Below are 114,469 nucleotides of genomic sequence, written 5' to 3' on the forward strand. Positions count from 1 at the left end.
AAGCCAGCTCCCACATTTTTGATCTGGTTTCTTCAGTTCAAGCCGTTGCGCGATGCAGACTGGCCAGAAAGCCCGCAGCGCCCACAAACAACCCGGCAAACGTACGGTTCATACGCTTCTGCTGCTTAGGCGTGCGCAACAAACGCAACACTTTCGACGCCAGCCCCGTATACCCCGCCATCACCACCATATCGACGCAAATCATCGTCGCACCCAGGATCAGGTACTGGATCAGCAACGGCGCTTGTGGGTTCACAAACTGCGGCAGCACCGCCAGCATGAACACCAGGGCCTTAGGGTTGCTGGCATTGACCAGAAAGCCTCGGAACATCATCGCCATCGGTTTGCCGATCGGGCGCACGGCCGCGTCGTCGGTCATGTCCATGGGCAACGCGCGCCATTGCTTGATGGCCAGGTACACCAGGTACGCCACGCCAAACCATTTGATCACATAGAAGGCCGTGGACGACGTCGCCAGAATGGCACCCAGGCCGCAAGCAACGACGGCAATCTGCATCGCCAGGCCCAGTTGCAGGCCAATGGCGTTCCAGTAACCGCGCAGGAAACCGTATTGCAGGCCGCTGGACATCGAGGCGATGGCGCCAGCGCCAGGGGAAAGGGAGATGATCCAACTGGCCAGGAAAAAGGCCAGCCACGTGTCGAGTGCCATTACACACCTCAGGGGGGAGTTAGCTGTTGTGCCTTAAGCTAACTCCGCCGACCAACGGATGGCTATAGATTTTTACAAGATGTGAACGCTAGCGGTCGCCCGGAAACACGTGGGTACCCGGCCAACGGCGCACCGAGCGCTGGAAGAACAGGCTGTTGGGCACTTGCACCATCGCGCTGTCGGTGCCGGCTTCCGCCACTTCAACCAGTGTGGTGTAGAGCAGATTGATCGCCACGACCCGGCCCTTCACGCCCGGTTTGTCGACGGTATCCACCAGCTCGACAATATCACCCAGGCGAAACGGCCCGACGGTGAAGATCAGAATGGCGCACAGCAGGTTGGACAGCACCGACCACATGGCAAAGAACGCCACGGCGGCGACCGCGACAAACCCGGAAAGCGCCGTCCACAATACGGTGGCAGAGACACCCAGGCGGCCCAGCACAAAGATCAGCGCACTGCCCATGATCAACCAGCGCAAACCACCGCGCAGCGGCATCAGCAGTTGCGGGGGGAACGGGTAGCGCTCACCCAGGCGAGTCAGGCCTTTGGCCACAAAACGCTGGGCCAGGTAGCCGGCCAGCAGGATCAGCAGGATTTGCACGCCGACCCATACGGGCTCGACCCATTGCGCCGGTAACGGCAGATGCAACGCTTCCATCAGGACAGCGCCTCCAGCTCCGCTTGCAGGGTTTCCAGCAGCTCGAGAGCTTCCATCCAGGTTTCCTCCAACTGCCCTTCGCGCACCTTGAGTTTGGCCTGTTCAGCCAGCAGGTCACGCAGCTCGTCCTTGCGGGCGGCCTCGTAAACGGCGCTGTCGCCCAGGCTGGTTTCGATCTTGGCCAGACGCTCGTGCACCTTGCCCAGCTCGGCTTCCAGCTTGTCGGCTTCACGCTTGTGCGGCGCCAACTGCTGACGCAGTGCAGCGGCGGCCTGACGCTGGGCTTTCTTGTCGGTCTTGTCCGGGTTGACGGGCGTATTGCTGACCGGCGCGTTGCGCAGGCGGTAATCCGTCAGCCAGCGCGCGTAATCATCCAGGTCGCCGTCAAACTCTTCGACTTTGCCATCGGCCACCAGCAGGAAGTTGTCGGTGGTGCTCTTGAGCAAGTGACGATCGTGAGACACCACCAGTACCGCACCGCTGAACTCCTGCAGGGCCATGGTCAGCGCCAGGCGCATTTCCAGGTCCAGGTGGTTGGTCGGTTCGTCGAGCAGCAGCAGGTTCGGACGATCCCAGGCGATCAACGCCAGGGCCAGTCGGGCTTTTTCGCCGCCGGAAAAATTCAGCACCGGCTCGTCGATGCGCGCACCCCGGAAGTCGAAACCACCCAGGAAGTCGCGCAGGGTCTGTTCGCGCTCGGTCGGCGCCAGACGCTGCAAGTGCAGCAACGGGCTGGCTTTGGAGTCCAGGGAATCCAGCTGATGCTGGGCGAAGTAGCCCACCACCGTGTTCTCGCCACGGGTCAAGCGACCGGCCAGGGGCTCAAGCTCACCCGAGAGGTTCTTGATCAGCGTCGACTTGCCCGCACCGTTAGGGCCGAGCAAACCGATGCGCGCACCTGGCGTGAGCTGCAGCTTCACTTTTTCCAGGATGGTTTTGTCGCCATAACCCAGGCGAGCATCTGAAAGATCCAGCAACGGGCTGGATATCTTCACCGACTCGCGGAACACAAAGTCGAACGGCGAATCGACATGGGCCGCCGACAGCTCTTCCATGCGCTCCAGGGCCTTGATCCGGCTCTGGGCCTGGCGGGCCTTGGTGGCCTGGGCCTTGAACCGGGCGATGTAGCTTTCCATGTGCGCACGCTGCGCCTGCTGCTTCTCGAACGCCTGTTGTTGCTGGGCTAGGCGTTCGGCGCGGGCGCGCTCGAATGCGGTATAGCCGCCACGGTACAGGGTGATTTTCTTCTGTTCGACGTGGGCGATGTTGTCGACCACGGCGTCGAGGAAATCGCGGTCGTGGGAAATCAGCAGCAACGTGCCCTGGTAATTCTTGAGGAAGTCTTCCAGCCACAAGATCGCATCAAGGTCCAAGTGGTTGGTCGGTTCATCGAGCAGCAACAGGTCCGAGGGGCACATCAGCGCCTGGGCCAGGTTCAGGCGCATGCGCCAGCCACCGGAGAAGTCAGCGACCGGGCGGTCCATCTGTTCGTTGGTGAAACCAAGGCCGGCGAGCATTTTGCGGGCGCGGGCGTCGGCGGTGTAGCCGTCGGCACTGTCGAGTTCCGAGTGCAGGCGCGCCTGGGCGGCGCCGTCCTGGGCTTTCTCGGCCTCGGCGAGGTCGTGTTGCACCTGGCGCAGGCGCAGGTCGCCATCGAGCACGTAGTCGATCGCGATGCGGTCCAGGGTGTCGATCTCCTGGCGCATGTGGGCGATGCGCCAGTCGGCCGGCAGCAAGCAGTCCCCGGAATCCGGGGTCAGCTCGCCCAGCAACAGGGCGAACAACGTGGATTTGCCGGCGCCATTGGCACCGATCAAGCCGGCTTTGTGACCGGCGTGCAGGGTCAGCTCGGCGTCTTCGAGAAGACGTTGCGGGCCACGCTGTAATGTTAGGCTTTGAAGTCGGATCATAATGGCGGCGGAGTCTACCAGCTTCGTTGCCCGCTGGCTTGGGTGTGAATATGTGCGCTGACCTATGGAGCTTTGCCCTCTCGACTTACGCCCGCCCGGGCGTCGAAGCTGCTTGCCTGCGTTTACAGGAGCAAGGGGCGGATGTGTGCCTATTGCTCTGTGGCGCGTGGCTGGAACAGCGCGCTGTGGCCGTGACGGCCGAACGCATCCAGGCGCTGAAACAGATCGCCGAACCTTGGCAGGCGCACGTGATTGAGCCGTTACGACGGGTGCGCATGCAATGGCGTGCGATGGCGCAGCAGGACGAGGATTTGGCGGGGTTACGTGAACGGGTCAAAGCCCTGGAGCTGGAGGCCGAACGACAATTGCTCGCGCGCCTGGAAACGCTGGCGCGAATGTGGCCGACGGATGAGGCGATGGGTCATCAACAGTGGCTGGAAGGACTGGCGGCCGAGGATGCCGCCAACCTTGACCACGACGCGCTGCAGCAGCTGCGCGTCGTGGTCACCAGCACTTAGGAAGCGCTGGTTGGGGTGGTGCTTGGCGCTACCGGGGCAGGCGTGTTGGTGGCCGGTGCAGTTGGAGCGCTCGACGCTGCCGGGGCAGCAGCAGATGTTGCTGGCTTGGCCGGTGCTGGTTTTGCGGCAGCTGGTTTGGCAACGGCTGGCTTGGCAGCAGGTTTGGCAGTTGGCTTAGCGGCTGGTTTTGCAGCAGCAGGTTTGGCGGCTGGCTTCGCGGCTGGTTTTGCAGCAGCGGTTTTAGCAGCTGGCTTCGCGGCCGGTTTTGCAGCAGCCGTTTTAGCAGCTGGCTTGGCGGCTGGTTTTGCAGCAGCGGTTTTGGCAACTGGCTTGGCGGCTGGTTTTGCAGCAGCGGTTTTGGCAACTGGCTTGGCGGCTGGTTTTGCAGCAGCGGTTTTAGCAGCTGGCTTCGCGGCCGGCTTTGCAGCAGCGGTTTTAGCAACTGGCTTCGCGGCTGGCTTTGCAGCAGCGGTTTTAGCAGCTGGCTTCGCGGCTGGCTTTGCAGCAGCAGTTTTAGCAGCTGGCTTCGCGGCTGGCTTTGCAGCAGCAGTTTTAGCAGCTGGCTTCGCGGCTGGCTTTGCAGCAGCGGTTTTAGCAGCTGGCTTCGCGGCTGGCTTTGCAGCAGCAGTTTTAGCAGCTGGCTTGGCGGCCGGTTTAGCAGCAGCGGTTTTGGCAGCTGGCTTCGCGGCTGCTTTAGCAGGTGCCTTGGCGGCAGCAGCTTTGCTTGCAGGCTTCTTCGCCGCGCTTACTGCAACAGCTTTTGCAGGCGTACGGGCGCCCAACGCCTTAGCTACAGCTTCCTTCACACGACCAACGCCCTGGGCCAGTTTCAGGCTTTCCTGGGCATCTTTTTTGAGTTGGGAAATGTAGGTGCGGGTTTCAGCTTGGCGATCCTTGAGGGCGTCGAGCAGGTCCTCAAGTTCTTTGACAGCGTCTTTGGCTTTGGCTTGAGCCTTGGCCTTGCCGGCAGTGGCGGCATCTTGCAGTTTGGTGCGGGATTTGTGCAGCTTTTCTTGCGCTTTACCGCGTTGTTTTTCCAGCTTGGCGAGCAGTTTTTCTGCATCGGCCAAGGCTTGGGAACAAGCGCTTTCCAGATGCTCGAGCAAACTGCCCGAGAGTTGTTGGAGTAAATGCAACGGGGTATTAACAGGCTTCTGTTTGGCCGACATGGTTTACCTCCTGGCTGACTTGGGTGCGGCTCATACTAGCCCTCTGCTCTTACCGCCGCTAGGGCATGTTGACAGTATCGTTTGACTTGCGTTGCACCGTACGAAAATTCTTATCGTTATAACGAAAGTACGCGGCACTTTTTACCCTCTCACACTGGCATAATCCGTCGCACTTTCGGCGGGAGACCACCCATGTCGCGTTACCTTTTTCTTGTGCTTGGCCTGGCGATTTCGGTGGCCAATGCGAGCGAGCAATCACCGTCCAAAACCACTGACAAAAATCAGCATGACCTCGCCTACAGCCTGGGCGCAAGCCTCGGTGAACGCCTGCGCCGGGAGGTCCCTGACCTGCAGATCCAGGCGTTGATCGACGGCCTAAAGCAAGCCTATCAAGGCAAGCCGCTGGCGCTGGACAACGCACGTATCGAACAGATTCTTGCCCAGCACGAAGCACAAAATGCAGCCGAAGCACAGGGACCTCAAAGCGAAAAAGCCCTGGCGGCCGAACAACAATTTTTGAGCAAAGAAAAAGCCGTAAAAGGCGTGCGCGAATTGGCGGATGGAATCCTGCTCACCGAACTCACTCCCGGCACGGGTGGAAAGCCCAAGGCCAGCGACCAGGTTGAAGTGAAATACGTGGGGCGATTACCCGATGGGACAGTGTTCGACCAGAGCACGCAACCTCAATGGTTTCGTCTGGACAGTGTGATCAGCGGCTGGAGCAGCGCGTTGCAACAAATGCCCGTGGGTGCGAAATGGCGATTGGTGATTCCATCGGCCCAGGCTTATGGCGCCGACGGTGCCGGCGAGTTGATCCCGCCTTATACACCGCTGGTATTCGAGATCGAGTTGCTCGGTACCCGTCCTTGACCCCATAAAAAACGGCGCGCCATGCGCACCGTCTTTCGTACCGCTGTCGAGGGTCAGGCCTGGGTAGCAGGCTCTTCTTTGTGAGCGTTGTGCAGCACTTCGATCAGGCAATCTTCCAACTCGAATCGCTCGTGCAGCAACGCGCCCAACTCTTTGAATTTTTCAGCAACACAGTTTCCGGCATCACACAGGTCGGTAAATGCCAGCAGCTTCTCGGTGATGACATCGATGCGCGGGTAAATGGTCTCAGCCAGGTCCAGGCCACGCTGATCATCGAAGGCTTCAGCCTCCTTGGTCAGTTGATCGAAGACACCAAAATGGCCAGCCGACAAGTAGTCCACCAATACCGCGCAGAAGTCCTGCAACGGCTCACGGTTCTCAGCCAGTGCCTCGGGCTTGGCGCCCAGCGCATCAAAGGACAGAACCAGTTCGTGACGCGCCTTCAGCCAATTGTCGATCAGCTTGTGCACCCCACCCCAGCGTTCCTGAGCATTCTGACAACTTTCCAGCATGATGATCTCTCTTCCCTATAGGGGCGCTGCCGCCTGGTGCCCGCGCAACACTTCAAGGATAAAGCGGCGCCGGACAAGGCCACATCTGACAAACGGTTTCAATAACACGTGCGGGCCAGATTATGCCCGCATGACTATGGCTTCAAGGTACGCAGGACAGAAAGTTCATACAAGTGTTTAATCCCGCTCTCCAAACTGCGACGGGCTTTCAGCGCCTCGCCGGGCGCGAACACTGGCTCAAAAACAGCCGTGAGAACTGCATGATGCCCAGGATCAACATCCCGATGAAGAACAGCAGGCTCCACTCGGGAAGGCTCAAATCAAACAGCGTCCAGTTGGTTTCCACGCAGTCGACAGTGCCTTTGAACGTCAACTGCAGGGCCTGCCAAAACGATAGGTTTTCGATCATGTAGTGCAGGCTGGGCCAGCAATCGGCAGCCTCATCCGGCGCGCCATTTTGCAGCAGCACCTGGCGCACGGCGGTAAGGGCGCCGAGCAAGGCACAGCCCATGCTTGCCAGCCCATACAGGCAGATAACGGAACGCTTGGGGTTATGGAGGGCGGCGACCAGGTTGATCAATGTGAAAGCGGCCAGGAACCCCCTTTGCATCTGGCATAGGAAACACGGACGCAACGAGACACCGAACTCGAGGTAAAAGGACGCACCCAACGTCAGCGTACCCGCCAGGAACGCGAGGAAAAACAAGGAGCGTGAAGGGGCCAAAGACATGCTTTATCCGCATCGCGAAAGATAGGTCGCTACGGTAGAGGAAAGCCCTGACCGCTTTCAATACATGCCAGAGCAGACGATTCCGCGAGAAGGTAAGGACTTTCCGTCAGAAGATGGAAGACCTTGGGCAATCGAGCGTCGGACTTTGCCGCCGAACGCTTGCCCGCCAGTCTTTTCGAGCTAACGAAAGGTTGGCTGTCAGATACGTCTGAGCCAACCCTTGCCAACTGTCCTACTTCAAACCCGAGCAGGGACAGGTAGCGGAGACGCCAGTAAACGGTTATCCAGCAGTCCAAGTCCCTCTTGAAACAGCTGGTTACTACGCTCGGTGTCACCCAGTTGGGCCAACAAGCGAGCGAGCTCGGCACAGGCCTCGGGATTACGCTGCACTTGAAGGCTGCTCTCCAGATAATCCCGCGCCTTGCCCCACAGGCTGTTTTGCAGGCACAGGCGGCCCAACGTCAGCAGCAGGCTGGCATCACCCGGGTGGTCCTTGAGCCAGCCCTCGGCAAACTTCAACTGCCGAGCTGGATCACTGCCACGCAGCAAGCCGTATAGTCGGATCAGGTGGCTGTCGTAGCCACGCTTGATGGCGCCACGCAGCGCTTCCTCGGCCTTGGCATCGGCGCCCAATTGGCGCAGTTGCTCGGCGTAAGCCAGAACCAGTTGCGGCTCTTGGCGCTGGGCTGAAGTGAGTTGCTGCCAGGCCCGCTCAAGGGACTGCAAACCGGCTTCGCCCTGCTCTTCTCGCTGGGCAGCCAGGCTCAGGTTCTCACCCCAGGCACGGCGTTCAAGCTCAGCCAGTTCGCTGGCAGGCAGGACTTTATCCTTGCGCAGCTCCGGCAACAGGCGGATCACCGACGACCAATCGCCCCGCTGCTGATGCAGGCGCTGCAATTGACGCAAGACCTGGCCGTTATGCGGGTGACGCTCGTGCATCGCCTGCAAGGTGGTGAGTGCACCGTCGGTATCGCCGCGGTCCAGTTGCAGTTGCGCATGGCTTAAGGCAACTGCCAGCTCGGCCTGGGGCTGACGCTCCAGCGCTCTCTCCAGCAAGCCGTCGGACTCTTCATAACGACCCTGCTCATTCGCAGCGCGCGCGGCGCCGAGGTAGTACAGCAATGGCTGGCGCTCGGCTTCGGCGGCGCGATGCAGGTGGCGCTCGGCACTGGCCCAGCGGCCCTCGGCGAGGTCCATCTGGCCTTGCTCGATGGCGATCTGCACGCGGCGGCTGCGGTTACGCCGCGACCACGGGTTGACCACGCCACCGGAGGTGGTGACCAGGCTCAAGAGCACACGGATCAGGTAGATCACCAAACCAATGGCAAACACCGCCACCACCGTCGCCCACAAGCTCGACTCGTAGTGCAGCACATGAGGGTAAGTAATCAACACATAGCCGGTGTGTTTCGAAATGCCCACAGCCAGCGCCAGCGCGATTGCAATCGCCAGCACCAGGATCACATAGAAACGTTTCATCGGCTCTACTCCTGCTTCGCCGACGTAGCCGCCGGTGTGGCCGCTGCCTTTGCTTCGTCAGCAGACAGATGACGACGCTCAAGATACGCCTGCACAGCAGCCAGGCTCGCGGCCAGGTCCGGCGTCACCACCGACACCGCCTTGGGCTCAAGTTCGGCGATACGCGCGAGCATCGCCTTGCTCTGCGGGTTGTCCTGGTTAAAGTTATCCTGCAACACGCTACGCGCCTCGCCGAGGGAGCGGCTGTACACAGCCGACTCCCCGTTGAGCGCCGCCCATTGCGCCTGCTCCAGGGCCAGGCTCAACGCCAGGCGCACCTGGTTCAGGCCTTGGCCGGCCAGCAGTGGGCGAATGTTGTCATCCGGATTGAAGTCGATGCGGAAATAACGGGAAATCTGCTCCCACCATTGGCGCCAACGGCTGTCCGTATCCGTGGTCGGACGCCCGTCGGAAGCAGGCTCGGTCAGTTGATATTCCGGCGCAATCGCAGCCAGCTGCACGACTTGGTCACGCAAGGCCGCCAATTGCAGGTACAGCCCAGTGCGATCCGGCTGCTCGGTGCTGCGCAGCGCTGCAAGGCTCTTGGCCAACTGCTCACGGGCGGCGTAGGAACCTGGATCGCTTTGCTCGCGAAGAATCTCGTCGGCGCCCTGCACCAGCGCCTGGGCGCTATTGATATCTTGCAAGGCAGACAGACGCAGGCTCGCCAGGCGAATCAAGTGTTCAGCCTCGGCCAAACGCCAGTCCTTGCGGCTGGATCCCAACACGGTCTCAAGGCGCTGGCTCAGGCGCTGCTGATCGCCCTGCAACTGGGCCACCAGGCGACGGCGCTCCTCCAGCTCATCCGTACCCGGCAACTGCGCCAGCCGCGCGGCCAGTTGTTGCTGGCTCTGCTTGAGGGACTGGGATTGGTCATCGAGGGTCTGCACTTGGCCCAGCTGTTGCTGGCTGCTGGCTTGCAGGGCGCGGACCTGCCAGATCCCCCAACCGCCGGCGGCAACACCGGCGGCGCCGAGCAGCAAGGCGACGACTGCCAGGCCATTGCCACGGCGCGGCGCGGTGACCGGTGACTCAACCGGCGCACCAAGTGCGGGTTGGGCTTCATCTTTAGGCAAGGCTGTTTCGCTCACGTATCCGTCCTTTGCGTTTCAGAGAGTGACTACGGCATGCCTCATAGGGCAACGCTGCGTAACGCCACTAACAAAGCCGCGGCACTCGCACCGCGGCAATCCACAACTTTTTCTGCGCCAGCGCCCCGCGCCATCTCGAAGACTCGCGGGCTCGGCACGAACAACGGCAGCTGTGCCACCTGTGGCCAATCGGCTCCGGCCAAGGCGTGCAGGTGCAAAAAACCCTGCCCACTGCTGACCACCAGGCCGTTCAAGCGTTCCAACTGGATGCGTTGCATCAGTACCCCGGCGTCGTAGGCCGGAAGGAAACGGCGATACAATTCCAGATAGTCGACACTAGCACCACTCGCGCGCAAACGCTCCGCCAGCAGCTCGCGACCGCCCTCGCCCCGCAGGATTAACACGCGTGCATCCGGGCGAGCGATAGCCTCGCGCAACGCAGGCAATTGAAGCAAGGCCTCGCTGTCATCGCCAGTAGGGGGATAGTGAACGTTGAGGCCGTGTTCGGCCAGTACCTGCGCAGTGGCTGCGCCGACGCTGAACCACGGCAGTCGCGGCCATGCTCGATCCAGCTGTCGCACGGCCAAGCGCGCGGCGGGCTTACTGACGACAATCACCGCACAATAGCGGCCCAGGTCGCGCAAGACTGCCAGCTGTTCAGGTGTAACGGGAAGCGGCTCGATGTCCAACAACGGTAGGCTGCTGCTGAAAATGCCGGCGCCGGCCAACGTCCCCGCCAGGGCCAACGACTCCTCGGCAGGCCGCGTCAGCAGCACACGCCATTCGGTCACTGCGGACCGGCCTCGCCGTAGATTTTTTGCAGGATGGCACCGGCGCCTTTGTCCAACAGCTCTTCGGCCACCTGGATGCCCAGTGCCGTCGCGTCACGCTGCGGGCCGCGCACCTCGGCCGTCAGCAAGGTGCCTCCTTCCGGGTCCCCTACCAGGCCGCGCAACCACAGGTTTTCACCTTCGAGCACGGCGTAGCAGGCGATTGGCACCTGGCAGCCACCGTTGAGGTGCTTGTTCAGGGCACGCTCGGCCGTGACGCGCACTTCGGTGTCGTGGTGATCCAGGGGTTTGAGCAGGGCGTGGATTTCACTGTCGGCGGTACGACACTCGATGCCAACGGCGCCTTGCCCACCTGCGGGCAGGCTGTCCTCGACGCTGATGGCCGAGGTGATACGGTCTTCGAAACCCAGGCGGATCAGGCCCGCCGCTGCGAGGATGATCGCGTCATATTCGCCGGCGTCCAGCTTCGCCAGGCGGGTGTTGACGTTGCCACGCAGAAAGCGGATCTGCAGGTCCGGGCGGCGGGTCAGCAGCTGTGCCTGGCGGCGCAGGCTCGAAGTGCCGACGATGCTGCCCAGGGGCAATGCTTCCAGGGACGCGTAAGTGTTGGAAACGAAAGCATCGCGCGGGTCTTCGCGTTCGCAGATGCAAAACAAACCCAGGCCTTCAGGGAAGTCCATGGGCACGTCTTTCATCGAATGCACGGCGATGTCGGCTTCGTTCTCCAGCAGCGCTGTTTCCAGTTCCTTGACGAACAAACCCTTGCCGCCGATCTTCGACAGAGGCGAGTCGAGCAGCTTATCGCCACGACTGACCATAGGCACCAGGGACACCTTGAGGCCAGGGTGGGCCAGCTCCAGGCGTGCTTTGACGTATTCGGCCTGCCACAAGGCCAGGGCGCTTTTACGGGTGGCGATGCGGATTTCGCGAGAGGACATGGATCAATCCGTACTGAAAAGATATGACGGATAATAACAGCTCAGGGAAATACGCTTTGATTTGAATCAGCAAGTGCGGGGCCTCCCTGGCCGCGACGCACCGGGATAAGGAATGCAGGCCTCGCCACAGACGCTGGGCTAAAGCTGCTGCATCATCTTGCGCACGCCGGCAACATGCCTTCGGCTGACGATCAACGCATCGCCGTTAAGGCCTTTCAGGAATAGCTGAAAATGACCCAGGGGCGTGCGTTGCAGGCGTTCAATTCGCTCGCGGGCCACCAGCGCGTTGCGGTGGATACGCACGAAGCGGTCGCCGAACTCATCCTCAAGCGCCTTGAGCGGCTCATCAAGCAACACTTCGCCGCCTTGGTGGCGCAAGGTCACATACTTGTGATCGGCAATAAAATAGACCACCTCGCCTAGAGGGATCAGTTCAATGCCTTTGCGTGTACGGGCACTGATATGGCTGCGTGGCCCATTACCACTTTGAGCGGCTGGCTGAGTGAGCGCGGCGAGCTGTATGCGGGTTGGGCGCTCGGCCTTTTTCAGGGCCTTGAGCAATGCTTCGCCCGCCACCGGTTTGATGAGAAAGCTGACTCCGCTGTCTTCCAGCGTCTGCGCAGAAAACTCTTCGCCCGTTGCACAGAACACTACGGCCGGTGGGGACTCTCGCTCGCTCAGTCGGGCGGCAACTTGCAGGCCGTCAAGGCCCGGCATACGGATATCGAGCAACACCACGTCAGGCTTGAGGCTGTCGATCAGCGTCAACGCCTCTTCGCCCGTGGTGGCGCTCGGCTCTAATACTGCATAACCCTCGAGTTCACTGACCAGACGGCTCAGTCGCTCGCGGGCTTGGGGTTCGTCATCAACGATCAGGACATTCATATTGCGCTGGATTCCTGCGTGAGTCTCGCACAAGGATAGCGTAGACAGGTGCGGTGACTTGCGTCACAGCGATCCACGCTAAGACTAGCGCGAGCGGCAAAAAGTGCCCTGAGAGTGGCACCCATATTTACCCGGACCTGTTCAATAGCGCCCAAGACCTGCTGCCTTCGGGCATCGTCGTAGGGTTTGCTGATACACAATCGAATACCCCCCCTTTCTAATGGATAGTCTGGGCTATGACCGCATCACCCGACTTTGGTGCATTCACACACTATCAGTCCAACTGTAGACGCTCGCTGAGACGACATTGCTGAATCGACAAATATCGTTTCAATAAGCCCCTGTACCCAGTCTCGTCCCGGACGCGGTCGGCGGCAAGGCACTTAGCCATCGTTTGCATAAATAAAAATGCCGACGACCCGCAGCCCCGCCTCCACGGGCAACCCTGTTATCATCGCCGGCACAACTCCATGCCTCTTTATTAAGCAGATCACGAGCGAATCCATGAGCACCGACAAGACCAACCAGTCCTGGGGCGGCCGCTTCAGTGAACCCGTCGACGCCTTCGTCGCCCGCTTCACCGCCTCCGTCACCTTCGACCAGCGCCTGTACCGCCACGACATCATGGGCTCCATCGCCCACGCGACGATGCTGGCCAAGGTCGGCGTGCTGACCGACGCCGAGCGCGACAGCATCATCGACGGCCTGACCACCATTCGTGGTGAGATCGAAGCTGGCACGTTCGACTGGCGCGTCGACTTGGAAGACGTGCACATGAATATCGAGGCGCGCCTCACCGACCGCATCGGTGTGACCGGTAAGAAGCTGCATACCGGGCGCAGCCGTAACGACCAGGTGGCCACCGATATTCGCCTGTGGCTGCGTGATGAAATCGACCTGATCCTGTCCGAAATCACCCGCCTGCAGAAAGGTTTGCTGGAACAGGCCGAGCGCGAATCAGACACCATCATGCCGGGCTTCACTCACCTGCAGACCGCCCAGCCTGTGACCTTTGGCCACCACCTGCTGGCCTGGTTCGAAATGCTCAGCCGCGACTACGAGCGCCTGGTGGATTGCCGCAAGCGCGCCAACCGCATGCCCTTGGGCAGCGCCGCGCTGGCTGGCACCACCTACCCGATCGACCGCGAATACACCGCGCAGCTGCTGGGCTTCGATGCCGTCGGTGGCAACTCGTTGGATGGTGTGTCAGACCGTGACTTCGCCATTGAATTCTGCGCCGCGGCCAGCATCGCGATGATGCACCTGTCGCGCTTCTCGGAAGAGCTGGTGCTGTGGACCAGCGCGCAGTTCCAGTTCATCGACCTGCCGGACCGCTTCTGCACCGGCAGCTCGATCATGCCGCAAAAGAAAAACCCCGACGTGCCAGAACTGGTACGTGGCAAAAGCGGCCGTGTATTCGGCGCGCTGATGGGCCTGCTGACCCTGATGAAAGGCCAACCCCTGGCCTACAACAAGGACAACCAGGAAGACAAAGAACCGCTGTTCGACGCCGCCGACACCCTGCGTGACTCGCTGCGCGCGTTTGCCGACATGATCCCGGCGATCAAGCCCAAGCACGCGATCATGCGTGAAGCGGCACTGCGCGGGTTCTCCACCGCGACCGACCTGGCGGACTACCTGGTGCGCCGTGGCCTGCCGTTCCGCGACTGCCACGAAATCGTCGGCCACGCCGTGAAATATGGCGTGGACACCGGCAAGGACCTGGCGGAAATGAGCCTGGAAGAACTGCGCACGTTCAGCGACCAGATCGAACAGGATGTGTTTGCCGTGCTGACCCTGGAAGGCTCGGTGAATGCCCGTAATCACATCGGCGGTACTGCGCCGGCGCAGGTGAAGGCAGCTGTCGTGCGCGGCCAGGCCCTCCTCGCCAGCCGATAAAAGCATCGCAGGCAAGCCAGCTCCCACAGGAAATCGCATTCCAAGGTGGGAGCCGGGCTTGCCCGCGATAGCGTCCTGCCAGACGCCAAAGGTCTATTTTTTGGCAGCGATCATCGCCATAAACGCCGGCATTGCGGCCTCCCTGTCCGCTGCCACTTTCTGAGCGTTGGGCATGGCATGCAACCTTTCCAGCAACGCCTTGGCCGCCGGCATCTCTGCCAGCAAATCCATTCCAAACAGCTTCTCGCCCACCGCACAGGCGAGGTTCACGCTGTACATGAAATACAAATCCGCAATCGTGAAACGCTCCCCTGCCACAAACGGCGCGAACTTGCCGTGCCTGCCCAGCGCACTCAAGCCCAACAGCAATTCGGCCTTGGACTTCTCCTTGATCGCCTCCGGCACCGGCATACCAAAAAACGCCTCGGCAAAACACGCCCGCGCGGGCAGTTCGATGTACAACTCGATTTCCCGGCATAGCGCCAGCACCTGTGCACGCTGGAACGGCTCGGCCGGCAGCAGTGCAGGCCCTTCCTGGGTGTGCTCGATGTATTCGAGAATCACACTGGTATCGTTGATAAAACCCTGTTTAACGCCCAGCACCGGCACTTTGCCACGTGGGCTGACTGCCAGGGCTTCGGGGGTTTGTCCGGCATAAAAAGGCACCTCTTCGAAAGCTAGCTCTTTCTCTAACAGCGCCAGCTTGACCATGTTGTAGTAGTTGCTGACCGAGAATCCGTAGAGTTTGAGCATTGCGGTTGCCTCCGAGCCGGGAATGGGGTTGGCTGCATGCGTTATAGCTCCCCGTGCCGGGCCTTGCCAGCAGCATCACCGGCTTGAATGGGGGTAGACTGGCGCCCTTTCCCAGAGGAGCCTGCCATGAGCGAGCCGACCGATATCGACAACGACGAAGAAGAATTCACTGAAACCACCCTGATCGAAGCAATCGAAAACCAGATCGAGAGCGAAAACCCACCCGCCGCCAAGGCAACTTTCAACAAGCTGACCCTGGTGGGTTATGAGCGTGAAGAAATCCTGCAACTGATGGCCCACGTGCTCGCTGTCGAGATAGATGCGCTACTGGAAGAGGACCGTGCTTTCAATACCGAATGGTATGAAACTGCACTGCGTGCACTGCCGGAATTGCCGCCCGAAAAGCAATAAATCCAACACGCAGCAACACACTGGACAGTTCGGCAAAGTGCGTTCACCTTATGGCCTGCTAGCCTCTAATAAATTCTTAGAAAGTCTGGAGTCCTTATGTCGTTTACCCCTGAGTTGGTTGCCGAACTGGAAATCCTTGTACTCTTCAGCCTGGATAGCACCCAGGAAGGTCTGAAAGTCCATCAGACCGCTGCCCCTACTGCCATCGCCGCTGCCAAGCGCCTGTTCGAGAAAGGACTGATCGATCAGAAAGACGGGGGCTACCTGACCCCACTTGGCCGGGATGCCGCAGAACAAGCCAAAACCCTGCTGACCATCCTGACCACCGTCACCGCCAAAGAAGCCGCCTGATACCTGATACGCCCATGGAGTCCGCCACTTGCGGATTCCGCGGGTGTTGCTGCGCAAGTGCGAAAATTCTGACGTCAAAAACCATTTCCCGCTAAACCTCCTACGCTACTGGCTGTAAACTCCTACATGGCCGCCCACGTCGGGCTCTGCGAGCCACCGACTTCGACATGACCCGCACCCATGAAATCCGCCCCGACCTGGACGAAGGCATCGACCGCAAGGTGCTGGCCCAACTGCGCGCGCGGTTCATGGCCCTCAACGAAGGCCGCATGGCGCGCGCCATCGAGGGACTGACCCCACGCCAGCAAAGCGTGTTGACCCTATTGCCGCTGTTTTTCCACGTCAACCATCCACTGCTGCCGGGCTATGTGTCGGGCAGTACGCCGGCCGGATTATCCAACTTTGAGCCCGACACCCAAGCCCTGACAGAAGCCCAGCGCCTCACCCGTTCGTTCTCCTACAAACCACGTCACGGCAACCCGCCACGTCCGATTCACGGACTGTTTTTGATGGGCAGCCTCGGCACCCTGGCCCAGGCCGACCAGAGCGATATGGACGTGTGGGTCTGCCACGCGGCGGACCTCAGCGAAAATGAACTGGCTGAACTGCGCAAGAAATGCCAACTGTTGGAAGCCTGGGCGCTGACCATGGGCGCAGAGGCCCACTTTTTCCTGATCGAGCCGACACGCTTTGTGCTCGGCGAGCGCGACACCCAGCTCAGCTCGGAAGACTGCGGCACCACCCAGCATTACCTGCTGCTGGACGAGTTCTACCGCACCGCCATCTGGCTGGCCGGGCGTACGCCAATCTGGTGGCTGGTGCCGGTGTATGAAGAACCCCGCTACGCCGAGTTCACCCACACGCTGATTTCCAAGCGCTTTATCCGCGCCGATGAAACCCTCGATCTTGGCCATCTGGCACGGATTCCCCCAGGTGAATTCATCGGTGCCGGGCTGTGGCAATTGTTCAAAGGCATCGAGTCACCCTACAAATCGGTGCTCAAACTGCTGCTGATCGAGGTCTACGCCAGCGAACACCCTAACGTGCAGTGCCTGAGCCTGCGCTTCAAGCGGGCGGTGTTCGCCAACCAGATGGACCTGGACGAGCTGGACCCGTACATCGTGGTGTACCGCCGCATCGAGGAATACCTCAAGGCCCGAAACGAGCCCGAGCGCCTGGAACTGGTGCGGCGTGCGCTGTACCTGAAGGTCAACTGCAAGCTCACCGCCGGTCAACGTAGCACCAGTTGGCAGCGCTTGCTGCTCGAACGCCTGGCACATGAGTGGGACTGGGACCAACGCCAACTGGCGCTGCTGGACAGCCGCAGCCAGTGGAAAGTGCGCCAAGTCGCCTCCGAGCGTCGCGCCTTGGTCAACGAACTGAATTACAGCTACCGCTTCCTGACCCAGTTCGCCCGCACCGAGCAGACCGTCAGCCTGATCAACAAGCGTGACCTCAATGTGCTGGGCAGGCGCCTGTACGCCGCCTTTGAACGCAAGGCCGGCAAAGTCGAGTTCATAAACCCCGGCATCGCCCCGGACTTGGCCGAAGACACCTTGACCCTGGTGCAATCGCCCAACCGCAAGGAGCCCGGTCAGCACCACTGGGGTTTGTACAACGGCAACCTCACTGCACTGGAATGGGAACACTTCGCGCCGATCAAGCGCAGCCGTGACCTGTTGGAGATGCTCACCTGGTGCCACCGCAACGGCGTGATCGACAGCAGCACCCGCCTGGCCTTGCACCCCGGCACCAGCGACATGACTGAGTTCGAGTTGTTCAACCTGCTGGGCAGCTTGCAACAGACCGTCGCCCTGCCCCTGGCCAGCGTTGATGAAGAGCGCCTGCTGCGTTCGGCGGTGCCCGAGGAAGTGTTGCTGCTGATCAACGTTGGCGTTGATCCGCTCAAGCACCACCGCGACCTGAATATCCTGATGACCACCGAGCGCACCGACTCCCTGAGTTATGCCGGCGTGCGCGACAACCTGGTGCTGACCCTGGACCAGGTCACGCTCAATAGCTGGAACGAAGTGATGGTCAGCCGCTACGACGGCCCCCACGCCCTGCTCGACTGCCTGCGCGACTACCTCAACCAGTTGCCGCCGGACCACCTGCCACGGCTACGAGTGCGCTGCTTCTGTCACAACCGTGCGCAGTTCATTGCCCAACGCGTGGAAGAAATCTTCGACACTGCGCAGCACCTGCTGCTGGGTCAGTCCAATCATCGCTACCTGCTGCAAGTGCAGCAGCACTATCACGTGATGGAGTTGATGCCAGGCCAAGCCACCCACGTTTCCCTGGCGACCCAGGAGGCGCTGATCGCCTACCTCAGCGAAGAACTTGCCAGCTACAGCCCGCTGCACCTGGATGCCATGGCCTTGGAAGAGCACGACCTGGCGCTGCTGCTGCCGATGGGCATGCCCGATTGCGTGCAGGTGTTCTATCGGGTCAGCGAAGGCTCTGCCGAATTGTATGTGCTGGATGAGTTCAACGCACTCTGGCAACAACGTCTGCCGTTTCATGATGAGCAGAGCTTGCTGGCGCCGTTGCAGCGCTTTTTGCAGTCGATTATTTATAGACGGGATGCGTTGTCGCCATTGGACCAGCAAGAACCGCTGGGGGCCGTGCAAGTCATGTATTACCAGCTATTGCCCTCCGGCAGCGGTCGCGCACGGAGCATCGAGCCTCGACCAGCACCGGTGAATCTGGCAAACAAACCGTTTTATGACGTGCAGGCAATTATCGGCAAGGCCGCGCCGGGCCAGGTGGGCATTACACTGTATTGCAATCAGCGGGAGTTTTCCGAACTGGAGTTTGGCGACCAGCTGTTTGCAGTGGTCGCCCAGCAAATCGTCGGGCAACGCCAGGAAACAGAGCGTTACCGCTGTTACATCACCGATCTGGACCTGTCCGGCCTGCTCGGTGATGTACAAAGCCCGAGCAACCTTTACTTGCGTTACAAGGCCGAACTGGAGCTGTCGCTCAATGAGGCGCTGAGCCAGATTTAGAGCGACTCTGTTTTAAAGAGAGAAAGGGCCGCCGTCTTTGGGCTGACCTTCCACACTGAGCAATTCCAGCTTGAGGGTCTTGCCGCCGGGGGCCGGCCAGTCAATATGCTGGCCCACTTGCAGGCCGAGCAACGCACTGCCCATCGGCGCCAGGATCGAAATCTTGCCTTCGTCGGCGTTGGCGTCCTTGGGATAAACCAAGGTCAGGTGATAGTCCTTGCCGCTGCCTTGCTCGCGGCAATGCACGCTGGAGTTCATGGTCACGACACTTGCAGGCACTTCATCGTGGCCAACCACGTCTTCGGCGCGGTCGAGTTCGTGTTGCAACGCTTCGACACCGGGAAACTCGTCGCCCAAGCGGTCGATCAGTTGCTCCAGACGCTGCACGTCAAGACGGGTGAGGATGATGGACGGTGCGGTGGTCATGATTCAGGCAGACTCCTTTTTTCTGCACAAAAAAGCAAAACCCCGCCAGGAAAAGGCGGGGTTCTCACGGGCCTCGATGAGTTGAGGCGTACCCGGACACTACCACAGCGTCACAAATAAACAAGACGGCCTCAGGCGTGGGCCCGGCGCTGCTCAGCCTCGGCACAGATCACTCGGCGCCGCGCGTCGTCGGCAGAGCGCCATTCGCGGATATCTTCCACGTGTCGGAAGCAACCGATGCAGACTTTCTGCTCGTCCAGGCGACACAAACTGATACAAGGTGACGGCACCGCCGGGCTGACATTGCTGAACAGCGGTTTCGGCGGGCGTACGGGGGCTGGCTGGCTCACTATCAGATCTCGTCGAAATCCAGGTCGGCACCGGCTTGTTCCAAGACCAGGCGCGCGAGCATTTCGCTGAGCAGCTCATCGCTGCTATCGCACTGCCAGTTATTGTCTTCTTCGTTGAAGTCGAAGTGAAAGCCACCGGAACGCGCGGCCAGCCAAAGCTGGCGCAGCGGCTCCTGGCGACTGAAGATCAACTGGGAGCCATTCTCAAACTTGACGGTCAGCACGCCGGCCGAGTTTTCCAGGTCCACGTCCAGGCCGCTGTCGTCGAAAATATCTTCCAACTTCTCCTGGGTCGAATCCACTAGGTCGTGAAAACGGGCTTCGGTCAAACTCATTGTGGCAACCTCAAAAGTGTCTGGTTTTGCTCAAGCGCCGCACGATACGGGCGAGCCCCGCCGATTGCAAAGGATACCGATTTCAACACGATTGACGGCGTGAAATATCCTCAAACAGCGTAGTGCGCTTCCCGACTATCTCGGCAAACCCCCGCCAGACGGGTATTCCGGCGCATAGGCAAGCTGGCGGGTGGTCGGTATACTCGGGCGCAATTAATGCATATTCAAGGATTTCGCCATGAAGCGCCTGATCTCTTCCCTTGCTGCGCTCGTCGCGGTCGCTTGCCTCGTTAGTGCCTGTGGTCAAAAAGGCCCGCTGTACCTGCCCGATGACAGCAAAGACCCGAATGAACAGGCGCAATCGTCGCAGAAACCAGCCAAAGCGCATAAGCACGACACCTACTAAGGGAACCCCATGGACGCTTTTAACTACCGGGACGGCGAGCTGTTCGCGGAAGGCGTGGCGTTGTCCGCGATTGCCGAGCGCTTTGGTACCCCGACCTATGTGTACTCCCGTGCGCATATCGAAGCCCAGTACCGCTCTTTCACCGACCCACTGAACGGCGTGCCGCACCTGGTGTGCTACGCGGTCAAGGCCAACTCCAACCTGGGTGTACTGAATGTCCTGGCGCGCCTGGGCGCTGGTTTCGACATCGTGTCCCGTGGCGAGCTGGAACGCGTACTGGCTGCCGGTGGCAAGGCTGACAAGATCGTCTTCTCCGGCGTCGGCAAGAGCCGCGAAGACATGCGCCGCGCCCTCGAAGTCGGTGTGCATTGCTTCAACGTCGAATCCACCGACGAGCTGGAGCGCCTGCAAGTCGTGGCCGCCGAGATGGGCGTTCGCGCGCCGATCTCCCTGCGCGTCAACCCGGACGTTGACGCCGGCACCCACCCGTACATTTCCACCGGTCTCAAAGAGAACAAGTTCGGCATCGCCATTGCCGACGCCGAAGACGTATACATCCGCGCCGCGCAGTTGCCGAACCTGGAAGTATTGGGCGTCGACTGCCATATCGGCTCGCAACTGACCAGCCTGCCTCCATTCCTCGATGCGCTCGACCGCCTGCTGGCGCTGACCGACCGCCTCGGCGAGTGCGGCATCTACCTGCAACACATCGACCTGGGGGGTGGTGTGGGCGTGCAGTATCGCGACGAGGAGCCGCCGCTGATCGCCGATTACATCCAGGCTGTGCGCGAGCGCACTGAAGGCCGCGGCCTGACCCTGATGTTCGAGCCGGGCCGTTATATCGTCGCCAACGCAGGCGTGCTGCTGACCCAGGTCGAGTACCTCAAGCACACCGAGTACAAGGACTTCGCCATCGTCGATGCGGCGATGAACGACCTGATCCGCCCGGCGCTGTACCAGGCCTGGATGAATGTCACCGCCGTGACGCCTCGCGCAAGCGAAGCCCGCGCCTATGACATTGTCGGCCCGATCTGCGAAACCGGCGACTTCCTGGCCAAGGATCGTCAGCTTGCGCTGGAGGAAGGCGATCTGCTGGCCGTGCATTCGGCCGGTGCCTACGGGTTTGTCATGAGTTCCAACTACAACACCCGCGGGCGTGCCGCCGAGGTGCTGGTGGACGGTGAACAAGCGATTGAAGTGCGTCGCCGCGAGACGGTAGCCGAGTTGTATGCTGGCGAAAGCCTGCTGCCGGAGTAAGCCATGCTGCTGCGTTTTACCAAGATGCACGGGCTGGGCAATGATTTCATGGTCCTCGACCTGGTCAGCCAGCACGCGCACATCCTGCCCAAACACGCTAAACAGTGGGGCGACCGTCATACCGGTATTGGTTTCGACCAATTGCTGCTGGTGGAAGCACCGACCAACCCGGAAGTGGATTTCCGTTACCGGATTTTCAACTCCGACGGTTCCGAAGTGGAACAGTGCGGCAATGGTGCGCGCTGCTTCGCGCGCTTTGTGCTGGACAAGCGCCTGACCGCCAAGCGGCAGATCCGCGTTGAGACCAAGAGCGGCGTGATCGAGCTGGACATCCGCAGCGACGGCCAGATCAGCGTCAACATGGGCGCGCCACGCCTGGTGCCAGCGGACATTCCGTTCCAGGCCACCGAACAAGCCTCCAGCTATGCCGTTGAGGTCGACGGTAAGATCGTCGACCTGGCCGCCGTGTCGATGGGCAACCCCCATGCCGTCCTGCGGGTCAACGACATCAACAATGCGCCCGTGCATGAATTGGGGCCGAAGATCGAACACCACCCGCGCTTTCCGGCACGGGTCAATGTGGGCTTCCTGCAGGTGATCGACCGTTCCCGCGCGCAATTGCGTGTGTGGGAACGCGGCGCCGGCGAAACCCAGGCCTGCGGCACCGGTGCTTGCGCCGCTGCCGTGGCCGCGATCAGCCAGGGGTGGATGGATTCGCCGCTGTTGATCGACCTGCCCGGTGGACGGTTGTCCATCGAGTGGGCAGGCCCTGGCCACCCGGTGATGATGACCGGGCCGGCCTCGCGCGTATACGAAGGACAGGTCCGTCTATGAGTGAGCCAAGCCAATGACCGATAAGCCTCAAGTACCCGCACACGCTATCCCGAGCGACAGCCTGGAGGCCGCTGCCGTCGCGGCGTACCTTGAGGCGAATCCGGACTTCTTTGTCGAACACGAAGAACTGCTGCCGGCCCTGCGCATCCCCCACCAGCGCGGCGACACCGTGTCGCTGGTGGAGCGGCAGATGAAGATCCTGCGCGAGCGCAATATCGAAATGCGCCATAAGCTTTCGCACCTGATGGACGTCGCCCGCGACAACGACCGCCTGTTCGACAAGACTCGCCGTCTTATTCTTACGCTGATGGACGCCACCAGCCTGGAAGAAACGGTGATCGCCGTGGAAGACAGCCTTCGCCAGGACTTCCAGGTGCCCTTTGTCAGCCTGATCCTGTTCAGCGACAACCCGATGCCGGTAGGTCGTTGGGTCAGCGGCAGCGAAGCACAAACGGCGATTGGCGGCCTGCTCTCCGAAGGCAAGACGATCAGCGGCACCTTGCGCGAGCATGAGCTGGACTTCCTGTTTGGTGCCGAACAGCGCCAGCAGATCGGCTCCACTGCCGTGGTCGCCCTCAGCCATCAAGGCTTGCACGGCGTGCTGGCGATCGCCAGTCGCGACCCTCAGCACTACAAGAGCTCAGTAGGCACGCTGTTTTTGACCTACATCGCGGAAGTGCTGGGCCGCGTCTTGCCGCGCTTCACCACCGCCCTGCGCGCGGTGCGCTAGCGATGGAACGGCAACTGGACGCTTACTGCGCTCACCTGCGCAACGAGCGCCAGGTGTCGCCCCATACCTTGGAAGCCTACCGACGGGACTTGAACAAGGTCTTGGCGTACTGCGAAAAACAACAGATCAGCAGCTGGAAGGCCTTGGATATCCAGAGCCTGCGCAGCCTGGTCGCGCGCCTGCACCAGGCGGGCCAATCTTCGCGCAGCCTGTCGCGCCTGCTCTCGGCGGTCCGCGGGCTTTATCATTATCTGAACCGTGAAGGCCTGTGCGACCACGACCCGGCCAATGGCCTGTCGCCGCCAAAGGGCGAGCGGCGCCTGCCCAAGACCCTGGACACCGACCGCGCCCTGCAACTGCTCGAGGGTGCCGTCGAGGATGACTTCCTGGCCCATCGCGACCAGGCGATCCTTGAGCTGTTCTATTCATCAGGCTTGCGTCTCTCGGAGCTGACCGGCCTGAACCTGGATCAACTCGACCTCGCGGACGGCCTGGTGCAAGTGCTCGGCAAGGGCAGTAAGACCCGAGTGCTGCCCGTAGGCCGCAAAGCGCGGGAGGCCTTGCAGTTGTGGCTACCGCTACGTCTATTGACCAACCCGGCAGACGACGCGGTGTTTGTCAGCCAGCAAGGCCGCCGCCTGGGGCCACGGGCGATTCAAGTGCGGGTCAAGGCGGCGGGTGAGCGCGAATTGGGGCAAAACCTGCACCCACACATGCTGCGACACTCCTTTGCCAGCCATATGCTGGAATCGTCTCAAGACTTGCGCGCAGTTCAAGAGCTGCTCGGCCACTCTGACATCAAGACCACGCAGATCTACACCCATCTGGATTTCCAACACTTGGCAACCGTGTACGACAGCGCCCATCCAAGGGCCAAACGCATCAAGGGCGGCGACTCATGAGTATCAAGCTGATCACCTTCGACCTGGACGACACACTCTGGGACAACGTACCCGTCATCATCAGCGCCGAAGCGTCGATGCGTGAATGGCTGGTCACCCACGCGTCCAAGGTCGGCGACCTGCCTCTGGAGCATTTCGCCACTCTGCGCCAACAGGTGCTGGAGCGTCATCCTGAGCTGAAACACCGTATCAGCCTGCTGCGCCACCGGGTGTTGATGCATGCATTTGAAGAGGCCGGTTATCCACAGCCTCAGGCCAGGGAGATGGCGGACGTGTGTTTCGAAGCATTCATCCATGCGCGGCACCAGATCACCCCATTCCCCGAAGCCGAGCCGATGCTGCAAGCGCTACGCCAGCACTTTCTGCTGGGGGTGATCACCAACGGCAACGCCGATGTGCAGCGGGTGGGCCTGGCGGATTATTTCCACTTTGCGCTGCGTGCCGAAGACATAGGCATCGCCAAGCCGGATGCGCGATTGTTTCAGGAAGCGTTGCAGCGCGGTGGCGTGGACGCCAGCGCAGCGGTGCATATTGGCGATCATCCAGGGGATGACATTGCCGGGGCACAGCAGGCGGGGCTTCGGGCGGTGTGGTTCAATCCGGCGGGCAAGGCTTGGGAGGGGGAAAAACGCCCGGATGCGCAGATTCGAAGCCTGACGGAGTTGCCAGCATTGCTGGGTAGCTGGAACTAACACCGAACCCAATGTGGAGCTGGCTTGCCTGCTCCCACAGAGTATTACGGCAGACCGCGAATTTTGTTCCACCCATGAAAAACCCGCAGCGACGGCGGGCTTTTCACGCAAGCATGCAATTGACCTTAGATAGGCCGGCTGCCGTACTTGTTATCAGGCTTCTTCGGCGGGTCTGCCACCACGTTAGCCTCGACTTCGACCACTTTGCCGCCTTTAGCGAGGAATTCTTCCATCGCACGGGCCAGGGCGTCGCGCTCTTTGTTCTTGGCTTCAACGCTTGGCAATTCATCTACCGACACAGCTGCCTTGGCTTTGCCTTTGGCTGCTTTGACAGGTGCGTCATCACCAGCGTCATCACCTTCGTCAGCAACGTCTTCGACCGCCGCTTCAAGACCTTCCTCGGTCTCGTCGTCGTCACCTACTTCGAGTTCGTCGTTTTCCAGATCATCGTCGCTCATGTTCTACCTCATGACTTGCGAAAAGCAGATTAGTTATAGCCCAGCTTCACCCTCTGTCGACGGCTGCCGGAAAAAAATCAACATCCACCGGATAACCAGTGGCTTACGCCCCATCACCGTGCAAGGTGGCGAGGACTTTACGAGCACCGCCATGATCACGGTGCTCGCCCAGATAAACACCTTGCCAGGTCCCTATCGCCAAGCGGCCGGCCTGCACCGGCAAACTCAGCTGGCAGCCCAGGAGACTGGCCTTGAAATGCGCCGGCAGGTCATCCGGACCTTCGTCGTTGTGTTCGAACCCTGCACGCCCTTGCGGCACCAGCGAGTTGAAAAAACGTTCGAAGTCACGGCGAACCGCCGGGTCGGCATTCTCGTTGATGGTCAACGAGGCCGAGGTGTGCTGCAGCCACAAATGCAACAAGCCCACGCGACAGGCCTTCAATTCAGGCAAGCCGGCCAGCAACTCATCGGTCACCAGGTGAAAGCCCCGGGGCTTGGCCCGCAGGGTAATCAAGGTCTGTTGCCACATACAGTTCTCCGCCCATCGGCGCGCATTCTAGCGCGCTCTGGGAAAAAACAAAGTGCCGAATACGCCTACATGCCTGTAAGACATTGGCACGCTGAAAAGCGCCGTGTGCATCCCATCACAAACGCTGCTTAAAAACCGGTACAGCTTGGTATGACTGACAAACGCCAGGCAAAAAAATGCCCGGCAAGCCGGGCATCTTTTTTTCGCGTAATTACAAGTTGTAACCGCGCTCGTTGTGTTGCGCCAGGTCGAGGCCGACAGCCTCTTCCTCTTCGGTGACACGCAGGCCCATGACCATGTCCAGCACCTTGAGGATGATGTAGGTCACGATAGCCGTGTAGATCACGGTGAAACCTACGCCTTTGCACTGGATCCAGACCTGTGCAGCCACGTCAGTCACAGTGCCGAAGCCGCCCAGTGCCGGGGCTGCAAACACACCGGTGAGGATCGCACCGACGATACCGCCGATACCGTGCACGCCGAACGCGTCCAGGGAGTCGTCGTAGCCCAGCTTGCGCTTAAGGCTGGTGGCGCAGAAGAAGCAGATCACACCGGCGACCAGACCGATCACCAGGGCGCCCATCGGGCCGACGGTGCCGGCAGCCGGGGTCACTGCAACCAAGCCAGCCACTACGCCCGAGGCGATACCCAGTGCGCTTGGCTTACCGTGAGTGATCCACTCAGCGAACATCCAGCCCAGCGCCGCAGCAGCGGTAGCGATCTGGGTAACCAGCATCGCCATGCCGGCGGTGCCGTTGGCGGCAGCAGCGGAACCGGCGTTGAAGCCGAACCAGCCCACCCACAGCATGGCCGCGCCGATCAGGGTGTAACCCAGGTTGTGCGGTGCCATTGGGGTGGTCGGGAAGCCTTTGCGCTTGCCGAGCACGATGCACGCTACCAGGCCAGCCACACCGGCGTTGATGTGCACCACGGTGCCGCCAGCGAAGTCCAGCACGCCCCAGTCCCACAACAGGCCACCGTTACCGCTCCAGACCATGTGCGCGATTGGCGCATAGACCAGGGTGAACCAGATAGCCATGAAGATCAGCATCGCGGAGAACTTCATGCGCTCGGCGAAGGCACCGACGATCAGCGCCGGGGTGATGATGGCGAAGGTCATCTGGAAGGTGATGAACACCGCTTCAGGGAACAGTGCCGCAGGCCCGGTGATGCTGGCCGGGGTAACGCCCGCCAGGAACGCCTTGCCCATGCCGCCGAAGAAGGAGTTGAAGTTGACGACGCCCTGCTCCATCCCAGTCGTATCAAACGCGATGCTGTAGCCGTAGACGACCCACAGGATGCTGATCAGGCCGGTGATGGCAAAGCACTGCATCATCACGGAAAGAATGTTTTTGGAGCGCACCATGCCGCCGTAGAACAGCGCCAGGCCTGGAATGGTCATGAACAGCACCAGCGCGGTGGACGTGAGCATCCACGCGGTGTCGCCGGAATTGAGGACTGGAGCCGCCACTTCGTCTGCCGCCATGGCCAGGCTTGGCATTACGATGGACAACAGGGCTCCGAGCCCTGCGAATTTACGCAGAGTCATATTGTTTTCTCCTGGGGCGTTGGGGTTTGGCGGCTTAGATTGCGTCGGTATCGGTTTCGCCGGTACGGATGCGAATAGCCTGTTCCAGATTGACCACGAAGATCTTGCCGTCACCGATCTTGCCGGTGTTGGCGGCCTTGGTTATCGCCTCGATAACCCGGTCAAGATCCTTGTCGTCAATGGCGACATCAATCTTCACCTTTGGCAGGAAATCGACCACGTATTCCGCGCCGCGATACAGCTCGGTGTGACCCTTCTGCCGACCGAAGCCTTTGACCTCAGTAACGGTAATGCCCTGCACGCCGATCTCGGACAACGACTCGCGTACATCGTCCAACTTGAACGGCTTGATGATGGCAGTGACTAGCTTCATGAAAACTCTCTCCCGAATTGGTGGACTTGCCCCAGGAAAACAAACCCGTCTCAAGTCTAAGCGCAGTGCCTGGCTTTGTAACGCGTCGTCGCCTCGGCATTTGCCTCTGCGACGCCAGCAAACCACTGGTGACGAAACCTGTACCCCTGATCCGTCGGCGCACTGCATTCGTCACAGCGACTGCATCAGTGCATGGGTCATGATCGTCTAAGCAGAAACCTTGCCAGCTCCGTAAAAATCACTGAAATCAGTCCTTTGCCCACTTATGCCCACCTGCAGGACCTAATGGCGGCGGCAATGCGCACAAAAACAGTGCGCCAGCGCCCAACCCTCTGCGCGAAAAGCGTGCGTGCGCCGCCATGAAAAAGACTATAGACGCTGCGTGATACACTGCCGGCCAACAGTTTTCCGGAATATTTCCCATGCTCGCGCCCAAAGACCTCCTCGACGCCCTGAGCGGCCACGCCTCTCGCTTGTTCAACGGTGATACCCCGTTGCCTCGCAATGAGATCGAAAGCCAATTCAAGGCATTACTGCAAAGCGGCTTCAGCAAACTTGATCTGGTCAGCCGGGAAGAGTTCGATAGCCAGATGGTGGTGCTTGCCCGCACGCGTGCGCGATTGGAGACCCTGGAGGCTAAAGTCGCGGAGTTGGAAGCACGGTTGACGCCAGCGGGCGATTAACCGGCATCAAATCCTCCATGTGGGGCTTGCCCGCCCTTGACCGGCGCCTGCTGAAAATACAATTCAGCTTTTTGCTGGTGGTGCTGGGTGGACGCTGCAACCAGCTGGCTGTAGCGTGGTGGGCCTTGCAGGAAACCGGTTCCGCCCTCGCCTTCGCCAACATGATCGCCTGTTCAATCGCGGCGGAAGTGCTCGCCCGGCCACTGCTGGGATGGCTGGGTGACAAGTACAACAAGATTCTGATCCTCAAGCTGGCCTCCCTGACAAGCGTGCTGACCGCGTTGCTGATGGTTGTGCTATCCGCTACGCAGTTGTTCAACCCGTGGAGTGTCGGCGCCCTGATGCTGGTCGGCAGTGCCGTCGCCGGCGTGCGCGACCCGCTGCAATCGTCGATTATTCCGTTGTTCGCAGGCGCCGATCAGGTCTCACTCGCCGTTCGCACCAAAAGCATGCTGTCGTCCATTGCCAACTTGCTTGGCCCCGTCATTGCCAGCGCGCTGATTTTCGGTTTTGGAACCACGCTGACTTTTACCGTCGACTGTTTTGCGATGCTGGGAGCGGCACTGTTGGTTGCAACGGTCCCAAGCCAGCTCGGCGCCAGTGCTCCGGATGAACAAGCGCCAACCTCCAACGGCTTCAGAATGATTTATTCGGGATTCAAGGCGGTCTATGGCGTGAAAGTCGAGTTCTACCTCGCCCTCGTGGCGATGCTCGTCAATTTTGCCCTCTTTCCGTTCTTTACCATCCTGCTGCCGTTGTATGTGAAGACGGTTATCCAGTACCCGGTGACCTACCTCGGCCTGCTGGATGCGTGTTTCGGCCTGGGCATTTTGGCGGGCAGCTACAAGATCGTCGGCTGGCTGGGCGAGCGTGTGCCCCGTGACATCTGTGTCGCTGCGGGGTTTGCACTGTTGGGGGGCAATATGTGGGTGGCCGGTACGCTCTCGTCGACGTTCGTGGTACCGCTGGCGTTTTTCTGCGGCGGGGTCGGGCTGATGCTGATCAACATTCCGACCTCTGCCGTCAGGTTGCTGGCGACACCCAAGCAGCATCGCAATCGGATCTTTGCCACCGTGTCCTTCCTCTCCGCAGCCGCCAGCCCGCTGGGCAGTTTTGCCATGAACGGCCTGATCGCTCACCTCGGTGTCGCACTGACCATCACGTCACTGGGTGCGATGGTGCTGGGGTTATCGCTGCTGGTGTTCCTGATTCCCGATTTCCGCACCTTCATGCGCTCCCCCGACACACAACTCAGCGATGCTTATCTGGATAAATATCCCGACGCCTTTGCGCGTTGATACGTCCTGTAAAAGTCTGATCCCTTACCCCCGCCACCCCTCGTCTACCCTTGAAAAACCGCAGGAAGCGGCCTCCCATTCAAGGAACGAGCATGTCCCTCGCGATCGTCCACAGCCGCGCCCAGATCGGCGTCGAAGCCCCCGCCGTCACCGTTGAAGTGCATATGGCCAATGGTTTGCCGTCCCTGACGCTGGTGGGCCTGCCGGAAACGGCGGTCAAGGAAAGCAAGGACCGCGTGCGCAGCGCCATCCTCAACTCCGCCCTGCAATACCCGGCCCGGCGCATCACCCTCAACCTCGCGCCCGCCGACCTGCCCAAGGACGGCGGGCGCTTTGATCTGGCGATTGCCCTGGGCATCCTGGCGGCCAGTGTGCAGGTGCCGGCGTTGATGCTGGATGATGTGGAATGCCTGGGCGAGTTGGCGCTGTCCGGTGAAGTCCGGGCCGTGAAAGGCGTGTTGCCGGCGGCGCTCGCGGCGCGCAAGGCCGGGCGTACCGTGATAGTGCCCAGGGCGAATGCCGAAGAGGCGTGCCTGGCGTCGGGGTTGAAAGTGATCGCAGTGGATCACTTGCTTCAGGTGGTTGCGCACCTGAATGGGCACCAGCCGATTGAGCCGTACAAGTCCGACGGATTGCTGTATTTGAATAAGCCTTACCCGGACCTGAGTGAAGTACAGGGCCAGTTGGCGGCCAAGCGGGCGTTACTGATAGCGGCGGCGGGGGCGCATAACCTGCTGTTCAGCGGTCCGCCTGGTACCGGTAAAACGTTGCTCGCCAGTCGCCTTCCAGGGTTGCTGCCGCCCTTGAGTGAGCAGGAAGCCTTGGAGGTGGCAGCGATTCAATCCGTGGTCAGCCTGGCCCCGCTGAGTCATTGGCCGCATCGGCCATTTCGCCAGCCCCATCACTCGGCTTCAGGCCCGGCGTTGGTGGGCGGCGGGTCGAAGCCGCAACCGGGGGAGATCACCCTGGCTCACCACGGGGTGCTGTTCCTGGACGAGTTGCCGGAGTTTGATCGCAAGGTGCTGGAGGTGCTGCGAGAGCCATTGGAGTCTGGCCATATCGTGATTTCCCGCGCTCGCGACCGCGTGAGTTTCCCGGCGCGTTTTCAACTTGTGGCCGCCATGAACCCCTGCCCTTGCGGCTACTTGGGCGAACCCAGCGGGCGTTGTCGTTGTACGCCGGAGCAGATTCAACGCTACCGCAACAAACTCTCCGGGCCATTGCTGGACCGGATTGACTTGCACCTGACGGTGGCACGGGAAACGACTGCGCTGAACCCAATCCACCAAGCTGGCGACACAACGGCTCATGCATCGGCGCGGGTCGCCCAGGCCCGAGAGCATCAGCAAAAACGCCAGGGGTGTGCCAACGCGTTTCTTGATCTGCCTGGGCTACGCAAGCATTGCAAGCTGACCAAGGTCGATGAGGGCTGGCTGGAGACCGCCTGCGAACGACTGACACTCTCGCTGCGCGCGGCCCACCGGCTGTTGAAGGTTGCGCGCACGTTGGCCGACATCGAACAGACCGACGCCATTTCCCGCGATCATCTGAAAGAAGCCCTGCAATACCGGCCGGCAGCGATCACTTGAGCCTGGCACAGTGCCAAAATGTGGGCGCTGGCTTGCCTGCGTTAACGTCACCTCGGTACATCCGAAAACCAGAGGTGCCTGCATCGCGGGCAAGCCCGGCTCCCACACGAGCCAGGTCCCACAATTGATCTGCGGAGTTTCAGCGGAACCGATCCACCTCATGCCGCAAACCCGCCGCCAGCGTCTCCAGTTCCTTGGCGGTAATTGCCAGGTTCGACACCACTTCACGCTGCTCGCTGTTGGCCAGCGCAATGCTTTGCAAGTTGCTGCTAAGCAAGGTCGCCGTGCTGCTCTGTTCCTGGGTGGCCGTGGTGATCGCAGCGAACTGCTCACCGGCCGAGCGGCTTTGCTCATCGATACGCGCCAGGGCCGAAGCCACGTCGGCGTTACGCGACAGACCTTCCTGCATCAGCACGTTACCGTGCTCCATGGTGCTGATGGCATTGCCGGTTTCTTGCTGGATACTTTGGATCATCCCAGAGATTTCGTCCGTAGCCTCTCGGGTGCGCGACGCCAGGTTGCGTACTTCATCGGCGACCACGGCAAAACCACGCCCTTGCTCACCGGCCCGTGCGGCCTCGATAGCCGCGTTGAGTGCCAGCAGGTTGGTCTGATCAGCGATCGACGTAATCACCCCGACGATCCCCCCAATTTCCTGGGAGCGCTGGCCCAGGGTGTTGATCACCGTGGCCGTGCTGTTGAGGGCCGTGGCGATGTGCTCCAGGGACGACGACGCCTCTTGCATCGAGTTACGGCCGATGCGGGTTTGCTGAGCGTTTTCCTGGGCCAGGCGCTCGGTGGCACCCATGTTGTCAGCGATGTTCAGCGAGGTGGCGCTGAACTCTTCTACCGCGCCGGCCATGCTGGTGATCTCGCCGGACTGCTGCTCCATGCCTTCATAGGCACCACCGGACAAACCGGACAACGCCTGGGCGCGGCTGTTGACCTCTCCGGCGGCGTTACGGATGTGCGAGACCATGGTCGACAGCGCTTCACCCATCTGGTTGAAACTGCGCGCCAGCTGGCCGATTTCATCATGGCTGGACACATTCAGGCGTGCGCTCAAATCACCCGCGCCCAAGGCTTCGGCCTGGCGCACCAAGTCGCCCAGTGGCGCCAGTTTGCTGCGCAGCAGCCAGACGGTTGCACCCACTGCCAGCAGCATCGCCAGCACGCTGCCAATCACCAGCCGGATGCCGACATCCCACGTCACCGAGCGAATCTCCGCTTTGGGCATGCTCGCAATCACGGCCCACGGCCCGCCTTCGAAGGGTACCGACACGCTGTAGAAGTCTTCATTTTTGTCAGCCCAAAAACGGCCAACACTGGGCGCCTTAGCCAGGTCCAACATAACGGGCACCGCTTGATCCGGCGCCTGCACGCCAGCCGGCGGCACCAACCAGCGCTTCTGCTCATCCAGCAACGCCAGGGAACCGGTCTTACCGATACGGAAGCGTTTGAGGTTCTCGAACTGCGCGTTCTGGGCGTCAGTATAGTCAAAGCCGATGAACAGCACCGCGATGACTTTGCCGCTGGTGTCGCGCACCGGGCTGTATTGCGTCATGTAGGAACGATCGAACAACACCGCTCGGCCGATGTAGGTCTGGCCACTGGATACACGCGGATAGGCCGGCCCATTGCGGTCAAGCACAGTGCCAATAGCGCGATTGCCATCCTGCTTGGTCAGGGAAGTGCTGACACGGATGAAGTCGTCGCCGCTGCGCACAAATACCGTGGCCACGCCACCGGACATCTGCTTGAACTCGTCCACTTCCTGGAAGTTGTTGTTCAGGAGATCGCTGCCCAGGAAGAGGCTCGGGGTCTGTACGCCGGCGACCGCGACTGGTTGATCGGCCCGTACGCTCAAGCCGGCACTGAAGCGCTTCTCGAACAGCCCGGTCAGGCGCTCGGTGCTCTCACGCAGCGTGCTGTGGAACGTGTTGAGTTGGTCGGCGAGCAGCCGCGCTTCACTGGCCAGGTGTTCCTCGCGGGTATCGAGGTTGGCTGAGTCGAGGGAGCGCAGGGCAAAGACAGTGCTGCCACCAATGGCGACAGCCAGAATCAAGGCTAAAGCGATACCTAACTGTGAGGCTATCCGGGCGCGAGGTTGAGACATGAAGGCTCCTGGCCGAGGCCAGGATCATCCTGATCTCATAGCGCTGCTCGGCAAATTATCTGGTGGGGAACGTTGTGCACGAAGTTTCCAACACACCTACTTCGGCAGGTCGAGACAATACTTGAGCGATCTACAGGGGTATCGCGCAAACGATTGCACGAACGGTTTGCCATCCCTCAATCGAGGCATTCGACCCGGGGCAACTCCATCGCCTTGACTTCCGCCTGCAGAAACTCCGCCAAGCGCCGCAAACGCTCGCCACCGGGACGGGTTTTCGGCCACACCAGGTAGTAATTTTCGCCACTGGCCACGGCGGTTGGCCAGGGCAAACTCAACCGCCCCTGGGCCACGTCTTCGGCCACCATCAGCAAGTCGCCCATCGACACACCATAACCCCGTGCGGCGGCGATCATGCCCAGCTCGAGGGTATCGAATACCTGGCCGCCCTTGAGCGACACTTCGGATGACAACCTCATGCGCTCCAACCAGTAACGCCAGTCACGACGATCTGGCGTCGGATGCAGCAGCTCGGTGGCTGCCAGCCGTGCCACATCCCAAGGGCCGTCGTTCAGCAGGTTGGGGGCGCCGACCGGTATCAGCATTTCGGCAAACAGGTAACACGCCTCCCAATCTGCCGGGAAGTGGCCATTACTCAGCAATACCGCGCAATCGAACGGCTCCTGATTGAAATCCACTTCGTCGATGTTCATCCAGGCGCTGGTCAATTGCACTTCGTTGCCCGGCTGCAATGCGCGGAAGCGACTGAGCCGCGCCAACAGCCAACGCATGGTCAGGGTCGACGGTGCCTTCATGCGCAGGATGTCATCTTCGGCGTTCAGGGTATGGCAGGCCCGTTCCAGCGCGGCGAAACCTTCTCGGACACCGGGCAATAGCAGGCGCGCGGCTTCGGTGAGTTGCAAGGTGCGCCCACTGCGCTGGAACAGGCGGCAGGCGAAATGCTCTTCTAATGTGCGGATATGTCGGCTCACTGCACTTTGCGTAATCGAAAGCTCCTCTGCCGCGCGGGTAAAGGAGTTGTGCCGGGACGCGGCTTCAAATGCGCGCAACGCATAAAGCGGAGGAAGACGACGCGACATATGGAAACCTCCTACAGAACAATGCAGCACCCTACCATGAGTTTTAGTCATGCGAACGATCGCATTTATCCCTTTGTGCAACGGTCGGAGAGCGCCGAGAATCAACCCTTCCCCACCCCTCTGACTTTTCGAGCGTGATGATCATGCAGCATCCGGCACGTACCGAACTCTGGGCCATTCTGCGGCTGTCAGGGCCGTTGATTGCCTCACAGTTGGCGCACATGCTGATGGTGCTGACCGACACCCTGATGATGGCCCGCCTGAGCCCCGAAGCCCTGGCCGGTGGCGGCCTGGGTGCGGCGAGCTATTCGTTCGTGTCGATTTTCTGCATCGGCGTGATCGCCGCCGTGGGTACGCTGGTGGCTATTCGTCACGGCGCGGGCGATATCGAAGGCGCCACTCGGCTGACCCAGGCCGGGCTATGGCTGGCTTGGCTGATGGCTTTGGCGGCCGGCCTGTTGCTGTGGAACCTCAAACCGCTGTTGCTGTTGTTTGGCCAGACCGAAACCAATGTGCACTCCGCCGGGCAATTCCTGACGATTTTGCCGTTCGCCCTGCCCGGCTTCCTGAGCTTCATGGCCCTGCGCGGCTTCACCAGCGCGATAGGCAAGGCGACGCCGGTAATGGTGATCAGCCTCGGCGGTGCGGTGGCCAACTACCTGCTCAACCACGCGCTGATCGAAGGCATGTTTGGCCTGCCGAAGCTCGGCCTGATGGGCATCGGGCTGGTCACGGCCATCGTCGCCAACGGGATGGCACTGGCGTTGATGTGGTACATCTCCCACAACCGCAACTACGCGGCGTACCCGCTGAGCAACGGCCTGCTACGTCTCAACACCCGATACCTGCGCGAATTGTGGCGCCTGGGCCTGCCGATTGGGGGCACCTACGCGGTGGAAGTCGGGCTGTTTGCCTTTGCGGCGCTGTGCATGGGCACCATGGGCAGCACGCAATTGGCAGCGCATCAGATCGCGCTGCAGATCGTCTCGGTGGCGTTCATGGTGCCGGCGGGGATGTCCTACGCGATCACCATGCGCATCGGCCAGCACTACGGTGCCGGTCAGTTGTTGCAGGCGCGTATGGCCGGTCGCGTCGGGATCAGCTTTGGTGCTGCCGTGATGTTGGGATTTGCGCTGGTGTTCTGGCTATTCTCCGACCCGCTGATCGGGCTGTTCCTCGACCATAACGACCCGGCGTTTCACGACGTGATCGTGCTGGCCGTCAGCCTGTTGGCCGTCGCGGCCTGGTTCGAGTTGTTCGATGGCGTACAAACCATCGCCATGGGCTGTATCCGCGGGTTGAAAGATGCCAAGACCACCTTCCTGGTCGGCCTAGGCTGCTACTGGCTGATCGGTGCGCCTTCGGCCTGGCTGATGGCCTTCACCCTGGGCTGGGGGCCGACCGGCGTGTGGTGGGGTTTGGCGCTGGGCCTGGCGTGTGCGGCGGTCAGCCTGACATGGGCGTTTGAAGTGAAGATGAAGCGGATGATTCGGCGGGAGCCGGAGGTTCGCACTGGATTCCAGGCGATGCAGCCTGACTAGAAATCCCACATTTGGATTGGGTTTACCGCTCAACCCAGCAAAGCCTGCTGTCCCTTGCCAAACGTCAGGTAATCCACTAACTCCGGTAATGGCAGTGGCTTGCTGATCAGGTAACCCTGCGCCTGGTCACACCCAAACAGCCTCAACAACGCTAGCTGCTCAGGCGTTTCCACCCCCTCGGCAACCACTTCCAGGTTGAGGTTGTGGGCCAGGTTGATCATGGCGTGCACCAGTTTGCGGTTTTCTTCACGCTCTTCCATCCCACCGACAAAGCTCTTGTCGATCTTCAACAAGGCAATCGGCAGGCTGTTGAGGTGCACGAACGATGAGAAACCGGTGCCAAAATCGTCCAGGGAAAACCGCACGCCAAGGCGACCCAGCGCATCCATGGTCTGCTTGACCAAGTCACTGCGACGCATCACCGCCGTTTCGGTCAGCTCGAACTCCAACCATTGCGCTTCCACACCACGCTCGGAAATCAGCCGGCTGAGGGTCGAAAGCAACTGGCTGTCCTGAAACTGGCGAAACGACAGATTGACCGCCATGTGCAGCGGCGGCAGGCCGCGTTCACGCAGGTCCTGCATGTCGCGCAGGGCTCGGGAAATCACCCAGTAGCCCAGCGGCACGATCAAACCGCTTTGCTCGGCCAACGGTACGAATTCACTCGGCGGCAACAGGCCCCGCTCGCCATGACGCCAGCGCACCAGGGCTTCCAGGCCAACGATGTGCCCGTCGTCCAGGTCCAGGCGCGGCTGGTAATGCAGCTCCAGTTCATCACGACGCAAGGCGCGGCGCAGCTCGCTTTCCAGGTCGGCCAGGCTGCGCGCGTTGCGGTTGATGCGTTCGTTGAAGATATGAAAGGTGCAGCCCTGGGTGCTCTTGGCTTGCTGCATGGCGATATGGGCGTGCCACATCAGCGGGTCGGCACCGGCGCGAGCCCGAGCATGCGCCACACCCAGGCTGCAACCGATCAGCAGGCTTTCGCCATCCACCCAGTAGGGTTCGGCCATGACTTCAGTGATGCGCTCGGCCATCCACTCGGCACGCTGGGGTGCACGGCGGGTGTCGATCAGCAGGGCGAATTCGTCGCTGCCCAGGCGCGCCAATTGGTCTCCGACCTCAAGCTGGCTCTTGAGCCGTGAGACCACTTGCAGGATCAGCCGGTCGCCAGCCTGGTGCCCGAGGGCATCGTTGGCGTGCCGGAAGTTGTCGAGGTCCAGGTGACCGAGGGCCAGGCCGCGCCCCTCATTCTCGGCCAGCCGCGCGGCCAGCAGGGTCTGGAAGCCCTGGCGGTTGGCAATGCCGGTGAGCGGGTCCTGTTCGGCCAGGCGCTGCAAGGTATTTTCCAGCAGCCCGCGCTCGCGAACGTGGCGCAGGCAGCGGCGCAGTGTATCGGCGTCCAATACATCACTGACCAGCCAATCGCTGACGCCAAGGGGCGACACCAGGGGCTCTTGCTCCAGCAGTAACACGCACGGCAGGCTGCAGCGGCCAGGGCCGGGTTGCAGGCTGGGCGTGGTCAATAGCACGGCGCTGTGGTCGTCATCGAACAAACGACTCACGGACTCCCAGTTTGGCGCGCTGATCAGCACAGCCCCATCGCCCATCGGCGCCAGGCACTCGCGCAATAACGCTGCCCACGCGGGCTCATCGGCCAGCAGCAGCAAACGCAAGGGTTCGACAGGCGTAGACAAGCTAGCTCCCTAGACTCTGCAATATTTCGTTGGCGGCGGGCATTATGACGTGCGCCCTTAGAATCACCAATGATAGGGGTTATCAAACACTCAAAATGTAAACATTAGTCTCAAACAACCCCCACATCCTGCGGCAAAGTATCAAAACCGGCAAATTTAGATCGAGTGGTACGTCACACTGTCGTTCTGACAGGGCAGAATCCTGCCAGCCTGTTAAAATGCCCGCCCTTTTGAATAACGACTCCCTGAATTCCGTATGTCCCGACTCAATCCCCGGCAGCAAGAAGCCGTGAACTACGTCGGCGGCCCTCTATTGGTGCTCGCCGGTGCAGGCTCCGGCAAGACCAGCGTGATCACCCGCAAGATCGCGCACCTGATCCAGCAGTGCGGCATCCGCGCCCAGTACATCGTCGCCATGACCTTTACCAACAAGGCCGCGCGGGAAATGAAAGAACGTGTCGGCACCCTGCTCAAGGGTGGCGAAGGCCGCGGGCTCACCGTGTGTACGTTCCACAACCTGGGGCTGAACATTATCCGCAAGGAGCATGCACGTCTGGGCTACAAGCCAGGTTTCTCGATTTTCGACGAGACCGACGTGAAGTCGCTGATGACCGACATCATGCAAAAGGAATACGCAGGCGACGACGGCGTGGATGAGATCAAGAACATGATCGGCGCCTGGAAAAACGACCTGATCCTGCCCGCCCAGGCCCTGGAAAACGCACGCAACCCCAAGGAACAGACTGCCGCCATCGTCTACACCCACTACCAGCGCACGCTAAAGGCGTTCAACGCGGTGGACTTCGATGACCTGATCCTGCAGCCGGTCAAGCTGTTCGAGGAACACGCCGACGTCCTCGAAAAATGGCAGAACAAGGTGCGCTACCTGCTGGTGGACGAATACCAGGACACCAACGCCAGCCAGTATCTGCTGGTGAAGATGCTGATCGGCAAGCGCAACCAGTTCACCGTGGTCGGCGACGATGACCAGTCGATCTACGCCTGGCGTGGCGCCCGCCCGGAAAACCTGATGCTGCTCAAGGACGACTACCCGTCCCTGAAAGTGGTGATGCTGGAGCAAAATTACCGCTCCACCAGCCGCATCCTGCGCTGTGCCAACGTGCTGATCTCGAACAACCCCCACGAGTTTGAAAAACAACTGTGGAGCGAGATGGGCCACGGCGACGAGATCCGCGTGATCCGCTGCCGCAACGAAGACGCCGAAGCCGAGCGCGTGGCCGTCGAGTTACTGACCTTGCACCTGCGCACCGACCGCCCCTACAGCGACTTCGCGATCCTGTATCGCGGCAACTACCAGGCCAAGCTGATCGAGCTGAAGCTGCAGCACCACCAGATTCCGTATCGACTGTCGGGCGGCAATAGCTTTTTCGGACGTCAGGAAGTGAAAGACCTGATGGCCTACTTCCGTCTGATCGTGAACCCGGACGACGACAACGCGTTCCTGCGCGTGATCAACGTGCCGCGCCGGGAGATCGGCTCCACGACCCTGGAAAAACTCGGCAACTACGCCACGGAACGCAAGATCTCGATGTACGCCGCTACCGACGAAATCGGCTTGGGCGAACACTTGGACACGCGCTTCACCGACCGCCTGGCGCGCTTCAAGCGCTTCATGGACAAGGTGCGCGAGCAATGCGCCGGCGAAGACCCGATCAGCGCCCTGCGCAGCATGGTCATGGACATTGACTATGAAAACTGGCTGCGCACCAACAGTTCCAGCGACAAGGCCGCGGATTACCGCATGGGCAACGTCTGGTTCCTGATTGAAGCGTTGAAGAACACCCTGGAAAAAGACGAAGACGGCGAGATGACCGTCGAGGATGCCATCGGCAAGCTGGTGCTGCGCGACATGCTCGAGCGCCAGCAAGAAGAGGAAGACGGCGCCGAAGGTGTGCAGATGATGACCTTGCATGCGTCCAAGGGCCTGGAATTCCCCTATGTGTTCATCATGGGCATGGAAGAGGAAATCCTCCCGCACCGCTCCAGCATCGAAGCTGACACCATCGAAGAAGAGCGCCGCTTGGCCTACGTGGGCATTACCCGCGCGCGTCAGACCCTGGCCTTCACCTTTGCAGCCAAGCGCAAGCAGTACGGCGAAATCATCGATTGCGCGCCCAGCCGGTTCCTGGATGAACTGCCGCCGGACGACCTGGCCTGGGAAGGCAATGACGACACCCCGACCGAGGTGAAGGCCGTTCGCGGCAACACCGCCTTGGCGGATATACGCGCGATGTTAAAGCGCTAGAATCGACTACTTTTTAATCTACTTTCGGCGCGCACCGCGCCATTAGAGGAAGCTTTCCGTGGAAGCACTGCACAAGAAAATTCGCGAAGAAGGCATCGTGCTTTCCGATCAGGTACTCAAGGTCGACGCCTTCCTGAACCACCAGATCGACCCGGCACTGATGAAACTGATCGGCGATGAATTCGCCGCGCTGTTCAAGGATTCGGGCATCACCAAGATCGTCACCATCGAAGCCTCTGGCATCGCACCGGCGATCATGACCGGTCTGAACCTGGGCGTACCGGTGATCTTCGCGCGCAAGCAGCAATCGTTGACCCTGACGGAAAACCTGCTGTCGGCGACGGTGTACTCGTTCACCAAGAAAACCGAAAGCACCGTAGCCATCTCGCCACGTCACCTGACCAGCAGCGACCGCGTGCTGGTGATCGATGACTTTTTGGCCAATGGCAAAGCGTCCCAGGCGCTGATCTCGATCATCAAACAGGCGGGCGCGACCGTTGCCGGCTTGGGGATTGTGATCGAGAAGTCGTTCCAGGGTGGCCGCGCGGAGCTGGATGCGCAGGGTTATCGGGTGGAGTCGCTGGCGCGCGTGAAATCGCTGGCCGGTGGCGTGGTCACCTTCATCGAATAACTTGATAACACCGCAATTAAATGTGGGAGCTGGCTTGCCTGCGATGATGGCCTGTCAGTCGACATCTTTGTCGCCTGACACGCCGCCATCGCAGGCAAGCCAGCTCCCACATTTGGTCTGGATGTTCGTTAGTGCCCGGTGGCCTGGAGGCCGGCGAGTAATAACCGCTGATACAGATCCTCTTTCAGCCCCTCCGGCTTATCCAACCGCATCCGCTTCAAATGCTCCGGATAAGCCTCCGGTTCAGGCGCATCCAACGCCGCCTTGCCTAACTCCAGCATCTCCGTCAGCTTGAATTTGCTCTTGAGCCAGTTCAGCGCCCGCAACAAATCTCGTTCCTCATCGGTGAAATCACTGCCCAGTGGATATTCCGGAAACAACCGACGATGGCGCGCTTGAATCGCCTGTAGCCGCTCGGGCGTGTTATCGGCAAAGCGCGGATCCAGCTGGAAATCCTTGGGCAACTTGCCGGCTTTTTGCGCCTGTTCGATCAAATCGTCCTGGAAGCGTGAGTCAGTAATGTTAAGCAATGCCTCGATAACCTGGGCATCCGTCTGCCCACGTAAATCGGCGATCCCATACTCGGTGATGACAATATCCCGCAGATGCCGGGGAATCGTGCAATGCCCATAGTCCCAAACGATATTGGAACTGACCTCCCCCGCCGACTCGCGCCAGCTGCGCAGGATCAGGATCGAACGCGCGCCTTCCAGTGCATGGCCCTGGGCCACGAAGTTGTACTGCCCGCCCACACCGCTAAGCACGCGACCGTCTTCCAACTGGTCGGCTACACCCGCGCCAAGCAACGTGACGATAATCGCGCTGTTGATAAACCGCGCATCCCGGCGTTGCAGGCGCTTGAGTTCTTCCTGGCCGTACAGCTCGTTGATGTAGCTGATGCGAGTCATGTTGAATTCGAGGCGCTTGGCGTGGGTCATTTCCTGCAGGCGCTGGTAAAAACTTCTCGGGCCGAGGAAGAAACCACCGTGGATCGAGATGCCATCAGGCTGCGCCGCATCGTCGAGCGTGCCGGCGTTGGCCTGCTCCTGGGTCGTTACATCCGGGTAAACCTTACGGCGAATAATCCCCGCGTCCGCCAGTACCAGCAGGCCGTTGACGAACATCTCGCTGCAACCATACAGGCCACGGGCAAACGGATCGACACCACCTTCCCGGCTGATCAAAGGCGCCCATTGATACACATCGATGTCGGTCAGCAGCAGCCGGTAGGCCTCGTTGTCGGCTTGGCGCGCCAGCAACGCGGCGGTCAGCGCATCGCCCATCGAGCCGATACCAATCTGCAAGGTGCCGCCATCGCGCACCAGGGTGCTGGCATGCAGGCCGATAAAGTGATCCTGGAAACCCACCGGCATATTCGGCGTGGAGAACAGCGTGGTGCTGTCTTTTTCATCGATCAGGTAGTCGAAGGCGTTCATGCCCAACTCGGCGTCACCCGGCATGTAGGGCAAATCGCTATGGACTTGGCCAACGATCAGCACGGTTTCCCCCGCATCACGTCGCTTGGCGATCATCGGCAGCAGGTCGAGGGTGATGTCCGGGTTGCAGCTCAGGCTCAGGCGATCAGGGTGTTCGGCGCTGCTCGCAACCAATTGCGCCACCAAGTTCAGGCCGGCGGCGTTGATGTCGCGGGCAGCGTGGCTGTAGTTGCTGCTGACGTAGTCCTGCTGCGCCGACTCGCTGTGGAGCAAGCTGCCGGGCTGCATGAAGAACTGCTGCACGTGGATATTTTTTGGAAGACTGTCTTTATGCAGGTCAGCGAGGAAATCCAGCTCGGGGTAATCGCCAAACACTCGTTCGATAAAGGGTTCGAGAAAGCGTTTCTGCAGGCCATCGCCCATCGTCGGTCGGCCAAGACTTAGGGCGGTATAGATCGTCAGCGCCCGATCCGGCAATTTAGCGATGCGCCGGTACAGCGCGTTAGCAAACAGGTTGGGCTTGCCCAGGCCAAGCGGCATGCCCATGTGGATATGCGCCGGCAAGCGCGCCAGTACGTCATCAACTGCTTGCTCGATTGAACACAACTGCACCATCCGACCCTCCTGAACATTCCGTGATTAGGGGTTGGACAGAGAGTGGCGGGTCTTTGCTGCAAAGAACAGTGGTGAAACACAATTTGCGGGCACAAAAAAGCCGCTCGTAAGCGGCTGTTTTGGCGAAGATCGGCTGATTAGAGGCCGGACATCTTCTTGATGGCGCCTTTAAGGTCATCATCCGAGCAGTCAGCGCAAGTACCCTTAGGTGGCATGGCATTGATACCGGTGATCGCCTTGGCCAGAATGCCGTCGAGGCCGCCCTGGTGGTCGGCTCGCTCTTTCCAGGCGGCGGTATCACCGATTTTTGGCGCGCCCAGCAGGCCGGTGCTGTGACATGCGTTGCAGTGTTTGGCGATGATTTCGTCGGGGGTTTTCGCCCCACCGCCACCCGCTGCCACGGCGACTTCCATTCCCTTGCATTCCTGACCCTGAACACACACCTGGCCGACAGGCTCCAGGCGCTTGGCAATGTCATCATTGGTCGCAGCTTGAGCGCTGACAGCCCATAGGGCCAGTACGGTTGCTGGTGCAGCCAGCATTTTCATAATTAGGTTCACGCGTTCACCCTCAATGGTGGCTATTCACGCCTGCGGCCACGGTTTCGCAGGCGGCGAAAGTATAACGGTTAGCCCGCCTGGCCGAAACAACCCTATTAAACAAAGGGAGATTCAGCTTCACGGAATACTGCTACGGGAACCTCTGCAATGCTGGCAGGGCGCCTCTATTCTTAAAAGTTCGCGGGTGTGGCTGCGCTGATTAGTCGCGCCGGCACATCGAACGGGTTGCGAAAACGATGGGGCTTGGTGCTTTCAAAGTAGTAGCTATCGCCAGCTTCGAGCACAAAAGTTTCAAGACCGACCACCAACTCCAGGCGACCTTCCACCAGAATCCCGGTTTCTTCGCCTTCGTGGGTGAGCATTTCTTCGCCCGTGTCGGCGCCCGGCGGGTAGATTTCGTTGAGAAACGCAATCGCCCGACTGGGGTGAGCCCGGCCGACCAGTTTCATGGTGACGGCGCCGTCAGAGATGTCGATCAGCTCATTGGCTTTATAGACGATCTGCGTCGGTATTTCCTGGAGGATCTCCTCGGAAAAGAACTCGACCATGGACATGGGGATGCCGCCCAGCACCTTGCGCAAGGAGCTGATCGAGGGGCTGACGCTGTTTTTTTCGATCATCGAAATGGTGCTGTTGGTGACACCCGCGCGCTTGGCGAGCTCACGCTGGGAAAGACCCTTCAGTTTACGGATGGATTGCAGTCGTTCGCCGACGTCCAATGCAGGTGCCTCCTAGGATTCAGGCTTTGTTGTAATTGAGCGTTATCATGGCGACAGCGTTCAGTATTTACAACACTTGGGCCTAAATCCCGGACGGTTGTGTTCGTGCCTGACGATCAGGCCCCGGAATAGAGCCTTGGCACGCGGCGCAGATTGCAGAACAGCTGATAGGGAATGGTTTCGGCGGCAACCGCCACATCACTGGCCAGGATGTTTTTGCCCCACAACTCCACTGTAGAACCTAGCCCGGCCTGCGGTACGTCCGTCAGGTCGATACACAGCATGTCCATCGACACGCGGCCCAGCAATTGGCTGCGCTGCCCGGCCACCAGCACCGGGGTTCCCGTCGGCGCGTGACGCGGGTAGCCATCCGCATAACCCATGGCAACCACACCAATGCGCATCGGCTTGGGCGTGATGAACTTCGCGCCGTAGCCCACCGGCTCACCGGCCGGCAATTCCCGTACACAGATCACCTTGGATTCCAGCGTCATCACCGGCTGCAAACGCGCCGCCACCGCCTGGTCTTCACCAAACGGCGTGGCGCCGTAAAGCATGATGCCGGGGCGAACCCAGTCGCTGGACACAGTCGGCCAGCCCATGACCGACGGTGAGTTGCGTAGGCTGACCTCGGCCGACAAGCCCTGGCGCGCTGCTTCAAACACCTCAACTTGTTCATCACTGCGCACGCAGTCGAGTTCATCGGCGCGGGCAAAGTGACTCATCAGTACGATTTTGGCCACTTTGCCGCTGGCCAGCAGGCGCTGATAAGCCTCGTGATAATCCTTGGGGTGCAGGCCAACGCGGTGCATGCCGGAGTCGAGTTTGAGCCAGATGGTCAGCGGCTTGGTCAGCCTGGCCTGTTCAATGGCTTCCAGTTGCCATAGCGAATGCACCACGCACCAGAAATCATGCTCGATGATCAGCGGCAGCTCGTCGGCTTCGAAAAAGCCTTCCAGCAGCAGCACTGGCGCACGAATCCCGGCGGCGCGCAACTCCAACGCTTCCTCGATGCATGCCACGGCAAATCCATCAGCCTCGGCTTCCAACGCCTGTGCCACGCGCACGGCACCATGGCCGTAGGCATCGGCCTTGATCACGGCAAGGGCCTTGGCCCCCGTGACTTCACGGGCCAGTTGGTAATTGTGACGCAGGGCTTGGAGGTCGATCAGGGCACGGGCTGGACGCATGGCGGCAGGCTTCTAGGCGGCAGAGTGAAGAAAAACCGGTACCGACAGACAGCGTCGGCACCGGGAGAGGGATCTTGCTTAAGGCAGGGCCGCCACGACGGACAGCTCCACCAGGATTTCCGGTTCACACAGCTTGGCTTCAACCGTGGCACGGGCCGGGGCAACGCCCTTGGGCAGCCACTTGTCCCACACCGCGTTCATGCCGGCGAAATCGGCGTCGATGTCTTTCAAGTAAATCGTCACCGACAACAGCTTGGTCTTGTCGGTGCCGGCCAGGCCCAGCAAACGCTCGATATTGGCCAGGGTTTCACGGGTTTGCTGTTCAATCCCGGCGGTCATGTCGTCGCCGACTTGCCCGGCCAGATACACGGTACCGCCGTGGACAACGATCTGGCTCATGCGCTCATTGGTGAGCTGGCGCTGGATTGACATGTCGTGCGGACTCCTGGTGGTTGCCATAACGGGAAATATCGAGGCCTTCGGCGCTGATCTGTGGGGTTTTCTTGGCCATCAGGTCAGCCAGCAAGCGGCCGGAGCCACACGCCATGGTCCAACCGAGCGTGCCGTGACCGGTATTCAGGAACAGGTTCTTGAACGGGGTGGCACCGACAATCGGCGTGCCGTCGGGCGTGGTCGGGCGCAGGCCGGTCCAAAACGAAGCTTGGGTCAAATCGCCGCCCTGAGGATAAAGGTCGTTGACGATCATCTCCAGGGTTTCGCGCCGACGCGGGTTAAGCGACAGGTCAAAACCGGCTATTTCAGCCATGCCGCCGACGCGGATGCGGTTATCGAAACGGGTAATCGCGACCTTGTAGGTCTCGTCGAGAATGGTCGACGTCGGCGCCATCGCCGGGTTCGTGATCGGTACGGTCAGCGAGTAACCCTTGAGCGGGTAGACCGGCGCCTTGATCCCCAGCGGCTTGAGCAATTTCGGCGAGTAGCTGCCGAGGGCCAGCACGTAGCGGTCAGCAGTTTCCAGCTTGCCATCGATCCACACGCCGTTGATGCGGTCACCGGCGTAGTCGAGCCGCTGGATATCCTGCTCGAAGCGGAACTCCACACCCAGTTGCGTGCACATATCGGCCAGGCGCGTGGTGAACATTTGGCAGTCGCCGGTTTGGTCATTCGGCAGGCGCAAGGCACCGGCGAGGATATCCGTGACGCTGGCCAGGGCCGGTTCAACGCGGGCGATGCCGGCGCGGTCGAGCAGTTCGAACGGCACGCCGGACTCTTTCAACACGGCGATGTCTTTAGCGGCACCGTCGAGTTGTGCCTGGGTGCGGAACAGTTGGGTAGTACCGAGGCTGCGGCCTTCGTAGGCAATGCCGGTTTCAACGCGCAGTTCGTCGAGGCAGTCGCGGCTGTATTCGGACAGGCGGACCATGCGCTCCTTGTTCACCGCATAACGACTGGCCGTGCAGTTGCGCAGCATCTGCGCCATCCACAGGTATTGGTCGATATCGGCGGTGGCCTTGATCGCCAGCGGTGCGTGGCGTTGCAGCAGCCACTTGATGGCCTTGAGCGGCACGCCCGGCGCGGCCCACGGCGATGCATAGCCTGGGGACACCTGGCCGGCGTTGGCGAAACTGGTTTCCATGGCGGCGGCAGGTTGACGGTCAACGACTACGACGTCAAAGCCGGCCCGCGCCAAATAGTAGGCACTGGTCACACCAATCACGCCGCTACCCAAGACCAGAACGCGCATTTTTATATCCTCATCGCGGGCATGGCCGCTGACGTGTGTTATTCGAGCAATGATGAGCGCAGTGTAAAAAACAATTGCCAGTGCATTTCACTATATAACTGCCTATATTTGGCGACAATTCTCGGCAAAAACCCTTTTCACAGAGGCGTATCCCCTATGCGTACCAACACCCAGACCAAGCGGGAGCTGGACAAGATCGACCGCAACATCCTGCGCATCCTGCAAACCGACGGACGTATTTCGTTCACGGAATTGGGGGAGAAGGTCGGGCTGTCGACCACGCCCTGTACCGAGCGAGTGCGCCGTCTGGAGCGTGAAGGGATCATCATGGGCTACAACGCGCGGCTCAATCCCCAGCATTTGAAGGGCAGTTTGCTGGTATTTGTCGAGATCAGCCTCGATTACAAATCCGGCGACACCTTCGAGGAATTCCGCCGCGCCGTGCTGAAACTGCCGCACGTGCTGGAGTGCCATTTGGTATCTGGAGACTTTGACTATCTGGTGAAAGCGCGGATCTCCGAGATGGCGTCGTACCGCAAACTGCTCGGCGATATCCTGCTCAAGTTGCCCCATGTGCGGGAGTCCAAGAGCTATATCGTGATGGAAGAAGTGAAGGAGAGCCTGAACCTTCCGATCCCGGACTGACTGACACAACACCGTCAACTGTGTCAGCTTGCTTGCCCGCGATAGCGGTGTATCAATCGGCACATGCGGGCCTGGCACACCGCTATCGCAGGCAAGCCAGCTCCCACATTAACCGAGTCAGACCAGCACTTGCCGCGTGCTCGCCATGTATTCGTGGATCTGCTTTTCCACCCGCGGGTGAATCAGCTCCACCGGCCGCCGCCCGTTAGGGCACGGCAAAGTCTTGGTAGTGCCGAACAGCCGACAGATCAACGGCCGCTCGTCGTACACCGTGCACCCGTTGGGCCCCAGGTGCACGCAGTTCAGCTCATCCATGGCCGCGTCCTGCTCGGCAGCAGTCTTGCGCGGCAGGCGCGACATTTCCTCGGGCGAAGTGGTCACCGGCCCACAGCAATCGTGGCAACCGGGGACGCACTCGAACGAAGGTATCTGCCGACGCAGCGCGCTGATTTTCTGACTGTTGCAACTCATCGAAACATTTACCGAACGGCGACTAAGTATGGATTCTGCCGTAAAACGCCCTGCGCAGACAGCTTCGTCCGACCGCTGTATCCTGCGTCAAATTTTCCAAACAGGGATGCTCCCATGACCGCCAGCGCCCGGCACACCGCCTCTTACTACGCCGCCAGCAGCGTGCCGCAACCGGATTACCCCGTGTTGGCAGGCGAAGTCACTGCCGATGTGTGCGTGGTCGGCGGCGGTTTTTCCGGGCTGAACACGGCGCTGGAGCTGGCCGAGCGCGGGTTCAGCGTAGTGCTGTTGGAGGCGCGCAAGATCGCCTGGGGCGCCAGCGGACGTAACGGTGGCCAGTTGATTCGTGGCGTCGGCCATGGCCTGGACCAGTTCGCCAATGTGATCGGCACCGATGGTGTGCGCCAAATGAAGCTGATGGGCCTGAAAGCCGTGGAGATCGTGCGTGAGCGCGTCGAACGTTTTCAGATCCCCTGCGACCTGACCTGGGGTTACTGCGACCTCGCCAACAAACCCCGAGACCTCAAAGGCCTGGCGGACGACGCCGAAGAACTGCGCAGCCTCGGTTATCGCCATGAGGTGCGCCTGCTGCAAGCAGACCAGATGAGCAGCGTGATCGGCTCCGAGCGCTACGTGGGCGGCATGATCGACATGGGCTCGGGCCACTTGCATCCGCTCAACCTGGCCCTCGGCGAAGCCGCCGCCGCGCAGCAATTGGGCGTGAAGCTGTTCGAGCAGTCCCAGGTCACGCGCATCGACTACGGCCCCGAGGTCAACGTACACACCGCCCAGGGCAACGTGCGCGCCAAGACCTTGGTGCTGGCGTGCAACGCCTACCTCAATGGCCTCAACCCGCACCTGAGCGGCAAGGTGTTGCCCGCCGGCAGTTACATCATCGCCACCGAGCCGTTAAGCGAAGCTCAGGCCAGCAAACTGCTGCCTCGGAATATGGCGGTGTGTGACCAGCGGGTAACGGTGGATTACTTCCGACTGTCCGCCGACCGCCGCCTGTTGTTCGGCGGTGCCTGCCACTATTCCGGCCGTGATCCCCAGGACATCGGCGCCTATATGCGCCCGAAAATGTTGCAGGTATTCCCGCAGTTGGCCGATGTAAAAATCGACTATCAATGGGGCGGCATGATCGGCATCGGCGCCAACCGCCTGCCCCAGATTGGCCGGCTCGCGGAGCAGCCCAACGTGTATTACGCCCAGGCCTACGCCGGCCATGGGCTCAACGCCACGCACCTGGCGGGCAAGCTGCTCGCTGAAGCCATCAGCGGCCAGCAACAGGGCCGCTTCGACCTGTTCGCCCAGGTGCCGCACATGACGTTCCCTGGCGGCAAGCACCTGCGCTCGCCACTGTTGGCGCTGGGGATGCTCTGGCACCGCTTCAAAGAGCTGGTGTGAATCAGCTGCGCCAGAAAGGTTTCAACCCTTCCTGGCGCGCCTGTTCAGCGCTCAGCCCGACGTCGCGCAATTGCTCACGGGTCAAGTGCAGCAAAGCCTTGCGCGTTTGACGGCGGTGCCAGAACAGGTTCCAGCGGCTGACGTTGCGCGGCGCCGTCGCCCGCTCCTGCCCAGCCTCCAGTTCCTGGCTGTGTAACGCCAGCCGCACATCGCTCATACCGTTCATTTTGCTGCCCCTCATTTGCGTTGTCGCCTTGAGTGACAAGCATGAGTGCGCAGCACAAACCAATACAGATTCAACCTGCTTATATTAAATCCATACAGACACTGCCTATTGGCGCCTGAATCCTGTATTTTCGCCCAATCTGTACTGGTCCCCGGGGAGCGACCACCATGACCCTTTATGTGAACCTCGCCGAATTATTGGGCACGCGCATCGAACAAGGCTTCTATCGCCCCGGTGATCGCTTGCCGTCTGTGCGGGCCTTGAGTGTGGAACATGGGGTCAGCCTGAGCACCGTGCAGCAGGCCTATCGATTGTTGGAAGATAACGGCCTCGCTATGCCCAAGCCGAAATCCGGCTATTTCGTACCGGTCGGCCGCGAGCTGCCAGCCCTGCCCGAAATTGGTCGACCGGCCCAACGACCGGTAGAGATATCCCAGTGGGACCAAGTGCTGGAGCTGATTCGCGCGGTGCCGCGCAAAGATGTCATACAGATGGGGCGCGGCATGCCAGATGTGCTGTCCCCCACCCTGAAACCTTTGCTGCGCAGCCTCGCCCGCGTGAGCCGCCGCCAGGACCTGCCCGGCCTGTATTACGACAACATCCTCGGCTGTATGGAGCTGCGCGAGCAAATTGCGCGACTGTCATTGGATTCCGGCTGCCAGTTGACCGCCGAGGACATCGTGATCACCACCGGTTGCCATGAGGCGCTGTCCGCCAGCATCCATGCCATTTGCGAGCCTGGCGACATCGTCGCAGTGGATTCGCCGAGCTTTCACGGCGCCATGCAGACCCTCAAGGGCCTGGGCATGAAAGCCTTGGAAATCCCTACTGACCCGATCACCGGCATCAGCCTCGAAGCGCTGGAACTGGCGCTGGAACAGTGGCCGATCAAGGTCATCCAGCTGACCCCCAACTGCAACAACCCCCTGGGCTACATCATGCCGGAGGCGCGCAAGCGGGCACTACTCACCCTGGCCCAGCGCTTTGACGTGGCAATCATTGAGGACGATGTGTACGGCGAATTGGCCTATAGCTACCCGCGCCCGCGCACCATCAAGTCCTTCGACGAAGACGGCCGTGTACTGCTGTGCAGCTCGTTCTCGAAAACCCTGGCGCCCGGTTTGCGCATTGGTTGGGTGGCTCCCGGTCGATACTTGGAGCGCGTGCTGCACATGAAATACATCAGCACGGGTTCCACGGCGACACAACCGCAGATCGCCATTGCCGAATTCCTGAAAAACGGGCACTTCGAGCCGCATTTGCGGCGGATGCGCACCCAATACCAGCGTAATCGCGACTTGATACTCGATTGGGTCAGCCGCTATTTTCCGACAGGCACCCGCGCCAGCCGGCCCCAGGGCAGCTTCATGCTATGGGTCGAGCTGCCGGAGGGCTTTGATACCTTGAAGCTCAACCGCGTGCTGATGGAGCAAGGCGTCCAGATTGCCGTAGGCAGCATTTTTTCTGCATCGGGCAAGTACCGGAACTGCCTACGCATGAACTACGCTGCCAAGCCTACGCCGCAGATTGAAGAAGCTGTGCGCAAGGTGGGGGCTGCCGCGAGCAAAATGCTGGCCGAGGCAGCCGACTGACCTTTCGCAGAAAATCGCCGTCATATGCCGACAACCGCCCTGATCTGGAAGCAACTCCCTTGATGATGCAACGGCTATTACCGTTTTTCCTGTTGGGAGCCCTGGCTCTGGGCGGCTGCGCCACGGCGCCTGCACCGCGTATCCCGAGCGATGCCCTGCCCGCGGCGCAGTCGTCGTTCGGCCGCTCTATCCAGGCCCAGGCCGCGCCGTATCAAGGGCGCTCGGGTTTTCGCCTGCTGCCCAACAGCAGCGAGGCCTTCATGGCCCGCGCCGAACTGATCCGCAACGCCCAGACCAGCCTGGACCTGCAGTACTACATCGTGCACGACGGCATCAGCACGCGCATGCTGGTGGACGAACTGCTCAAGGCCGCCGACCGTGGCGTGCGCGTGCGCATCCTGCTGGACGACACCACCAGCGACGGCCTCGACCAGATCATCGCCACGCTCGCCGCCCACCCCAAAATCGAAATCCGCCTGTTCAACCCCCTGCACCTGGGGCGCAGCACCGGCGTGACGCGCGCCATGGGCCGCTTGTTCAACCTGTCACTGCAGCATCGGCGCATGCACAACAAGCTATGGCTGGCGGACAACAGCGTGGCCATCGTCGGCGGACGCAACCTGGGGGATGAGTATTTCGATGCAGAGCCCAACCTGAACTTCACCGATATCGACATGCTCAGCGTGGGCCCGGTAGCCGAGCAGCTTGGACACAGTTTCGACCAGTACTGGAACAGCGCCCTGAGCAAGCCCATCGACAACTTCGTTTCCAATACACCTTCCAAAGGCGACCTCGCCGACGCGCGCGCGTACCTGGAAGCATCGCTGGCCGAATCGCGCCAGCAGAACCATGCACTCTACAACCGCTTGCGCACCTACCAGACCCAACCGCGCATGGACATCTGGCGCCGCGAACTGATCTGGGCCTGGAACCAGGCGCTGTGGGACGCACCAAGCAAGGTGCTGTCCAAAGCCGACCCAGACCCTCGGTTGCTGCTCACCACTCAACTGGCACCGGAACTGGAAGGGGTCAGCCATGAGCTGATGATGATCTCGGCGTATTTCGTGCCGGGGCAACCGGGGCTGGTGTACCTGACCGGGCGCGCCGATGCGGGGGTGTCGGTCAGCCTGCTGACCAACTCCCTGGAAGCCACTGACGTGCCGGCTGTACACGGCGGTTATGCGCCCTATCGCAAGGCGCTGCTGGAACACGGCGTGAAGCTCTACGAACTGCGCCGTCAACCCGGTGACCACAGCGCAGGCAGCGGGCCGCATCTGTTCCGGCGCGGCACCTTCCGCGGCTCGGACTCCAGCCTGCACAGCAAGGCGATGATCTTTGACCGGCAGAAATCGTTTATCGGCTCGTTCAACTTCGACCCACGCTCAGTGCTGTGGAATACCGAAGTCGGCGTGCTGGTCGACAGCCCCGAGCTGGCGGAGCACGTGCGCAACCTAGCGCTGCAAGGCATGGCACCGGCCTTGAGCTATGAGGCGAAATTGCAGGATGGCCAAATAGTGTGGGTGACCGAGGATAACGGCCAACTGCACACCCTGACCCGCGAGCCGGGCAGTTGGTGGCGACGGTTCAATGCGTGGTTTGCAACGTCAGTTGGCTTGGAACGCATGCTCTAGAGCCAGAGGAGATCAACTGTGGGAGCTGGCTTGCCTGCGATGGCGGAGTGCCAGGCAACGGATAAACTGCTGACCCACCGCTATCGCAGGCAAGCCAGCCCCCACATATTGATCGCATTTCAGGGTCAGGCCGGTTGCGCCACGCCGAACGCGCCTTGGCGCAGCAACAGCACCACCAATCCCAACGCACCGGCTGCCATTAGCAGCGGCAGTGCATGCCCGCTGATCCACTGGCTGCCCGCCCCTGCCACCAAAGGGCCGATCAGGCAACCGATGCCCCACAGTTGCGCCACGTGGGCATTGGCGCGCACCAGGGCATCGTCGCGATAACGCTCGCCGATCAGGATCAGCGACAGGGTAAACAAGCCTCCAGCACTCGCGCCGAACAACACCCAGATCGGCCAGATCAACGACGTATGCATCAACAACGGAATCGCCAGGCTCGACGCAAGCAACAGCACCGCACAACTCAGGAACAGCGTGCGCCGAGGCAGGTAGTCGGCCAGTGCACCAATGGGCAACTGCAGCAACGCATCGCCGACCACCACCGTACTGACCATGGCCAAGGCGATTTCGGCGGTAAAGCCTTGTTGCAGGCAGTAAATCGGCAACAACGTCAGAATCATCGCCTCGAACGCAGCGAATAACGCCACCGCCCACGCAATCGCCGGCAGGCTCAGACAGAAACGCCACAAGTCAGCGAAGGTCACGCTGAAGGACTCGGCAGTCGGTGCGCCGGAGCGTCCCAGCAACAGCAACGGCGCCACCACCAACAGACCGACGCCGACCCAGAAACCGTAGTCATGGTCGGTGCCGATCAAGCCCAGCAACAATGGGCCAGACAGTTGGCTCAGGGCATACGTGCAGCCATACAGTGCCACCAGACGGCCGCGCCATTGCTCCACCACCAACTGGTTGATCCAGCTTTCGCCCAGGATAAATACGATGGTCAGGATCACCCCGATCATCAGGCGTAGCACCAGCCACACCGGGTAGCTGGGCAGGATCGCCAACAAGCCGATGGACACCGCGCCCGCCCACAAACACAGGCGCATGAGGTTGGCGGTTCCGAGCCAGGAGGCCATGCGACTGGACACCTTCGCGCCGAGCAGCACACCGAAGGCCGGCATCGCCGCCATCACGCCGATGGCAAAACTGCCATAACCCCAGCTTTCCAGGCGCAGGGACACCAGCGGCATACTGACGCCCAGCGCCAGGCCGACACTGAGCACCGAGGCCAAGACGGCGAAATAGGTCGCCCAACGCATGTCCACGCTCCTGTGGATAATTCTTAAGGTCATACAAAACAGTGTGGGAGCTGAGTTTGTGTAGGAGCTGGCTTGCCTGCGATCGCATCACCTCGGTATGACTGACATACCGAGGTGTCTGCATCGCAGGCAAGCCAGCTCCCACACAAGCCCGCTCCCACATTTGGACTGCGGTGTTGCTTAGAGCTTGATCCAGGTCGACTTCAGCTCGGTGTACTTGTCGAACGCATGCAGCGATTTGTCGCGACCATTGCCCGACTGCTTGAAGCCACCAAACGGCGCGGTCATGTCGCCGCCATCGTATTGGTTGACCCACACGCTACCGGCACGCAGGGCTTTGGCGGTCAGGTGCGCCTTGGAGATGTCTGCCGTCCACACCGCGGCAGCCAGGCCGTAGACGGTATCGTTGGCGATCTTGATCGCTTCTTCTGCGCTGTCGAAGGTGATCACCGACAGCACTGGGCCAAAGATCTCTTCCTGGGCGATCTTCATCGCGTTGGTCACGCCGTCGAAAATCGTCGGCTCGACGTACGTGCCGCCCGTCTCTTCCAGGGTGCGCTTGCCGCCAGCTACCAACTTGGCGCCATCGGCATGGCCGGCTTCGATGTACGAAAGCACGGTGTTCATTTGCTGGGTATCCACCAGCGCGCCCACGTTAGTGGCTGGGTCCAGCGGGTTGCCGGGCTTCCAGCCCTTGAGGGCTTCGATCACCAGCGGCAGGAAAGTGTCCTTGATCGAACGCTCCACCAGCAGACGCGAACCCGCGGTGCACACTTCGCCCTGGTTGAACGCAATGGCGCCAGCGGCAGATTCGGCGGCCGCTTGCAGGTCCGGCGCATCGGCGAACACGATGTTCGGGCTCTTGCCGCCCGCTTCCAGCCACACGCGCTTCATGTTCGATTCACCGGAGCGAATCAACAGTTGCTTGGCGATTTTGGTCGAGCCGGTGAACACCAGGGTGTCGACGTCCATGTGCAGCGCCAGCGCATTGCCCACGGTGTGGCCGTAACCCGGCAGCACGTTGAACACGCCTTTTGGAATACCGGCTTCAACGGCCAGGGCCGCGATACGGATGGCGGTCAGCGGGGACTTTTCGGACGGCTTGAGGATTACCGAGTTACCGGTGGACAGCGCCGGGCCGAGCTTCCAGCAGGCCATCATCAGCGGGAAGTTCCACGGCACGATAGCGCCCACCACGCCGACAGGCTCGCGGGTCACCAGACCCAGTTGGTCGTGCGGGGTGGCGGCAACTTCGTCGTAGATCTTGTCGATGGCCTCGCCGCTCCAGCTCAGGGCATTCGCCGCGCCGGGTACGTCGATGTTCAGGGAGTCGCTGATCGGCTTGCCCATGTCCAGGGTTTCAAGCAGCGCCAGCTCTTCGGCATTGGCCTTGAGCAACGCGGCGAAACGGATCATGGTGGCTTTGCGTTTGGCCGGTGCCAGGCGCGACCACACACCGGAATTGAACGTGGCGCGGGCGTTTTCCACGGCGCGCTGGGCATCGGCGACGTCGCAGCTGGCAACGGTGGTCAGCAGGCGGCCATCGACCGGGCTGATGCATTCGAAGGTGTCACCGGAAACGGCAGCGGTGTACTCGCCATTGATGTAGGCGCGGCCTTCGATCTTCAGATCCTTGGCGCGTTGTTCCCAGTCGGCACGGGTCAGGGTGGTCATGCGAGTGTCCTCCTCTTATTGAACACGAGGGCCAGGCGATGTCCCCCGGCAGCCTCAAAGAATGCTTGCCCCGCCAGCCATCTGTTCGGCTCAAGGCAGCTGCCACCCTAAACCAGCGGCTGGGGGTGTTTCAATATATTTGACATAACGCCAGTAAACGCCCTTGCGATGTTCATTTTAATAAACATAGACTTTGGGCTCTCCAACCGCAGGCCAGACGGGAACCGCACATGAGCATCCAGGACATCGTCGACTTCAGCCAAGCCAAGACCGCCGCCGAGCGCTACCGCCCTGCTGCCGAAAAAATCCTCAAGGGCGATCCCGAGCAAACGGTCTACAACCACTACAACAGCCCGTGCGGCCAAATGAGCGCCGGGGTCTGGGAAGGTGAGGTCGGGCACTGGAAGGTCAACTACAGCGAGCATGAGTACTGCGAGATTGTGCAGGGCGTGTCCGTCCTGCGTGATGCCGACGGCAACGCCAAGACCTTGCGCGCCGGTGACCGCTTCGTGATCCCGGCCGGTTTCAGCGGCACCTGGGAAGTGCTGGAGCCGTGCCGCAAGATCTACGTAGTGTTTGAACAGAAAGCCTGATCAGCAAATTGCAGGCAAAAAAAAGCCCGAATCGTGAGAGACGGGCTTTTTTTCACATTGAAGAAAACCAATTACTTGATTTTGCCTTCTTTGTAGATCACGTGCTTGCGAACGCGCGGGTCGAACATTTTCTTTTCGAGCTTGTCCGGGGTAGTACGCTTGTTCTTGTCGGTAGTGTAGAAGTGACCAGTACCGGCGCTAGAGATCATTCGAATCAATTCACGCATGATATAGCTCCTTAAATCTTGCCAGCGGCACGAATTTCGGCCAGCACGACAGTGATGCCACGCTTGTCGATGATACGCATGCCTTTAGCAGATACGCGCAGACGGACAAAACGTTTCTCTTCTTCAACCCAGAAGCGGTGATGCTGCAGGTTTGGCAGGAAACGACGACGGGTTTTGTTATTTGCGTGGGAAATGTTATTCCCAGTCACCGGACCCTTACCGGTAACTTGACATACTCTCGACATGCCTCAGCCCTCTAAAACCACATGCCCAACCCGGCATGGGTTGGCCGCTTAATCTCTCAGTCATTTGGCGCCAGGCGCCGCGTTTCTTTAGGGTCTTACCGGCTACACCTACAAGCGAAGGAACCGGGCCCCTAGAAAAGAGCGCTGCTTTATACCAGAAAGACCCTAGTGCAACAACAGCCCGTGTGTTTTTACCGGCGTAAATCTCGGCGGCAAACGCCTGAACCGTTGCTAATAGGGGCCGCAGTAACAATCGACCACTCGTCGCACAGAATGATTTACAGCGCCCGCGCGCGCAGTGAAGCGCACGGCGGAACGCGCTGAGGCGCCATCAAAACAGCATTTCAGGCAAAAGCACAGGCAAAAATGGGCTAGTCATTTATCTGTCAGACCTCTACGGTAGGACTTTTCCAGACTGCACTCGCAGATGGGCCTTCGATCTGCAAAGGAAACCGAACATGCGCCTCGCTGCCCTACCGCTATTGCTTGCCCCTCTATTTATCGCTCCGGCGGCTGTTGCTGCCACCAATCTGAGCGTTTGCACCGAGGCCAGCCCCGAAGGGTTCGATGTGGTGCAATACAACTCATTGACCACCACCAATGCTTCAGCCGACGTGCTGATGAACCGCCTGGTGGACTACGACGCGGCCAGCGGCAAGCTGGTGCCAAGCCTGGCAGACAGCTGGGAAGTCTCGCCGGATGGCCTGACCTATACCTTCAAGCTGCACCCGGATGTGAAGTTTCATCGCACCGAATACTTCACCCCAAGCCGTACCCTGACCGCGGAAGACGTGCGCTTCAGCTTCGAACGCATGCTCGACCCGGCCAACCCGTGGCACAAGATCGCCCAGAGCGGTTTCCCCCATGCGCAGTCGCTGCAGTTGCCCGCACTGGTCAAGAAGATCGACGCTCTTGACCCGCTGACCGTGCGCTTTACCCTGGATCACGCCGACTCCACCTTCCTCGCCGCCCTGAGCATGGGCTTTGCCTCGATCTACCCGGCCGAATACGCCGACAAACTGCTCAAGGCCGGCACGCCGGAGAAGCTCAACAGCCAGCCCATCGGCACCGGGCCGTTCATCTTCAGCCGCTTCCAGAAAGATGCCGTGGTGCGCTACAAGGCCAACCCGGACTACTTCGCCGGCAAACCGGCTGTGGATAACTTGATCTTCGCGATCACGCCGGACGCCAACGTGCGCCTGCAGAAATTGCACCGCAATGAATGCCAGATTGCCCTTTCGCCCAAGCCGCTGGACGTGGGCGAGGCCGAAAAGGACCCGGCGCTCAAGGTGGAGAAAACCGCCGCCTTCATGACCGCCTTCGTGGCCATTAACAGCCAGCACCCGCCCCTGGACAAGCCCGAAGTACGCCAGGCGATCAACCTGGCCTTCGACAAGGGCAGTTACCTCAAGGCCGTGTTTGAAGGCACTGCCGAAGCCGCGAACGGACCTTTCCCGCCCAACACCTGGAGCTACGCCAAAGAGCTGCCCGGTTATCCACAGGACCTCGCCAAGGCCAAGGGGCTGCTGGACCGTGCCGGGCTCAAGGATGGTTTCAAGACCACTATCTGGACCCGCCCCACCGGCAGCCTGCTGAACCCCAACCCGAACCTCGGCGCACAACTGCTGCAGGCTGACCTGGCCAAGGTCGGCATCCAGGCCGAGATCCGCGTGATCGAATGGGGCGAGTTGATTCGCCGCGCCAAAGCCGGCGAGCACGACTTGCTGTTCATGGGCTGGGCCGGCGACAACGGCGACCCGGATAACTTCCTTACCCCGCAGTTCTCCTGTGCGGCAGTCAAATCCGGCACCAATTTCGCCCGCTACTGCGACCCCGCCCTGGACAAGCTGATCAGCGCCGGCAAGACCACCAGCGAGCAGGGAGTACGCAGCAAGCTGTATCAGCAGGCCCAGGCGCAGATCCAGCAGCAAGCGTTGTGGCTGCCGCTGGCGCACCCTACGGCATTTGCCCTGACCCGCAAGAATGTCGAGGGCTATCAGGTGAGCCCGTTCGGGCGCCAGGACTTCTCCAAGGTCAGCGTCAAGCCCTGACAACCAAGCCCGCCCCCATGGGCGGGCTTACATCCACCCGTATTCCGCCATCGACAACGGATCGCCATCGCCCACAATGATGTGATCCAGTACCCGCACGTCCACTACTTCCAAGGCCTTTTGCAGCAACTTGGTCAATTTTCGATCAGCCGCACTGGGCTCTGCGCTGCCGGAAGGATGGTTGTGGCACAGGATCAAGGCCGCCGCGTTATACGCCAGGGCGCGCTTGACCACTTGCCGGGGGTAAACCATCGCCGCGTCAATGGTGCCCTGGGATAACGCTTCGAAACCCAGCACCCTGTGTTTTGAGTCGAGAAACAGGCAACCGAAGATCTCGTGAGGCTCATGGCGCAGCAAAGCCTTCAGGTAATCACGCACGGCTACCGGGCTTTCCAGCACCGAATCCTTACGCAGGCGCTCGGCCATATGTCGCCGGGACATTTCCAGCACTGCCTGCAACTGGGCAAATTTCGCCGGCCCAAGGCCCAATTGCTGGTTGAACAGCACCTGGCTGGCCTCCAACAATGGGCGCAAGCCACCGAATTGCGCCAACAGATGGCGCGCCAAGTCCACAGCGCTCCTGCCAGCGACCCCGGTACGCAGGAAGATCGCCAGCAGCTCGGCATCCGACAGGCTCGCCGCGCCCCATTCCAAAAGCTTCTCTCGCGGCCGCTCTGCTGCTGGCCAATCGCGAATACTCATCCCGCCTCCCTTTCCCTATGCGTCCTATGCGCCACGTGCACCGCTGTTGCCTCGCGGACGCTGTGTTATCGTAGGCCCTCTTTTTTGCCGCGATTTCCCCTGGGGAGGTGGCATCGCAGGCGCCACTGAACTGGCATCACTGAACTGGAAAGGCAAACCAATGCAGCGTCTGTATCGGAAACGCATCGTTCTCGGCGTTGGCGGCGGCATTGCCGCCTATAAGAGCGCAGAGCTGGTCCGCAGGCTCCTGGACCAAGGCGCCGAAGTGCGCGTGGTCATGACTCGCGGCGGCAGTGAGTTCATCACGCCGTTGACCATGCAGGCCTTGTCCGGGCACCCGGTTCACCTGGATCTGCTGGACCCGGCGGCCGAAGCCGCCATGGGCCATATCGAGCTGGCCAAATGGGCCGACCTGGTGCTGATCGCCCCGGCCACCGCCGACCTGATCGCCCGCCTGGCCCAAGGCATCGCCGATGACCTGCTGACCACCCTGGTACTGGCCACCGACGCCACCGTCGCCATCGCCCCGGCCATGAACCAGGCCATGTGGCGCGACCCGGCCACCCAGGCCAACACCCAACTCCTGCAAAGCCGTGGCCTCAAGGTATTCGGCCCGGCCTCCGGCAGCCAGGCCTGCGGCGACGTCGGCATGGGTCGCATGCTTGAAGCCACCGACCTGGCCCAGTGCGCCGCCGAGTGCTTCCAGCACTTGGCACTCACTGGCAAGCATGTGCTGATCACGGCTGGCCCAACCCAGGAAAACATCGACCCGGTGCGCTACATCACCAACCATAGCTCAGGAAAAATGGGCTTTGCGCTGGCCGAAGCGGCGGTCGAGGCAGGCGCACGCGTTACCTTGATCACCGGCCCGGTGCATTTGCCGACCCCGGATCGGGTCACGCGAATCGACGTAGTCAGCGCCCGCGACATGCTCGCGGCCTGTGAGGCGGCCATTCCGTGCGACCTGTTTATCGCCTCGGCAGCGGTTGCGGACTACCGCCCGGAAGTCGTCGCCCCGCAAAAGCTCAAGAAAGACCCTACGAGCGGTGACGGCCTGCTCCTGCAAATGGTGCGCAACCCGGACATTCTGGCCACCATCGCCACGCGCCCGGACCGCCCGTTCAGTGTCGGCTTCGCCGCCGAGACCGAGCATTTGCTGGACTACGCAGCACGCAAATTGAAAGACAAAAACCTCGACCTGATCGTTGCCAATGATGTCGCCAACCCGAGCATCGGCTTCAACAGCGAGGAAAACGCCTGCAGCGTGATCGACCGCGAGCTGCACGCCACCCTTTTCGCCCAGACCAGCAAAGGCAAGATTGCCCGCCAACTGATCTCTTTTATCGCCCAACGGCTGAACCAGGTTTAATGTCCATGCACGCTTTGCAAGCCAAGATCCTCGACCCACGCATCGGCAACGAATTCCCGCTGCCAGCCTATGCCACCCCGGGCTCCGCCGGCCTCGACCTGCGCGCCATGCTCAAGCAAGACACAGTGCTTGAGCCGGGCCAGACCATTCTGATTCCCACGGGCCTGTCGATCTACGTCGGCGACCCTGGCCTCGCTGCGCTGATCTTGCCGCGCTCCGGCCTGGGTCATAAACACGGCATCGTGCTGGGCAACCTGGTGGGCCTGATCGACTCGGACTATCAGGGCGAGCTGATGGTGTCATGCTGGAACCGTGGCCAGACCGCGTTCAACATCGCCGTCGGCGAGCGCATTGCCCAGTTGGTACTGGTGCCGGTCGTACAGGCACATTTCGAACTGGTAGAGGAATTCGACGAAACCCAGCGCGGCGCGGGCGGGTTCGGGCATTCCGGCAGCCACTGACTAAGCTGAATCTGGCCGGGCGCCGTTGCCCGGCCCGACGCCACCGCTGGGCTTTCAGGACGAAGAATGCGCGGATTTTATCAGCGAGATTTCTCCATAAAAATCAACGCATTACGCAGACAACAAGTCGGGGCCAGCACTCCGATGGCATTTTTGCACCACGAACTCTCTGCCGAAAACACCGTCATACCCTTCAGTTTGAGCCTGCCGGTCAGTCACATTAAGGCCAGCCTTGCCCCCTTCAGATGGAGTTTCCCCCCGCGATGAGTACCGCAGCCCGCGTAGCCCCGACATTCCCCGACAGCATCTTTCGCGCCTATGACATTCGTGGCGTGGTGCCCAAGACCCTGACTGCCGAAACGGCCTACTGGATTGGTCGCGCCATCGGCTCCCAGAGCCTGGCCCAGGGCGAGCCCAACGTCTCAGTTGGCCGTGACGGTCGCCTGTCCGGCCCGGAGCTGGTGGAACAACTGATCCAGGGCCTGGCCGACAGCGGTTGCCACGTCAGCGACGTGGGCCTGGTGCCGACGCCTGCGCTGTACTACGCAGCCAACGTACTGGCCGGCAAGTCCGGGGTGATGCTCACCGGCAGCCATAACCCGTCGGACTACAACGGTTTCAAGATCGTCATCGCTGGCGACACCCTGGCCAACGAACAGATCCAGGCCCTGCACAACCGCCTGAAGACCAACGACCTGACCAGCGGCCAGGGCACCGTCACCAAAGTCGACATCCTGCAACGCTACTCTGATGAAATCACCCGCGACGTCAAACTCGCGCGCCGCCTGAAAGTGGTGGTGGACTGTGGCAACGGCGCGGCCGGCGTGATCGCGCCGCAGCTGCTCGAAGCCCTGAACTGCGAAGTGATCCCATTGTTCTGCGACGTTGACGGCAACTTTCCGAACCATCACCCGGACCCGGGCAAGCCTGAAAACCTGGTGGACCTGATCGCCAAGGTCAAGGAAACCGGGGCTGATGTGGGCTTGGCCTTCGACGGCGACGGCGATCGCGTAGGCGTGGTGACCGAAACCGGTGAAATCGTGTTCCCGGATCGCCTGCTGATGCTGTTCGCCCGCGACGTGGTCGCGCGCAACCCCAACGCCGAGATCATCTTCGACGTGAAGTGCACCCGCCGCCTCACGCCGCTGATCAAGGAATATGGCGGTCGCCCGCTAATGTGGAAGACCGGTCACTCGTTGATCAAAAAGAAAATGAAGGAAACCGGCGCGCTGTTGGCCGGCGAAATGAGCGGCCATGTGTTCTTCAAGGAACGCTGGTTTGGGTTTGACGATGGGATTTACAGTGCCGCACGCCTGCTGGAGATCCTCAGCAAGGAAAAATCCACGGCCGAAGAGCTGTTTCAGACCTTCCCGAATGATATTTCTACGCCAGAGATCAATATCCATGTGACCGAGGAGAGCAAATTCAGCATCATTGACGCACTGCACGATGCGCAATGGGGCGAAGGCGCCAACCTGACCACCATTGATGGTGTGCGAGTCGATTACGCCAAAGGCTGGGGCCTGGTTCGCGCGTCCAACACCACACCGGTGCTGGTCCTGCGTTTCGAGGCGGATACCGAGGCTGAGTTGCAGCGCATCAAGGACGTGTTCCACGCCCAGTTGAAACGTGTTGCCCCTGATCTCCAATTACCGTTCTGATTTTTAACCGGAGCCCTGAATGACCCTCGAACGCGAAGCCGCTGCCAACACTGCCAAGGTCCTTTCCGAAGCGTTGCCTTACATCCGACGCTACGTCGGCAAGACGCTGGTGATCAAGTACGGCGGCAATGCCATGGAAAGCGAAGAGCTGAAAACCGGCTTTGCCCGCGACATCGTGTTGATGAAAGCCGTGGGGATCAACCCGGTGGTAGTCCACGGTGGCGGCCCGCAAATCGGCGATCTGCTCAAGCGCTTGTCGATCGAGAGTCACTTCATCGATGGCATGCGCGTCACTGACGCGCAAACCATGGACGTGGTGGAGATGGTCCTCGGCGGCCAGGTCAACAAGGACATCGTCAACCTGATCAACCGCCACGGCGGCAGCGCCATCGGCCTGACCGGCAAGGACGCGGAGCTGATCCGCGCAAAAAAACTGACGGTGACCCGCCAGACGCCAGAGATGACCCAGCCGGAAATCATCGACATCGGCCAAGTGGGTGAAGTCATCGGCATCAACACCGACCTGCTGAACCTGCTGGTGAAAGGTGACTTCATCCCGGTGATCGCGCCGATCGGCGTGGGTGCAAACGGCGAGTCCTACAACATCAACGCCGACCTGGTGGCCGGCAAGGTGGCTGAAGCACTGAAGGCTGAAAAGCTGATGCTGCTGACCAACATCGCTGGCCTGATGGACAAGGAAGGCAAGGTGCTGACTGGCCTGACCACTCAACAAGTGGACGAGTTGATCGCCGACGGCACCATCTACGGCGGCATGCTGCCTAAAATCCGTTGCGCGCTGGAAGCGGTGCAAGGCGGTGTGGGCAGCTCGTTGATCCTGGATGGCCGGGTACCGAATGCGATCCTGCTGGAAATCTTCACCGACACGGGTGTGGGCACGCTGATCAGTAACCGCAAGCGTCCGTAGCTGCAAACAAAAAGGCCCCCGCTTAACTCAATTGAGCGGGGGCCTTCGTGTTTGTACGCAGTCCCACTGTGGGAGCTGGCTTGCATGCGATGGCGGCGACACATTCAACAATTCTATTGCCTGATACACCGCTATCGCGGGCAAGCCCGCTCCCACAGGAGATCTGTGTCAGACGCCGAATTGTTCGCGGTACGCACGCACGGCCGGCAAGTGCTGCTTGAGCTGCGGATCATCTTCCAGAAACTGCAGCACCTGGTTCAACGACACGATGCTCACCACCGGAATACCGAAGTCGCGCTCCACTTCCTGGATCGCCGACAATTCACCGTTGCCACGTTCCTGGCGGTTCAGCGCGATCAGCACGCCGGCGGCCTTGGCGCCGTCCTGGGACGCGATGATCTGCATCACTTCGCGGATAGCAGTACCGGCCGTGATCACGTCATCGATGATCAACACATCGCCAGTCAGCGGCGCGCCCACCAGGCTACCGCCTTCGCCATGGGCCTTGGCCTCTTTGCGGTTGAAGCACCACGGCAGGTCCTGCCCGTGATGTTCAGCCAGGGCCACGGCAGTTGCAGCCGCCAGGGGAATGCCTTTGTAGGCCGGGCCGAACAAAACGTCGAAGGAAATACCGCTTTCGACGATGGCTGCCGCGTAGAAACGACCCAGCTGAGCCAGGGCCGAACCCGAGTTGAACAAGCCCGCATTGAAAAAGTACGGGCTGGTGCGCCCGGACTTTAGAGTGAACTCACCGAAGCGCAAAACGCCGCGATCGATGGCAAAACGAATGAAATCGCGTTGATACGCCTGCATGAAAAAAGCCTCAGATACCACGGATTTAGCTAATTAGGTAGACGGCGTGTATCATACACGCACGCGATTTTTGGGGCCATTTATGCGGATCATCAGTGTGAACGTTAATGGTATTCAGGCTGCAGTCGAGCGTGGTTTGCTCAGTTGGCTGCAAGCCCAGAATGCCGACGTCATCTGCCTGCAGGATACCCGCGCCTCCGCCTTTGAACTGGACGACCCAGCCTTCCAACTGGATGGCTACTTCCTTTATGCCTGCGATGCCGAAGTGCCCACCCAAGGTGGCGTGGCTTTGTATTCGCGGTTGCAACCCAAGGCGGTCATCAGCGGCCTCGGCTTCGAGACAGCCGACCGCTACGGGCGCTACCTGCAAGCCGATTTCGATAAGGTCAGCATCGCGACCTTGCTGCTTCCTTCGGGGCAGAACGGCGATGAAGACTTGAACCAGAAGTTCAAGCTAATGGACGATTTCGCCCGTTATCTGGATAAACAGCGGCGCAAACGTCGCGAGTACATTTATTGTGGCTCGCTGTACGTGGCGCAACAGAAGCTGGATATCAAGAACTGGCGCGACAGCCAGCAATCCCCGGGTTTCCTGGCGCCAGAACGCGCCTGGATGGACGAGATTGTCGGCAACATGGGCTACGTGGATGCCCTGCGCGAAGTCAGCCGCGAAGGCGACCAGTACAGCTGGTGGCCGGACAACGAACAGGCTGAGATGCTCAACCTGGGCTGGCGTTTCGACTACCAGTTGCTGACCCCAGGCCTGCGCCGGTTCGTTCGCAGCGCACGCCTGCCGCGCCAGCCGCGCTTCTCGCAGCACGCACCGCTGATCGTGGACTACGACTGGACATTGACCATCTGAGGTCTTTTCCCAGGCACAAAAAAACCGACATCGCTGTCGGTTTTTTTGTGGCCGCTCATTATTTGATCACACGCCAGGTCAAGGGGTAGCGATAGGCAATGCCCTTGTTGGCCTTGATACTGCCGATGATCGTCAGCACCACAGTGGCAATCGCCAGCGCAAACATCAGGAAAAACCCAACCACCGCAAAGGCCAGCACGATGCAAACCATCCAGGCGATGGCCACGGTGATCTGGAAGTTCAGGGCTTCCTTGCCCTGATCATCAATGAACGGGTCCACTTCTTTCTTCATCTGCCACAGGATCAGCGGCCCTACGACACTGCCGAAAGGGAACACAAACCCCAGAAACGCCGCGAGATGGCACAACATTGCCCCCTGACGCACCTCGTAGGAAGGCGTAGGCACCGGCATTTGGCTGTCATTCATGGCGTTTCTCCTTGAGGCCGACTCAGTCAGCCAGGGCGGCGTTCTGCAGTTCGAAAATCTCGGTCATGCCTTTCTGGGCCAGGGCCAGCATGGCGTTCAGATCAGCCGGCTGGAATGGCGCGCCTTCGGCAGTGCCCTGCACTTCGATGAAGCCACCAGTGCTGGTCATCACCACGTTCAGGTCGGTCTCGGCGGCCGAGTCTTCCAGGTAGTCCAGGTCCAGCACAGGCTCGCCTTGGTACATGCCTACCGATACGGCAGCGATCATTTGCTTGAGCGGGTCACCGCCTTTCAGGCCGCCACGCTTCTTGATCACTTTGAGTGCATCAACCAGGGCGACCATGGCGCCGGTGATGGACGCGGTGCGGGTGCCGCCGTCGGCCTGGATCACGTCGCAGTCGACGTACAGGGTCACGTCGCCCAGCTTGGACATATCCAGGGCTGCGCGCAGGGAACGACCGATCAGGCGCTGGATTTCCAGGGTGCGGCCGCCTTGCTTGCCACGGCTGGCTTCACGCTGGTTACGCTCACCGGTGGCGCGCGGCAGCATGCCGTACTCGGCGGTCAACCAACCCTGGCCCTGGCCTTTAAGGAAACGCGGTACGCCGTTTTCGACGCTGACGGTGCAGATCACCTTGGTATCGCCAAACTCGACCAGTACAGACCCCTCGGCGTGTTTGGTGTAGTTGCGGGTGATGCGGATCGAGCGGAGCTGATCGGCAGCGCGACCACTTGGACGTTTCATAGGGAGACACCTGTACTGAGGACGAAAAACTGCCGAGCATTATAGAGCCGCGAGCCGATTCGGGGCACTGCTAAAAAATCCGGTTACGAATGGTCGAGTTTGGGCGTGCTCGCCCACTGCGCTACAATCCTGCGCCTTCTTAACCATCAGCCCGTGTTTGCGGGACTGCAACGCGAGGTACCTCCATGGTGCACAGCATGACCGCCTTCGCCCGCGTCGAAAAAGCCGGCGTACAAGGCACCCTGAGCTGGGAGCTGCGCTCGGTCAACAGCCGCTACCTGGAACCGCACCTGCGTCTGCCGGAGTCATTCCGCGACCTCGAAGGCGCCGTGCGTGAGGCGCTGCGCCAGGGCATCTCCCGAGGCAAGCTGGAATGCACCCTGCGCTTTACCGAAGAAACCACCGGCAAGCCGCTGCAGGTTGATCGCGACCGCGCGGCACAATTGGTGGCCGCCGCCGAGACCATCGCCGGCCTGATCAAGCAGCCTGCCGCGCTCAACCCACTGGAAGTGCTGGCTTGGCCTGGCGTATTGGTGGCCGACGCCACCGACCCGCAAGCCCTCAACGCCGAAGCCCTCGCCCTGTTCAACCAGGGCTTGAAGGAGCTCAAGGCCGGCCGCGAGCGCGAAGGCGCCGAGCTGGCACGCCTGATCAGCGAGCGTCTTACCTCCATCGAAGAAGACGTGGTCACCCTGCGCGAGCTGGTGCCGCAGATGCTCGCCACCCAGCGCCAGAAGGTGCTCGACCGCTTTACCGACATGAAGGCCGACCTCGACCCGGTGCGCCTGGAACAGGAAATGGTGTTGCTGGCGCAGAAGAGCGACGTCGCCGAAGAACTCGACCGCCTGAGCACCCACATCCTTGAAGTGCGCCGCGTGCTCAAATCGGGCGGTGCCGCCGGTCGGCGCCTGGACTTCCTGATGCAGGAACTCAACCGCGAAGCCAATACACTGGGCTCCAAGGCGTTCGATCCGCGTAGTACCACGGCTGCGGTCAACCTCAAAGTGTTGATCGAGCAGATGCGCGAACAAGTACAGAATATTGAGTAAGGCAACCTCCATGACCCACAGCACCGGCACCCTTTACATCATTTCCGCCCCCTCGGGCGCGGGCAAAAGCAGCCTGGTCAAGGCCCTGACCGACGCTGACGAGCAGATCCGCATCTCGGTTTCCCACACCACCCGCGCCATGCGCCCGGGTGAGGTGAACGGCGTGCACTATCACTTCGTCGAACGCACCGAGTTCGTCAAGATGATCGAGCACGGCGACTTCCTCGAGCGCGCCGAAGTCTTCGGCAACCTCTACGGCACGTCGCAAAGCCACTTGCAGCAGACCCTGGACGAAGGCCACGACCTGATTCTGGAAATCGACTGGCAGGGCGCCGAGCAAGTGCGCCAACTGATGCCCAAGGCGCGTTCGATCTTCATCCTGCCGCCGTCGCTTGAAGCCTTGCACCAGCGCTTGAAAAATCGCGGCCAGGACAGCGACGAGATCATCGAAGGCCGCATGCGTGAGGCCGTCAGCGAAATGAGCCATTACGTCGACTATGACTACCTGATCATTAACGACGATTTTGCCCACGCGTTGGACGATTTGAAGGCGATTTTTCGCACCAACCAGCTCCAGCAAAAGCGCCAACAACAGCGTTTCGGCAAATTACTGGCCGAACTGCTCGGCTGATTGGCTCTTCCCAAAACCGCTGCAAGGGCTTTACATTGGCGCTTGTAGCGGTTTTGCGAGGGCCTGCGAAAAATCAGCGCTTCCCTAAACGCTGGTGATTTTTTAAACTGTTTAGTCCGCTCGCCCAACCGGGCAGCGCGCATCTTGCATTCGCTCCGAGGAATACCATGGCCCGCGTAACCGTTGAAGACTGCCTAGAACACGTGGATAACCGCTTTGAGCTGGTCATGCTCTCTACCAAGCGTGCCCGTCAACTGGCCACTGGCGGCAAAGAGCCCCTGGTCCAGTGGGAAAACGACAAGCCTACCGTTGTAGCCCTGCGTGAAATCGCTGAAGGCCTGATGAGCTACGAGTTCATCGCCAACGCCGAAATCGTTGAAGACGAACCGCTGTTTGCAGCGTTCGAGGACGAGTCCAACGAGGCCGTCTAAGCCTATGCCTGGTCGACGTAGCACGGCGCGGGGTCACAGCCAACGGCAGGAGTTCACACTTTGCCGAGCATAGACGCCCTCGCCGATCGCTTATCGGCCTACCTCGGCCCAGACCAGGTCAACCTGGTCCGCCGAGCGTATTTCTACGCCGAACAAGCCCACGACGGCCAACGCCGCCGTAGTGGCGAGGCGTATGTCACGCATCCCCTTGCGGTGGCAAATATTCTTGCCGACATGCACATGGACCATCAAAGCCTGATGGCCGCAATGCTGCATGACGTGATCGAAGACACCGGTATCGCCAAAGAAGCGCTGCAAGCGCAGTTCGGTGAAACCGTGGCCGAACTGGTCGACGGGGTCAGCAAACTGACCCAGATGAACTTCGAGACCAAGGCCGAAGCCCAGGCGGAAAACTTCCAGAAGATGGCCATGGCCATGGCCCGCGACATTCGGGTGATTCTGGTCAAGCTGGCCGACCGGCTGCACAACATGCGCACGCTGGAAGTGCTGTCCGGCGAAAAACGCCGGCGCATCGCCAAGGAAACCCTGGAAATCTACGCGCCCATCGCCAACAGGCTGGGCATGCATGCCATCCGTATCGAGTTTGAAGACCTCGGTTTCAAGGCCATGCACCCGATGCGTTCGGCGCGCATCTACCAGGCGGTGAAACGCGCCCGGGGCAACCGCAAGGAAATCGTCAACAAGATCGAAGAGTCGCTGAGCCATTGCCTGGCGATCGACGAGATCGAAGGCGAAGTCAGCGGGCGGCAGAAGCACATCTACGGCATCTACAAGAAGATGCGCGGCAAGCGTCGGGCCTTCAACGAGATCATGGACGTGTACGCGTTCCGGATCATCGTCGACAAGGTTGACACCTGCTACCGCGTGCTCGGCGCTGTACATAATTTGTACAAGCCCCTGCCCGGCCGCTTCAAGGACTACATCGCGATTCCCAAGGCCAACGGCTACCAATCGCTGCATACCACGCTGTTCGGTATGCATGGTGTGCCGATCGAGATCCAGATCCGCACCCGCGAAATGGAAGAGATGGCCAACAACGGCATCGCCGCCCATTGGCTGTACAAATCCAGCGGCGACGAGCAGCCCAAAGGCACCCATGCCCGCGCCCGCCAGTGGGTCAAGGGCGTGCTGGAAATGCAGCAACGTGCCGGCAACTCCCTCGAATTTATCGAAAGCGTGAAGATCGACCTGTTCCCGGACGAGGTCTACGTGTTCACGCCCAAAGGCCGGATCATGGAGCTGCCCAAAGGCTCCACGGCGGTCGACTTTGCCTACGCGGTGCACACCGACGTGGGCAACAGCTGCATTGCCTGTCGGATCAATCGCCGCCTCGCGCCGCTGTCCGAACCGCTGCAAAGCGGCTCCACGGTCGAGATCGTCAGCGCGCCGGGCGCACGCCCGAACCCAGCCTGGCTCAACTTTGTGGTCACCGGCAAAGCGCGCACACATATCCGTCACGCCCTGAAGCTACAGCGCCGCTCCGAATCCATCAGCCTCGGCGAACGCCTGCTGAACAAGGTACTTAATGGTTTCGACAGTGCCCTAGACAAAGTTCCTACAGAGCGTGTGCAAGCGATGCTTCACGAGTATCGCCAGGAAACCATCGAAGATCTGCTGGAAGATATCGGCCTGGGCAACCGCATGGCCTACGTCGTCGCCCGCCGCTTGCTCGGCGAAGGTGAGCAGCTACCAAGCCCGGAAGGCCCACTGGCGATTCGCGGCACCGAAGGCTTGGTGCTCAGCTACGCCAAGTGTTGCACGCCGATCCCGGGCGACCCGATTGTCGGCCACTTGTCGGCGGGCAAAGGTATGGTGGTGCACCTGGACAACTGCCGCAACATCACCGAAGTCCGTCACAATCCGGAAAAATGCATCCAGCTCTCGTGGGCCAAGGATGTCACCGGCGAATTCAACGTCGAGTTGCGCGTCGAGCTGGAACACCAACGCGGCCTGATCGCCCTGCTGGCCAGCAGCGTCAACGCGGCCGACGGCAATATCGAGAAAATCAGCATGGACGAGCGCGATGGTCGCATCAGCGTGGTCCAGCTGGTGGTCAGCGTGCACGACCGTGTGCACCTCGCCCGCGTGATCAAGAAACTGCGCGCCCTGATCGGTGTGATCCGCATCACCCGTATGCGGGCATAGGCCTTCAAATACGTCATCACCTCTTACAAGGAGTCATAAATGACCAAGACCGTTATCACCAGCGATAAAGCCCCGGCCGCGATCGGCACTTACTCCCAGGCGATCAAGGCGGGCAATACCGTCTACATGTCTGGCCAGATCCCGCTGGACCCAAGGACCATGGAACTGGTGGAAGGCTTTGAAGCACAGACCGTGCAGGTCTTCGAAAACCTCAAGTCGGTTGCTGAAGCTGCTGGCGGTTCGTTCAAGGACATCGTTAAGCTGAACATTTTCCTCACCGACCTGAGCCACTTCGCCAAGGTCAACGAGATCATGGGCAAGTACTTCGAACAGCCGTACCCAGCCCGCGCAGCCATCGGCGTTGCTGCCCTGCCAAAGGGTGCACAGGTTGAGATGGACGCGATTCTGGTCATCGAGTAAAACACCCGGCGCGGCCCTCCCATAGGCTGCGCCGACTTCGTTTTAAAAGGATTTCATGATGCGCAAAGCGCTTGTAGCCTCATCACTGCTCGCCCTGCTGCTCGGCGGCTGCGCCAGCAACCCTGCCGACCTGGACGTGAGCGGCACCTGGATCAACCAGGTCGCCATCGATGCGGCAGCCAAAGGCGGCCCTTTGCGTGAAGCCTTGCAAAGCTATGGCCCTAACCTCGAATGGGAGGTTAATACCAAGGCTTCGCAGGCGCGCTACTACAACGGCTTTGAAGTAGCCGAAGGCAAATTGCTGGGTGAAAAATCCGGCGCCTGGAGCGTGGATTTCTACGGCAGCTCAGCTACCGAATTGAAGCGCAAAGGCAAACAACTGCTGCAATCGGCCAACGACAACGAGCCGGAACAGCTGTTTGCCCGCGCCAAGGACCCCGCGCCGGAAGGTGCCCCCATAGGCGCCAACTTTGAGCGTGCGCTGTACGCGGCCTACATGGGCGGCGACTGGAAGATCAGCGACGGCTTCGGTAGCGGCGCCATCGTGCAGTTCCAGGCTGACGGCAAGGTTGTCGGCTTGCCTAATGTTGATCGGTACTCGCTGTGCCTGGCCGGTGATTGCGCCTCCATGAGCGGCGGCTATGACAGCATCTGGCTGCAACTCAACGGCCAGGGCAACCCGTGGATTTTCGTGCGCAAAGGCAAGCAGCTGGAAATCTTCCAGGCGATCAATACTGCGCGAGCGGATGAAGTGCCTTCGTTTACGCCCGGACCGCGGCAGTGGTTGCTGGAAAAGTAATTAAGTAGCCAAACACAGATCCAAATGTGGGAGCTGGCTTGCCAGCTCCCACATTTTTTGACTGTGTTTCAGCCTTTGAGGATCGCCGCGTAGCCTTCGCGGTAAGTTGGGTAGGTCGGCGCCCAGCCCAGCGTCTTCGCTCGCGCATTGCTGCACTGCTTGCTGCCGGCACGACGCACACTCGCATCCTCGGACCACTCCGTCACACCCAGATACTCGCGCAACCACGCCACCACTTCCGCCAGCGGTGCGGGCGCATCGTCGACGCCGATGTAGACCTTATCCAGCGAGCCACTCTGCTCCACATGCCGCAACAAAAACGCCAACAAGCCCGCCGCGTCATCCGCATGAATGCGGTTGCCATATAAAGGCGGATCGATTGCGACACGGTAGCCCTGGCGAACCTGGGTCAGCAGCCATTCGCGGCCTGGGCCATAAATACCGGTCAGACGCACGATGCTGGCCGGGATGTCACTATTGAGCGCCACTTGCTCAGCCTCCAGCATCACTTGCCCGGAATAACCCTTGGCTTGAGTCTCCGACGTTTCGTCGACCCACTCTCCATTCTGCTGCCCATAGACGCTGCTGCTGGAAACAAACAGCAAGTGTTTCGGCTCCTGACCGTAGTCGCCCAACCACTCCAGTACGTGTTTCAGCCCTTCTACATAAGCGGCGCGATAACCGGCTTCGTCGTGGTCAGTCGCGGCGGCGCAGTACACCAGGTAATCCACCCCGCCGATCGGCCAGGTGTCAGGGCAATCCTTGTTGAACAGGTCGCCGGCAATGCCAATCACGCCGGCGGGCAGCCGCGAAATATCACGCCGCAGGCCGTGCACCTCCCATCCCGAGGCGAGCAATTGGCTAGCCAGCCGACTACCCACATCGCCACATCCGGCAATCACAACAGAAGGCGCTGACATCACAAAACTCCGTATTGAAAGGTCTAGGTTAGCCGTCGCGGTAGACCGACGGCCAGAAAAAGCACAAATAAAGTTACTGTATTACTTCTGTTAACAAGAATTACTTGCAATAATAACCGCCCATTTGTCCTCGACCCCTTGGGTCTGGAAGGACGATCACTCATTTTTTTACTCAGGTCCGGCCAGCATGACACGTAATACAACCCCCGCTTCGCCAACCAAGCTTCACAGCCCGTCCCGCGCCTGGCGCGCGATTGCTGCGCTGCTGTTCAGCGTTATGCTGGCACCGACCGCCGCCTTTGCTGATGCCACCGCGCCGACGCCCCCGCCTGCTGCTGCCGCACCGGCCGCTCCGGCCGCCGCGCCAGCCGCTACCGACCCGGCCCAGGCTGCTGACCCAGCCTCCACCGACGAAACCGGCGTAGTTCTGGAAGAAGACAACACCTTGGGCATGGCCCACGACCTGTCGCCGTGGGGCATGTATCAGAACGCCGACGTTGTAGTGAAAGCCGTCATGATCGGCCTGGCCATTGCCTCGATCATCACCTGGACCATCTGGATCGCCAAAGGCTTCGAGCTGCTGGGCGCCAAGCGTCGCCTGCGTAGCGAAATCGTCCACCTGAAAAAGGCCACCACCCTTAAGGAAGCGAGCGAAAGCGCGACCAAGAAAGGCACCCTGGCCAACACCCTGGTGCACGACGCGCTGGAAGAAATGCGCCTGTCGGCCAACGCCCGCGAGAAAGAAGGCATCAAGGAACGCGTGGCCTTCCGCCTGGAGCGCCTGGTGGCGGCCTGCGGTCGAAACATGAGCAGCGGCACCGGCGTGCTGGCAACCATCGGTTCCACCGCGCCCTTCGTCGGCCTGTTCGGTACCGTGTGGGGCATCATGAACAGCTTCATCGGCATCGCTAAAACCCAGACCACCAACCTTGCCGTCGTTGCCCCCGGCATCGCCGAAGCCTTGCTGGCTACTGCCCTGGGCCTGGTTGCCGCGATTCCTGCGGTGGTGATCTACAACGTCTTCGCCCGTTCGATTGCCGGCTACAAGGCCCAGGTATCGGACGCGTCGGCAGAAGTCCTGCTGCTGGTCAGCCGCGACCTCGATCACCTGCCTACCGAGCGCAGCTCGCAACCGCACATGGTGAAAGTGGGGTAATCGGCCATGGGCCTGCATTTGAATCAAGGCGACGACGAACTCGTCGAGAACCACGAAATCAACGTCACGCCGTTTATCGACGTGATGCTGGTGCTGCTGATCATCTTCATGGTGGCCGCACCGTTGGCGACCGTGGACATCAAGGTCGACCTGCCCGCGTCCAGCGCCAAGCCTGCGCCGCGGCCGGAGAAGCCGATCTTCCTCAGCGTCAAGGCGGACCAACGCCTGTTCCTGGGTGAAGAAGAAGTCAAGACTGAAACCCTGGGGCCGGTGCTCGACGCCAAGACCCAAGGCAAGAAAGACACGACGATCTTCTTCCAGGCCGACAAAGGCGTGGACTACGGCGACCTGATGAGCGTGATGGATGCCCTGCGGGCAGCCGGCTACCTCAAGGTAGGCCTGGTCGGACTTGAGACGGCAGCCAAGAAATGATCACAACGCGCCACAAACTGACGCGTTATGGCACCAGCCTCGCCGTCGTACTGGGCGTGCATGCCGTCGCGATCGCTATCGCGCTTCATTGGTCAGCGCCGCGTACGGTGCAGTTGCCACCGGCTGCCATGGTCATCGACCTGGCACCGATGCCAGCCCCACCGCCGCCGGCACCGCCCAAGGTGGTCACGCCGCCGCAACCGCCTGCCCCGGTCGAAGAGCTGCCCCTGCCGAAACTGGCCGAGGCACCCAAGCCGACGATCCAGGTGCCCAAGCCCGTCAAGCCCAAGCCAAAACCGCAGCCGCCCAAGCCTGTGGAGAAAAAGATCGAGCCACCCAAGGAGAAACCCTCCGAGGAACCGCCGAGCGACGCTCCACCGACTAACACGCCAGCGGAAAAATCGGCCCAGCCCGTACCTGGCCCGTCGCCGCAACAGGTCGCCGCCAAAGCGTCCTGGGAAGGCGCACTGTTGGCGCACTTGCAGAAGTACAAGAAGTACCCGCCAGGTGCCCAGGCCCGTGGCAAAGAAGGCTTGAACCGCCTGAAATTTGTGGTGGATGCCGAAGGCAACGTGCTGTCCTACGAGTTGGTGGGCCGTTCCGGCAACGCTGACCTGGACCGCGCAACCCTGGACATGATCCGTCGTGCCCAGCCGCTGCCCAAGCCGCCAGCCGATATGTTGAAAGGCGGCAGCATCGAGATCGTTGCACCGTTCGTGTACAACATCGAGAAACGCCGTCGCTAAAGGTTGCAGGAGTCAGCTTGTGTGGGAGCTGGCTTGCCTGCGATAGCATCACCTCGGTGCAACTGATAGACCGAGGTGCCTGCATCGCGGGCAAGCCCCACATTTGAATTCACTGCCTCAAAAAATCCGTTTTTAGCTAAATCCTCCGCACTCCCCGCTCAATCCCCAGCAAAGTTCTGATAACGTGCGTCTATCGATTGCAGCCGGTATGCTTGGCCCGCAACTTCATGGACGCCCGCTATGACTCTTACAGAATTACGCTACATCGTTACCCTCGCCCAAGAGCAGCACTTCGGCCACGCGGCCGAGCGTTGCCACGTCAGCCAGCCGACGCTGTCGGTGGGCGTGAAAAAGCTTGAAGACGAACTCGGTGTGCTGATTTTCGAGCGCAGCAAGAGCGCCGTGCGCCTCACCCCGGTGGGCGAAGGCATCGTGGCCCAGGCCCAGAAGGTACTGGAGCAGGCGCAAAGCATTCGCGAACTGGCCCAGGCCGGCAAAAACCAGCTGACTGCACCGCTGAAAGTCGGCGCCATCTACACCGTCGGCCCGTACCTGTTTCCGCACCTGATCCCGCAACTGCATCGCGTCGCGCCGCAGATGCCGCTGTATATCGAAGAAAACTTCACCCACGTATTGCGCGACAAACTGCGCAACGGCGAGTTGGACGCGATCATCATCGCCTTACCGTTCAACGAAGCAGACGTACTGACCCTGCCGCTCTACGACGAGCCGTTCTACGTGTTGATGCCCGCCTCCCACCCGTGGACACAAAAAGACACTATCGATGCCGGCCTGCTCAACGACAAGAGCCTGCTGCTGCTCGGCGAAGGCCACTGCTTCCGCGACCAGGTGCTGGAAGCCTGCCCGACGCTGACCAAAGGCAACGACGGCGCCAAGCACACCACGGTGGAATCCAGTTCCCTGGAAACCATTCGCCACATGGTCGCTTCCGGCCTGGGCATTTCAATCCTGCCGCTGTCGGCAGTGGACAGCCATCACTACGCCCCCGGCGTAATCGCAGTGCGCCCACTGACGCCGCCGGTGCCGTTCCGCACCGTGGCGATCGCCTGGCGCGCCAGCTTCCCACGGCCCAAAGCGATTGAGATCCTCGCCGACTCGATTCGCCTGTGTTCGGTGGCCAAGCCGCCTGCCGCGAGCTGAGCAACGGTATGACAGAGCTGTCGCAGGTGTCGGTGACGGCACTCAAGGGTGTCGGCGAGGCCATGGCCGAGAAGCTGGCCAAGGTCGGCCTGGAGAACCTCCAGGACGTGCTGTTTCACCTGCCCCTGCGCTACCAGGATCGCACCCGCGTGGTGCCCATCGGCCATCTGCGCCCTGGGCAGGATGCGGTGGTCGAAGGCACCGTCAGCGGCGCCGACGTGGTGATGGGCAAGCGCCGCAGCCTGGTCGTGCGCCTGCAGGACGGCACCGGCGGCCTGAGCCTGCGCTTTTACCATTTCAGCAACGCGCAGAAGGAGGGCCTCAAACGCGGCACCCGCGTGCGTTGCTATGGCGAAGCGCGGCCCGGCGCATCGGGCCTGGAGATCTACCACCCGGAATACCGCGCCATCACTGGCGACGAACCGCCGCCGGTCGACACCACACTCACCCCGATCTACCCCCTCACCGAAGGCTTGACCCAGCAGCGCCTGCGCCAACTGTGCATGCAGACCCTGGCGCTGCTTGGCCCGAAGAGCCTGCCCGACTGGCTGCCCCTGGAACTGGCCCGCGACTATCAACTGGCGCCGCTGGACGATGCGATTCGCTACCTGCATCACCCGCCCGCCGACGCCGATGTCGATGAACTGGCGCTGGGTCATCACTGGGCCCAGCACCGCTTGGCCTTTGAAGAACTGCTGACCCACCAACTGTCCCAGCAACGCCTGCGCGAGAGCATGCGTTCCCTGCGCGCGCCGGCGATGCCCAAGGCCACGCGTTTGCCTGCCCAATACCTGGCCAACCTCGGCTTCGCGCCGACCGGTGCCCAGCAGCGCGTCGGCAATGAAATCGCCTACGACCTCAGCCAGAAAGAGCCGATGCTGCGGCTGATCCAAGGCGACGTGGGCGCGGGCAAGACCGTGGTCGCCGCCCTCGCTGCCTTGCAAGCACTGGAAGCCGGTTACCAGGTAGCGCTGATGGCACCCACCGAGATTCTCGCCGAACAGCACTTCATCACTTTCAAGCGCTGGCTCGAACCGCTGGGCCTGGAAGTCGCGTGGCTGGCCGGCAAGCTCAAGGGCAAGGTGCGTGCGGCCGCGCTGGAGCAAATCGCCGGTGGCGCACCGATGGTGGTGGGCACCCACGCACTGTTCCAGGACGAAGTGAAGTTCAAGAACCTCGCCCTGGTGATCATTGACGAACAGCACCGCTTCGGCGTGCAACAGCGCCTGGCCCTACGCCAGAAAGGCGTGGGTGGCCGGATGAACCCGCACCAGTTGATCATGACCGCGACGCCGATCCCGCGCACCCTGGCCATGAGCGCCTACGCCGACCTCGACACTTCGATCCTAGACGAATTGCCGCCCGGCCGTACCCCGGTCAACACTGTGCTGGTCACCGACACCCGTCGTGTCGAAGTGATCGAGCGCGTACGCGGTGCCTGTGCCGAAGGCCGCCAGGCGTATTGGGTGTGCACCCTGATCGAGGAGTCCGAAGAACTGACCTGCCAGGCGGCCGAAACCACCTTTGAAGACCTCACCAGCGCCCTGGGTGAGCTCAAGGTCGGGCTGATCCACGGGCGCATGAAACCTGTGGAAAAGGCCGCGGTGATGGCCGAATTCAAGGCCGGCAACCTGCAACTGCTGGTGGCCACTACCGTGATCGAGGTGGGGGTGGACGTGCCCAACGCCAGCCTGATGATCATCGAAAACCCCGAGCGCCTTGGCCTGGCGCAACTGCACCAGTTACGCGGCCGTGTTGGCCGGGGCAGCGCCGCCAGCCATTGCGTGCTGCTCTACCACCCGCCACTGTCACAGATCGGCCGTCAGCGCCTGGGCATCATGCGCGAAACCAACGACGGTTTTATCATCGCCGAAAAAGACCTCGAACTGCGCGGCCCCGGCGAAATGCTCGGCACTCGCCAGACCGGCCTGCTGCAATTCAAGGTTGCCGACCTGATGCGCGACGCCGACTTGCTCCCCGCCGTGCGCGATGCGGCGCAAGCGTTGATGGAACGCTGGCCGGAACACGTCAGCCCGTTGCTGGATCGCTGGCTCAGGCACGGGCAGCAATACGGTCAAGTGTAAGGTGCGACGCACTTAACCGACCTACAGGTGTATCAAGCTGGTTATACTTCGATGACTGTACGAAATTGGATCAGGCCATGTCAGAAGTCGCCCTCGCCACAGCCCCACTGACCGCCCCGCCGGTCATTCGGGCTCTGCTCGCAAAACTCGCCATCCCCTACACGGAAGTCAGCGATCTACCGGGCCTGAATCCTGCGCAAAAGGTCCAGGCGGTGCTGCTGGAAGATGCAGTGGGCGCGCTGATGGTGCTGTTCCCGCAGAACCAGCTGCTCGACCTCAACCGCCTCGCCGAGCTCACTGGCCGCCGCCTTATCGCCGTGTCGCCGGACCGCGTCGCACGCATGCTCGGCAAACATGAGCTGAGCCTGTTGCCGGGCCTGCCGCCGCTCACCAGCTCGCCGTGCCTGTACGAAGGCAGCCTGCTCAACGAGCCGAGCCTGCTGGTGCATTCGGGTGAAGCAGGCCTGTTGCTGGAGATCTCCAGCGACGCCTTCAAGACCATGCTCACCAAGGCCAGCGCCGGCCACTTCGGCGAGCCGCTGAGCAACATCCGCCCCAACCTTGACCGCCCGAATGATGACCGTGAGGAAATCACCCAGGCCATGCAGGCGTTCACCGCGCGCCGCATCCAGCAGCGCCTGGAAGCGACCATCGAGATTCCCCCGCTGGCCGACACTGCGCAGAAGATTATCAAGCTGCGTGTCGACCCCAACGCCACCATCGATGACATCACCGGCGTAGTGGAGACCGACCCGGCCCTGGCCGCGCAAGTCGTGAGCTGGGCCGCGTCGCCGTACTACGCGTCGCCGGGCAAGATCCGCTCCGTTGAAGACGCCATCGTGCGCGTGCTCGGCTTTGACCTGGTGATCAACCTGGCGCTGGGCCTCGCGCTGGGCAAGACCTTGAGCCTGCCCAAGGACAACCCGCACCAAGCCACGCCGTACTGGCATCAGTCGATCTACACCGCCGCCGTGATCGAGGGCCTGACCCGCGCCATGCCGCGCGCCCAGCGCCCGGAAGCCGGCCTGACCTACCTCGCCGGCCTGTTGCACAACTTCGGTTATCTGCTGCTGGCGCACGTGTTCCCGCCGCACTTCTCGCTGATCTGCCGTCACTTGGAAGTCAACCCGCACCTGTGCCACAGCTATGTCGAGCAACACCTGCTGGGCATCAGCCGCGAGCAGATCGGTGCCTGGCTGATGCGCTACTGGGACATGCCGGATGAGTTATCCACCGCGCTGCGCTTCCAGCACGACCCGACTTATGACGGGCAATACGCTGAGTATCCGAACCTGGTGTGTTTGGCCGTGCGCTTGTTGCGCAGCCGGGGGATTGGTTCCGGGCCGGATGAGACGATTCCGGATGCGCTGCTTGAGCGCCTGGGGCTGACGCGGGACAAGGCTGAAGAGGTAGTCGGCAAAGTGCTGGATGCCGAGGTGTTGCTCCGCGAACTGGCTTCCCAGTTCAGCCAGGGCTGAGTCTATTGCCTGTTACTCCGCTATCGCAGGCAAGCCAGCTCCCACATTTTGACCGAGTACATTCTTTGGAATGCGGTCGAATGTGGGAGCTGGCTTGCCTGCGATGAATCCACCTCGGTCTACCTGTAAGACTACTTCTTTTTCTTCGGCTTCAAATACTTGGTCAACCCCTGGAACCAGATTACCAGCGCCGGGTTGCCCTTGATCTGGATCGACTTGTCCTGAATCCCCGTCATGAACGCCAGTTGCTTGTTCTTCGCCTGCATCGTGGCGAAGCCGTAGGCGGCATCTTTAAAGGCAATGGCAAACGCCGGCGCAGGGTGAACACCTGAGCGGCTGGTGATGCGCTGGTCTTTGACGATGAAGTGACGGGCAACCTTGCCGTCGAGGGTCTGCAGCTGGAAAGCCAGGTCTTTATCACCCAGTTGCTGCTGGAAGGCAGGATTGGTGCGGCTGGCTTTGCCCATCATCAGGCCCAGCACCCACAGCAGAAGACGAAATTTCATGCACACGGCCTCGATGTAATTATTGAGTGGCCGCAGCAGTTTAACGATTTGCAAAGAGAACGCCACCGATCTAGCGCATTAGCGGAAGATCGGCTGGCGTTTGACGCTTATAGCAGCATGTTACTTAAACGTTTGGGCAAGGTACCGGTGCCCAGTCGACCAGGTTTGGATCGCGGCAGGCGCCTTCCATCTGAGCCTTGCCGGCGCTGGCGACCTGCTTGCTTTCAGCTTGCTTGGCCTGAACGGTCTGGATGCTCTTCTCGGTGGTGACCGCTTCTTTAGGCACGACCGGCAAGTCCTTCTTCTTCGCGACTTTTGGCGGGTTCTTGCCTTTCTTGGCCGGTACAACCGGCGGCGCCACGTCGGCCTGGGCCACGGTGACCACGTCATTACGCTGCACGCCTACTTGCTGCAGGTCTTTCTCGTAGGCCTGGGTGTAGTTGTTCAGGTCTTCGCTGGCTTTGCCGTTGACCGCGACGATCAGGTCATTGGATTCCTTCAGGCCTGAAACGATTTCCGCCAGGCGCTTGCGGCCTTCAGTGTCGTTGACGGTCTTGGCCTTGCGGTCGGCCACCAGCTTGGTGAATGCGCTCTGGTAGCACTGCTGCGAGGCTTTGGCGTAAGCGGTGCTGCGGTCGATGTCGGACGCGCTTTTGTTAAAGTCGGTGGAGTAGGAAGCAATGCGTTGGTTGTCATCGCTGATCTGCTTCTGACGCTCGGTGTAGTAACCCGCCGCGCCACCAGCCAGGGCGCCGCCCGCAGCGCCAATCGCGGCGTTGCGGCCGCGCTTTTCCTTGTCGCCAGTGAAAGCACCCAGCAGTGCACCGCCGGCCGCGCCGATGGCCGCGCCAGTGACGACCGACTTGGTCATGTCCGAATCAGTCGCGCGCAGGTGCTGCACCGGCTCGTAGCAGTTCGGGTAGTACTCGACCTTGGTGCTCGACGCGACCTTGGAGGCCGGCGACGTGGCACAACCGGTCAGCACAGTGCTGAAGCCGGCCGCGATCAGCAGCAAGTGACGCTTGGAAACCGCCTTACGGGAAAAAAGCATAGGTGTGTTCTCTTTTAAGTTTGACTTGCCCAGCACGGCCCACCGCCGCCTGAGTCCCTTCCAAGCTCGCCATACAGCCAGCGATCATCGCTGACCGCTCGCTGCGAGCAATTCCTTCAAGATCGTCGCCGGGTCGGCCCGCTGTTGCTTGCGGTAGTTGCCGACATGACGAACGAACAGTGTTGCGCGCGTCACCAGGCTCTTGCCGAGCACAGGCTTGCGATCCAACTCTTCCTTGATCCGTTGAAACTGCGCCTGGATCACCGCATCGGTATAGCGCGTGCCGGTGGCCAGGTTGTCGATATAGATCGCCACTGCGCCATCCAGCGCGCTGCGGCCGTTGGCAATCGCCATGTCAAACAGCTGCGCGCTGGCCTCGTCTTTGTTGTCGATAGCCTGCTGACGACTCTTTTGCAGATTGGCCAAGCGAATGTTGTAGTTGCTGATGGTTTCGGCCACCAACGCGGCGGACTGAATCAGGTTGCCCGCCGCTTCTTCGCGTTGCTGGGCGATCAGCGAGACGTTGCGCTTAAGTTCTTCGTTGACCAGTCCAAGCTCGGCTTGCAGCTTGGGGTCGACGCTGGCAGCGATAATACTGTCCAGGCGTTTGGTCGGGTCCTGGGCGTCGTCGATGGCGTCAGTCAGCGAAGCCAGGCGGCCCTCCTTTTGCCACTGCGCGAACAGTTCCTTGTAGCGCGAACGCGGCGCCGACAATGCGCCAATCGCCACGCGAAAGCCGGTGGTCTCGTTGCTTTGCTCGGTGCCGTCGGCCGCAAACAGCGGGTACTCGCGGCGCATGCCGGTGAACAGCGTGCCCTCGCCTTCCAAATAGTTGCCGCCCTTGACCACAAAGCCGCCATAGGTGCCCTGACGGCGCCCGGCATGCACCAGCTGGAAGGATTCCTGGACCATTTCCGCCGCATTGCCGATCACGTCGAACAGGCCAATCGGGTTAGGCAATTTGGTGCCGATGGGCATCAGGCGTGCGGCCTGGCCAGTGCCGCCGGCGACCTGGTTGAACACGGCGTAATCGCCGAGCGGGCCGTCGCTTTCGCTGCCCTCGACACGGCGCGGAAACAGGCGCCCTTCAAGGTCCTGACGGCTCACGGCTTGGCCACCGCGCGCGGCATATTCCCATTCCACTTCGGTGGGCAGGCGCACAAAGCCCAGCCCGCCATCCTCCGCTGACGAACCGCGCCCGCTGACCGGCAGCAACTCGCGGTGGTATTTCATCAGCCAGGCGCTGTACACCGCCGAGAAGCGCTCGGCTTCAAAGCGCGACAGTTTCACCTTGGGCAAGCGCCCGGCCATGCCGGTGGGCGCGTCGCACGCAGGCGCCGGTTCGCCACTGGCCAGTGACTGCGCCTGGGCCATCACTTGTGCGTATTGGCGTGCAGTCACTTCGTACTTGCCGATGAAGTACAGCATCGGCTTGAGCGGGGTTTTGGCATCGGTCTTCGGCATCAACGGCGCGATGACTTTGTTCCACTCTTTGGGCAAATCCTTGAGGGTGAACTGGCCGTTGATGAAGTCGCGGCGGTAACCGGAAATAAACGACTGCTGATAGCCCGCTTCGCCTTCGGCAAAGGGGTAGCCGAGGCTGATTTCGCGATCGTCCAGGGTCCCTTGGGCCAGCACGTAGGCGTAGCGGAATACCATGTTGCCTTCACACGGCAGCGGCAGGCTCACGTCATCCGGCAACGGCTTGGGGTTGTCGAGTTTGTCACCCGCTTCATCAGCCCAGGCCATCGAGGCCAGGCTCAGCGCCACGGCGGCGCCCAGTAACTTATACATCTCTGATTCCTTCAGAAGCCTGGATACGCGCCACTCGCCAACCGCCACACACCGCCGCCACGGCGCTTACGCCGAGCACAGCAGCCAGGGCCAGGCCGTAATGACGCGCCAGCAGATGGCTGGCGTATTCGCCCGGCACCTGCACAAATAGTTGATTCAAAGCGGCCTCGGCCAGGCCATACAACCCGGCACTGAGCGCAGCCGCAAAACCTGCGCTGTACAGCGCCTGCACCACCACAAACACCAACAGCCCGCCTGTGGAAAACCCCAACAGGCGCAACACGGATAATTCTCGACGCTTGCGCGCCACGGCGGCCAACGCTCCGGCAAAGATCGCCGCAAACGCGCCCGCCAATGCCAGCCCGCAGATCACCCAGAATACGATCGACAGGTTGCGGCTTAACGACTGCACTTGCGCAATGGTCTGCGCCTGGGTCGACACCAACACATTCTGTCCCGCGAAATACACCCGCAGCGGCTCCACATCGGTGAGATTGCGGGCATACAGGCGAAACGCGGGATACACGCGCTGTTCGCTCACTCCCGCCTCATCACCGGCCCAACCCAACGTCGGCACTGCACGGCCATCGCGGTAATCTTCAACCGCTTCCAGCAAACTCAATTCAGCAAACAAACCGTCACGGGCAAAGGCTTCCAGCGGCAATACCGCCAACACCTGCACGCGCGTGCGCTGGGCTTCTACGCGCCCTGCCACTTGCCGAGCAAAGCTGGTCTCCAGCCAATCGCCGGGCCGCGCCGCGAGCTTCTCAGCAGCGGTGTGGCTCAGCACGATCTGCTCCAGGCCCTTTGGCACCGGCAGACCGCCCAACAACGGATCACCCGCCGCGGTCGGCAGCATTTCCAGGCTCAGCGTACCCACTTGCGCCGTCGCTGCAATCTGCCGCGTACGGGGCACGGCAAACGCCACGTCACTGCGCTGACTGAGCTGCTCGATAAATGCACTGCTGAATCGACCACCGCCCAACGGAATAATTTCACGGGTGGCGGGGTCGGTCTGCAAACGTTCGGTCAAACTGCTAACCAGTCCAAATTTCAGGCCGAATAACACCAGCAACGGCGCGATCACCGCCACCAGCGCCAGCACCGAACAGGCCGACAGCCACGCATCGTTGCGGTAATCCTGCCAGGCCAGCGACGCCACCAGACCGATGCGCATCAGCACGCCTCCCCAAGGGTGGCGGTGACGCCGCCGTCGGTGTCGCGACGGCAACTGATACGTCGCACCTGCAAGCCACTGGCGCGCGCCAGGGGCTCGTCATGGGTGGCGATCACACACGCCGCGCGGTGTTCGCGAGCCTGGGCCAGCAACGCCTGCATCACGCGCTCGGCATTCAAGGGGTCCAGCGACGCCGTCGGTTCGTCTGCCAACACCAGTTGCGGTGCATGCGCCAGCGCACGGGCACAGCTGACGCGCTGGCGTTGGCCCACGGAGAGCGCCGCCGGTTTCTTGGCCAACTGGTCGCTGATTTCCAGCTGCTCGGCCAGGCGTGCCACGCTGCCGTCATCCTTCAAACCCAGCAGTTGCCGCGACAGGGCGATATTGCCGCGCACATCGAGAAAGCCCAGCAAGCCACCGGTTTGCAGCACATAGCCCAAATGCTGGCTGCGCAATGCGGCCAGCGTGGATTGCTGATCGCTGCGCCACAGCCCACGGATATCGTGCTGATTGAATTCAAACTGCCCGACCTGATCCGGCGCCAGGACCAGCGCCAACAGGTCCAGCAACGTGCTTTTGCCACACCCGCTGGGCCCGACGATCGCCAATTGCTCACCCGCGCGCAGCGCCAGCGCCGGAATCACCAGGCTATAGCGCTGGCTGCCGACGCCCCGGCTCTTGTGCACCGCGTTCAGGTTCAGCATCACGGCAGCGTCGACAACGGCACGCGGTACAACGCATCACCCGGCTCGGCATCGCCGAAACGGACCCAATTGGCCACGTCATTGTGGAAGGTCTCGTAGAGGCGGATTTTCGAATCCAGCTCGTCGATAAAGTCTTCCTGCTCGGCCACGCTCAACGACAACCACAGGTCCTGGGTCATGTTCAGCGATTTGCTGCGGTACGGCAGGCCTTCGAGGTATTCGCCGAGGATGCCGCCGTCGGCGAGGTTGCCGCCCTTGCGCAAGGCTTGCGGGTCGCGGCTCATGTAGGCCGAGGCGCTGGCAATTTCCTGGAAGAAATCCTTGGGTGAGGTCTGGGTCTTGCGCGCTGCATCGACGATCAGTTTCAGCGACTGCTGCAGGTCGTTGAGCTGCAATTTGGTCAGCATCACGCACACCTGGAACGCCGGCAGCGCCGGGTTGGTAAGGTCGCGGTCGGCGGTCCATGCGCTGACCAGTTGCGGCGCCTGGCTTGCGGTTTTGCGCCCCAGGAAATCCATGTGCATGGCATAGCCGACTGCTGCGGATTTGTCTGCCAAGGTTGGTGCAGAACTCAGCAACGGCACCGGCTGCGGCGTATTGCTGCGCACCTGGTGCACCAGGTTGGCGAACACCGTACCGATCTCGTCGACGCGCTCGCCCAGCTTGCGCACGTCGCCACCCGGCACCGGCGTGTAGAGGTCGCCGATCTGCGGGTTGGCGTCGGCGGTGAGGATGCGGTACTGGCTTTCGGCGCCGGCGTGGGTTTTCTTGCCGGCATCGGTGCGCAGGTGCAGGGCGTAGATCTTGATCTGCTTGCCCAGCGCGGCCTGACGCACTTCCGCCTCGTTCATCTGGGTGGCGGCAAACGGGTCGTTCTTGCGCAGTGCGCCAGCATCGGTGACCAGCAGGATGATGCGCCCGCCGTAACCGGACCAATCCATGCCGTCCACCGCCTGCATCACCCCGGCGAACGCATCTTCGTTGAACGAATGGCTGGACACGGTGGACGCCTTGACCTGGCGCGCCATGTCGAGGAAGCGTTGCGGGTCGCGACCTTGATCGAGGCTGATCAGGGTCTTGGCGACGTATTCCAGGCCAGGGGTTTTCTTGATGCTGCTGCGAAAACCCACCATGCCGAAGCTGACACTGTCTAACTCGCCGCGCTCGCCGATGCGGGTTTGCAGTTCGTGCACCACGTCACGGATCTGGTCGATGTAGGGCTGCATCGACACGGTGGTGTCGACCACCAATACAACGGCCGTGCGGAAGGCGTCGGCATTCGCCTTGATCACAGGCGTGGCCGGTTTAACCGCGCTGGTACCTGGATCGATGGAAGCCACATTGAGCAACTGCACCGGCTGGCCGTTTTCGTCAAAGCTCTCTTTGGAGTCGAAGATCGGCAACAGGTAGAACTGGTTCTGCGGCACGGCGCTGGCAGTCGGTTCCAACGCGAGGACCTGGCCATTGTCTTCGCTGTTTTTCTGCGCCTTGGCCAGCACGCCTTTGGCGGCGGCCGGGTCAGCCAACAGCTTTTCCACTTCGCCCGATTGGCGCAGGAACATCACCGGCGCCCGGCCCGAGCGCTCGGTGAATTTCAGCACCAGGCTCTGCTTCCAGTCGCTGACCTGCGCGGCCGGCAACCAACCATCGCTGCGCCCATCGGTGGCCGCGCCGACGCGTACCCACGGGCTGCCGTCGACGTCTTTGCGCTGGTAAACGTAGAGTACGGAGAACGCAGGCAGCGCCTTTCCTGGCGCGCTGCCTGCATCCGCTGAAAGCTTCGCACCGGGCTTGCTGAGCACACGCTGGAACAGGGTCTTCTTGCCCGCCATCAACAGCGGTCGCTGACCGCCATCCACTTCAGCGACTGGCGGTGGCGTCACCTTGGGCACCACCGCAGCAGGCGGTTTGGCCGGCTCATCGCTGCCGCTCAACCACCAATAACTGGCGCCACCAATGGCCAATGCAACCGCTACCGCAACAGCGGCCAGGGCCAACACCGGCCCACGGCGTTGCTCGGACACGGCTTTGTGTTGCGTCGGAGTCACCACAGGTTGGCGCACTGCAGGTTGCGGCTGTGGTTTATCGGTCGGAATATCGATGGTGACCGGGGTCATGCCCGCCAGATCAAAGCTCAGCGGGATCGGCAGCGGCCGCACCAGCGTGGCTTCCGGTGAGTCCGCCGGCAGTTGGTCCAGCGCCAGCAACAACGCCGCCGCATCCGGGAAGCGTTCCGCCGGGTCCTTGGCCAACAGCTTGCGCAGCACGCCCTGATAACGGCCGTGGTGCACCGGCAATTCCGGCAACGGCTCGGTCAGGTGTGCGAGCGCAGTCGAAAGCGCATCGGTGCCGCTGTAGGGCAGCTTGCCGACAAGGATTTCATACAGCACCACGCCCAGCGCATACAGGTCGGCGCGGCCGTCGATCTCCTGGCCCCGCGCCTGTTCCGGGCTCATATAGCTCGGCGTGCCCACGGCAAAACCGGCCTGGGTGAATTGAGTGCGGTCATCCAACGACTTGGCGATACCAAAGTCGGACAGCACCGCCGTGCCATCGGCGCGAAACAGAATGTTCGCCGGCTTCACATCGCGGTGCACCAGGCCTTGAGCGTGGGCATAGCCCAACGCCGAAGCGATCTGGCGGATCAGCGTCACGCCCTGCTCCGGCGTCAGGCCAGCGGCAATACGCTCCTTGAGCGTGCCGTTGGGCAGGTATTCCATCGCCATGTAATACAGCTCACCGACATTGCCGATGTCATGGATGGTCACCGTGTGCGGGTGCGACAAGCGCGCCAGGGTCTTGCCCTCGCGCAGGAAACGCTCGCAGAAGCTCGGGTCGGCCGCCAGTGCCGCCGCCATCACCTTCAACGCCACCTTGCGTTCCAGCGAACGCTGGGTCGCCAGGTACACGCTGGCCATGGCGCCTTCGCCGATCTCGCCTTCGATGTCATAACCCGGGATGACGATGTTCATGACGATACCTTCACGACGATGGCGGTGATGTTGTCCGGCGCGCCCCGGCTAAGCCCGAGGTGCACCAGGCTGCGCACGATTTCATCCGGTGTGTCATGGCTGAGGACTTCGCGGATTTCATGGTCTTCGACGGTCTTGTTCAGCCCATCGCTGCACAGCAGGTAGCTGTCGCCGGGAGCGATCAGCAGGTCAACCGCCGCCAGCTCCAACTGGGCTTCCACGCCCACCGCGCGGGTGACGATGTTGGCGCGCGGATGCGTGCGCGCATCGGCTTCGCTGAGCAGACCGCTGTCTTGCAGGTCCTGCACGTAGCTGTGGTCGCGGGAAATGCCTTCAAGCACGCCGTCACGCAGGCGATACAAGCGGCTGTCACCGGCCCACAGGCACACGCCACGCAAGCCTCGCGCCGCCAGCAACACCACGGTGCTGCCCATCATGGTCACGCCACGGTTGGCGGTTTCTTCGCGCACGGCAGCGTTGATGCGGATCAGGTCATTGCGCAAGGCCGCGCAATATTCTTCAAGGGAACGGCCCAGCGCCACACCGCGCAGGCTGTCGACGATCAGGCTGCTGACATAATCCCCCGCCGCATGCCCGCCCATGCCGTCGGCGACTACCCACAGGCGGTTTTCCGGCAGGTCCAGGCAGGCGTCTTCGTTGACCTGGCGGACCATGCCCACATGGCTTTTGCTCGCGGATTTGTACGTCGACCCCATCTACACCACACCTTCTTGTCCGAGCAAAAACTGCGCAAAATCGCCAGCGGCAGGCAGGCCCTGACACCGCAATAAACCAGGGGAAATCTGTTGCGAACCACGGCCCCACCACAAACTCGCGCCTTCACAGGCCTGTTCGGCGAGTGCGGTCATGCGCCCATGGGGCACGGTAGCGCTCACGCGCTGCAGGCCGGCGAAGCGGCTGTCCACTGCGCGCGGCTCAGTCGCCGGCAAGCCCAAGGTGTCGAGGCCGTCATTGAAACGCTCAAAGGTGGCGCCGGCATCCAGGGTACTGAGCAACAGTTCTTCGGCCTGCTCGAACCAGGTGTCCGGCCCGCCCACGAGGGACGCTGGATTGGTGTCGTGATCAAGCAGCGCCACCACTGCCAGCGGGAAATACCGCCCGACCCGGTCAATGCTCGGCATCACCACACCCGCCGCCGCATCCGGCCCGCATACGCCCGGCGCCAATACAAAACGCCACAACGGGCTGACCAGGTACACATTGAGCCAATCACCGCCGAGGCTGTTTTGGCTGGCGAGCAAGCCTGCCGCCAGCCAGCTGTCCCACGGGCCGATAAAACTCTGGGGCAAGGCGCGGCTGACAAAGTCGCCGCGGCTGGCCAACTTGCCGTAGAAACCCAGCGTCGTCATAGCCGCTCCGGCAGGCTGAAGCCGCTGAGCACGCGGCTCTTGAACGGGTTGAAGGCGCTGTTGGCGCGCAACTCGTAGGCGATGCTCGCGCCGTCGACCCGCAGGCGCAGGTTGAAACGATCCGGCGAATTACCGGCGGTGAGGTCCGATTGCTCCAGCAAACGGAACCACGCCCACGGCCCGTCGAGGGTCACACCGGAGCGGCCACTGGCCGACGGCGGCATGATGGAAATACGCACCACACCAATGCTGCCGGGGTTCGGCCATTGCATCGCAACCGGTCGGCTTGGGCCGTGGTCGTAGCTCAATTGCTGGCCATCGAGGTCGAGCAGGAACTGGGTGATGGTCGGGTCCATCGACACGGGCTTGAGTTCGAAACGCACGACGGGCTGCGTGCCCCCCGATCTGAAGAACGCATCACGAATGGTCGCCGCACGTTGGAAGGTTTGCAGCACGCCCGGTGCAATCCCGAGTTTCTGCGCCGCGCCCGGCTGCCAGCGCCAGGTTTGTGCGGAGGTGTCGACGTAAGGCTGCAGGTATTTGCGGAAGTAGTTGTCCATCACCCCGCCCACGCCGAAAAATTGGCCGAAGTCGTCCAAGGTGGCATCGCGGGCGCTGCCCGGCGACATCGGATAACGCCCAGCCAGGGACTGGCGATACACGTTGACCACTTCACTGACCCACGCCGCGTTCAGTTGGTTACGCACCCCGCCCATCATGCTGTTGGTGGTGGAATTGACCACCGACTTGACCATGCCCTGCACCAGCGGCGGCTGGCGCTCGGCATTCAGGCTGACCCGCGTGGCCGCAGCCGCCGCCTGGTTCTTCGCCTCGCCCAGCAACGCATCGCCGCTGGCGCCGACCATGGCGCTGACCTGCACATACAGCGCGTTCATGTCCGTGAGCAGGCCGTCGATGGCCGCCGGTTCGCCTTCGCCCTTGCTGACGATGCTGTTGAGTTCGGCGAAGTGCGCGGTCACCGGATCATCCGCTGCTTGCGGTGCATTGGAGGTCGGTTGTTCCTGGCCGAGCAGACTGCCCAGGCGCTCCTTGAGCTTGTCGACGCCGCCTTCTACCGGCACGCCTTTGGCGGCCAACTGGCGTTCTTCGGCTTGCAGGTCGGTTTCCTTGGCCACCGCCACCAGCAGTTTTTTCAGCGGCGAGGTCGGGCCGGATATCACCCGCAATACGTCGGCCGCCTGGGCCACGCTGGTGATCGGCACAAAGTCGATGTCCGCCAGCAAGGCATCCCACTGGCGCTGGTAGTCCTGGAAATACAAGCGGCGCACATCGGCGGCCAGGCTCACCACGTTCTGCTGGTCGGCCTGTTCATGGCCCAGCACCCATTGCTCTTCGGCAAGGGTGCCGGTCTGGTTCAGGCTGCTCAGCAGGAACGCCTGGCGATAGCCTTTGGCGGTGAAGAACCCACTCAGCGGCTCGCCCAACGGCTTGCCGCTTTTACGGCTGAACACCAGCGCCGCGTCACGGCCGGCGGCTTCGTTGATACGAAAATCCGGAATGCCTTCGGGCAGTTTCTGGCGCTTGACCCGGTCGTAGACGCGCTGGGCCACCGGCAGTTGTTGCAACTGGCGGCGCAGGTCATCAATCAAACGTGGGTCGAGGCGCGCGCTTGGCGGATGGCGCTCGAACAACGACTGCAAGTGCCCGGCCAATGCTTGGCGCTGATCAGCCGGCAGGTCGCGCGGCAGGTTGCGGTCCCAGTCGAGGGCGATCCAGGCCTTGATGAAGTCCGGGTCGTAATGCTCGGTGTCAGCGAGCATCAGGTAGGCCTTGAGGCCTTCGTAGAGGAAGTCGGAATTGCCGCCGCCGTGCAGTTGCTCTTCGATACGCGTCACCAGGCGTGGCGCGAACACGGCGATCAACAGCTTGCGGTAGACGCTGGCGGATTCGGCTTCGAGCATGTCGCCTTGGTACAGCCCCAGGCCTTCGGACCAGCTCGGCGAGTCGCCTGCCAGGTTCTTCACGGCGTTGAGCAACGGCAGCACGGCGAGCACTTCGCGCTGCGCCGGGCTCAGGTTCTGGACGGTCTGGCCCAGCGGCGCGACCTTTTGGTCGACCTGGGCGATATACGCCTGGTTGGCGCGATAACTCACCCACCACAGGCTGCTGACCACCACCACCAACGCAACGGTGGCGGCGAGGACACCACGAGCAATCCACTTGCGCCGCCGCTCGACCTTGGGGTTCACCCCCACCAGGCCACGCTCGGCAAACGCCACGGCGGTGAAGAGTTTTTCGATGAAGTAACTGCGGCCGGTGCCGCTCTGGCGTGCCAGGTGTTGGCGGTCCAGATTCATGCTCTGGGCCATCGCGCCGATCAAGCGATCAATCGGGCTGCCTTCCTGGGTACCACTGGTGAAATACACCCCGCGCAGCAACACGCGCTCTTCAAACGCATTGGGCTTGAACACGCCTTCGAGGAAGCTTTGCAGGCAATCCTTCAACGCGCCGAACTGCTGCGGGAAACCGTAGATCAGGTCGCGCCGCGCTGGGTCACGTTCCTGTTGCAGGCGTTCGACCAGGCGTTCGTTGAGGCGCTGTTCCAGGCCGGCGAATTCGCTCTGCAGGTGCGCTAGCGGGCTGTCACTGTTCTTGCCATCGTCCAGGGCAAAGGTCATGCCCCACACCTGGGCGCGGTCTTCCTTGCTCAGGTTGTCGAAGAACTCCATGAAGCCCGGCACCAGGTCGAGCTTGGTGAGCATCAGGTAGATCGGGAAACGCACGCCCAGTTGGGTGTACAGCTCCTGGATACGCAGGCGGATGGCCGCGGCGTGGGCGGCACGTTCAGCATCGGTGCCCAGCAGCAAGTCCGACAGGCTGATGGCGATAAAAGCGCCATCGATAGGCCGACGCGAGCGCTGCTTTTTCAGCAGGTCGAGGAAGCCCAGCCACGCGGCTTTATCCACCGTGGAGTTGCTGTCCTGGGTGGTGTAGCGCCCAGCGGTGTCGAGCAACACGGCCTGGTCGGTAAACCACCAGTCGCAGTTACGTGTACCACCAACACCACGCACGGCACCCGCGCCCAACTGCGCGGCCAATGGGAAATGCAGCCCGGAATTGACCAGCGCGGTGGTCTTGCCCGAACCCGGTGGGCCGATGATTACGTACCATGGCAGCTCGTAAAGATTGCGGCGCTCATCGCCACCGAGCTTGGCCTTTTTCAGCAGCGTCAGCGCTTCGTCCATGCGCTGGCGCAAGGTGGTGAGTTCTTCGGCCGTGGCGACGCTGTTGGGGTCGGCCGGGGTTTCGGCGGCCAGGCTGCGCATCACTTCGGCGGCCTGGCGGCGGGCCTGGATGATGCGGAACACGCGGTAGGCAATCCACAGCGCAAACACCAGGATGATCAGCGCCCAACGGCGCCCTTCCGGCACCAGCACGTCGAGCAACGGCCCGACAAACCAGATGATCAAACTCAGGGCGATCAGGCCCAGCACGGGGATCACCCAGCGAATCATAAAACTGAAAAACGCCTTCACTCGACGCCCTCCGCCAATACGGTGATTTCAACCCGACGATTACGGGCGCGGCCTTCGGCTGTAGCGTTGGTGGCTACCGGCTCGGTGTCGCTTCGGCCCTCGGCGCTGAAGCGATCCGCCTGGCCGGTCTTGGCCGCGAGGATCTGCAGCACTGACTTGGCCCGTGCTTCGGACAACGCCCAGTTGGACGGGAAGCGCAGCGTGGCAATCGGGCGGTTGTCGCTGTGCCCGGTAACGCGCACCTGGCCCTTGACCTTGCGGATGGCGTCGGCGATGCGCAGCATCAGCGGCTGGTAGTCATCCACGATGCTTGAGCTGGCGGACGCAAACAGTTCATCGCCACGGATGGTCACCACGGAACGGTCAACGGCATCTTCAACGGCAACGCGGCCGGCCTTGATGTCTTCCACCAGGAAGCCAGCCAGGCGCGGGCGTTCGATCACTTTCGGCTGTGCCACGGGACGGTCGATGGCCTGCACCGGGATTTCGCCCAGTGCATGGATATTCTTGAACACCGGCTCGGCATCCGAAGCGAGCTTGAGGCGCAGGCCAAACAGCAACGCCAGCAACAGCGCGACGCCGATGGCCACGGCGATCCACGGCGGCATGAATTGCGCCAGGCGATCCCGTGCCACGGTCACGCCGCGCCAGTGCGGCGACAGCTCGCGCTCATGTTCGCCACGGGCGCTGCGGATAGCGGCGGCGGTGCGTTCACGCAGGGTTTCCAAATGGCTGCGACCGTCGTTCATCACGCGGTAGCGGCCTTCGAAACCCAGGCACATGCACAGGTATAACAGCTCCAGCAGATACAGGCGCTCCCGTGGGCTTTGCAGGCAGTGATCAAGCAACTGGAAGACTTTTTCCCCGCCCCAGGCTTCGTTATGCACGGTGATCAACAGGCTTTGCTTGCCCCAATCACTGGTGCTGCCCCAAGGCGTGCTCAACACCGCTTCATCAAGGGCGGTGCACAACGCGTAACGCGCCAACAGCACTTCGTTGCGGGCGATGCCGGCCGCCTCTGCGCGCTCTTCGAACTGGCGCAGGTAGGCCAGCAACTGCGCGCGCAGGCTGGCCGGCGCCGGGTGGGCGATGGTGTTGCGCAGGCGCGTCAGCAAGGCGAGCAAAGGGCCGGCGGCGCTTTCCAGCGGGTTGAGGCCCTGGCTCTTGCCAGTGAGCATCGGCGCAGCCGGCATCGCCAGCGGCGAGGGTTCAGCACGCACAGGCTCCGGCGCGCGGCCACCGGGGCGCGGCATGAACTGGGTGCGGTCATCATCATTGGGATGCATCGCGGATTATCCTCGGATCGCCCAGAAGGCCAGGTTCAAGCCCGGGAACTGCCCGGCGATGTGGAAAGCGAAACCGCCGGAATTGCTCAGCTGTTGCCAATGCTCGCTGCCACGATCCAGCTCGTAATACGTCGAGCCTGCGTGGTACGGCAGTTGGCGAGGCGCCACCGGCAACGGCAGCAGGCCAATGCCCGGCAGTTGCAGGTTGACCATGTCGCGGATGTGCTCCACCGAACCGACTTTGCTCTGCTGGCCGAAGCGCGCACGCAGGGTTTCGCCGGGCACATCGGCGCGCACCACCAGGATGAAGCTGGCGCTGTCGATCAGGGTTTTGTCGGCCAGCATCGCCACGTGGATGCCATAGGCTTTCTCCACAATCGGGATCGGCGTGGCCTTGCTGTCGATCAGCATCGACAGCGCTTCACGCAGCGCGGCCATGACCGGGGCGAAGCTCAGCACCAGGTCGTCGTGCTGGTAGTGCGGGTATTCCTGAGGGCGCCGGCCCGAGGTCGAGAACGTCGAAAACTCGCCGGCCAGGCTGACCAATTCACTGAAGAAGCGTTCAGGATGCAGCGGGCTCAACTGGCTCAAATGCTGGATCAGCGGTTGGGCCCGGTTGACCAATTGCAGCAGCATGAAATCGGCAATCTCCGAAGCACCACCCGCGCCCGAGGCAACTACGCGGCCGGCCAGGGCTTCGCCGCGCTGGTGCAGCAGGCCGAGCAGCTCGCTGCGAAACGCCGTCAGCGGTTTGCTTGCGGCCACGTCCAGTACGGGCGGGATGTAAGTGTCGTCGAGCACCAGCGCACGGTCGACGCGTTTTTCCTTGATGCGCACCAGGCCGATAGCGGCGTAATCGCTGACGCCATCCTGGGCGGTCAACAGGCGCAGGGCGCGAGAGCCGACAGCCACTGGCGCACGGTTTTCGAAGGGGGCGTTGTCGTCACGTACTTCCCGCACCTGGCTCACATAACGCGCGGCTTCCAGGGCCTCGCCTTCGTCCACGGTATCGCGGGCGCCGGCGCGCTTGAGCGGCAAGGCCAGGTACACCAGGCCGTCGCGCAGGTTGTCGTCGATATTCAGCGGGCTCGGCGCGAGGTCATCATGGGGGATGTTGAAGGGCGTACCGTCGGGCAACAGGCCGCGCGCCGAGACGATTGCCAGTTTGCCCTGGGCCAGCAGGCCCTGATCGATCAGCAACTCGGAAAAACCCCAGGCGCCTGCGGACAACGGGCGGCTGCGGGCGTCGATCAGGTTTTCCAGGTAACGGTCATGCTGTTGGAAGTGCTGCGTTCCAATGAACATGCCTTCCGACCAGACCACGCGATTGTTCCAGGACATGGGGGCTCCGATTGCTTCTTATTGGGCAGGGCTGGATGGGGAGACCACGACGTCGGCGCGCACGGCACGTACATCGAGGCTGATCTGGTATTCGGTGTACTGGCGCGCGGGCACGTTGATCACCGTGCGCCATTGCGCGCGGTCCAACTCTCGATAGCCCACCAACAGCCCGATCTGGCGCGTGGACGGGTCGAGGTCGCGCTGGATGCTCAGTTGCTCGCCGGGCTGCACCATCACTTCGTCCTGGTCCAGCAGGTCCAGGCCGAGGGTGGATTGCGCGCGATCCGCCAGGGCGAAGTAATCGGCGCGTGCGAAGGTGGCGGCGTTTTTCAGCTCGAAAATACGCACCCGCACCGGGGCGGCCTGGCCGTTGGCGCCGGGGTTAAGCCCGTTGATCGCGTGGAAGTGCAGCTCGACAGCAGCTGTATCGGCCTCTGCTTCTGCCACCGCTTCGGGTTTCGCGGCGTCTTTGGCACACGCCGTCAGCAGTAGCAAGGTGGCGACTGCGAGTAAAAACCTGGGAATCATCCTGCGTCCTCAATGACGTACTTAGCTATCCGTTAATCCATGTGTTGCGGCGCGGGTTTAGCGACGCTGTCGTGCGCTGTGTTCTTCGTAGGCCCGGCTGAATTCGCGGCCGAACAGGTCCTGGAAATCTTCCTGGGCCTCGCGGGAAATATTGCTGTAGAGCTCGGTGAACTGCTGCCAGTACTGGGCCTGGCGCGAGCCGTTGAAAATGCTCGACAGCCCGCCGGGCTTGCCCATGCGTTCTTCCAATTGCGCGGGTTCAAAACGGCTGAGCAGGTGCTTGATCGCCGCCTCCACGCCGGCCATCACCGCCAGTTGGTGGGCACGCAGGTCGTTGAAACTGTCGCGTACGGCGAGGTCCGGTGCCATGAACGCCTGGTTACCGTGACGCAGCAAAAGCAGCAACGCTTCGTCGGCATTCGGGGCGAATTTCAACGGATTGTTTTCTGCAGGCTGGATCATCGTCTGCTGCATGCGGAACTCGCCCTTCAGGCTGGCGCGGGCACGCAACACGTCGATCAGGCCTTCGACCATCAGACGGTAGCTGCGGCCGATGCTTTCCATCTGGGCTTGCGCCTGGGTTTTATCGAGGCTCAGTTGATCGAGACCAGCACCGCGCAGGAAGGCTTGCAGGAGATCGGGTTGTTGGCTGTCTGCCACTGGGCGCACAGGCTCGACCACGGGTGGCGGCTGGATCGCCGGCGCGGGCGGTGGAGTGGGTGGTGCGCTGACCACCGGCGCCGGCGCATCGCCAAGCAGGTCCCAATCCTCAGGAATCACCGAACCTGACACCACAGGTTTCTCGACCACTGGCACGGTGACGGGCGTCGGCGGGCGGAAGTCATGCTGTTCAGAAGGCACGTGATCCGCCACGGTCGGCGGCGGCACGGCGGTGGGGCTGAGGAAGTCAAACAGGTCCGGCAGGGTGTCCATCGACGAAGCGCCCTGGAACTGGGGCGCGATAACCGGTGCTGGGATTGGCGTGGGCGTGCTCACCACGGCGCCCAGCAGCGCTTCAAAGCTGTTCGGCGAATCACCGGCAAACGGCTGGCTCTCGACGGCCTGCACGTTGAAATCGATACGTGCCTGGATCTCGTAATCGCCGATACGGATCAACTCACCATCTTGCAGCGGCTCGCTGTTACCCCGGCGCATACGAACACCCGCTTTAACCAACTCCACACCATTAGTGCTGTTATCGGTTAGGTAATAACGGCCGTCTTTGTATTGAATAACACAGTGTTGCGAGGAAACCAGGCGCTCAGGGTCAGGCAGGATCCAGTCATTTTCCGAGCTGCGGCCGATAGCAATCGCGCCCTGGTTCATGGACTTTTCGGAGCATTGCCCAGGGGTAATCTTGTGATAACTAGTGATAGTCAAACACAGCGACATCTTGCCTCCTTGCTGATACTTCGCGCGCGGTCGATTCCCGGAACTGCGCCTCCGGGATATCCTCATCAGGTCGAGCAACCGACCCTATAACCTGCCAATGCCAGCATGATCGCTGATCTTAACTGGGCTCTGTGACAAAAATCCTGCCCCGGTGCGTCGTTCGACCCACCAGTCGCCCAGGTTGTTAAGCACCGCACATCTGTCACAGAGGGCGAATAGCTTACCTTGACAAGGCATAAGTACTACACCAAAAATGCACAACTTCTTGAATACCAGTAATGGCACATTAATAGCAGTGCGCCTATATGACCAAGAAAACATGCAAAGTTCCTCGCGCAACTAACGCATGAATTGCCCGTCATCTAACGGGCTGATAGGGAGATCGATTTCAGTGGATGTGCCGTTGCTGCTCACCGCCGTTTCTACGACTTCGCCGTGTGGCGAAGACATGGAATATGACGCGCAATTTTTGCAATTGGAGCGTGATGCCAAGGGCCAACCCGAGCGCAGCATGGGCGACTCCACCCTGCCCGCTGAACCGCCGGAATGGCGCAGCATCCAGCAGCAAAGCCTCGACTTGCTGGCGCGCAGCAAAGACCTGCGCATCACCCATTTCCTGCTGCAAAGCTCCCTCGCCCTGCAGGGCGTGGCTGGCTTAGCCGAAGCCCTGACACTGATCAACGCGTTGCTGCGCGACTACTGGGCCGACCTGCACCCGCGTCTGGATGCCGACGACGATAACGACCCCACTGTGCGCATCAACGCCCTCACCGGCTTGACCTGCGACACCAACATTCGCCTGCTGCGCGAAAGCATCCTCACGCGTTCACGCACTTTCGGCCCCGTGAGCCTGCGCGCTGCGCTCAACGCCAGCGGCCTGCTGAGTTTCCCCGATGAACAACTCGGCGCCCAGCAACTCACCGCCGCGTTCCTCGACAGCGACCCCGAGCAACTGCAAGCCACCCGTGACGCCCTGATTGCAGCGCGTGCGGCGTGCGAAGCCATCGAACAGCAAGTCAATGATCAGGTCGGTTCCGCCCAGGGCATGGACCTCAGTGCCTTGAAGCAGCCGCTTAAACAGGCGTTGCAGATACTCAATCAAGCGGTGCCTGGCGCCGACAGCAGCAGCGAACCCGAGGCCGTCAGTGACGACAATGCCCCCTCGGTCGACTTCGCCGCCGCCCCCGCAGCACCGCGCCCCGCTGGCGATATCGCCAACCGCGACGATGTGTTGCGCAGCCTCGACAAGATCCTTGCGTACTACACCCGGCACGAGCCTTCGAGCCCGTTGCCGGTGCTGTTGAACCGGGCGAAGCATCTGGTGCACGCCGACTTCGCGGCCATCGTGCGCAATCTGATTCCCGACGGCATGTCCCAATTTGAAAACCTGCGCGGCCCGGACGGCGAGTAAGCCGCCCGGCAGTCCAGTAACAACACCGTCGCTCAAGCGACCAGGAGCAGCAACGTGGCGAAGCAAAGTTCTCAGAAATTCATCGCGCGCAACCGCGCGCCTCGAGTGCAGATCGAGTACGACGTCGAGCTTTACGGCGCCGAGAAAAAGGTCCAGCTGCCCTTCGTGATGGGTGTGATGGCCGACCTCGCCGGCAAGCCTGCCGAGCCTTTGGCGGCGGTGGCTGACCGCAAGTTCCTTGAAGTGGACGTCGACAACTTCGACTCACGCCTCAAGGCCATGCAGCCGCGCGTGGCCTTCCACGTACCGAACGAGCTGACCGGCGAAGGCAACCTGAGCCTGGACATCACCTTCGAAAGCATGGACGACTTCAGCCCGGCCGCCGTGGCACGCAAGGTCGACTCGCTGAACCAACTGCTCGAAGCCCGCACCCAGCTGGCCAACCTGCTGACCTACATGGACGGCAAGACCGGCGCTGAAGAAATCATCATGAAGGCGATCAAGGACCCGGCATTGCTTCAGGCACTTGCCAGCGCGCCTAAGCCTGCAGGGGACCAGTAATCATGACTGACAATACCGCCCGCGAAAGCTCCCAGATCCTGGGTACCCAGACCGAAGAAGCCAGCGAGTTCGCGAACCTGCTGCTGCAGGAATTCAAGCCAAAGACCGAGCGTGCCCGCGAAGCCGTCGAAACGGCCGTGCGCACCCTGGCCGAACAGGCCCTGGCGCAAACCGACCTGGTGTCCAATGACGCGATCAAGTCGATCGAATCGATCATCGCCGCCATCGACGCCAAGCTGACCGCCCAGGTCAACCAGATCATCCACCATCAGGATTTCCAGCAGCTGGAAAGCGCCTGGCGTGGCCTGCACTACCTGGTCAACAACACCGAGAGCGATGAGCAGCTCAAGATCCGCGTGCTCAACATCTCCAAGCCCGAATTGCACAAGACCCTGAAGAAATTCAAGGGCACCGCGTGGGACCAGAGCCCGATCTTCAAGAAGATGTACGAAGAAGAATACGGCCAGTTCGGCGGCGAACCGTACGGTTGCCTGGTGGGCGACTACTACTTCGACCAGTCGCCTCCCGACGTAGAGCTGCTGGGCGAGCTGTCGAAAGTCTGCGCCGCCATGCACTCCCCTTTCATCGCTGCGGCTTCGCCGACCGTGATGGGCATGGGCTCGTGGCAGGAACTGTCGAACCCGCGCGACCTGACCAAGATCTTCACCACCCCGGAATACGCGGGCTGGCGCTCGCTGCGTGAATCGGAAGACTCGCGCTACATCGGCCTGACCATGCCGCGCTTCCTGGCACGCCTACCGTATGGTGCCAAGACCGACCCGGTGGAAGCCTTTGCTTTCGAAGAAAACACCGACGGTGCCGACAGCTCCAAGTACACCTGGGCCAACGCCGCGTACGCGATGGCGGTGAACATCAACCGTTCGTTCAAACATTACGGCTGGTGCTCGCGCATCCGTGGCATCGAGTCCGGCGGCGAAGTGGAAAACCTGCCGGCCCACACGTTCCCGACCGATGACGGTGGCGTGGACATGAAGTGCCCAACCGAAATCGCGATCAGCGACCGCCGTGAAGCGGAACTGGCGAAGAACGGCTTCATGCCGCTGCTGCACAAGAAAAACACCGACTTCGCCGCGTTCATTGGCGCGCAATCGTTGCAGAAACCGGCCGAATACGACGATCCGGACGCCACCGCCAACGCCAACCTGGCCGCGCGCCTGCCGTACCTGTTCGCCACCTGCCGTTTCGCTCACTACTTGAAGTGCATCGTGCGCGACAAGATCGGCTCCTTCAAAGAGAAGGACGAGATGCAACGCTGGTTGCAGGACTGGATCCTCAACTACGTGGACGGTGACCCGGCGCACTCCACCGAAACCACCAAGGCCCAGCACCCATTGGCTGCCGCCGAAGTGATCGTGGAAGAAGTGGAAGGCAACCCGGGGTACTACAACTCCAAGTTCTATCTGCGCCCCCACTACCAGCTCGAAGGGCTGACCGTGTCGCTGCGCCTGGTATCGAAGCTGCCTTCCGCTAAAAGCGCCTAACTAACTCATGAACCGGCTCCTCTGTGGGAGCCGGGCTTGCCCGCGATGCAGGCGACGCGGTCTGCCAGTCAGACCGCGGTGATGCAATCGCAGGCAAGCCAGCTCCCACAGAAAAGCAAAGCCCCATTGGGCTTAACCAAATTTCGTGGCTTGGGCCACACAGGGAGAAAACATGGCTGTTGATATTTTCATCAAGATCGGCGACATCAAGGGCGAGTCCATGGACAAGGCCCACAAGGACGAAATCGACGTACTGAACTGGAGCTGGGGCATGGCCCAGTCCGGCAACATGCACGTTGGCGGTGGCGGCGGCGCGGGCAAGGTGAATATCCAGGACCTGTCGCTGACCAAGTACGTCGACAAGGCTTCGCCGAACCTGATGATGCACTGCGCCAGCGGCAAGCACATCGACAAGGTCAAGCTGACCGTGCGCAAGGCCGGCGGCGAAAGCCAGGTCGAGTACATGGTGATCAACCTGGAAGAAGTGCTGGTCACCTCGCTGAGCACCGGCGGTTCGGGCACCGATGACCGCCTGACCGAAAACGTCACCCTGAACTTCGCCCAAGTGATGGTTGATTACCAGCCGCAGAAAGCCGACGGCACCAAAGACGGCGGCGCGATCAAGTTTGGCTGGAACATCCGTTCCAACACCAAGCGCTGATAGCCCTTGTGGCCATGGCTTCGCGCCATGGCCACAAGCATCCGCCCCGCTGAAAAACCGTCCCCTCACAACCCGTCCGTGGAGCTGCTTTGGTGGTAACTGAAATCGCTTCCCGCGACCGTCTGCAACCGTCCCTGCTGGACCGGCTGACTGACGACGACCCAACCAACCCCAAGGAAAGCGCCGACAAACGCGTGCTGTCCCTGACCCAATTAAAAGCCTCGGTGCTGCGCGACCTGGCGTGGCTGCTCAACACCACGTCGTTGCTGGATGCCGACGCCACGCTGCACACCCCGGCCGGTACCTCGGTGGTCAATTACGGCCTGCCGGCGCTCGCGGGCAACAGCGTTTCCAGCGTGGACATCAAGGCGCTTGAAGCCTTGATCTACCAGGCTATTGCCACTTTTGAGCCACGCATTCTGCGCCACACCCTGCGCGTCAAAGCCCGCGTCGGCCATGGCGAGATGAACCACAACGCGCTGAGTTTCGAGATCGAAGGCGACCTGTGGGCGCAGCCGGTGCCGTTGCGCCTGTTGCTGCAAACCGACCTGGACCTGGAGTCCGGCCATGTACGTGTGGTCAACGCCGACCAGCGGAGACGCCCATGAACCCGCGCCTGCTGGAGCTGTACAACCAGGAACTGCACCACGTGCGCGAAAGCGCCGCCGAGTTCGCCAAGGAATACCCGAAGATCGCCAGTCGGCTGACCCTGTCCGGTATGGACTGCGCCGACCCGTACGTCGAACGCTTGCTCGAAGGCTTTGCCTACCTCACGGCCCGCGTGCAGCTCAAGCTCGACGCCGAGTACCCGACCTTCACGCATAACCTGCTGGAAATCGCCTACCCGCACTACCTGGCACCGACGCCGTCGATGACCGTGGTGCAATTGCAGACCGACCCGGACGAAGGCTCGCTGGCCAGCGGTTTCCCCTTGCCCCGCGACACGGTATTGCGTGCCGCGCTGGGCCGTGAAACCCAGACTTGCTGCGAGTACCGCACCGCCCACCCGGTGACGTTGTGGCCGTTGCAGGTGAGCAACGCCGAGTACTTCGGCAACCCCGCCGCCGTGCTCGGGCGCCTGGCTGCGAGCGAGCCGAAGGCCAAAGCGGGCTTACGCCTGACCCTGCGCACCGGCGCCGAGTTGCCGTTCAACAGCCTCGACCTGGATAACCTGCCGCTGTACCTCAGCGGTGCCGATGAGCAACCGTTTCGCCTTTACGAACAGTTGCTGGGCAACGCCTGCGCGGTGTTCGCGCGCAAACCCGGTGGCGATTGGGTCGAGCGCCTGCCGCCAGACGCGCTGCGTTCCCGTGGTTTTGACGATGCCGACGCGGCCATGCCGGTGGTTGCCCGCGCGTTCCAGGGCTATCGCCTGTTGCAGGAATACTTCGCCCTGCCCCATCGCTTCCTGTTCGTCGAATTCGCCGAACTGAGCCGTGCGGTCAAGCGCTGCGACGGCCAGGAGCTGGAACTGATCGTACTGTTTGACCGCCACGAACCGAGCCTGGAAGGCAGCGTCGGCGCGGCGCAGTTCCTGCCGTTTTGCACCCCGGCGATCAACCTGTTCCCGAAACGGGTGGACCGTATTCACCTGTCTGACCGCGTCAACGAACACCATGTGATCGCTGACCGCACGCGTCCGATGGATTTCGAGATTCACTCCTTGAGCGGCATCACCGGCCACGGCACCGGGCCGGAACAGCCGTTTTTGCCGTTCTACGCGGTACGCGATCCATCCCGCTACGGCCGCGACCAGGCCTATTACACGGTGCGCCGTGAGCCGCGCGTGCTGTCCAGCGACCAGCGCCGCAACGGCCCGCGCTCCACGTACGTGGGCAGCGAAACCTTTGTCAGCCTGGTGGACAGCCGGCAGTCGCCGTACCGCCATGACCTGCGCCAACTCGGCGTGACGGCGCTGTGCACCAACCGCGATTTGCCGTTGTTCATGAGCGTGGGCAACGGCAAGACCGACTTCACCCTGGCCGACAGCGCCCCAGTGTTGTCCGTGCGGTGTGTGGCAGGCCCAAGCCGCCCTCGCGCCAGCCATGCCCATGACGCCAAGGCCTGGCGCCTGATCAGCCAACTCTCGCTCAACTATCTGTCCCTGAGCGAACAGGGCCAAGGCGCGGCGGCCTTGCGCGAACTGCTGCGCCTGTATGGCGACAGCAACGACGCAGCCCTGCAATTGCAGATCGAAGGCCTGCGCGAAGTCAGCAGCAAAGCCGTGACCCGACGCCTGCCCATGCCCGGCCCGATTGTGTTTGGGCGAGGCCTGGAAATCACCCTGGAATTTGATGAAAACGCGTTTCGCGGCACCGGCGTGTTCCTGCTGGGTGCAGTACTGGAACGCTTCCTGGCACGCTACGTGTCGATCAACAGTTTTACCGAGACGGTGATCCGTACCACCGAACGCGGCGAGATCATGCGATGGAAAGCCAAGCCCGGACGTCGTCCGACCCTGTGAGTACCCTGGATGCGATGCATCAGGCGCCCTGGGAATACGATTTCTTCCAGGCGCTGCGGCGTATCGAGTGTGAATCGCCCGAGCTGCCGCGCCTGGGCCATTCCCTGCGCCTGGCGGATGACCCGTTGCGCCTGGGCCAGCAGGCTGATTGCACCTTCGCCCCGGCCACACTGGCCTCGGTCGATCCGGGTGGCGATGGCAAGCCGGCGCGACTGGAGCAATTCTTCTTTGGCCTCGGCGGCCCCAACGGCCCGTTGCCGCTGCATATCACCGAATACGTACGCGAACGCCAGCGCAACAACGCTGACAGCACCAGCAAGCAGTTTTTGGATGTGTTCCACCATCGCCTGCTGAGCCTGTTTTACCGGGCCTGGGCCGAGGCACGGCCGACGGTCAGCCACGACCGCCCGGACGATGATTACTGGTCTGCACGCCTGGCGGCCTTGAGCGGTCGTGGGATGCCGAGCCTGCTCAATCAGGGACTCATCCCTGATACCGCGAAGCTGCATTACAGCGGCCACCTATCGGCGCAAACCCGTTACCCGGACGGTTTGAAGGCGATCCTCGGCGAGTATTTCGGCCTGCCGGTGGAGATAGAAGAATACGTCGGCCAATGGCTGGAATTGCCCGAACGCAGCCGCGTGGGCGTGAGCGCCAACAGGCTGGGTGTGGACTTTTGCCTGGGCAGCTTCGTGTGGGACCGCCAGCACAAATTCCGTATCCGCCTGGGTCCGCTCAAGCTGGATGACTACATGGGCATGCTGCCCGGCCATCAGCCGTTCAACGAGCTGGTGGCGTGGGTGGCCGAGTACCTGGGCCATGAATTGGACTGGGACCTGAACCTGGTTTTGCAACAACCCGAAGTCCCGGCGCTGCAACTCAACGGCCAGTTCCGCCTGGGCTTCAACACCTGGCTCGGTAGCCCTGCGCACGACGCCAACGACCTAATCCTGGCCCGGCATTACGCCGATCAGGCCACCACCTCAAGGAATCCAGAGCATGGGTGAAATCAGTCGCGCCGCACTGTTCGGCAAACTCAACAGCGTGGCCTACAAGGCCATCGAAGCCGCCACCGTGTTCTGCAAGCTGCGGGGCAACCCGTATGTGGAACTGGCTCACTGGTTTCATCAATTGCTGCAACTGCAGGACTCGGACCTGCATCGCATCATCCGCCAGTTCAACCTGGAACCGGCACGCCTGGCCCGTGACCTGACCGAAGCCCTGGACCGCCTGCCGCGCGGCTCGACTTCGATCACTGACTTGTCGTCCCATGTGGAAGAAGCCGTGGAGCGCGGCTGGGTCTACGGTAGCCTGATGTTTGGCGAAAGCCAGGTGCGTACCGGTTACCTGGTGCTGGGTATTTTGAAGACGCCGAGCCTGCGCCATGCGTTGCTGAGCCTGTCGTCGGAGTTCGACAAGATCAAGGCCGAAGCCCTGAGCGAACGCTTTGACGAATACGTCGGTGACTCACCGGAAAACGCCCTGAGCGCCAGCGATGGCTTCAATGCCGGCGCCGTACCGGGCGAAGCCAGCGGTGCCATGGCGCCGAGCGCGATGGGCAAGCAGGAAGCGCTCAAACGCTTCACCGTCGACCTGACCGAGCAGGCACGCAGCGGCAAGCTTGACCCTATCGTGGGGCGTGACGAAGAGATCCGCCAACTGGTCGACATCCTGATGCGCCGCCGCCAGAACAACCCAATCCTTACTGGCGAAGCTGGCGTGGGCAAGACCGCCGTGGTCGAAGGTTTCGCCCTGCGCATCGTCGCCGGCGACGTGCCGCCTGCACTCAAAGACGTGGAACTGCGCAGCCTCGACGTGGGCCTGCTGCAAGCCGGCGCCAGCATGAAAGGCGAGTTCGAACAGCGCCTGCGCCAGGTCATCGAGGACGTGCAGGCGTCGCCCAAGCCGATCATCCTGTTTATCGACGAAGCCCACACGTTGGTGGGTGCCGGTGGTGCTGCAGGCACTGGCGATGCGGCCAATCTGCTCAAGCCTGCATTGGCGCGCGGCACCTTGCGTACCGTGGCCGCCACAACTTGGGCCGAGTACAAGAAGCACATCGAGAAAGACCCGGCCCTGACCCGCCGCTTCCAGGTAGTGCAGGTTGCCGAGCCGTCAGAGGACAAGGCGCTGCTGATGATGCGCGGCGTGGCTTCGACCATGGAGAAACACCATCAGGTGCAGATCCTCGATGAGGCGCTGGAAGCCTCGGTCAAGCTGTCCCACCGCTACATCCCGGCGCGTCAGTTGCCGGACAAATCCGTGAGCCTGCTGGACACCGCCTGCGCACGCGTCGCCATCAGCCTGCACGCGGTGCCGGCGGAAGTGGACGACAGCCGCCGTCGCATCGAAGCGCTGGAAACCGAGCTGCAAATCATCGCCCGTGAGCATGCCATCGGTATTGCGATTGGTGCGCGCCAGACCAACAGCGAAGCGCTGCTGAGCGCTGAACGTGAGCGCCTCGCCACGCTGGAAAGCCGCTGGGCCGAAGAGAAAACCCTGGTGGACGAACTGCTCGCTACCCGCGCGACTTTGCGCGAGAAAGCCGGCGCCGTAGACAGTGGCGACGACGCCTTGCGCGAGCAACTGGTCGACCTGCAACAGCGCCTCAGCGTACTGCAAGGCGAAACCCCGCTGATCCTGCCGACCGTGGACTACCAGGCCGTGGCCTCGGTGGTCGCCGACTGGACTGGCATCCCGGTCGGCCGTATGGCGCGCAACGAACTGGAAACGGTGCTCAACCTCGACCAGCACCTGAAAAAACGCATCATCGGCCAGGACCATGCCCTGCAGATGATCGCCAAGCGCATCCAGACGTCCCGCGCTGGCCTCGACAACCCGAGCAAGCCAATTGGCGTATTCATGCTGGCCGGCACCTCCGGCGTGGGCAAGACCGAAACCGCGCTGGCACTGGCCGAAGCCATGTATGGGGGTGAGCAGAACGTCATCACCATTAACATGAGCGAATTCCAGGAAGCCCACACCGTGTCGACCCTCAAGGGCGCGCCACCGGGCTATATCGGCTATGGCGAAGGCGGCGTGCTGACCGAAGCGGTACGGCGCAAACCCTACAGTGTGGTGCTGCTGGACGAGGTGGAAAAAGCCCACCCGGACGTGCATGAGATTTTCTTCCAGGTGTTCGACAAGGGCGTGATGGAAGACGGCGAAGGCCGGGTGATCGACTTCAAGAACACCCTGATCCTGCTGACCACCAACGCCGGTACCGAGCTGATTTCCCGGGTGTGCAAAGACCCGGCAAACGTGCCGGAGCCGGAAGAAATCGCCAAGGCCCTGCGCCAGCCGCTGCTGGAGATTTTCCCGCCGGCGCTGCTCGGCCGCCTGGTGACGATTCCGTACTACCCGCTGAGCGACGAAATGCTCAAGGCGATCACCCGCCTGCAACTCGACCGCATCAAGAAGCGCGTGGAAAACACCCATAAAGTCGCCTTCGACTATGACGACGCGGTGGTCGACCTGATCGTCTCGCGTTGCACCGAGACCGAAAGCGGCGGACGCATGATCGACACCATCCTGACCAACAGCCTGCTGCCGGACATGAGCCGTGAATTCCTCACGCGCATGCTTGAGAGCAAGGCTTTGGCGGGCGTGCGGATCAGCAGCCGGGATAATGAATTGCACTACGACTTCAGCGACGCAGATTGACCTGACGGGACACGGTCAAAATGTGGGAGCTGGCTTGCCTGCGATAGCGGTGTATCAGTCAACATCAATGTTGAATGTTCAATTGCTATCGCAGGCAAGCCAGCTCCCACATTGGATTCGGTTCCTTCAGTAATCAAGACCTTTACAGGACGCCCAATGCTATTCAACCAAGCCTCACGCCTGGCCAAGATCACCAGCCCCCTGGGGCCGGATGTGCTGCTGCTCAATGAAATGGGCGGCGGCGAAGAGCTGGGGCGGCTGTTCAACTATGAGCTGCAACTGACGTCCCTGGACGCCAACATCGACCTCAACCAGTTGCTCGGCAAGCCCATGAGCGTGGGCCTGCAACTGGCGGACGGCGGTGAGCGGCATTTTCACGGCATCGTTGCGCGGTGCAGCCAGAACATCGACCAGGGCCAGTTCGCCAGTTACCAGGTGACGCTGCGCCCATGGCTGTGGCTGCTCAGCCGCACTTCGGACTGCCGGATTTTCCAGAACCTGAGCATCCCGCAGATCATCAAGCAGGTGTTTCGTGACCTGGGTTTTTCCGACTTCGAAGACGCCCTGAGCCGGCCGTACCGCGAGTGGGAATACTGCGTGCAGTACCGCGAGACCAGCTTCGATTTCGTCAGCCGCCTGATGGAGCAGGAAGGCATCTACTACTTCTTCCGCCACGAACAGGACCGCCATGTGCTGGTGCTGGCCGACGCCTATGGCGCCCACACTACCGTGCCCGGCTACGCGTCGATCCCGTACTACCCCAAGGACGAGCAGCAGCGCGAACGCGACCACATGCACAACTGGCACCTGGCGCAGGAAGTGCAACCAGGCTCGCTGGAGCTCAACGACTACGACTTCCAGCGCCCCAGCGCCAGCATCGACGTGCGCTCGGCCATGCCACGCCCGCACACCGCCGGCGACTACCCGCTGTACGACTACCCCGGCACCTACGTGCAAAGCGAAGACGGCGAGCACTATGCGCGCACCCGCATCGAAGCCCTGCAAACCCTGCACGAGCAGATCGAGTTCAGCGGCAATGCGCGTGGCCTGGGTTCGGGGCATTTGTTCAGCCTCACCGGCTTCAGCCGCCAGGACCAGAACCGCGAATACCTGATCGTCGGGTGCCGCTACTACATCGTCCAGGAAAGCCTGGAAAGCGGCGGCGGCTCGGGTTCGGCGCAGTTTGAAAGCAGCCTCACCTGCATCGACGCCCAACAGAGCTTTCGCCCGCTGGCGAACACACATCGGCCCATCGTCAAAGGCCCGCAGACCGCGCTGGTGGTCGGCCCCAAAGGCGAAGAAATCTGGACCGACCAGTACGGCCGCGTGAAGGTGCACTTCTACTGGGACCGTCACGACCAATCCAACGAGAACAGCTCGTGCTGGATTCGTGTGTCGCAATCCTGGGCCGGCAAGAACTGGGGCTCGATGCAGATTCCACGGATCGGCCAGGAAGTGATTGTGAGCTTCCTTGAAGGTGACCCGGACCGGCCGATCATCACCGGCCGCGTGTACAACGCCGAGCAGACAGTGCCTTACGACCTGCCGGAAAATGCGACCCAGAGCGGTATGAAAAGCCGCTCCAGCAAGGGCGGCACGCCGGCCAACTTCAATGAAATCCGCATGGAGGACAAGAAGGGGATGGAGCAGTTGTATATCCATGCCGAGCGGAATCAGGACATCGTGGTGGAGGTGGATGAGAGCCATTCGGTGGGGCATGACCGCAACAAGAGCATTGGGCATAACGAGACGGTGACCATCGGCAATAACCGCCTGCGCATCGTCAAGCAGGAAGACATCCTCTCGGTGGGCCAGCGCAAGACCGACAGCATCAGCCAGAGCTACGTCATCGAAGTGGGCGAAAACCTGCGCCTGGTCTGCGGTGAAAGCATCCTGGAGTTGAATGCGAGCGGGCAGATCAACCTCACCGGCGTGCAAATCAGCTTCTACGCCAGCGGCGACGCCGAGTTCAACACCGGCGGCGTGCTGCACCTGAACAACGGCGGCGGCCCCGGTGCCACGCCCGATGGCCAAGGCCAGAAAGGCGCTATCGATGCCAACATCAAAGCCGCGTTCCCCGCGCCTAAAAGTTCCTGACGAGACCTGTTTGCCATGACGTACCGGATCAACGAATTTCAGTTTCAGCTGCCCGCCAGTGAGTTGCAGGACGCGACGATCAATATCCTCAAGTTCCCTGAATTGGGCACGTCCCTGATCGTCAGCCGCAGCCTGCTCGCCGAGGGTGAAACCCTGCACAGCAACTTCAATGACCAACTCCAGCGCCTGGAAAAACAGGTGCAGGATTTGCGCTATCAACCGGGTGTGGACGTGCGCCTGGGCGCGGCTCAAGAAGTGGAAGGCATTGAGCTGCGCAGCCAGTTCAATAAGGGCAATGACAAGGTGTTCCAGTACCAACTGGCGCTGGTGTTGCCGGGTACGCGCAAGATGCTTGCGTTGAGTTATGTGAAGGCTGACAAGCTTGGGGACGCCGAGGCGGCGCACTGGTCGACGATCAAGAGCTCGCTCGTGTTCGACGTCCCCCAGTGAAGCGGCCTTTGCATGTCTGACGCACTGCTCTGGGCTGCGCGCCTGGGCGATGGGCTATCCCACACCTCTGTCATGGCGGACATCCTCGGCGGCGTGCTGGAAGTGGCGGCTAACGTGGCGATTACCGCGCTGGCAACCGCTGCGGTAGTGGCGGCTACCGGCATTACCGTCGCGACCGGTGGACTGGGAGCCTGCGTGCTGGGGGCGGTAGTCGGCGTCATCGTCGGCATCGCCATGAGCAAGACCGGGGCCGACAAGGGGTTGAGCGCCATGTGCGAGGGAATCGGCAACGCGCTGTTCCCTCCCTCGGTCATGGCCACAATCCTCAGCGGGTCCACCGACACACTGATCAACGCCTTGCCCGCTGCGCGCGCGGCCGGCGTCGTGCCCTCCCACGTTGCACCTGCGGGCACCGAAACCGAAACAACGCCGCCAGCACCGGAACACAGCGAAGAGCCCGGCTACCTGGACATGGCCAAAGGGTTCTTTGCGCAAATGTGGCGCCCCACCGTCGCCACGCCAGCGCCCGGTGCAGTCCCTAAACCGCTGGACGTGGTGACCTGCACAAAACACCCGCCGATGCCGCCGCAGTTTCTGGCCGAAGGCTCGGAAAAGGTCACGGTCAACGGTCAACCGGCGGTACGCAGCGGTGACCGGAGCACCTGCGACGCCACCGTGGTGTCGTCGGGGCTGATTTCGCCCAATGTGACGATCGGCGGGGGCTCAGTGGTGGTGCGCGAGATCCGCAGCGGCAAGACGCCGGGCGTTGGCCTGGCCGTCACCGCGCTGATGATGCTCAAGGGGGGTAAAGGCAAGTTCCTCAGCAATCTTCCCTGCATGCTGCTGGCAGGCGTCAACTCGTTTGTGGTCAGTCAGGCCATGGGCGCGCTGGCCAACGCCGCCATGGGCTCTTCCAATCCGGTGCACGCGAGCACGGGGGCCAAAGTGCTGGGCGGCCCCGAGGAGCTGGATTTCGCCTTGCCCGGGATCATGCCCATCGACTGGCAGCGCTTCTACAACAGCCGGGATGAACGCCGCGATGGCTTGTTTGGTGCCGGCTGGAGTGTGCCCTATGAAGTCAGCGTGCAGCTGCTGCCTCACCTTGAAGGGGGCGACTACGCGTTGTACATCGACGAGCAGGGTCGACGTATCGACATGGGTTCGATCCCTTTGGGGGGTGCCGTGTTCAGCGCTGGCGAAGGCCTCAGCGTCAAGCGTCACTTGAGCGGCCAGTGGCTGATCGAAAGCGCAGACGGCTTGTACCGGCTATTCGATCCAGCGCCACAGGACGCATCGTTGCTACGCCTGAGCCAACTGGGAGATCGCAACGACAACCGAATCCACCTCGACTATGACGACGATGGTCGCCTGCAGGGCCTGCGTGACACCTTTGGCCTGGTGAGGGTCGAGCTGACGTACGACAACACTTGGCCCCATCGCGTCAGCCGAATCGAACGCCTGTATCCCGACCAACACCGTGAAGTACTGATGCATTACGCCTACGACGCCCGTGGCGACCTGGCCTCTGTACGCCAGTCCGACGGGCACGTGAAGCGCCGTTTTGCCTATGATGCCGGGCAGCGCATGGTCGAGCATCAATTGCCCACCGGCCTTCGTTGCTTCTATCAGTGGGCCAAGGTTGACGACCTTGAATGGCGTGTTGTCCGGCATTGGACGGAGGCCGGGAACACCTACACATTCGACTATGCGTTGGATACAGGCATCACCCGTATCACCGACGGGCTGGCGCGCGTCAGCAGTCGACACTGGGATGAGCGACACCAGATCATCGCGTCCACCGATGCACTGGGGCGAACCTGGGCCTTCCGGTGGAATGATGATAGCCAACTGCTGGGCGCAACCGACCCTCTCGGTGGGCATTATCAGTTCAGCTACGACGATGCCGGCAACCTGACTGAGACCCTCGACCCCCTGGGGCGCAGTGAATCGACCTTGTGGCTGGAGCACTGGGCGCTGCCACTGGCGGAGACCGATGCCGCTGGCAATACCTGGCAGTACGATTACGACTCGCGAGGCAACTGCATTCGCGAAACCGACCCACTGGGCAACCGCACGGTCTATCACTATGACGGACACGGCCAAGTCAGGGAGATCATCGACGCCAGCGGCAAGCGCAAGACCTTGCGCTGGTCCCCACTGGGTCAATTGAGCGAGCACACCGACTGTACGGGCCTTACCACCCGTTTGAGCTACTGCAAGCGAGGCTTGCTGCTGGCCAGTACCGACGCGCTCGGGGAACGCACCACCTTCAATTATGACGATCAGGGCCGACTGATCAGCAAGCAGTTGCCCGATGGGCGCAGCGAGCACTATCAGCGTGACGCCAGCGGCCAGTTGATCGGCTACAGCGACCCTGCCGGCCACACCACGCGCTTCGAGCATTCGTCGAACGGCCAGTTGCGCCAGCGCATCGACGCCCATGGCCGCCGTGTGGAGTTGAGCCATGACGTCTATGGCCGCCTGCACAGCCTGACCAACGAAAATGGTGAGCACTACCGATTCGACTGGGACGACGGTGATCGCCTGACCCTCGAACAGCGCCTGGACGGCTGTCGAAAACGGTACACGTACGACCCGCTGGACAATGTCACCCAGGTAGAAACCCTCGCATCGTCCGACGCCGAGCCCGCCATCATTCATGATCTGGAGCGGGATGCAGCAGGCCGGCTGATCGCCAAGCGCACCGTAGATGGTTGCACGACGTACCGCTACGATGAACTCGACCAAGTCACAGCCATCACCTTTACAGGGCGCGATGGCGAGCAGCAAACCCTGGGCTTCGGTTATGACGCCCTCGGTCAGCTGACCCTCGAACAAAGCGCCGCCGGTTGCCTGGAGCATCTCTACGACGAATTGGGCAACCTGACCCAGACCCGACTTCCCGACGGCCGCTGGCTCAACCGCCTGCGCTACGGTAGCGGGCACTTGCATCAGGTCAACCTGGATGGGCAGGTCATCAGTGACTTCGAGCGGGACCGTCTGCACCGCGAAGTGCTGCGCACCCAGGGCCGTATCAGTACGCGTAGCGAATATGACCGCAGTGGACGTCTGCGTGTCCGCCAGCGCCGCCAACCGGACCACTCGCTGTTACATCCACCGGCGCAGACACGCTTGGGCTATGACGACAGCGACCAACTGGTCGAACGCTACGACAGCCAGCCCGGCGCGGCACACCGCCAATTGCTGCATTACGACGCTACCGGCCGCATTCTGGCTAGCCAGGACAACCTCTTGGGCCAACGGGAAGCCTTCCGCTACGACCCGGCGGCTAACCTGCTGGACGGCTCAGGACAGGTCGCCAACAACCGATTGCTGACCTACCAGGACAAACATTACCGCTATGACGGTTTTGGCCGGATGGTTGAAAAGCGCAGCCTTCGGCGCGGCACCCAACGCTTCAGCTACGACGCGGAGCAACGGCTGGCACAGGTGCACAACGATGACGGTTCCTGGGTCATCATGACCTATGACCCGCTGGGCCGGCGCACCGCCAAGACCACCTACGACCGCAACGGTGTGCAGCGGAGCCAGACACGTTTCACTTGGGACGCGCTGCAACTCGTGCAGGAGCACTGCAATCAGCAGACCAGCCTCTATATCTATGCCGACGAGGGCTACGAACCACTGGCCCGTATCGATGGCACAGGTGACCTTCAAAAAATCCGCTACTACCACAACGACCTCAACGGTTTGCCCGAACGCCTCACCGAGAGCGACGGCCATACGGTGTGGCAAGCGCGCTATGAAGTCTGGGGCAATACCGTCGAGGAAAGCCGAGAACCCTATTTCATCGAAGAACAGAACCTGCGCTTCCAGGGCCAGTATCTGGACCGGGAAACGGGGCTGCACTACAACACTCTGCGCTTTTATGACCCGGATATCGGACG

103 protein-coding genes and 2 pseudogenes (1 of these 105 running past the window's edge) are annotated in these 114,469 nt (G+C 61.4%); 52 read left to right on the top strand and 53 right to left on the bottom strand.

Annotation, left to right across the window (positions count from 1 at the left end; all coding sequences use genetic code 11):
• Window positions 1–37 precede the first annotated feature (37 nt).
• From BFP95_RS11195 to BFP95_RS11205, 3 genes are all read right to left on the bottom strand, one after another.
• Entirely contained in the window at window positions 38–670 is a 633-nt protein-coding gene (locus BFP95_RS11195; protein ID WP_015886481.1) for a LysE family transporter, read from the bottom strand.
• 88 nt (window positions 671–758) lie between these two features.
• A complete protein-coding gene (locus BFP95_RS11200; RefSeq protein ID WP_065910067.1) occupies window positions 759–1,331 on the bottom strand; it encodes a mechanosensitive ion channel family protein in 573 nt (190 codons plus the stop codon).
• Window positions 1,331–3,241, bottom strand: coding sequence for an ATP-binding cassette domain-containing protein (locus BFP95_RS11205; RefSeq protein WP_065875432.1), 1,911 nt, complete (start codon window positions 3,239–3,241; stop codon window positions 1,331–1,333). Before BFP95_RS11205 ends, BFP95_RS11200 begins: the two co-directional genes overlap by 1 nt.
• Window positions 3,242–3,291: 50 nt before the next feature.
• Here BFP95_RS11205 and BFP95_RS11210 point away from each other — a divergent pair, with 50 nt between their 5' ends.
• A complete protein-coding gene (locus BFP95_RS11210) occupies window positions 3,292–3,759 on the top strand; it encodes a TIGR02444 family protein (RefSeq protein WP_065875433.1) in 468 nt (155 codons plus the stop codon).
• Here the strand turns inward: BFP95_RS11210 and BFP95_RS28920 are convergent.
• Entirely contained in the window at window positions 3,756–4,928 is a 1,173-nt protein-coding gene (locus BFP95_RS28920; protein WP_083207148.1) for an AlgP family protein, read from the bottom strand. The genes BFP95_RS11210 and BFP95_RS28920 overlap by 4 nt on opposite strands.
• A 192-nt stretch (window positions 4,929–5,120) precedes the next feature.
• Between BFP95_RS28920 and BFP95_RS11225 the strand changes: the two genes are divergently transcribed.
• Window positions 5,121–5,798, top strand: a complete 678-nt coding sequence (locus tag BFP95_RS11225; protein ID WP_065910069.1) for an FKBP-type peptidyl-prolyl cis-trans isomerase — start codon at window positions 5,121–5,123, stop codon at window positions 5,796–5,798.
• A 53-nt stretch (window positions 5,799–5,851) separates the two neighbouring features.
• Here the strand turns inward: BFP95_RS11225 and BFP95_RS11230 are convergent, their stop codons facing one another.
• The 7 genes from BFP95_RS11230 to BFP95_RS11260 all read right to left on the bottom strand — a co-directional run bounded on the left by BFP95_RS11230 (window position 5,852) and on the right by BFP95_RS11260 (window position 12,263).
• On the bottom strand, window positions 5,852–6,310 hold the full coding sequence (locus BFP95_RS11230) for an Rsd/AlgQ family anti-sigma factor (RefSeq protein WP_065875437.1): 459 nt from the start codon (window positions 6,308–6,310) through the stop codon (window positions 5,852–5,854).
• A 208-nt stretch (window positions 6,311–6,518) separates the two neighbouring features.
• Window positions 6,519–7,040: a disulfide bond formation protein B gene (locus BFP95_RS11235; protein WP_065910071.1), complete on the bottom strand. Its 522-nt coding sequence runs from the start codon at window positions 7,038–7,040 to the stop codon at window positions 6,519–6,521.
• Window positions 7,041–7,277: 237 nt separating this feature from the next.
• Window positions 7,278–8,519: a heme biosynthesis protein HemY gene (locus tag BFP95_RS11240; RefSeq protein WP_065910073.1), complete on the bottom strand. Its 1,242-nt coding sequence runs from the start codon at window positions 8,517–8,519 to the stop codon at window positions 7,278–7,280.
• A gap of 5 nt (window positions 8,520–8,524) precedes the next feature.
• Window positions 8,525–9,649, bottom strand: coding sequence for a uroporphyrinogen-III C-methyltransferase (locus tag BFP95_RS11245; protein ID WP_065910076.1), 1,125 nt, complete (start codon window positions 9,647–9,649; stop codon window positions 8,525–8,527).
• Window positions 9,650–9,690: 41 nt separating this feature from the next.
• Window positions 9,691–10,440, bottom strand: a complete 750-nt coding sequence (locus tag BFP95_RS11250; RefSeq protein ID WP_065875441.1) for a uroporphyrinogen-III synthase — start codon at window positions 10,438–10,440, stop codon at window positions 9,691–9,693.
• Complete coding sequence (gene hemC / locus BFP95_RS11255; RefSeq protein WP_065875442.1) at window positions 10,437–11,378, bottom strand: hydroxymethylbilane synthase; 942 nt, start codon at window positions 11,376–11,378, stop codon at window positions 10,437–10,439. The genes BFP95_RS11250 and hemC overlap by 4 nt, the downstream gene beginning before the upstream one ends.
• Window positions 11,379–11,516: 138 nt before the next feature.
• Entirely contained in the window at window positions 11,517–12,263 is a 747-nt protein-coding gene (locus BFP95_RS11260; protein WP_065875443.1) for a LytR/AlgR family response regulator transcription factor, read from the bottom strand.
• A gap of 504 nt (window positions 12,264–12,767) precedes the next feature.
• Between BFP95_RS11260 and argH the strand changes: the two genes are divergently transcribed.
• Entirely contained in the window at window positions 12,768–14,162 is a 1,395-nt protein-coding gene (gene argH, locus BFP95_RS11265) for an argininosuccinate lyase (protein ID WP_065875444.1), read from the top strand.
• A gap of 93 nt (window positions 14,163–14,255) precedes the next feature.
• Here argH and BFP95_RS11270 read toward each other — a convergent pair whose 3' ends face one another.
• Window positions 14,256–14,915 (bottom strand): glutathione S-transferase family protein, encoded by a 660-nt coding sequence (locus tag BFP95_RS11270; protein WP_065875445.1) that lies wholly within the window; start codon window positions 14,913–14,915, stop codon window positions 14,256–14,258.
• Window positions 14,916–15,041: 126 nt separating this feature from the next.
• Between BFP95_RS11270 and BFP95_RS11275 the strand changes: the two genes are divergently transcribed.
• The 3 genes from BFP95_RS11275 (at window position 15,042) to BFP95_RS11285 (ending at window position 18,685) form a co-directional block, all read left to right on the top strand.
• A complete protein-coding gene (locus BFP95_RS11275; protein ID WP_065875446.1) occupies window positions 15,042–15,326 on the top strand; it encodes a hypothetical protein in 285 nt (94 codons plus the stop codon).
• Window positions 15,327–15,422: 96 nt separating this feature from the next.
• Window positions 15,423–15,677, top strand: a complete 255-nt coding sequence (locus BFP95_RS11280; protein ID WP_049710966.1) for a TIGR02647 family protein — start codon at window positions 15,423–15,425, stop codon at window positions 15,675–15,677.
• Between the two features lie 167 nt (window positions 15,678–15,844).
• On the top strand, window positions 15,845–18,685 hold the full coding sequence (locus BFP95_RS11285) for a class I adenylate cyclase (RefSeq protein WP_065875447.1): 2,841 nt from the start codon (window positions 15,845–15,847) through the stop codon (window positions 18,683–18,685).
• Window positions 18,686–18,697: 12 nt separating this feature from the next.
• Here BFP95_RS11285 and rnk read toward each other — a convergent pair whose 3' ends face one another.
• The 3 genes from rnk to cyaY all read right to left on the bottom strand — a co-directional run bounded on the left by rnk (window position 18,698) and on the right by cyaY (window position 19,796).
• The gene (gene rnk, locus BFP95_RS11290) at window positions 18,698–19,111 is read right to left on the bottom strand and encodes a nucleoside diphosphate kinase regulator (protein WP_065875448.1); all 414 of its coding nucleotides are present in this window, start codon (window positions 19,109–19,111) and stop codon (window positions 18,698–18,700) included.
• A gap of 131 nt (window positions 19,112–19,242) precedes the next feature.
• Window positions 19,243–19,461 (bottom strand): DUF1289 domain-containing protein, encoded by a 219-nt coding sequence (locus BFP95_RS11295; RefSeq protein WP_065910078.1) that lies wholly within the window; start codon window positions 19,459–19,461, stop codon window positions 19,243–19,245.
• Between the two features lie 2 nt (window positions 19,462–19,463).
• Window positions 19,464–19,796 (bottom strand): iron donor protein CyaY, encoded by a 333-nt coding sequence (gene cyaY, locus BFP95_RS11300; RefSeq protein ID WP_065875449.1) that lies wholly within the window; start codon window positions 19,794–19,796, stop codon window positions 19,464–19,466.
• 238 nt (window positions 19,797–20,034) lie between these two features.
• Here cyaY and BFP95_RS28930 point away from each other — a divergent pair, with 238 nt between their 5' ends.
• Genes BFP95_RS28930 through BFP95_RS11325 form a run of 6 tightly spaced genes read left to right on the top strand, consistent with a single transcriptional unit; the run spans window position 20,035 to window position 24,617 of the window.
• On the top strand, window positions 20,035–20,202 hold the full coding sequence (locus BFP95_RS28930) for an LPS translocon maturation chaperone LptM (RefSeq protein ID WP_017845169.1): 168 nt from the start codon (window positions 20,035–20,037) through the stop codon (window positions 20,200–20,202).
• A 9-nt stretch (window positions 20,203–20,211) separates the two neighbouring features.
• Window positions 20,212–21,459 (top strand): diaminopimelate decarboxylase, encoded by a 1,248-nt coding sequence (gene lysA / locus BFP95_RS11305; RefSeq protein ID WP_065880245.1) that lies wholly within the window; start codon window positions 20,212–20,214, stop codon window positions 21,457–21,459.
• A gap of 3 nt (window positions 21,460–21,462) precedes the next feature.
• On the top strand, window positions 21,463–22,293 hold the full coding sequence (gene dapF / locus BFP95_RS11310; protein WP_065875451.1) for a diaminopimelate epimerase: 831 nt from the start codon (window positions 21,463–21,465) through the stop codon (window positions 22,291–22,293).
• Between the two features lie 13 nt (window positions 22,294–22,306).
• On the top strand, window positions 22,307–23,023 hold the full coding sequence (locus BFP95_RS11315) for a DUF484 family protein (protein ID WP_065875452.1): 717 nt from the start codon (window positions 22,307–22,309) through the stop codon (window positions 23,021–23,023).
• Window positions 23,024–23,025: 2 nt separating this feature from the next.
• Window positions 23,026–23,925, top strand: coding sequence for a tyrosine recombinase XerC (xerC, locus tag BFP95_RS11320; RefSeq protein WP_065875453.1), 900 nt, complete (start codon window positions 23,026–23,028; stop codon window positions 23,923–23,925).
• Window positions 23,922–24,617, top strand: a complete 696-nt coding sequence (locus BFP95_RS11325; protein ID WP_065875454.1) for an HAD family hydrolase — start codon at window positions 23,922–23,924, stop codon at window positions 24,615–24,617. Before xerC ends, BFP95_RS11325 begins: the two co-directional genes overlap by 4 nt.
• 125 nt (window positions 24,618–24,742) lie before the next feature.
• Here BFP95_RS11325 and sutA read toward each other — a convergent pair whose 3' ends face one another.
• From sutA to glnK, 4 genes are all read right to left on the bottom strand, one after another.
• On the bottom strand, window positions 24,743–25,075 hold the full coding sequence (gene sutA, locus BFP95_RS11330; RefSeq protein WP_065875455.1) for a transcriptional regulator SutA: 333 nt from the start codon (window positions 25,073–25,075) through the stop codon (window positions 24,743–24,745).
• Window positions 25,076–25,178: 103 nt separating this feature from the next.
• The gene (locus tag BFP95_RS11335; protein WP_049710956.1) at window positions 25,179–25,604 is read right to left on the bottom strand and encodes a secondary thiamine-phosphate synthase enzyme YjbQ; all 426 of its coding nucleotides are present in this window, start codon (window positions 25,602–25,604) and stop codon (window positions 25,179–25,181) included.
• Between the two features lie 211 nt (window positions 25,605–25,815).
• A complete protein-coding gene (locus tag BFP95_RS11340; protein WP_049710955.1) occupies window positions 25,816–27,153 on the bottom strand; it encodes an ammonium transporter in 1,338 nt (445 codons plus the stop codon).
• Window positions 27,154–27,187: 34 nt separating this feature from the next.
• Window positions 27,188–27,526 carry a P-II family nitrogen regulator gene (gene glnK / locus BFP95_RS11345; protein WP_002555808.1) on the bottom strand — a complete coding sequence of 113 codons (339 nt, stop codon included), beginning with the start codon at window positions 27,524–27,526 and terminating at the stop codon, window positions 27,188–27,190.
• Between the two features lie 422 nt (window positions 27,527–27,948).
• On the opposite strand from glnK, the gene BFP95_RS11350 reads away from it, so the two are divergent.
• The 3 genes from BFP95_RS11350 (at window position 27,949) to BFP95_RS11360 (ending at window position 31,096) form a co-directional block, all read left to right on the top strand.
• Window positions 27,949–28,209, top strand: a complete 261-nt coding sequence (locus BFP95_RS11350) for an accessory factor UbiK family protein (RefSeq protein WP_065880248.1) — start codon at window positions 27,949–27,951, stop codon at window positions 28,207–28,209.
• A gap of 17 nt (window positions 28,210–28,226) precedes the next feature.
• Complete coding sequence (locus BFP95_RS11355; protein ID WP_065910080.1) at window positions 28,227–29,507, top strand: MFS transporter; 1,281 nt, start codon at window positions 28,227–28,229, stop codon at window positions 29,505–29,507.
• Between the two features lie 92 nt (window positions 29,508–29,599).
• Window positions 29,600–31,096, top strand: a complete 1,497-nt coding sequence (locus tag BFP95_RS11360; RefSeq protein WP_065875458.1) for a YifB family Mg chelatase-like AAA ATPase — start codon at window positions 29,600–29,602, stop codon at window positions 31,094–31,096.
• A 139-nt stretch (window positions 31,097–31,235) separates the two neighbouring features.
• Here the strand turns inward: BFP95_RS11360 and BFP95_RS30305 are convergent, their stop codons facing one another.
• From BFP95_RS30305 to BFP95_RS11370, 3 genes and pseudogenes are all read right to left on the bottom strand, one after another.
• Window positions 31,236–32,096 (bottom strand): methyl-accepting chemotaxis protein, encoded by an 861-nt coding sequence (locus tag BFP95_RS30305; protein WP_371914457.1) that lies wholly within the window; start codon window positions 32,094–32,096, stop codon window positions 31,236–31,238.
• Window positions 32,091–33,212: pseudogene (locus BFP95_RS30310) on the bottom strand (Cache 3/Cache 2 fusion domain-containing protein); the annotation flags it as partial. The gene BFP95_RS30305 and the pseudogene BFP95_RS30310, both read right to left, overlap by 6 nt.
• Before the next feature lie 176 nt (window positions 33,213–33,388).
• Window positions 33,389–34,309, bottom strand: coding sequence for a LysR substrate-binding domain-containing protein (locus BFP95_RS11370; protein WP_065875460.1), 921 nt, complete (start codon window positions 34,307–34,309; stop codon window positions 33,389–33,391).
• Window positions 34,310–34,446: 137 nt separating this feature from the next.
• Here BFP95_RS11370 and BFP95_RS11375 point away from each other — a divergent pair, with 137 nt between their 5' ends.
• Window positions 34,447–35,850, top strand: a complete 1,404-nt coding sequence (locus tag BFP95_RS11375; protein WP_065910082.1) for a NorM family multidrug efflux MATE transporter — start codon at window positions 34,447–34,449, stop codon at window positions 35,848–35,850.
• 29 nt (window positions 35,851–35,879) lie between these two features.
• Here BFP95_RS11375 and BFP95_RS11380 read toward each other — a convergent pair whose 3' ends face one another.
• The gene (locus BFP95_RS11380) at window positions 35,880–37,544 is read right to left on the bottom strand and encodes a putative bifunctional diguanylate cyclase/phosphodiesterase (protein ID WP_065875462.1); all 1,665 of its coding nucleotides are present in this window, start codon (window positions 37,542–37,544) and stop codon (window positions 35,880–35,882) included.
• Between the two features lie 256 nt (window positions 37,545–37,800).
• Between BFP95_RS11380 and rep the strand changes: the two genes are divergently transcribed.
• Window positions 37,801–39,810, top strand: a complete 2,010-nt coding sequence (gene rep / locus BFP95_RS11385) for a DNA helicase Rep (RefSeq protein ID WP_049710948.1) — start codon at window positions 37,801–37,803, stop codon at window positions 39,808–39,810.
• 58 nt (window positions 39,811–39,868) lie between these two features.
• Complete coding sequence (locus BFP95_RS11390; RefSeq protein WP_003195447.1) at window positions 39,869–40,441, top strand: xanthine phosphoribosyltransferase; 573 nt, start codon at window positions 39,869–39,871, stop codon at window positions 40,439–40,441.
• A 128-nt stretch (window positions 40,442–40,569) separates the two neighbouring features.
• On the opposite strand, the gene BFP95_RS11395 is transcribed toward BFP95_RS11390, so the two are convergent.
• From BFP95_RS11395 to dadA, 6 genes are all read right to left on the bottom strand, one after another.
• A complete protein-coding gene (locus BFP95_RS11395) occupies window positions 40,570–42,492 on the bottom strand; it encodes an acetyl-CoA hydrolase/transferase C-terminal domain-containing protein (RefSeq protein WP_065910084.1) in 1,923 nt (640 codons plus the stop codon).
• Window positions 42,493–42,629: 137 nt separating this feature from the next.
• Complete coding sequence (locus BFP95_RS11400) at window positions 42,630–43,040, bottom strand: c-type cytochrome (RefSeq protein ID WP_003195451.1); 411 nt, start codon at window positions 43,038–43,040, stop codon at window positions 42,630–42,632.
• A gap of 182 nt (window positions 43,041–43,222) precedes the next feature.
• The gene (locus BFP95_RS11405; RefSeq protein ID WP_003176893.1) at window positions 43,223–43,771 is read right to left on the bottom strand and encodes a cupin domain-containing protein; all 549 of its coding nucleotides are present in this window, start codon (window positions 43,769–43,771) and stop codon (window positions 43,223–43,225) included.
• 116 nt (window positions 43,772–43,887) lie between these two features.
• The gene (gene alr, locus BFP95_RS11410) at window positions 43,888–44,961 is read right to left on the bottom strand and encodes an alanine racemase (RefSeq protein ID WP_065880281.1); all 1,074 of its coding nucleotides are present in this window, start codon (window positions 44,959–44,961) and stop codon (window positions 43,888–43,890) included.
• A 78-nt stretch (window positions 44,962–45,039) separates the two neighbouring features.
• Window positions 45,040–45,393 carry a RidA family protein gene (locus BFP95_RS11415; protein ID WP_065875465.1) on the bottom strand — a complete coding sequence of 118 codons (354 nt, stop codon included), beginning with the start codon at window positions 45,391–45,393 and terminating at the stop codon, window positions 45,040–45,042.
• A complete protein-coding gene (dadA, locus tag BFP95_RS11420; protein ID WP_065910086.1) occupies window positions 45,365–46,666 on the bottom strand; it encodes a D-amino acid dehydrogenase in 1,302 nt (433 codons plus the stop codon). Before dadA ends, BFP95_RS11415 begins: the two co-directional genes overlap by 29 nt.
• 156 nt (window positions 46,667–46,822) lie before the next feature.
• Between dadA and BFP95_RS11425 the strand changes: the two genes are divergently transcribed.
• The gene (locus BFP95_RS11425; protein WP_003176896.1) at window positions 46,823–47,311 is read left to right on the top strand and encodes an Lrp/AsnC ligand binding domain-containing protein; all 489 of its coding nucleotides are present in this window, start codon (window positions 46,823–46,825) and stop codon (window positions 47,309–47,311) included.
• Between the two features lie 117 nt (window positions 47,312–47,428).
• On the opposite strand, the gene BFP95_RS11430 is transcribed toward BFP95_RS11425, so the two are convergent.
• Window positions 47,429–47,782, bottom strand: a complete 354-nt coding sequence (locus BFP95_RS11430) for a YkgJ family cysteine cluster protein (protein WP_016975913.1) — start codon at window positions 47,780–47,782, stop codon at window positions 47,429–47,431.
• Window positions 47,783–47,896: 114 nt separating this feature from the next.
• Here BFP95_RS11430 and BFP95_RS11435 point away from each other — a divergent pair, with 114 nt between their 5' ends.
• A complete protein-coding gene (locus BFP95_RS11435; protein ID WP_065910090.1) occupies window positions 47,897–49,189 on the top strand; it encodes an NAD(P)/FAD-dependent oxidoreductase in 1,293 nt (430 codons plus the stop codon).
• A gap of 1 nt (window position 49,190) precedes the next feature.
• Here BFP95_RS11435 and BFP95_RS11440 read toward each other — a convergent pair whose 3' ends face one another.
• Window positions 49,191–49,415 carry a DUF1127 domain-containing protein gene (locus BFP95_RS11440; RefSeq protein ID WP_065875468.1) on the bottom strand — a complete coding sequence of 75 codons (225 nt, stop codon included), beginning with the start codon at window positions 49,413–49,415 and terminating at the stop codon, window positions 49,191–49,193.
• A gap of 167 nt (window positions 49,416–49,582) precedes the next feature.
• Here BFP95_RS11440 and BFP95_RS11445 point away from each other — a divergent pair, with 167 nt between their 5' ends.
• Window positions 49,583–51,007, top strand: a complete 1,425-nt coding sequence (locus BFP95_RS11445; protein WP_065875469.1) for an aminotransferase-like domain-containing protein — start codon at window positions 49,583–49,585, stop codon at window positions 51,005–51,007.
• A gap of 62 nt (window positions 51,008–51,069) precedes the next feature.
• Window positions 51,070–52,638, top strand: a complete 1,569-nt coding sequence (locus BFP95_RS11450; RefSeq protein ID WP_065910092.1) for a phospholipase D family protein — start codon at window positions 51,070–51,072, stop codon at window positions 52,636–52,638.
• Window positions 52,639–52,763: 125 nt separating this feature from the next.
• Here the strand turns inward: BFP95_RS11450 and BFP95_RS11455 are convergent, their stop codons facing one another.
• Together BFP95_RS11455 and BFP95_RS11460 are read right to left on the bottom strand one after the other, a co-directional pair.
• The gene (locus tag BFP95_RS11455) at window positions 52,764–53,906 is read right to left on the bottom strand and encodes an MFS transporter (protein WP_065875471.1); all 1,143 of its coding nucleotides are present in this window, start codon (window positions 53,904–53,906) and stop codon (window positions 52,764–52,766) included.
• Window positions 53,907–54,086: 180 nt separating this feature from the next.
• A complete protein-coding gene (locus BFP95_RS11460) occupies window positions 54,087–55,580 on the bottom strand; it encodes an aldehyde dehydrogenase (protein ID WP_065910094.1) in 1,494 nt (497 codons plus the stop codon).
• 230 nt (window positions 55,581–55,810) lie between these two features.
• On the opposite strand from BFP95_RS11460, the gene BFP95_RS11465 reads away from it, so the two are divergent.
• Window positions 55,811–56,173: a cupin domain-containing protein gene (locus tag BFP95_RS11465; RefSeq protein ID WP_065875473.1), complete on the top strand. Its 363-nt coding sequence runs from the start codon at window positions 55,811–55,813 to the stop codon at window positions 56,171–56,173.
• Between the two features lie 71 nt (window positions 56,174–56,244).
• Here the strand turns inward: BFP95_RS11465 and rpmG are convergent, their stop codons facing one another.
• Window positions 56,245–56,400 carry a 50S ribosomal protein L33 gene (gene rpmG / locus BFP95_RS11470; protein ID WP_003176906.1) on the bottom strand — a complete coding sequence of 52 codons (156 nt, stop codon included), beginning with the start codon at window positions 56,398–56,400 and terminating at the stop codon, window positions 56,245–56,247.
• A gap of 11 nt (window positions 56,401–56,411) precedes the next feature.
• Window positions 56,412–56,645, bottom strand: coding sequence for a 50S ribosomal protein L28 (gene rpmB / locus BFP95_RS11475; protein WP_003176907.1), 234 nt, complete (start codon window positions 56,643–56,645; stop codon window positions 56,412–56,414).
• A gap of 458 nt (window positions 56,646–57,103) precedes the next feature.
• Here rpmB and BFP95_RS11480 point away from each other — a divergent pair, with 458 nt between their 5' ends.
• Window positions 57,104–58,696 (top strand): ABC transporter substrate-binding protein, encoded by a 1,593-nt coding sequence (locus tag BFP95_RS11480; protein ID WP_065875474.1) that lies wholly within the window; start codon window positions 57,104–57,106, stop codon window positions 58,694–58,696.
• Window positions 58,697–58,723: 27 nt separating this feature from the next.
• Here BFP95_RS11480 and radC read toward each other — a convergent pair whose 3' ends face one another.
• Window positions 58,724–59,398, bottom strand: coding sequence for a RadC family protein (gene radC / locus BFP95_RS11485; protein WP_065875475.1), 675 nt, complete (start codon window positions 59,396–59,398; stop codon window positions 58,724–58,726).
• Window positions 59,399–59,558: 160 nt separating this feature from the next.
• On the opposite strand from radC, the gene coaBC reads away from it, so the two are divergent.
• The 4 genes and pseudogenes from coaBC to argB all read left to right on the top strand — a co-directional run bounded on the left by coaBC (window position 59,559) and on the right by argB (window position 63,814).
• Window positions 59,559–60,767, top strand: coding sequence for a bifunctional phosphopantothenoylcysteine decarboxylase/phosphopantothenate--cysteine ligase CoaBC (coaBC, locus tag BFP95_RS11490; RefSeq protein ID WP_043048060.1), 1,209 nt, complete (start codon window positions 59,559–59,561; stop codon window positions 60,765–60,767).
• A gap of 5 nt (window positions 60,768–60,772) precedes the next feature.
• Window positions 60,773–61,228 (top strand): dUTP diphosphatase, encoded by a 456-nt coding sequence (dut, locus tag BFP95_RS11495; RefSeq protein ID WP_003213270.1) that lies wholly within the window; start codon window positions 60,773–60,775, stop codon window positions 61,226–61,228.
• A 254-nt stretch (window positions 61,229–61,482) separates the two neighbouring features.
• Window positions 61,483–62,889 (top strand): annotated as a pseudogene (locus BFP95_RS11500) (phosphomannomutase/phosphoglucomutase); the annotation flags it as partial.
• 19 nt (window positions 62,890–62,908) lie between these two features.
• Window positions 62,909–63,814, top strand: a complete 906-nt coding sequence (gene argB / locus BFP95_RS11505; protein WP_017735763.1) for an acetylglutamate kinase — start codon at window positions 62,909–62,911, stop codon at window positions 63,812–63,814.
• Between the two features lie 168 nt (window positions 63,815–63,982).
• Here the strand turns inward: argB and pyrE are convergent, their stop codons facing one another.
• Window positions 63,983–64,627, bottom strand: a complete 645-nt coding sequence (gene pyrE / locus BFP95_RS11510; RefSeq protein ID WP_003195489.1) for an orotate phosphoribosyltransferase — start codon at window positions 64,625–64,627, stop codon at window positions 63,983–63,985.
• An 82-nt stretch (window positions 64,628–64,709) separates the two neighbouring features.
• Here pyrE and BFP95_RS11515 point away from each other — a divergent pair, with 82 nt between their 5' ends.
• On the top strand, window positions 64,710–65,489 hold the full coding sequence (locus tag BFP95_RS11515; RefSeq protein ID WP_003195493.1) for an exodeoxyribonuclease III: 780 nt from the start codon (window positions 64,710–64,712) through the stop codon (window positions 65,487–65,489).
• 58 nt (window positions 65,490–65,547) lie between these two features.
• Here BFP95_RS11515 and BFP95_RS11520 read toward each other — a convergent pair whose 3' ends face one another.
• A complete protein-coding gene (locus BFP95_RS11520) occupies window positions 65,548–65,916 on the bottom strand; it encodes a DUF4870 domain-containing protein (RefSeq protein WP_065875476.1) in 369 nt (122 codons plus the stop codon).
• Window positions 65,917–65,938: 22 nt separating this feature from the next.
• Window positions 65,939–66,661: a ribonuclease PH gene (gene rph / locus BFP95_RS11525; RefSeq protein WP_003213280.1), complete on the bottom strand. Its 723-nt coding sequence runs from the start codon at window positions 66,659–66,661 to the stop codon at window positions 65,939–65,941.
• Window positions 66,662–66,846: 185 nt separating this feature from the next.
• Between rph and BFP95_RS11530 the strand changes: the two genes are divergently transcribed.
• The 6 genes from BFP95_RS11530 to BFP95_RS11555 all read left to right on the top strand — a co-directional run bounded on the left by BFP95_RS11530 (window position 66,847) and on the right by BFP95_RS11555 (window position 72,157).
• Window positions 66,847–67,710 carry a YicC/YloC family endoribonuclease gene (locus BFP95_RS11530; RefSeq protein ID WP_049710930.1) on the top strand — a complete coding sequence of 288 codons (864 nt, stop codon included), beginning with the start codon at window positions 66,847–66,849 and terminating at the stop codon, window positions 67,708–67,710.
• Between the two features lie 10 nt (window positions 67,711–67,720).
• Window positions 67,721–68,341, top strand: coding sequence for a guanylate kinase (gmk, locus tag BFP95_RS11535; RefSeq protein ID WP_065875477.1), 621 nt, complete (start codon window positions 67,721–67,723; stop codon window positions 68,339–68,341).
• A gap of 167 nt (window positions 68,342–68,508) precedes the next feature.
• Window positions 68,509–68,772, top strand: coding sequence for a DNA-directed RNA polymerase subunit omega (gene rpoZ, locus BFP95_RS11540; RefSeq protein WP_003176920.1), 264 nt, complete (start codon window positions 68,509–68,511; stop codon window positions 68,770–68,772).
• A gap of 60 nt (window positions 68,773–68,832) precedes the next feature.
• On the top strand, window positions 68,833–70,938 hold the full coding sequence (gene spoT / locus BFP95_RS11545; protein ID WP_065875478.1) for a bifunctional GTP diphosphokinase/guanosine-3',5'-bis pyrophosphate 3'-pyrophosphohydrolase: 2,106 nt from the start codon (window positions 68,833–68,835) through the stop codon (window positions 70,936–70,938).
• 39 nt (window positions 70,939–70,977) lie between these two features.
• Window positions 70,978–71,358, top strand: coding sequence for a RidA family protein (locus BFP95_RS11550; protein WP_065875479.1), 381 nt, complete (start codon window positions 70,978–70,980; stop codon window positions 71,356–71,358).
• A 58-nt stretch (window positions 71,359–71,416) separates the two neighbouring features.
• Complete coding sequence (locus BFP95_RS11555) at window positions 71,417–72,157, top strand: hypothetical protein (protein ID WP_065875480.1); 741 nt, start codon at window positions 71,417–71,419, stop codon at window positions 72,155–72,157.
• 68 nt (window positions 72,158–72,225) lie between these two features.
• On the opposite strand, the gene BFP95_RS11560 is transcribed toward BFP95_RS11555, so the two are convergent.
• Window positions 72,226–73,077 carry an SDR family oxidoreductase gene (locus tag BFP95_RS11560; protein WP_065910096.1) on the bottom strand — a complete coding sequence of 284 codons (852 nt, stop codon included), beginning with the start codon at window positions 73,075–73,077 and terminating at the stop codon, window positions 72,226–72,228.
• Between the two features lie 187 nt (window positions 73,078–73,264).
• On the opposite strand from BFP95_RS11560, the gene exbB reads away from it, so the two are divergent.
• From exbB to BFP95_RS11590, 6 genes are all read left to right on the top strand, one after another.
• Window positions 73,265–74,233 carry a tonB-system energizer ExbB gene (gene exbB / locus BFP95_RS11565; RefSeq protein WP_065910098.1) on the top strand — a complete coding sequence of 323 codons (969 nt, stop codon included), beginning with the start codon at window positions 73,265–73,267 and terminating at the stop codon, window positions 74,231–74,233.
• 6 nt (window positions 74,234–74,239) lie between these two features.
• Window positions 74,240–74,665, top strand: coding sequence for a TonB system transport protein ExbD (gene exbD / locus BFP95_RS11570; RefSeq protein WP_017526806.1), 426 nt, complete (start codon window positions 74,240–74,242; stop codon window positions 74,663–74,665).
• A complete protein-coding gene (locus BFP95_RS11575; RefSeq protein WP_065880286.1) occupies window positions 74,662–75,411 on the top strand; it encodes a TonB family protein in 750 nt (249 codons plus the stop codon). The genes exbD and BFP95_RS11575 overlap by 4 nt, the downstream gene beginning before the upstream one ends.
• 240 nt (window positions 75,412–75,651) lie before the next feature.
• Complete coding sequence (locus BFP95_RS11580; protein WP_003213305.1) at window positions 75,652–76,572, top strand: hydrogen peroxide-inducible genes activator; 921 nt, start codon at window positions 75,652–75,654, stop codon at window positions 76,570–76,572.
• 8 nt (window positions 76,573–76,580) lie between these two features.
• Window positions 76,581–78,656, top strand: a complete 2,076-nt coding sequence (recG, locus tag BFP95_RS11585; RefSeq protein ID WP_065910227.1) for an ATP-dependent DNA helicase RecG — start codon at window positions 76,581–76,583, stop codon at window positions 78,654–78,656.
• A 77-nt stretch (window positions 78,657–78,733) separates the two neighbouring features.
• Entirely contained in the window at window positions 78,734–80,134 is a 1,401-nt protein-coding gene (locus BFP95_RS11590; protein WP_065875484.1) for an aminoacyl-tRNA deacylase and HDOD domain-containing protein, read from the top strand.
• A gap of 131 nt (window positions 80,135–80,265) precedes the next feature.
• Here BFP95_RS11590 and BFP95_RS11595 read toward each other — a convergent pair whose 3' ends face one another.
• The 13 genes from BFP95_RS11595 to tagH all read right to left on the bottom strand — a co-directional run bounded on the left by BFP95_RS11595 (window position 80,266) and on the right by tagH (window position 97,752).
• Window positions 80,266–80,640 (bottom strand): hypothetical protein, encoded by a 375-nt coding sequence (locus BFP95_RS11595; protein WP_003195530.1) that lies wholly within the window; start codon window positions 80,638–80,640, stop codon window positions 80,266–80,268.
• Between the two features lie 124 nt (window positions 80,641–80,764).
• Entirely contained in the window at window positions 80,765–81,691 is a 927-nt protein-coding gene (gene tagQ, locus BFP95_RS11600) for a type VI secretion system-associated lipoprotein TagQ (RefSeq protein ID WP_049710921.1), read from the bottom strand.
• Between the two features lie 84 nt (window positions 81,692–81,775).
• On the bottom strand, window positions 81,776–83,485 hold the full coding sequence (locus BFP95_RS11605; protein ID WP_065910100.1) for a formylglycine-generating enzyme family protein: 1,710 nt from the start codon (window positions 83,483–83,485) through the stop codon (window positions 81,776–81,778).
• Window positions 83,478–84,662: an ABC transporter permease gene (locus BFP95_RS11610; RefSeq protein WP_065910102.1), complete on the bottom strand. Its 1,185-nt coding sequence runs from the start codon at window positions 84,660–84,662 to the stop codon at window positions 83,478–83,480. The genes BFP95_RS11605 and BFP95_RS11610 overlap by 8 nt, the downstream gene beginning before the upstream one ends.
• Window positions 84,662–85,366, bottom strand: coding sequence for an ABC transporter ATP-binding protein (locus BFP95_RS11615; RefSeq protein WP_065891309.1), 705 nt, complete (start codon window positions 85,364–85,366; stop codon window positions 84,662–84,664). The genes BFP95_RS11610 and BFP95_RS11615 overlap by 1 nt, the downstream gene beginning before the upstream one ends.
• Complete coding sequence (locus BFP95_RS11620; protein ID WP_065910104.1) at window positions 85,366–88,338, bottom strand: serine/threonine-protein kinase; 2,973 nt, start codon at window positions 88,336–88,338, stop codon at window positions 85,366–85,368. The genes BFP95_RS11615 and BFP95_RS11620 overlap by 1 nt, the downstream gene beginning before the upstream one ends.
• Entirely contained in the window at window positions 88,335–89,054 is a 720-nt protein-coding gene (locus BFP95_RS11625; RefSeq protein WP_065875489.1) for a PP2C family protein-serine/threonine phosphatase, read from the bottom strand. The genes BFP95_RS11620 and BFP95_RS11625 overlap by 4 nt, the downstream gene beginning before the upstream one ends.
• Window positions 89,055–89,708, bottom strand: a complete 654-nt coding sequence (tagF, locus tag BFP95_RS11630) for a type VI secretion system-associated protein TagF (protein WP_065875490.1) — start codon at window positions 89,706–89,708, stop codon at window positions 89,055–89,057.
• The gene (gene tssM / locus BFP95_RS11635; protein ID WP_065910106.1) at window positions 89,705–93,205 is read right to left on the bottom strand and encodes a type VI secretion system membrane subunit TssM; all 3,501 of its coding nucleotides are present in this window, start codon (window positions 93,203–93,205) and stop codon (window positions 89,705–89,707) included. Before tssM ends, tagF begins: the two co-directional genes overlap by 4 nt.
• Window positions 93,202–94,491 carry a DotU family type VI secretion system protein gene (locus BFP95_RS11640; protein WP_065910108.1) on the bottom strand — a complete coding sequence of 430 codons (1,290 nt, stop codon included), beginning with the start codon at window positions 94,489–94,491 and terminating at the stop codon, window positions 93,202–93,204. The genes tssM and BFP95_RS11640 overlap by 4 nt, the downstream gene beginning before the upstream one ends.
• Window positions 94,492–94,497: 6 nt before the next feature.
• The gene (tssK, locus tag BFP95_RS11645) at window positions 94,498–95,832 is read right to left on the bottom strand and encodes a type VI secretion system baseplate subunit TssK (RefSeq protein WP_065875493.1); all 1,335 of its coding nucleotides are present in this window, start codon (window positions 95,830–95,832) and stop codon (window positions 94,498–94,500) included.
• A gap of 18 nt (window positions 95,833–95,850) precedes the next feature.
• Window positions 95,851–96,360 carry a type VI secretion system lipoprotein TssJ gene (gene tssJ, locus BFP95_RS11650; protein ID WP_065875494.1) on the bottom strand — a complete coding sequence of 170 codons (510 nt, stop codon included), beginning with the start codon at window positions 96,358–96,360 and terminating at the stop codon, window positions 95,851–95,853.
• A gap of 57 nt (window positions 96,361–96,417) precedes the next feature.
• The gene (tagH, locus tag BFP95_RS11655) at window positions 96,418–97,752 is read right to left on the bottom strand and encodes a type VI secretion system-associated FHA domain protein TagH (RefSeq protein ID WP_065880295.1); all 1,335 of its coding nucleotides are present in this window, start codon (window positions 97,750–97,752) and stop codon (window positions 96,418–96,420) included.
• 391 nt (window positions 97,753–98,143) lie between these two features.
• Here tagH and tssA point away from each other — a divergent pair, with 391 nt between their 5' ends.
• From tssA to BFP95_RS11710, 11 genes are all read left to right on the top strand, one after another.
• Window positions 98,144–99,163: a type VI secretion system protein TssA gene (gene tssA / locus BFP95_RS11660; RefSeq protein ID WP_065910111.1), complete on the top strand. Its 1,020-nt coding sequence runs from the start codon at window positions 98,144–98,146 to the stop codon at window positions 99,161–99,163.
• 54 nt (window positions 99,164–99,217) lie between these two features.
• Window positions 99,218–99,724 carry a type VI secretion system contractile sheath small subunit gene (tssB, locus tag BFP95_RS11665; protein WP_003231688.1) on the top strand — a complete coding sequence of 169 codons (507 nt, stop codon included), beginning with the start codon at window positions 99,218–99,220 and terminating at the stop codon, window positions 99,722–99,724.
• 2 nt (window positions 99,725–99,726) lie between these two features.
• Window positions 99,727–101,226, top strand: coding sequence for a type VI secretion system contractile sheath large subunit (gene tssC / locus BFP95_RS11670; protein ID WP_065910113.1), 1,500 nt, complete (start codon window positions 99,727–99,729; stop codon window positions 101,224–101,226).
• A gap of 172 nt (window positions 101,227–101,398) precedes the next feature.
• Complete coding sequence (locus BFP95_RS11675; protein WP_005792512.1) at window positions 101,399–101,887, top strand: Hcp family type VI secretion system effector; 489 nt, start codon at window positions 101,399–101,401, stop codon at window positions 101,885–101,887.
• Between the two features lie 92 nt (window positions 101,888–101,979).
• Window positions 101,980–102,495 carry a type VI secretion system baseplate subunit TssE gene (gene tssE, locus BFP95_RS11680; protein ID WP_005792513.1) on the top strand — a complete coding sequence of 172 codons (516 nt, stop codon included), beginning with the start codon at window positions 101,980–101,982 and terminating at the stop codon, window positions 102,493–102,495.
• Window positions 102,492–104,351, top strand: a complete 1,860-nt coding sequence (gene tssF / locus BFP95_RS11685) for a type VI secretion system baseplate subunit TssF (protein WP_049710907.1) — start codon at window positions 102,492–102,494, stop codon at window positions 104,349–104,351. The genes tssE and tssF overlap by 4 nt, the downstream gene beginning before the upstream one ends.
• On the top strand, window positions 104,315–105,358 hold the full coding sequence (gene tssG / locus BFP95_RS11690; protein ID WP_065875498.1) for a type VI secretion system baseplate subunit TssG: 1,044 nt from the start codon (window positions 104,315–104,317) through the stop codon (window positions 105,356–105,358). The genes tssF and tssG overlap by 37 nt, the downstream gene beginning before the upstream one ends.
• The gene (gene tssH / locus BFP95_RS11695; protein WP_065910115.1) at window positions 105,351–108,014 is read left to right on the top strand and encodes a type VI secretion system ATPase TssH; all 2,664 of its coding nucleotides are present in this window, start codon (window positions 105,351–105,353) and stop codon (window positions 108,012–108,014) included. The genes tssG and tssH overlap by 8 nt, the downstream gene beginning before the upstream one ends.
• Before the next feature lie 156 nt (window positions 108,015–108,170).
• On the top strand, window positions 108,171–110,111 hold the full coding sequence (locus tag BFP95_RS11700; protein ID WP_065910116.1) for a type VI secretion system Vgr family protein: 1,941 nt from the start codon (window positions 108,171–108,173) through the stop codon (window positions 110,109–110,111).
• Between the two features lie 15 nt (window positions 110,112–110,126).
• Window positions 110,127–110,561 (top strand): DcrB-related protein, encoded by a 435-nt coding sequence (locus BFP95_RS11705; RefSeq protein ID WP_065880297.1) that lies wholly within the window; start codon window positions 110,127–110,129, stop codon window positions 110,559–110,561.
• 12 nt (window positions 110,562–110,573) lie between these two features.
• Window positions 110,574–114,469 carry the 5' portion of an RHS repeat-associated core domain-containing protein gene (locus BFP95_RS11710; RefSeq protein ID WP_065910117.1) on the top strand. 535 nt of this gene lie beyond the right edge of the window, so 3,896 of the gene's 4,431 nt are visible here — the first part of the coding sequence; its start codon is at window positions 110,574–110,576; its stop codon lies beyond the right edge, outside the window.

Source organism: Pseudomonas sp. 58 R 12 (genome assembly GCF_900005865.1).
Lineage (GTDB): Bacteria > Pseudomonadota > Gammaproteobacteria > Pseudomonadales > Pseudomonadaceae > Aquipseudomonas > Aquipseudomonas tritici.

What these genes read in the sequence shown, in the direction of transcription:
- BFP95_RS11625 (WP_065875489.1), bottom strand. Translation starts at nt 89,054, where the DNA reads ATGGGGTCGACGTACAAATCCGCGAGCAAAAGCCATGTGGGCATGGTC.
- BFP95_RS11325 (WP_065875454.1), top strand. Translation starts at nt 23,922, where the DNA reads ATGAGTATCAAGCTGATCACCTTCGACCTGGACGACACACTCTGGGAC.
- BFP95_RS11445 (WP_065875469.1), top strand. Translation starts at nt 49,583, where the DNA reads ATGACCCTTTATGTGAACCTCGCCGAATTATTGGGCACGCGCATCGAA.
- tssH (WP_065910115.1), top strand. Translation starts at nt 105,351, where the DNA reads ATGGGTGAAATCAGTCGCGCCGCACTGTTCGGCAAACTCAACAGCGTG.
- argH (WP_065875444.1), top strand. Translation starts at nt 12,768, where the DNA reads ATGAGCACCGACAAGACCAACCAGTCCTGGGGCGGCCGCTTCAGTGAA.
- tssC (WP_065910113.1), top strand. Translation starts at nt 99,727, where the DNA reads ATGACTGACAATACCGCCCGCGAAAGCTCCCAGATCCTGGGTACCCAG.
- BFP95_RS11460 (WP_065910094.1), bottom strand. Translation starts at nt 55,580, where the DNA reads ATGACCACCCTGACCCGTGCCGACTGGGAACAACGCGCCAAGGATCTG.
- tssF (WP_049710907.1), top strand. Translation starts at nt 102,492, where the DNA reads ATGAACCCGCGCCTGCTGGAGCTGTACAACCAGGAACTGCACCACGTG.
- BFP95_RS11240 (WP_065910073.1), bottom strand. Translation starts at nt 8,519, where the DNA reads ATGAAACGTTTCTATGTGATCCTGGTGCTGGCGATTGCAATCGCGCTG.
- BFP95_RS11210 (WP_065875433.1), top strand. Translation starts at nt 3,292, where the DNA reads ATGTGCGCTGACCTATGGAGCTTTGCCCTCTCGACTTACGCCCGCCCG.
- tagH (WP_065880295.1), bottom strand. Translation starts at nt 97,752, where the DNA reads ATGTCGCTGTGTTTGACTATCACTAGTTATCACAAGATTACCCCTGGG.
- tagF (WP_065875490.1), bottom strand. Translation starts at nt 89,708, where the DNA reads ATGACGACGCTGGGTTTCTACGGCAAGTTGGCCAGCCGCGGCGACTTT.
- BFP95_RS11550 (WP_065875479.1), top strand. Translation starts at nt 70,978, where the DNA reads ATGACCAAGACCGTTATCACCAGCGATAAAGCCCCGGCCGCGATCGGC.
- BFP95_RS11270 (WP_065875445.1), bottom strand. Translation starts at nt 14,915, where the DNA reads ATGCTCAAACTCTACGGATTCTCGGTCAGCAACTACTACAACATGGTC.
- xerC (WP_065875453.1), top strand. Translation starts at nt 23,026, where the DNA reads ATGGAACGGCAACTGGACGCTTACTGCGCTCACCTGCGCAACGAGCGC.
- BFP95_RS11465 (WP_065875473.1), top strand. Translation starts at nt 55,811, where the DNA reads ATGAGCATCCAGGACATCGTCGACTTCAGCCAAGCCAAGACCGCCGCC.
- BFP95_RS11555 (WP_065875480.1), top strand. Translation starts at nt 71,417, where the DNA reads ATGCGCAAAGCGCTTGTAGCCTCATCACTGCTCGCCCTGCTGCTCGGC.
- dapF (WP_065875451.1), top strand. Translation starts at nt 21,463, where the DNA reads ATGCTGCTGCGTTTTACCAAGATGCACGGGCTGGGCAATGATTTCATG.
- BFP95_RS11395 (WP_065910084.1), bottom strand. Translation starts at nt 42,492, where the DNA reads ATGGTGCAGTTGTGTTCAATCGAGCAAGCAGTTGATGACGTACTGGCG.
- BFP95_RS11440 (WP_065875468.1), bottom strand. Translation starts at nt 49,415, where the DNA reads ATGAACGGTATGAGCGATGTGCGGCTGGCGTTACACAGCCAGGAACTG.
- BFP95_RS11375 (WP_065910082.1), top strand. Translation starts at nt 34,447, where the DNA reads ATGATCATGCAGCATCCGGCACGTACCGAACTCTGGGCCATTCTGCGG.
- BFP95_RS11530 (WP_049710930.1), top strand. Translation starts at nt 66,847, where the DNA reads ATGGTGCACAGCATGACCGCCTTCGCCCGCGTCGAAAAAGCCGGCGTA.
- BFP95_RS11520 (WP_065875476.1), bottom strand. Translation starts at nt 65,916, where the DNA reads ATGAATGACAGCCAAATGCCGGTGCCTACGCCTTCCTACGAGGTGCGT.
- rnk (WP_065875448.1), bottom strand. Translation starts at nt 19,111, where the DNA reads ATGACCACCGCACCGTCCATCATCCTCACCCGTCTTGACGTGCAGCGT.
- BFP95_RS11455 (WP_065875471.1), bottom strand. Translation starts at nt 53,906, where the DNA reads ATGCGTTGGGCGACCTATTTCGCCGTCTTGGCCTCGGTGCTCAGTGTC.
- BFP95_RS11595 (WP_003195530.1), bottom strand. Translation starts at nt 80,640, where the DNA reads ATGAAATTTCGTCTTCTGCTGTGGGTGCTGGGCCTGATGATGGGCAAA.
- BFP95_RS11580 (WP_003213305.1), top strand. Translation starts at nt 75,652, where the DNA reads ATGACTCTTACAGAATTACGCTACATCGTTACCCTCGCCCAAGAGCAG.
- BFP95_RS11360 (WP_065875458.1), top strand. Translation starts at nt 29,600, where the DNA reads ATGTCCCTCGCGATCGTCCACAGCCGCGCCCAGATCGGCGTCGAAGCC.
- BFP95_RS11200 (WP_065910067.1), bottom strand. Translation starts at nt 1,331, where the DNA reads ATGGAAGCGTTGCATCTGCCGTTACCGGCGCAATGGGTCGAGCCCGTA.
- hemC (WP_065875442.1), bottom strand. Translation starts at nt 11,378, where the DNA reads ATGTCCTCTCGCGAAATCCGCATCGCCACCCGTAAAAGCGCCCTGGCC.
- tssK (WP_065875493.1), bottom strand. Translation starts at nt 95,832, where the DNA reads ATGTCCTGGAACAATCGCGTGGTCTGGTCGGAAGGCATGTTCATTGGA.
- rep (WP_049710948.1), top strand. Translation starts at nt 37,801, where the DNA reads ATGTCCCGACTCAATCCCCGGCAGCAAGAAGCCGTGAACTACGTCGGC.
- BFP95_RS11235 (WP_065910071.1), bottom strand. Translation starts at nt 7,040, where the DNA reads ATGTCTTTGGCCCCTTCACGCTCCTTGTTTTTCCTCGCGTTCCTGGCG.
- pyrE (WP_003195489.1), bottom strand. Translation starts at nt 64,627, where the DNA reads ATGCAGGCGTATCAACGCGATTTCATTCGTTTTGCCATCGATCGCGGC.
- radC (WP_065875475.1), bottom strand. Translation starts at nt 59,398, where the DNA reads ATGAGTATTCGCGATTGGCCAGCAGCAGAGCGGCCGCGAGAGAAGCTT.
- gmk (WP_065875477.1), top strand. Translation starts at nt 67,721, where the DNA reads ATGACCCACAGCACCGGCACCCTTTACATCATTTCCGCCCCCTCGGGC.
- rpoZ (WP_003176920.1), top strand. Translation starts at nt 68,509, where the DNA reads ATGGCCCGCGTAACCGTTGAAGACTGCCTAGAACACGTGGATAACCGC.
- BFP95_RS11225 (WP_065910069.1), top strand. Translation starts at nt 5,121, where the DNA reads ATGTCGCGTTACCTTTTTCTTGTGCTTGGCCTGGCGATTTCGGTGGCC.
- recG (WP_065910227.1), top strand. Translation starts at nt 76,581, where the DNA reads ATGACAGAGCTGTCGCAGGTGTCGGTGACGGCACTCAAGGGTGTCGGC.
- exbB (WP_065910098.1), top strand. Translation starts at nt 73,265, where the DNA reads ATGACACGTAATACAACCCCCGCTTCGCCAACCAAGCTTCACAGCCCG.
- lysA (WP_065880245.1), top strand. Translation starts at nt 20,212, where the DNA reads ATGGACGCTTTTAACTACCGGGACGGCGAGCTGTTCGCGGAAGGCGTG.
- rpmB (WP_003176907.1), bottom strand. Translation starts at nt 56,645, where the DNA reads ATGTCGAGAGTATGTCAAGTTACCGGTAAGGGTCCGGTGACTGGGAAT.
- BFP95_RS11480 (WP_065875474.1), top strand. Translation starts at nt 57,104, where the DNA reads ATGCGCCTCGCTGCCCTACCGCTATTGCTTGCCCCTCTATTTATCGCT.
- BFP95_RS11560 (WP_065910096.1), bottom strand. Translation starts at nt 73,077, where the DNA reads ATGTCAGCGCCTTCTGTTGTGATTGCCGGATGTGGCGATGTGGGTAGT.
- BFP95_RS11620 (WP_065910104.1), bottom strand. Translation starts at nt 88,338, where the DNA reads ATGAACATCGTCATCCCGGGTTATGACATCGAAGGCGAGATCGGCGAA.
- rpmG (WP_003176906.1), bottom strand. Translation starts at nt 56,400, where the DNA reads ATGCGTGAATTGATTCGAATGATCTCTAGCGCCGGTACTGGTCACTTC.
- BFP95_RS11355 (WP_065910080.1), top strand. Translation starts at nt 28,227, where the DNA reads ATGTGGGGCTTGCCCGCCCTTGACCGGCGCCTGCTGAAAATACAATTC.
- BFP95_RS30305 (WP_371914457.1), bottom strand. Translation starts at nt 32,096, where the DNA reads ATGGGTGAAGCGCTGTCGACCATGGTCTCGCACATCCGTAACGCCGCC.
- BFP95_RS11350 (WP_065880248.1), top strand. Translation starts at nt 27,949, where the DNA reads ATGCTCGCGCCCAAAGACCTCCTCGACGCCCTGAGCGGCCACGCCTCT.
- argB (WP_017735763.1), top strand. Translation starts at nt 62,909, where the DNA reads ATGACCCTCGAACGCGAAGCCGCTGCCAACACTGCCAAGGTCCTTTCC.
- BFP95_RS11335 (WP_049710956.1), bottom strand. Translation starts at nt 25,604, where the DNA reads ATGTGGCAACAGACCTTGATTACCCTGCGGGCCAAGCCCCGGGGCTTT.
- BFP95_RS11430 (WP_016975913.1), bottom strand. Translation starts at nt 47,782, where the DNA reads ATGAGTTGCAACAGTCAGAAAATCAGCGCGCTGCGTCGGCAGATACCT.
- BFP95_RS11450 (WP_065910092.1), top strand. Translation starts at nt 51,070, where the DNA reads ATGATGCAACGGCTATTACCGTTTTTCCTGTTGGGAGCCCTGGCTCTG.
- tagQ (WP_049710921.1), bottom strand. Translation starts at nt 81,691, where the DNA reads ATGCTTTTTTCCCGTAAGGCGGTTTCCAAGCGTCACTTGCTGCTGATC.
- tssG (WP_065875498.1), top strand. Translation starts at nt 104,315, where the DNA reads ATGGAAAGCCAAGCCCGGACGTCGTCCGACCCTGTGAGTACCCTGGAT.
- BFP95_RS11590 (WP_065875484.1), top strand. Translation starts at nt 78,734, where the DNA reads ATGTCAGAAGTCGCCCTCGCCACAGCCCCACTGACCGCCCCGCCGGTC.
- BFP95_RS11285 (WP_065875447.1), top strand. Translation starts at nt 15,845, where the DNA reads ATGACCCGCACCCATGAAATCCGCCCCGACCTGGACGAAGGCATCGAC.
- BFP95_RS11195 (WP_015886481.1), bottom strand. Translation starts at nt 670, where the DNA reads ATGGCACTCGACACGTGGCTGGCCTTTTTCCTGGCCAGTTGGATCATC.
- BFP95_RS11275 (WP_065875446.1), top strand. Translation starts at nt 15,042, where the DNA reads ATGAGCGAGCCGACCGATATCGACAACGACGAAGAAGAATTCACTGAA.
- coaBC (WP_043048060.1), top strand. Translation starts at nt 59,559, where the DNA reads ATGCAGCGTCTGTATCGGAAACGCATCGTTCTCGGCGTTGGCGGCGGC.
- BFP95_RS11575 (WP_065880286.1), top strand. Translation starts at nt 74,662, where the DNA reads ATGATCACAACGCGCCACAAACTGACGCGTTATGGCACCAGCCTCGCC.
- BFP95_RS11605 (WP_065910100.1), bottom strand. Translation starts at nt 83,485, where the DNA reads ATGTATAAGTTACTGGGCGCCGCCGTGGCGCTGAGCCTGGCCTCGATG.
- BFP95_RS11205 (WP_065875432.1), bottom strand. Translation starts at nt 3,241, where the DNA reads ATGATCCGACTTCAAAGCCTAACATTACAGCGTGGCCCGCAACGTCTT.
- BFP95_RS11260 (WP_065875443.1), bottom strand. Translation starts at nt 12,263, where the DNA reads ATGAATGTCCTGATCGTTGATGACGAACCCCAAGCCCGCGAGCGACTG.
- BFP95_RS11230 (WP_065875437.1), bottom strand. Translation starts at nt 6,310, where the DNA reads ATGCTGGAAAGTTGTCAGAATGCTCAGGAACGCTGGGGTGGGGTGCAC.
- tssJ (WP_065875494.1), bottom strand. Translation starts at nt 96,360, where the DNA reads ATGATTCCCAGGTTTTTACTCGCAGTCGCCACCTTGCTACTGCTGACG.
- BFP95_RS11400 (WP_003195451.1), bottom strand. Translation starts at nt 43,040, where the DNA reads ATGAAAATGCTGGCTGCACCAGCAACCGTACTGGCCCTATGGGCTGTC.
- BFP95_RS28920 (WP_083207148.1), bottom strand. Translation starts at nt 4,928, where the DNA reads ATGTCGGCCAAACAGAAGCCTGTTAATACCCCGTTGCATTTACTCCAA.
- BFP95_RS11705 (WP_065880297.1), top strand. Translation starts at nt 110,127, where the DNA reads ATGACGTACCGGATCAACGAATTTCAGTTTCAGCTGCCCGCCAGTGAG.
- BFP95_RS11415 (WP_065875465.1), bottom strand. Translation starts at nt 45,393, where the DNA reads ATGTCAATCCAGCGCCAGCTCACCAATGAGCGCATGAGCCAGATCGTT.
- alr (WP_065880281.1), bottom strand. Translation starts at nt 44,961, where the DNA reads ATGCGTCCAGCCCGTGCCCTGATCGACCTCCAAGCCCTGCGTCACAAT.
- BFP95_RS11435 (WP_065910090.1), top strand. Translation starts at nt 47,897, where the DNA reads ATGACCGCCAGCGCCCGGCACACCGCCTCTTACTACGCCGCCAGCAGC.
- rph (WP_003213280.1), bottom strand. Translation starts at nt 66,661, where the DNA reads ATGAAACGTCCAAGTGGTCGCGCTGCCGATCAGCTCCGCTCGATCCGC.
- BFP95_RS11675 (WP_005792512.1), top strand. Translation starts at nt 101,399, where the DNA reads ATGGCTGTTGATATTTTCATCAAGATCGGCGACATCAAGGGCGAGTCC.
- BFP95_RS11425 (WP_003176896.1), top strand. Translation starts at nt 46,823, where the DNA reads ATGCGTACCAACACCCAGACCAAGCGGGAGCTGGACAAGATCGACCGC.
- cyaY (WP_065875449.1), bottom strand. Translation starts at nt 19,796, where the DNA reads ATGAGTTTGACCGAAGCCCGTTTTCACGACCTAGTGGATTCGACCCAG.
- BFP95_RS11615 (WP_065891309.1), bottom strand. Translation starts at nt 85,366, where the DNA reads ATGCTGAACCTGAACGCGGTGCACAAGAGCCGGGGCGTCGGCAGCCAG.
- BFP95_RS11640 (WP_065910108.1), bottom strand. Translation starts at nt 94,491, where the DNA reads ATGCATCCCAATGATGATGACCGCACCCAGTTCATGCCGCGCCCCGGT.
- exbD (WP_017526806.1), top strand. Translation starts at nt 74,240, where the DNA reads ATGGGCCTGCATTTGAATCAAGGCGACGACGAACTCGTCGAGAACCAC.
- BFP95_RS11315 (WP_065875452.1), top strand. Translation starts at nt 22,307, where the DNA reads ATGACCGATAAGCCTCAAGTACCCGCACACGCTATCCCGAGCGACAGC.
- BFP95_RS11700 (WP_065910116.1), top strand. Translation starts at nt 108,171, where the DNA reads ATGCTATTCAACCAAGCCTCACGCCTGGCCAAGATCACCAGCCCCCTG.
- BFP95_RS11340 (WP_049710955.1), bottom strand. Translation starts at nt 27,153, where the DNA reads ATGACTCTGCGTAAATTCGCAGGGCTCGGAGCCCTGTTGTCCATCGTA.
- glnK (WP_002555808.1), bottom strand. Translation starts at nt 27,526, where the DNA reads ATGAAGCTAGTCACTGCCATCATCAAGCCGTTCAAGTTGGACGATGTA.
- BFP95_RS11370 (WP_065875460.1), bottom strand. Translation starts at nt 34,309, where the DNA reads ATGTCGCGTCGTCTTCCTCCGCTTTATGCGTTGCGCGCATTTGAAGCC.
- dadA (WP_065910086.1), bottom strand. Translation starts at nt 46,666, where the DNA reads ATGCGCGTTCTGGTCTTGGGTAGCGGCGTGATTGGTGTGACCAGTGCC.
- BFP95_RS11280 (WP_049710966.1), top strand. Translation starts at nt 15,423, where the DNA reads ATGTCGTTTACCCCTGAGTTGGTTGCCGAACTGGAAATCCTTGTACTC.
- sutA (WP_065875455.1), bottom strand. Translation starts at nt 25,075, where the DNA reads ATGAGCGACGATGATCTGGAAAACGACGAACTCGAAGTAGGTGACGAC.
- BFP95_RS28930 (WP_017845169.1), top strand. Translation starts at nt 20,035, where the DNA reads ATGAAGCGCCTGATCTCTTCCCTTGCTGCGCTCGTCGCGGTCGCTTGC.
- dut (WP_003213270.1), top strand. Translation starts at nt 60,773, where the DNA reads ATGCACGCTTTGCAAGCCAAGATCCTCGACCCACGCATCGGCAACGAA.
- BFP95_RS11610 (WP_065910102.1), bottom strand. Translation starts at nt 84,662, where the DNA reads ATGCGCATCGGTCTGGTGGCGTCGCTGGCCTGGCAGGATTACCGCAAC.
- BFP95_RS11515 (WP_003195493.1), top strand. Translation starts at nt 64,710, where the DNA reads ATGCGGATCATCAGTGTGAACGTTAATGGTATTCAGGCTGCAGTCGAG.